This is a genomic window from Salimicrobium flavidum (genome assembly GCF_900156645.1).
In the GTDB taxonomy this organism is placed as follows: domain Bacteria; phylum Bacillota; class Bacilli; order Bacillales; family Halobacillaceae; genus Salimicrobium; species Salimicrobium flavidum.
This window is the reverse complement of the sequence record NZ_FTOC01000001.1, coordinates 519,044-633,841: the sequence shown is the minus strand read 5'-3', so window position 1 is coordinate 633,841 and position 114,798 is coordinate 519,044. Positions and strand designations below refer to the sequence as shown.

General features: G+C 44.4%; 111 protein-coding genes, 3 pseudogenes and 1 riboswitch (1 of these 115 running past the window's edge). Of the genes and pseudogenes, 81 read left to right on the top strand and 33 right to left on the bottom strand.

Features of this window, described 5'->3' with window-relative positions; genetic code table 11:
* The 7 genes from BW944_RS03245 to BW944_RS03215 form a co-directional block, all read left to right on the top strand.
* Positions 1-414: transposase (locus BW944_RS03245; RefSeq protein WP_143525639.1), on the top strand; the 414-nt coding region annotated here is incomplete at its 5' end.
* A gap of 137 nt (positions 415-551) precedes the next feature.
* Positions 552-926: a GNAT family N-acetyltransferase gene (locus BW944_RS03240; RefSeq protein ID WP_076556890.1), complete on the top strand. Its 375-nt coding sequence runs from the start codon at positions 552-554 to the stop codon at positions 924-926.
* A 26-nt stretch (positions 927-952) separates the two neighbouring features.
* Positions 953-1,438, top strand: a complete 486-nt coding sequence (locus BW944_RS03235) for a hypothetical protein (protein ID WP_076556889.1) — start codon at positions 953-955, stop codon at positions 1,436-1,438.
* Positions 1,439-1,557: 119 nt separating this feature from the next.
* On the top strand, positions 1,558-2,004 hold the full coding sequence (locus BW944_RS03230) for a LytTR family DNA-binding domain-containing protein (protein ID WP_076556888.1): 447 nt from the start codon (positions 1,558-1,560) through the stop codon (positions 2,002-2,004).
* A gap of 5 nt (positions 2,005-2,009) precedes the next feature.
* On the top strand, positions 2,010-2,420 hold the full coding sequence (locus tag BW944_RS03225) for a DUF3021 domain-containing protein (RefSeq protein ID WP_234983094.1): 411 nt from the start codon (positions 2,010-2,012) through the stop codon (positions 2,418-2,420).
* Between the two features lie 154 nt (positions 2,421-2,574).
* A complete protein-coding gene (locus tag BW944_RS03220; RefSeq protein ID WP_076556887.1) occupies positions 2,575-3,465 on the top strand; it encodes a hypothetical protein in 891 nt (296 codons plus the stop codon).
* A 108-nt stretch (positions 3,466-3,573) separates the two neighbouring features.
* Positions 3,574-4,701 (top strand): toxic anion resistance protein, encoded by a 1,128-nt coding sequence (locus BW944_RS03215; RefSeq protein WP_084193594.1) that lies wholly within the window; start codon positions 3,574-3,576, stop codon positions 4,699-4,701.
* 216 nt (positions 4,702-4,917) lie between these two features.
* On the opposite strand, the gene BW944_RS03210 is transcribed toward BW944_RS03215, so the two are convergent.
* The gene (locus tag BW944_RS03210) at positions 4,918-5,496 is read right to left on the bottom strand and encodes a DNA-3-methyladenine glycosylase (protein WP_076556920.1); all 579 of its coding nucleotides are present in this window, start codon (positions 5,494-5,496) and stop codon (positions 4,918-4,920) included.
* 174 nt (positions 5,497-5,670) lie between these two features.
* Here BW944_RS03210 and BW944_RS03205 point away from each other — a divergent pair, with 174 nt between their 5' ends.
* From BW944_RS03205 to BW944_RS03170, 9 genes are all read left to right on the top strand, one after another.
* A complete protein-coding gene (locus tag BW944_RS03205) occupies positions 5,671-6,132 on the top strand; it encodes a GNAT family N-acetyltransferase (RefSeq protein WP_076556886.1) in 462 nt (153 codons plus the stop codon).
* Position 6,133: 1 nt separating this feature from the next.
* Positions 6,134-6,304, top strand: coding sequence for a hypothetical protein (locus BW944_RS14960; protein ID WP_159438134.1), 171 nt, complete (start codon positions 6,134-6,136; stop codon positions 6,302-6,304).
* Entirely contained in the window at positions 6,297-6,650 is a 354-nt protein-coding gene (locus tag BW944_RS03200) for a YidH family protein (RefSeq protein WP_076556885.1), read from the top strand. Before BW944_RS14960 ends, BW944_RS03200 begins: the two co-directional genes overlap by 8 nt.
* An 11-nt stretch (positions 6,651-6,661) precedes the next feature.
* On the top strand, positions 6,662-7,138 hold the full coding sequence (locus tag BW944_RS03195; RefSeq protein WP_076556884.1) for a GNAT family N-acetyltransferase: 477 nt from the start codon (positions 6,662-6,664) through the stop codon (positions 7,136-7,138).
* Positions 7,126-7,554 (top strand): GNAT family N-acetyltransferase, encoded by a 429-nt coding sequence (locus BW944_RS03190; protein ID WP_076556883.1) that lies wholly within the window; start codon positions 7,126-7,128, stop codon positions 7,552-7,554. The genes BW944_RS03195 and BW944_RS03190 overlap by 13 nt, the downstream gene beginning before the upstream one ends.
* A 21-nt stretch (positions 7,555-7,575) precedes the next feature.
* The gene (locus tag BW944_RS03185) at positions 7,576-8,613 is read left to right on the top strand and encodes an NAD(P)H-dependent flavin oxidoreductase (RefSeq protein WP_076556882.1); all 1,038 of its coding nucleotides are present in this window, start codon (positions 7,576-7,578) and stop codon (positions 8,611-8,613) included.
* Between the two features lie 4 nt (positions 8,614-8,617).
* The gene (locus BW944_RS03180; protein WP_076556881.1) at positions 8,618-9,301 is read left to right on the top strand and encodes an ABC transporter ATP-binding protein; all 684 of its coding nucleotides are present in this window, start codon (positions 8,618-8,620) and stop codon (positions 9,299-9,301) included.
* Positions 9,302-9,314: 13 nt separating this feature from the next.
* Positions 9,315-10,436, top strand: coding sequence for an ABC transporter permease (locus tag BW944_RS03175; RefSeq protein ID WP_076556880.1), 1,122 nt, complete (start codon positions 9,315-9,317; stop codon positions 10,434-10,436).
* Positions 10,437-10,784: 348 nt separating this feature from the next.
* Positions 10,785-11,606 carry a YitT family protein gene (locus BW944_RS03170; protein WP_076556879.1) on the top strand — a complete coding sequence of 274 codons (822 nt, stop codon included), beginning with the start codon at positions 10,785-10,787 and terminating at the stop codon, positions 11,604-11,606.
* A gap of 216 nt (positions 11,607-11,822) precedes the next feature.
* Here the strand turns inward: BW944_RS03170 and BW944_RS03165 are convergent, their stop codons facing one another.
* Entirely contained in the window at positions 11,823-12,245 is a 423-nt protein-coding gene (locus BW944_RS03165) for a universal stress protein (protein ID WP_076556878.1), read from the bottom strand.
* A 19-nt stretch (positions 12,246-12,264) separates the two neighbouring features.
* Positions 12,265-13,731, bottom strand: a complete 1,467-nt coding sequence (locus BW944_RS03160; RefSeq protein ID WP_076556877.1) for a SulP family inorganic anion transporter — start codon at positions 13,729-13,731, stop codon at positions 12,265-12,267.
* 275 nt (positions 13,732-14,006) lie between these two features.
* Between BW944_RS03160 and BW944_RS03155 the strand changes: the two genes are divergently transcribed.
* Positions 14,007-14,195 (top strand): helix-turn-helix domain-containing protein, encoded by a 189-nt coding sequence (locus BW944_RS03155; protein ID WP_076556876.1) that lies wholly within the window; start codon positions 14,007-14,009, stop codon positions 14,193-14,195.
* A gap of 223 nt (positions 14,196-14,418) precedes the next feature.
* Here BW944_RS03155 and BW944_RS03150 read toward each other — a convergent pair whose 3' ends face one another.
* Positions 14,419-14,817: an SET domain-containing protein gene (locus BW944_RS03150; RefSeq protein WP_076556875.1), complete on the bottom strand. Its 399-nt coding sequence runs from the start codon at positions 14,815-14,817 to the stop codon at positions 14,419-14,421.
* 74 nt (positions 14,818-14,891) lie between these two features.
* Positions 14,892-16,082 carry an ROK family transcriptional regulator gene (locus tag BW944_RS03145; protein WP_084193593.1) on the bottom strand — a complete coding sequence of 397 codons (1,191 nt, stop codon included), beginning with the start codon at positions 16,080-16,082 and terminating at the stop codon, positions 14,892-14,894.
* 176 nt (positions 16,083-16,258) lie between these two features.
* Between BW944_RS03145 and uxaC the strand changes: the two are divergent.
* The 13 genes and pseudogenes from uxaC to BW944_RS03080 all read left to right on the top strand — a co-directional run bounded on the left by uxaC (position 16,259) and on the right by BW944_RS03080 (position 28,708).
* Positions 16,259-17,641 (top strand): annotated as a pseudogene (gene uxaC / locus BW944_RS03140) (glucuronate isomerase).
* A gap of 56 nt (positions 17,642-17,697) precedes the next feature.
* Complete coding sequence (locus BW944_RS03135) at positions 17,698-18,546, top strand: SDR family oxidoreductase (RefSeq protein WP_076556874.1); 849 nt, start codon at positions 17,698-17,700, stop codon at positions 18,544-18,546.
* A 283-nt stretch (positions 18,547-18,829) separates the two neighbouring features.
* Complete coding sequence (gndA, locus tag BW944_RS03130) at positions 18,830-20,239, top strand: NADP-dependent phosphogluconate dehydrogenase (RefSeq protein WP_076556873.1); 1,410 nt, start codon at positions 18,830-18,832, stop codon at positions 20,237-20,239.
* A gap of 90 nt (positions 20,240-20,329) precedes the next feature.
* Positions 20,330-21,016 carry a nickel pincer cofactor biosynthesis protein LarC gene (larC, locus tag BW944_RS03125; RefSeq protein WP_327290735.1) on the top strand — a complete coding sequence of 229 codons (687 nt, stop codon included), beginning with the start codon at positions 20,330-20,332 and terminating at the stop codon, positions 21,014-21,016.
* Between the two features lie 48 nt (positions 21,017-21,064).
* Positions 21,065-22,333, top strand: a pseudogene (locus BW944_RS03120) (nickel pincer cofactor-dependent isomerase, group 22).
* A 15-nt stretch (positions 22,334-22,348) separates the two neighbouring features.
* Entirely contained in the window at positions 22,349-23,797 is a 1,449-nt protein-coding gene (locus BW944_RS03115; protein WP_076556872.1) for a gluconokinase, read from the top strand.
* Between the two features lie 6 nt (positions 23,798-23,803).
* Positions 23,804-24,538: pseudogene (gene larB / locus BW944_RS03110) on the top strand (nickel pincer cofactor biosynthesis protein LarB).
* A gap of 99 nt (positions 24,539-24,637) precedes the next feature.
* Complete coding sequence (larC2, locus tag BW944_RS03105; protein ID WP_076556871.1) at positions 24,638-25,123, top strand: nickel pincer cofactor biosynthesis protein LarC2; 486 nt, start codon at positions 24,638-24,640, stop codon at positions 25,121-25,123.
* A complete protein-coding gene (larE, locus tag BW944_RS03100) occupies positions 25,116-25,934 on the top strand; it encodes an ATP-dependent sacrificial sulfur transferase LarE (protein ID WP_407690075.1) in 819 nt (272 codons plus the stop codon). Before larC2 ends, larE begins: the two co-directional genes overlap by 8 nt.
* 117 nt (positions 25,935-26,051) lie before the next feature.
* Entirely contained in the window at positions 26,052-26,288 is a 237-nt protein-coding gene (locus BW944_RS03095) for an indolepyruvate ferredoxin oxidoreductase subunit alpha (protein WP_076556869.1), read from the top strand.
* 119 nt (positions 26,289-26,407) lie between these two features.
* Positions 26,408-27,469 (top strand): branched-chain amino acid aminotransferase, encoded by a 1,062-nt coding sequence (locus BW944_RS03090; RefSeq protein WP_076556868.1) that lies wholly within the window; start codon positions 26,408-26,410, stop codon positions 27,467-27,469.
* A 29-nt stretch (positions 27,470-27,498) separates the two neighbouring features.
* Positions 27,499-27,822, top strand: a complete 324-nt coding sequence (locus tag BW944_RS03085; RefSeq protein WP_076556867.1) for a DUF4870 domain-containing protein — start codon at positions 27,499-27,501, stop codon at positions 27,820-27,822.
* Positions 27,823-27,973: 151 nt separating this feature from the next.
* Positions 27,974-28,708 (top strand): SDR family NAD(P)-dependent oxidoreductase, encoded by a 735-nt coding sequence (locus BW944_RS03080; RefSeq protein ID WP_076556866.1) that lies wholly within the window; start codon positions 27,974-27,976, stop codon positions 28,706-28,708.
* A gap of 51 nt (positions 28,709-28,759) precedes the next feature.
* Here the strand turns inward: BW944_RS03080 and BW944_RS03075 are convergent, their stop codons facing one another.
* From BW944_RS03075 to BW944_RS03065, 3 genes are read right to left on the bottom strand one after another with little or no spacing between them, the layout of a single operon-like run.
* On the bottom strand, positions 28,760-28,942 hold the full coding sequence (locus BW944_RS03075) for a hypothetical protein (protein ID WP_076556865.1): 183 nt from the start codon (positions 28,940-28,942) through the stop codon (positions 28,760-28,762).
* A 12-nt stretch (positions 28,943-28,954) separates the two neighbouring features.
* Positions 28,955-29,410, bottom strand: a complete 456-nt coding sequence (locus tag BW944_RS03070; protein WP_076556864.1) for a hypothetical protein — start codon at positions 29,408-29,410, stop codon at positions 28,955-28,957.
* 48 nt (positions 29,411-29,458) lie between these two features.
* Complete coding sequence (locus BW944_RS03065; protein WP_076556863.1) at positions 29,459-30,511, bottom strand: PQQ-dependent sugar dehydrogenase; 1,053 nt, start codon at positions 30,509-30,511, stop codon at positions 29,459-29,461.
* A 144-nt stretch (positions 30,512-30,655) separates the two neighbouring features.
* Between BW944_RS03065 and BW944_RS03060 the strand changes: the two genes are divergently transcribed.
* Entirely contained in the window at positions 30,656-32,821 is a 2,166-nt protein-coding gene (locus BW944_RS03060) for an FUSC family protein (RefSeq protein ID WP_076556862.1), read from the top strand.
* Positions 32,822-32,922: 101 nt separating this feature from the next.
* Here the strand turns inward: BW944_RS03060 and BW944_RS03055 are convergent, their stop codons facing one another.
* From BW944_RS03055 to ectA, 4 genes are all read right to left on the bottom strand, one after another.
* Entirely contained in the window at positions 32,923-33,660 is a 738-nt protein-coding gene (locus tag BW944_RS03055; protein ID WP_076556861.1) for an SDR family oxidoreductase, read from the bottom strand.
* Positions 33,661-33,825: 165 nt separating this feature from the next.
* Positions 33,826-34,218, bottom strand: coding sequence for an ectoine synthase (locus BW944_RS03050; protein WP_076556860.1), 393 nt, complete (start codon positions 34,216-34,218; stop codon positions 33,826-33,828).
* 18 nt (positions 34,219-34,236) lie between these two features.
* Complete coding sequence (ectB, locus tag BW944_RS03045; RefSeq protein WP_076556859.1) at positions 34,237-35,517, bottom strand: diaminobutyrate--2-oxoglutarate transaminase; 1,281 nt, start codon at positions 35,515-35,517, stop codon at positions 34,237-34,239.
* A gap of 13 nt (positions 35,518-35,530) precedes the next feature.
* Positions 35,531-36,037, bottom strand: coding sequence for a diaminobutyrate acetyltransferase (gene ectA / locus BW944_RS03040; RefSeq protein ID WP_076556858.1), 507 nt, complete (start codon positions 36,035-36,037; stop codon positions 35,531-35,533).
* 312 nt (positions 36,038-36,349) lie between these two features.
* On the opposite strand from ectA, the gene BW944_RS03035 reads away from it, so the two are divergent.
* The 13 genes from BW944_RS03035 to BW944_RS02975 all read left to right on the top strand — a co-directional run bounded on the left by BW944_RS03035 (position 36,350) and on the right by BW944_RS02975 (position 51,184).
* On the top strand, positions 36,350-36,724 hold the full coding sequence (locus BW944_RS03035) for a PH domain-containing protein (RefSeq protein ID WP_076556857.1): 375 nt from the start codon (positions 36,350-36,352) through the stop codon (positions 36,722-36,724).
* A 554-nt stretch (positions 36,725-37,278) separates the two neighbouring features.
* Entirely contained in the window at positions 37,279-38,184 is a 906-nt protein-coding gene (gene ilvE, locus BW944_RS03030) for a branched-chain-amino-acid transaminase (RefSeq protein ID WP_076556856.1), read from the top strand.
* 369 nt (positions 38,185-38,553) lie between these two features.
* On the top strand, positions 38,554-40,284 hold the full coding sequence (ilvB, locus tag BW944_RS03025; RefSeq protein WP_076556855.1) for a biosynthetic-type acetolactate synthase large subunit: 1,731 nt from the start codon (positions 38,554-38,556) through the stop codon (positions 40,282-40,284).
* Entirely contained in the window at positions 40,281-40,802 is a 522-nt protein-coding gene (ilvN, locus tag BW944_RS03020; RefSeq protein ID WP_076556854.1) for an acetolactate synthase small subunit, read from the top strand. Before ilvB ends, ilvN begins: the two co-directional genes overlap by 4 nt.
* A gap of 19 nt (positions 40,803-40,821) precedes the next feature.
* On the top strand, positions 40,822-41,847 hold the full coding sequence (ilvC, locus tag BW944_RS03015) for a ketol-acid reductoisomerase (RefSeq protein WP_076556853.1): 1,026 nt from the start codon (positions 40,822-40,824) through the stop codon (positions 41,845-41,847).
* Positions 41,840-43,381, top strand: a complete 1,542-nt coding sequence (locus BW944_RS03010; protein WP_076556852.1) for a 2-isopropylmalate synthase — start codon at positions 41,840-41,842, stop codon at positions 43,379-43,381. Before ilvC ends, BW944_RS03010 begins: the two co-directional genes overlap by 8 nt.
* A 13-nt stretch (positions 43,382-43,394) precedes the next feature.
* Positions 43,395-44,501, top strand: coding sequence for a 3-isopropylmalate dehydrogenase (gene leuB / locus BW944_RS03005; protein ID WP_076556851.1), 1,107 nt, complete (start codon positions 43,395-43,397; stop codon positions 44,499-44,501).
* 19 nt (positions 44,502-44,520) lie between these two features.
* Entirely contained in the window at positions 44,521-45,933 is a 1,413-nt protein-coding gene (gene leuC, locus BW944_RS03000; RefSeq protein WP_076556850.1) for a 3-isopropylmalate dehydratase large subunit, read from the top strand.
* Positions 45,934-45,937: 4 nt separating this feature from the next.
* Positions 45,938-46,522 carry a 3-isopropylmalate dehydratase small subunit gene (leuD, locus tag BW944_RS02995; RefSeq protein ID WP_076556849.1) on the top strand — a complete coding sequence of 195 codons (585 nt, stop codon included), beginning with the start codon at positions 45,938-45,940 and terminating at the stop codon, positions 46,520-46,522.
* Positions 46,523-46,662: 140 nt separating this feature from the next.
* Entirely contained in the window at positions 46,663-47,685 is a 1,023-nt protein-coding gene (locus BW944_RS02990; RefSeq protein WP_076556848.1) for an ABC transporter substrate-binding protein, read from the top strand.
* Between the two features lie 64 nt (positions 47,686-47,749).
* A complete protein-coding gene (locus BW944_RS02985; RefSeq protein ID WP_076556918.1) occupies positions 47,750-49,771 on the top strand; it encodes an iron ABC transporter permease in 2,022 nt (673 codons plus the stop codon).
* A gap of 43 nt (positions 49,772-49,814) precedes the next feature.
* Entirely contained in the window at positions 49,815-50,777 is a 963-nt protein-coding gene (dapF, locus tag BW944_RS02980; protein ID WP_076556847.1) for a diaminopimelate epimerase, read from the top strand.
* A 5-nt stretch (positions 50,778-50,782) separates the two neighbouring features.
* Positions 50,783-51,184, top strand: coding sequence for a secondary thiamine-phosphate synthase enzyme YjbQ (locus BW944_RS02975; protein ID WP_076556846.1), 402 nt, complete (start codon positions 50,783-50,785; stop codon positions 51,182-51,184).
* Positions 51,185-51,273: 89 nt separating this feature from the next.
* On the opposite strand, the gene aceA is transcribed toward BW944_RS02975, so the two are convergent.
* Both aceA and BW944_RS02965 read right to left on the bottom strand, forming a co-directional pair.
* On the bottom strand, positions 51,274-52,557 hold the full coding sequence (gene aceA / locus BW944_RS02970; protein ID WP_076556845.1) for an isocitrate lyase: 1,284 nt from the start codon (positions 52,555-52,557) through the stop codon (positions 51,274-51,276).
* A 239-nt stretch (positions 52,558-52,796) separates the two neighbouring features.
* Entirely contained in the window at positions 52,797-54,950 is a 2,154-nt protein-coding gene (locus BW944_RS02965; protein WP_076556844.1) for a malate synthase G, read from the bottom strand.
* A 291-nt stretch (positions 54,951-55,241) separates the two neighbouring features.
* On the opposite strand from BW944_RS02965, the gene BW944_RS02960 reads away from it, so the two are divergent.
* The 6 genes from BW944_RS02960 to BW944_RS02935 all read left to right on the top strand — a co-directional run bounded on the left by BW944_RS02960 (position 55,242) and on the right by BW944_RS02935 (position 61,558).
* Positions 55,242-55,484, top strand: coding sequence for a hypothetical protein (locus BW944_RS02960; RefSeq protein WP_076556843.1), 243 nt, complete (start codon positions 55,242-55,244; stop codon positions 55,482-55,484).
* Positions 55,485-55,718: 234 nt separating this feature from the next.
* Entirely contained in the window at positions 55,719-56,525 is an 807-nt protein-coding gene (zupT, locus tag BW944_RS02955) for a zinc transporter ZupT (RefSeq protein ID WP_076556842.1), read from the top strand.
* Between the two features lie 78 nt (positions 56,526-56,603).
* Complete coding sequence (locus BW944_RS02950) at positions 56,604-57,350, top strand: alpha/beta hydrolase (protein ID WP_076556841.1); 747 nt, start codon at positions 56,604-56,606, stop codon at positions 57,348-57,350.
* Between the two features lie 75 nt (positions 57,351-57,425).
* A riboswitch (TPP riboswitch) is annotated at positions 57,426-57,525 on the top strand.
* A 77-nt stretch (positions 57,526-57,602) separates the two neighbouring features.
* Positions 57,603-58,169, top strand: a complete 567-nt coding sequence (gene thiT, locus BW944_RS02945) for an energy-coupled thiamine transporter ThiT (RefSeq protein WP_076556840.1) — start codon at positions 57,603-57,605, stop codon at positions 58,167-58,169.
* A 213-nt stretch (positions 58,170-58,382) separates the two neighbouring features.
* Positions 58,383-59,402 (top strand): C40 family peptidase, encoded by a 1,020-nt coding sequence (locus BW944_RS02940; protein ID WP_076556839.1) that lies wholly within the window; start codon positions 58,383-58,385, stop codon positions 59,400-59,402.
* Between the two features lie 152 nt (positions 59,403-59,554).
* On the top strand, positions 59,555-61,558 hold the full coding sequence (locus tag BW944_RS02935) for a methyl-accepting chemotaxis protein (RefSeq protein WP_159438131.1): 2,004 nt from the start codon (positions 59,555-59,557) through the stop codon (positions 61,556-61,558).
* Between the two features lie 501 nt (positions 61,559-62,059).
* Here the strand turns inward: BW944_RS02935 and BW944_RS02930 are convergent.
* On the bottom strand, positions 62,060-62,533 hold the full coding sequence (locus tag BW944_RS02930) for a DUF456 domain-containing protein (protein WP_076556837.1): 474 nt from the start codon (positions 62,531-62,533) through the stop codon (positions 62,060-62,062).
* Between the two features lie 113 nt (positions 62,534-62,646).
* On the opposite strand from BW944_RS02930, the gene BW944_RS02925 reads away from it, so the two are divergent.
* On the top strand, positions 62,647-64,989 hold the full coding sequence (locus tag BW944_RS02925) for a penicillin acylase family protein (RefSeq protein ID WP_076556836.1): 2,343 nt from the start codon (positions 62,647-62,649) through the stop codon (positions 64,987-64,989).
* Positions 64,990-65,300: 311 nt separating this feature from the next.
* On the opposite strand, the gene BW944_RS02920 is transcribed toward BW944_RS02925, so the two are convergent.
* The 3 genes from BW944_RS02920 to BW944_RS02910 all read right to left on the bottom strand — a co-directional run bounded on the left by BW944_RS02920 (position 65,301) and on the right by BW944_RS02910 (position 67,140).
* A complete protein-coding gene (locus BW944_RS02920; RefSeq protein ID WP_076556835.1) occupies positions 65,301-66,005 on the bottom strand; it encodes an NAD-dependent protein deacylase in 705 nt (234 codons plus the stop codon).
* A gap of 11 nt (positions 66,006-66,016) precedes the next feature.
* Positions 66,017-66,754 (bottom strand): oxygen-insensitive NADPH nitroreductase, encoded by a 738-nt coding sequence (gene nfsA / locus BW944_RS02915; RefSeq protein ID WP_076556834.1) that lies wholly within the window; start codon positions 66,752-66,754, stop codon positions 66,017-66,019.
* Between the two features lie 125 nt (positions 66,755-66,879).
* Positions 66,880-67,140, bottom strand: a complete 261-nt coding sequence (locus BW944_RS02910; protein ID WP_076556833.1) for a hypothetical protein — start codon at positions 67,138-67,140, stop codon at positions 66,880-66,882.
* Between the two features lie 147 nt (positions 67,141-67,287).
* Between BW944_RS02910 and BW944_RS02905 the strand changes: the two genes are divergently transcribed.
* Entirely contained in the window at positions 67,288-68,214 is a 927-nt protein-coding gene (locus tag BW944_RS02905; protein WP_076556832.1) for a manganese-dependent inorganic pyrophosphatase, read from the top strand.
* 58 nt (positions 68,215-68,272) lie between these two features.
* Here BW944_RS02905 and BW944_RS02900 read toward each other — a convergent pair whose 3' ends face one another.
* Positions 68,273-68,851: a GNAT family N-acetyltransferase gene (locus BW944_RS02900; protein WP_084193590.1), complete on the bottom strand. Its 579-nt coding sequence runs from the start codon at positions 68,849-68,851 to the stop codon at positions 68,273-68,275.
* Between the two features lie 89 nt (positions 68,852-68,940).
* On the opposite strand from BW944_RS02900, the gene corA reads away from it, so the two are divergent.
* Complete coding sequence (gene corA, locus BW944_RS02895; protein ID WP_076556831.1) at positions 68,941-69,885, top strand: magnesium/cobalt transporter CorA; 945 nt, start codon at positions 68,941-68,943, stop codon at positions 69,883-69,885.
* 110 nt (positions 69,886-69,995) lie between these two features.
* Complete coding sequence (locus BW944_RS02890; RefSeq protein WP_076556830.1) at positions 69,996-70,535, top strand: YusW family protein; 540 nt, start codon at positions 69,996-69,998, stop codon at positions 70,533-70,535.
* 182 nt (positions 70,536-70,717) lie between these two features.
* On the opposite strand, the gene BW944_RS02885 is transcribed toward BW944_RS02890, so the two are convergent.
* Positions 70,718-71,281: an FAD-dependent oxidoreductase gene (locus BW944_RS02885; RefSeq protein WP_076556829.1), complete on the bottom strand. Its 564-nt coding sequence runs from the start codon at positions 71,279-71,281 to the stop codon at positions 70,718-70,720.
* A gap of 364 nt (positions 71,282-71,645) precedes the next feature.
* On the opposite strand from BW944_RS02885, the gene BW944_RS02880 reads away from it, so the two are divergent.
* From BW944_RS02880 to BW944_RS02815, 14 genes are all read left to right on the top strand, one after another.
* The gene (locus BW944_RS02880; RefSeq protein WP_076556828.1) at positions 71,646-72,179 is read left to right on the top strand and encodes an HD domain-containing protein; all 534 of its coding nucleotides are present in this window, start codon (positions 71,646-71,648) and stop codon (positions 72,177-72,179) included.
* Positions 72,180-72,510: 331 nt separating this feature from the next.
* Positions 72,511-73,446 (top strand): pyridoxal-phosphate dependent enzyme, encoded by a 936-nt coding sequence (locus BW944_RS02875; RefSeq protein ID WP_076556827.1) that lies wholly within the window; start codon positions 72,511-72,513, stop codon positions 73,444-73,446.
* Positions 73,447-73,475: 29 nt separating this feature from the next.
* Complete coding sequence (locus BW944_RS02870) at positions 73,476-75,131, top strand: PucR family transcriptional regulator (protein ID WP_234983093.1); 1,656 nt, start codon at positions 73,476-73,478, stop codon at positions 75,129-75,131.
* Between the two features lie 464 nt (positions 75,132-75,595).
* Entirely contained in the window at positions 75,596-76,804 is a 1,209-nt protein-coding gene (locus tag BW944_RS02865; protein WP_076556825.1) for a M24 family metallopeptidase, read from the top strand.
* A gap of 12 nt (positions 76,805-76,816) precedes the next feature.
* Positions 76,817-77,767 (top strand): cyclodeaminase, encoded by a 951-nt coding sequence (locus BW944_RS02860; protein ID WP_234983092.1) that lies wholly within the window; start codon positions 76,817-76,819, stop codon positions 77,765-77,767.
* A gap of 5 nt (positions 77,768-77,772) precedes the next feature.
* Positions 77,773-78,972: a cystathionine gamma-synthase family protein gene (locus BW944_RS02855; RefSeq protein WP_076556823.1), complete on the top strand. Its 1,200-nt coding sequence runs from the start codon at positions 77,773-77,775 to the stop codon at positions 78,970-78,972.
* A gap of 10 nt (positions 78,973-78,982) precedes the next feature.
* A complete protein-coding gene (locus tag BW944_RS02850; RefSeq protein ID WP_076556822.1) occupies positions 78,983-80,140 on the top strand; it encodes a M20 metallopeptidase family protein in 1,158 nt (385 codons plus the stop codon).
* Position 80,141: 1 nt separating this feature from the next.
* Entirely contained in the window at positions 80,142-81,194 is a 1,053-nt protein-coding gene (locus BW944_RS02845) for a homoserine dehydrogenase (protein WP_076556821.1), read from the top strand.
* 12 nt (positions 81,195-81,206) lie between these two features.
* Positions 81,207-82,652, top strand: coding sequence for an aldehyde dehydrogenase family protein (locus tag BW944_RS02840; protein WP_076556820.1), 1,446 nt, complete (start codon positions 81,207-81,209; stop codon positions 82,650-82,652).
* A 582-nt stretch (positions 82,653-83,234) separates the two neighbouring features.
* Entirely contained in the window at positions 83,235-83,660 is a 426-nt protein-coding gene (locus BW944_RS02835; protein ID WP_076556819.1) for a YwpF-like family protein, read from the top strand.
* A gap of 67 nt (positions 83,661-83,727) precedes the next feature.
* Positions 83,728-85,080 (top strand): TrkH family potassium uptake protein, encoded by a 1,353-nt coding sequence (locus tag BW944_RS02830; RefSeq protein ID WP_076556818.1) that lies wholly within the window; start codon positions 83,728-83,730, stop codon positions 85,078-85,080.
* A gap of 199 nt (positions 85,081-85,279) precedes the next feature.
* Positions 85,280-86,749 carry a phytoene desaturase family protein gene (locus BW944_RS02825; protein ID WP_076556817.1) on the top strand — a complete coding sequence of 490 codons (1,470 nt, stop codon included), beginning with the start codon at positions 85,280-85,282 and terminating at the stop codon, positions 86,747-86,749.
* Positions 86,746-88,200, top strand: a complete 1,455-nt coding sequence (locus tag BW944_RS02820) for a phytoene desaturase family protein (RefSeq protein ID WP_076556816.1) — start codon at positions 86,746-86,748, stop codon at positions 88,198-88,200. Before BW944_RS02825 ends, BW944_RS02820 begins: the two co-directional genes overlap by 4 nt.
* A 10-nt stretch (positions 88,201-88,210) precedes the next feature.
* Positions 88,211-89,044 (top strand): phytoene/squalene synthase family protein, encoded by an 834-nt coding sequence (locus tag BW944_RS02815; protein ID WP_076556916.1) that lies wholly within the window; start codon positions 88,211-88,213, stop codon positions 89,042-89,044.
* 42 nt (positions 89,045-89,086) lie between these two features.
* On the opposite strand, the gene BW944_RS02810 is transcribed toward BW944_RS02815, so the two are convergent.
* From BW944_RS02810 to BW944_RS02785, 6 genes are all read right to left on the bottom strand, one after another.
* Positions 89,087-90,508 (bottom strand): phytoene desaturase family protein, encoded by a 1,422-nt coding sequence (locus BW944_RS02810; RefSeq protein ID WP_076556815.1) that lies wholly within the window; start codon positions 90,506-90,508, stop codon positions 89,087-89,089.
* Positions 90,505-91,593, bottom strand: a complete 1,089-nt coding sequence (locus BW944_RS02805) for a glycosyltransferase family 2 protein (protein ID WP_076556814.1) — start codon at positions 91,591-91,593, stop codon at positions 90,505-90,507. The genes BW944_RS02810 and BW944_RS02805 overlap by 4 nt, the downstream gene beginning before the upstream one ends.
* A gap of 14 nt (positions 91,594-91,607) precedes the next feature.
* Positions 91,608-92,246 (bottom strand): lysophospholipid acyltransferase family protein, encoded by a 639-nt coding sequence (locus BW944_RS02800; RefSeq protein WP_076556813.1) that lies wholly within the window; start codon positions 92,244-92,246, stop codon positions 91,608-91,610.
* On the bottom strand, positions 92,230-92,973 hold the full coding sequence (locus tag BW944_RS02795; protein ID WP_076556812.1) for a carotenoid biosynthesis protein: 744 nt from the start codon (positions 92,971-92,973) through the stop codon (positions 92,230-92,232). The genes BW944_RS02800 and BW944_RS02795 overlap by 17 nt, the downstream gene beginning before the upstream one ends.
* Positions 92,974-93,481: 508 nt before the next feature.
* Positions 93,482-94,003, bottom strand: a complete 522-nt coding sequence (gene lepB / locus BW944_RS02790) for a signal peptidase I (protein ID WP_076556811.1) — start codon at positions 94,001-94,003, stop codon at positions 93,482-93,484.
* Between the two features lie 68 nt (positions 94,004-94,071).
* Entirely contained in the window at positions 94,072-95,220 is a 1,149-nt protein-coding gene (locus tag BW944_RS02785; RefSeq protein ID WP_076556810.1) for an aminotransferase A, read from the bottom strand.
* A 111-nt stretch (positions 95,221-95,331) separates the two neighbouring features.
* Here BW944_RS02785 and BW944_RS02780 point away from each other — a divergent pair, with 111 nt between their 5' ends.
* Positions 95,332-95,469, top strand: coding sequence for an FbpB family small basic protein (locus BW944_RS02780; protein ID WP_076556809.1), 138 nt, complete (start codon positions 95,332-95,334; stop codon positions 95,467-95,469).
* A 135-nt stretch (positions 95,470-95,604) separates the two neighbouring features.
* Positions 95,605-96,510 carry a chemotaxis protein gene (locus tag BW944_RS02775; protein ID WP_076556808.1) on the top strand — a complete coding sequence of 302 codons (906 nt, stop codon included), beginning with the start codon at positions 95,605-95,607 and terminating at the stop codon, positions 96,508-96,510.
* A 293-nt stretch (positions 96,511-96,803) separates the two neighbouring features.
* Here the strand turns inward: BW944_RS02775 and BW944_RS02770 are convergent, their stop codons facing one another.
* Together BW944_RS02770 and BW944_RS02765 are read right to left on the bottom strand one after the other, a co-directional pair.
* The gene (locus tag BW944_RS02770; RefSeq protein WP_076556807.1) at positions 96,804-97,256 is read right to left on the bottom strand and encodes a YkyB family protein; all 453 of its coding nucleotides are present in this window, start codon (positions 97,254-97,256) and stop codon (positions 96,804-96,806) included.
* Between the two features lie 72 nt (positions 97,257-97,328).
* Positions 97,329-97,895 (bottom strand): SCO family protein, encoded by a 567-nt coding sequence (locus BW944_RS02765; protein WP_076556806.1) that lies wholly within the window; start codon positions 97,893-97,895, stop codon positions 97,329-97,331.
* 144 nt (positions 97,896-98,039) lie between these two features.
* Here BW944_RS02765 and fadH point away from each other — a divergent pair, with 144 nt between their 5' ends.
* Positions 98,040-98,801 carry a 2,4-dienoyl-CoA reductase gene (fadH, locus tag BW944_RS02760; RefSeq protein ID WP_076556915.1) on the top strand — a complete coding sequence of 254 codons (762 nt, stop codon included), beginning with the start codon at positions 98,040-98,042 and terminating at the stop codon, positions 98,799-98,801.
* Between the two features lie 88 nt (positions 98,802-98,889).
* Here the strand turns inward: fadH and trhA are convergent, their stop codons facing one another.
* Positions 98,890-99,525, bottom strand: a complete 636-nt coding sequence (trhA, locus tag BW944_RS02755; RefSeq protein WP_076556805.1) for a PAQR family membrane homeostasis protein TrhA — start codon at positions 99,523-99,525, stop codon at positions 98,890-98,892.
* 189 nt (positions 99,526-99,714) lie between these two features.
* Here trhA and cbpB point away from each other — a divergent pair, with 189 nt between their 5' ends.
* The 3 genes from cbpB to BW944_RS02740 all read left to right on the top strand — a co-directional run bounded on the left by cbpB (position 99,715) and on the right by BW944_RS02740 (position 102,127).
* Positions 99,715-100,161 carry a cyclic-di-AMP-binding protein CbpB gene (gene cbpB, locus BW944_RS02750; RefSeq protein WP_076556804.1) on the top strand — a complete coding sequence of 149 codons (447 nt, stop codon included), beginning with the start codon at positions 99,715-99,717 and terminating at the stop codon, positions 100,159-100,161.
* An 87-nt stretch (positions 100,162-100,248) separates the two neighbouring features.
* Positions 100,249-100,965, top strand: coding sequence for a 2,3,4,5-tetrahydropyridine-2,6-dicarboxylate N-acetyltransferase (gene dapD / locus BW944_RS02745; RefSeq protein WP_143525636.1), 717 nt, complete (start codon positions 100,249-100,251; stop codon positions 100,963-100,965).
* Between the two features lie 55 nt (positions 100,966-101,020).
* The gene (locus tag BW944_RS02740; protein ID WP_076556803.1) at positions 101,021-102,127 is read left to right on the top strand and encodes an N-acetyldiaminopimelate deacetylase; all 1,107 of its coding nucleotides are present in this window, start codon (positions 101,021-101,023) and stop codon (positions 102,125-102,127) included.
* Between the two features lie 76 nt (positions 102,128-102,203).
* Here BW944_RS02740 and BW944_RS02735 read toward each other — a convergent pair whose 3' ends face one another.
* A complete protein-coding gene (locus BW944_RS02735; protein WP_200806486.1) occupies positions 102,204-103,061 on the bottom strand; it encodes a mechanosensitive ion channel family protein in 858 nt (285 codons plus the stop codon).
* 175 nt (positions 103,062-103,236) lie between these two features.
* Here BW944_RS02735 and BW944_RS02730 point away from each other — a divergent pair, with 175 nt between their 5' ends.
* From BW944_RS02730 to BW944_RS02710, 5 genes are all read left to right on the top strand, one after another.
* Positions 103,237-104,988, top strand: a complete 1,752-nt coding sequence (locus BW944_RS02730) for an ABC transporter ATP-binding protein (RefSeq protein ID WP_076556802.1) — start codon at positions 103,237-103,239, stop codon at positions 104,986-104,988.
* 15 nt (positions 104,989-105,003) lie between these two features.
* On the top strand, positions 105,004-106,815 hold the full coding sequence (locus BW944_RS02725) for an ABC transporter ATP-binding protein (RefSeq protein ID WP_076556801.1): 1,812 nt from the start codon (positions 105,004-105,006) through the stop codon (positions 106,813-106,815).
* A gap of 193 nt (positions 106,816-107,008) precedes the next feature.
* The gene (locus tag BW944_RS02720) at positions 107,009-108,361 is read left to right on the top strand and encodes a cytochrome ubiquinol oxidase subunit I (RefSeq protein ID WP_076556800.1); all 1,353 of its coding nucleotides are present in this window, start codon (positions 107,009-107,011) and stop codon (positions 108,359-108,361) included.
* A complete protein-coding gene (locus tag BW944_RS02715) occupies positions 108,361-109,374 on the top strand; it encodes a cytochrome d ubiquinol oxidase subunit II (RefSeq protein ID WP_076556799.1) in 1,014 nt (337 codons plus the stop codon). Before BW944_RS02720 ends, BW944_RS02715 begins: the two co-directional genes overlap by 1 nt.
* Positions 109,375-109,440: 66 nt before the next feature.
* Positions 109,441-110,109 (top strand): potassium channel family protein, encoded by a 669-nt coding sequence (locus BW944_RS02710; RefSeq protein WP_076556798.1) that lies wholly within the window; start codon positions 109,441-109,443, stop codon positions 110,107-110,109.
* A 136-nt stretch (positions 110,110-110,245) separates the two neighbouring features.
* Here the strand turns inward: BW944_RS02710 and rnjA are convergent, their stop codons facing one another.
* Both rnjA and BW944_RS02700 read right to left on the bottom strand, forming a co-directional pair.
* Complete coding sequence (gene rnjA / locus BW944_RS02705) at positions 110,246-111,913, bottom strand: ribonuclease J1 (RefSeq protein WP_076556797.1); 1,668 nt, start codon at positions 111,911-111,913, stop codon at positions 110,246-110,248.
* A 3-nt stretch (positions 111,914-111,916) separates the two neighbouring features.
* Positions 111,917-112,126 (bottom strand): DNA-dependent RNA polymerase subunit epsilon, encoded by a 210-nt coding sequence (locus tag BW944_RS02700; RefSeq protein WP_076556796.1) that lies wholly within the window; start codon positions 112,124-112,126, stop codon positions 111,917-111,919.
* Positions 112,127-112,506: 380 nt separating this feature from the next.
* On the opposite strand from BW944_RS02700, the gene BW944_RS02695 reads away from it, so the two are divergent.
* Positions 112,507-113,283, top strand: a complete 777-nt coding sequence (locus BW944_RS02695; RefSeq protein WP_076556795.1) for a Cof-type HAD-IIB family hydrolase — start codon at positions 112,507-112,509, stop codon at positions 113,281-113,283.
* A gap of 355 nt (positions 113,284-113,638) precedes the next feature.
* Here the strand turns inward: BW944_RS02695 and def are convergent, their stop codons facing one another.
* Positions 113,639-114,193 (bottom strand): peptide deformylase, encoded by a 555-nt coding sequence (def, locus tag BW944_RS02690; RefSeq protein WP_076556912.1) that lies wholly within the window; start codon positions 114,191-114,193, stop codon positions 113,639-113,641.
* 131 nt (positions 114,194-114,324) lie between these two features.
* Between def and BW944_RS02685 the strand changes: the two genes are divergently transcribed.
* On the top strand, positions 114,325-114,798 hold the 5' portion of the coding sequence (locus tag BW944_RS02685; protein ID WP_234983090.1) for a YkyA family protein. The gene runs 189 nt beyond the window's last position; the window shows 474 of its 663 coding nt (coding positions 1-474); its start codon is at positions 114,325-114,327; its stop codon lies off the right edge, out of view.

Sequence of the window (114,798 nt, the reverse complement as noted above, 5' to 3'; positions counted from 1 at the left end):
AAGATCAGACACCAACGCAGGCTTTTGATGTCCCATCCCAAGCACCTGAAGAAAGAGGAGAAAGAGAATCTCCGCATCTGGCTCGGAGAAAATCCTGAATTGAAAAAGCAGTGGGTCGCGCTCCAGAAGTTCCGGGACGTGTATCGTGCCAAGAGTTATAAGAAAGCGAAAGAAGCTCTGGAGGACTGGTATAACCACTATCTTTTCGAGGGAGCGAGCGCCACGAAATCCATAGCGAAGACTATTCTGAAGTGGAAAGAGGAGATCCTGAATCACTTCACGTACAAGCTGACGAACGCCAGACTCGAAGGTACGAATAACCTGATCAAAACGCTGAAACGGCGCAGTTATGGATGCCCGAATATGTATCATTTCGATCTCCGGATCCGTATGGAATGTCGTCCCCCAGCTTAGAAATATAAAGGAATCATACGTTAGAGGAAGAAATCAACACACTTCACTGTGGAGAACCACATATTTCCTTTCCATAATGATTTTTACAGTTTCTCTTCATTATTGTACACTTTAGATAATAAAAAGGAGAGAGATTCTTGTATATCAGGTACTACGAAGAAAAGGATTTTGAAACGATTAATTATTTGAATAAGAAAGAAGGATGGTCTCATTTGGCGCAAAATCCTGAACAGACGAAAACAGCATGGAAGAATTCTAATGCGGGTTTTGTGGCTGTTGAGGAGGAAGAGGTTATTGGATATCTCCGTGGAATGACGGATACAACCGTTACACTGTTCGTGTGTGAGATGGTTGTGGCAGAAGAATATCGAGGGAAAGGCATCGGGCGCGAGCTGTTGACTTATGCAAGGAGCGAGTTTCCTGAGACGAGGTCAGACGTGCTGGCGACTACCACCTCGCGTGATTTTTATGAGAAGAACGGATTTAGACCATTCTATGGGTTCCGAAAGTAGGATTATCGAGAGAAAGGGAGGATAGGGTGGAAAATACTGAATGGAATTTGGAAGAAGTGCAACGGTTAAAGAAAAAACGGCTTCTCCACTACAATTTGCTGTATGCTATATTCTTTGTACTCTTTTTTTACACAGCGGAACGGATGACTTTCCCCGCATTCGGTGCTTTATTTACTTTTCTGTTTTGGATATATGGATTTTTCCTATTGTATATTATTCGCACAGGGAAAAGATTTGGACCGAGTACGTGGCGACGCATTAATGAATTCGATCAATTTCATCAAGGGGAGAAGAAATGGAGAAGAAAACAATACTTGGAAGTGGGTATTATTCTAGGAATAGCTTTTACATTCACGGTTTTCCTGTTTGTACTGGATTTTGAAAATACCGATAGGATGAGGTTCCCGGAAGATAGTTTTGGATTGTTTGGTGCATGGATAGGACTTAATATAGGCGAGTTGTTCCGGATTGGTCTATTGAATGAAGAAGACGACAGCGATGCATCTGAATGAAGATGGATCGCTTTTTTTGCATCTTGGAGAGGATTCAGGACCGGTTGGGGAAATATGGGGGTCTCGAGAGACAATATCTTATATAATGAAATCAGAAAGAAAAGAGGGAGGGGTGTCCGGTGAAAATAAATGTAGAGATTGATGAAACACTTGAAAGACTGGAGGTGCTGATCCGAGCGAAGGAGTGGGATGAGGACGTGAATCAGCTAATGAATCGTCTGCAAGAAAAGCGGCGTTCCTATTTCAGCGGAACGAACGATGAAACGCGTCACGTATTCAAACCGGAAGAGATTCTTTATCTGTATACGGAGGATAAGACGGTGATGGCCCGTACGGAAGAAGGGAGGTACCGGATGAAGGAAAGGCTTTACGAACTCGAAGAAGAATTATCTAAAGAGCAGTTCGTCAGGCTCTCCAAGTCAGCGATAGCGAACCTCGACGCCCTCCATAAATTCGAGGCATCCTTCAATGGTACGCTGTGTGTCTATTTCAGGAATGGAGAAAAGGAATACGTCTCCCGCAGATATGTTTCCGATATTAAACGAAAAATCGAAGGGAAAGGGTGAGAGATATGTGGAAGAAATTGATGTTCCAAAGTTTTGTAGGCATCTGTTTCGGGGCTCTTGTGTCGGTGCTGATATATATAGGTATATATGTATTTGGCGGTCTGGAATCTTTTTCAGCACCACTGTTCGTCAAAAATTCGATAGCGAGTATGTTCTGTGGGTGGTTCTTCAGCGTCGGTGCCCTGATATTCGCCATGGAGCACTGGAGTCTTGCGAAACGGACAGGTATCCATTTTCTCACTGTGACCTCCCTGTACTTCATTCTTGCAATCGGGGTAGGCTGGTTTTCTCTGACCTCCCTGGAACTGCTGATCGGTGTCCTGTTCTTTCTACTCATGTACGGGTTGATATGGATGGGGTGCTACATGTACTTCTATTATCAGGCGAAAAAATTGAATGATTCGCTTCATATGTAAGACCGGCCCTCCCCGGTCTTATTTTTTTACCATTCAGGCATGCTTACAGTTGTTTCCTATAGTTATTCTCACGTCTCGATTTGTGGTATTCTTTTAGTATAACCTGCAAAATTATCATCGCTTGGAAGGAAGAAAACAAAGGGGATGACGAACGATGGAAGACCTCTACTCTTCTACACTGGGAACGCTTGAGAGAACGTTCATGCCATACGGCTCTGAATATCAGCGCTATATTGATTTTCAGTCGTTCAGAGAGATGAAGCAAGTTGCAAAAGGGAAAAGACCGGTATATATAGATCTTGATATTGAAGAAATCGTTGAAATGAAAACAAGGTACATCGTGGATGTGTCCTGGTACGGGATTTTTATGACAGTGATTATTCCGACCTCGTCCTTATTTTCGGCGACGGTAGAGGTATACGGGAAACCTCCGAAACTCTTAGTGGCACGATTGGAAAGAATCAACGGTCATAGACAGGAAGCTCTCGTGCCGACTTCGCTTAAAGAAGAGTTTACAAGGAAGAAGGCAATCGGTGAAACACTCAGCGATTTTGCGACGAAACTGTTTCTATTCCTTGATTCCTACATCGCACACAATGAAGCCACGGTGGATGAGACGAAATCGACGGGTCACGCTGCGAAGGATTTCAGTCCTGGGCTTTTCAAAGATTGGGACTTTCCCTATGCTGAGACCGACCCCGAGCTCCTGGCTGAATGGGAAGCATTGAAAGGACGCATCGGCAAGCAGTACGAGCGGATAGAGGTACTTGAGATCGAAGATCAGCATGCCCTCGAGACGATGATCAACAAAGATGTTCCGCTCTTCATCCAATCTTTTTCCAAATTATCTGAAGAAAATAAGAGAATGGGAAGAGATGAGTTGGTGGAAACGATGAATGACTTACGGATGTTCGTCGAAAAGTTGGAGCGGAAGGAAGAAGAAAGTCATTACAAGGATTTTGCGAGAAGTAAGGGTATCATCTCCACGAAATACAATTCTTCGAGACAGGACTTTTTCTCTTATGAAGATGAAGATCTTCAATAAAACAGAAACCTGTGACTGGTCTCATTCGTAATAAAGATATACGCCACCTTCTGCCTTATGATTTTGTCATTGTACCAGCGTCATCTAAACGAAAAGGAGAGATGTGACATGAGTGCAGATTTTGAAAATAAATACGTGGAAGCAGAAATGGACGACCAGGATTTGAGTGAAGCGAGAACGCTCATCAAGAAGGAAGATATCGAACGTCTGAACGAAGAAGCAGAAGCTTACGCGGGGCGATTCGATAAGTCCGAAGACGAATCCCTTTCAGAAGTGCTGAGAGAACTGGGCGACCTCGGAGAAAAAGAACAGCGCGTGGCCGGGGAGACGATGGATACTCTGAAGCGTCCGGTGAACGATCTCATGAATAAAAGCAATAATGATATTCCTCAGACATTAAATGAATTGAAGGATATCGTCTCCGATCTGGATCCGAAACAGACGGAAGGGAACGCGATGACACGGTTCTTCTACAAAATGAGCAACAAAAAACCGATCGACCGTTATATGAAGAAGTATGAAACGGTGGACTCTCAGATCGAGACGATCGTCCGTAGTCTGCTCGCGGGCAAAGACCGTCTCGAAGAGGATAGTGTCGAGCTCGGACTGATCAAGGACAGTGCACAGAACCGTATTTATGAACTGGAGAAACAGATTTACTTCGGCAAAAAATTGTTCCAGCTGTTGAAAGAGAAAGAAACGACAGGGGAGTATGATAAGGCTCTGATTGCGGAAGGGAAAGAGAAAATCATCACGAGGACGAGGAATATGACGCAAATGAAAAGCGTCCTTATCCAAAGTATATCTTCCGTCGATATCATCAAGAAGAACAATGAAAAGCTGAAGGAATCCATCCGTAACGCGGTCACGTTGACGAAAAACATCATTACCGTATCCGCGACCATTCAGCTGGCGCTCAATAATCAGAAACAGGTCATTGATACGGTGAACGGTGTCAATAAAGCGACCGAGGACATGCTCGTGTCGAATTCCAGGAACTTAAGAGACAATACCGAGGAAGCCACTAAAATGATGGAGAACCCGGCCATCAGTATAGAGGCGCTACAGGAATCCTTCGATAACGTATTCGAAGCGCTGGAGACGACGGAGAAGTCCTCAGCACGGATCATCGCTTCAAGCGAGCAATTCATCGAGGAGATGGATGCTTTGAATGAAAACGTTCGTAAAAAATTATCACAATCCGGCACGACGAATCAAAGAGCGCTTCGTGAGTAGAAGCGCTCTTTGATTCGTAAGTGGATTTGTGCGACATTCCATTCGGAGAATTTGAAAGGAACGTCGCATTTATTTAAGTTGTGAGCTGTTCACGACGACATTTTCGTCTGAATGTAGTACAAACAGAATAATTGTGACATTCGAACGGGACTCTGCCAGGGAACGTCGCATAAAAGTATTCCTGGAATCGAACGACAGGAGCTTTAAATGATTTCGTCATCTTGATACAAACGTATTACCCGTGACCCAGAAACGCCACGGAAAGTTACGCGCTTCCCCGGAATTGTCGATGCCGACGCGTGGCCCTGTGGAGATGTGTTCCGGAGTGAATCCATCCGCAATATATAGAGGAGATTTTCCGTAAGGGTGGCCGTAATCGGCTTTCATGATACCGAGAGCTTTCGTCAATTTCCCGGGCCCGTTCGTCAGGTCTTTTTCCTTTTTGTCACCACGCCGTTCATACATAAGTTCCACGCCACGTAAGGGCTCGACAGCACGAATCAGAATAGCTTCCGGCTCCCCGACTTCCCCGGCTACGACATTTACGAGGCAGTGAGTGTGCATGACATACGTATAAGCATGACCCGCCTCCCCGAACATCACTTCTGTGCGTTTCGTCCGTTTGTAATTGTAGCTATGGGCCGCTTTGTCGACTGCGCCTATATAAGCTTCCGTTTCTACGATATAGCCGGACGCCGTGCCTTCTGATGTTTCTTTTATCAGTTCACAACCGAGAAGCTCCCTGGCCAGTTCAAGGGGCGGTTTCTTGAAAAATTCTTTAGGCATCAATTCCATCGTCTTCACCTCGATAAATATCATATCATATCCTTTACTTCCTCTCCCAGTGACATTTACGTGGAGAGCGGGGCCATGTGAAACCTTCGGGGAGGAAGAATGCTCTATATATGATAAAATAATGAAATAAACGAGTCTGATTCAGTCAGGTTCTATCCATAAGAGGTGAAGAATATGATAACGCCCTGTGCACCTGAAGAGGCGCCGATAGGATTATTGCTTGAAGCTGACCCCTCCAGGAAACATATAGAAGATTATGTGGAGCGAGGGACGATCTTCGTAGCAACAGAAAAGGAAGAAATAATCGGGGTTTATGTGATTCTCCCGACCAGACCGGGAACGCTCGAACTTGTAAATATTGCCGTCGAGGAAACTCATCGGGGCAAGGGTATCGGAAGGTGTCTTATAAGGCATGCGATTGATCAGGCCGAGGGGTATCAGCGTCTGGAGGTCGGAACGGGTAATTCCAGTGTAGATCAGCTCGCTTTCTATCAACGCGCCGGTTTCCGGATCGACCACGTCGACCACGACTTTTTCACGGTACATTATAACGGGGAAATATGGGAGAACGGCATCAGGTGCCGTGATATGATACGATTGGTTAAGACGCTTGAAACAGCGGAGAAAGAGGGATAAGATGCTGAAAGTTTTCGATTACATTATTTTACCCCTGGCTATCGTAGCGATTGCCGTATCTTTTTTTGATATGCCGGTGATTCCGGCACTTATCGGCGCCTATATCGGGATATGGATTGCACTCTTCCTGAGGCGCAAAAAAGAAGAGAAACGTGGTGGGGAAGATGGATGAGCAGAAGCTGATTCAACAGCACCTGGCAAATGAGCGTACGTATCTTGCGTGGATTCGTACAGCTATTGCGCTCGTTGGTATAGGTTTCCTGGCGACCACACTACATATCAATGCCAGAGCGAATGCAGAAGGCGCTACGGAAGAGAATCTTGTCATGTTTGTCAGTGTCGGTGCTTTGGCACTCGGGATATTGACGATTATAGGTTCCACCTGGAACTACTACATGACGAGAAGGAATATAAATGAAAACCGGTTTCGTTCATCACAATGGATCATTGGTTTCATGACCAGTGTAGCTGTACTGCTCGTGGTTCTCGTCGGGATTTATATATTCGCAGTCAGTTAGGAGGAGTCCGGATGGAGTTTACGACAATCGACTTGAAAAAAGACAAAGAGACCGCTCTCAAATTTCGAAGAGAAGCGTTCATCGAAAGCTTCGGAGATACATCGTCCCTGGATGAAGATGATTATCTGGACTGGCTTCAGAAAAAAATGAGCGAGCATCCGGAGGGGTTCGTTTTCGTGAGGAAAAACGGGGAACCGGTCGGACAGATCGATTTATCGATCCGTGAATATCGGGGGCGTATCATCGGTTACGTCCACCTTTTTTATCTGGAAGAAGAGTGGCGAGACAGGGGTATCGGGATGCAGCTGTTCGACTATGCAATGAGGTTCTTCCACGAAAGGGATATCACCGAATTCCATTTGCGGGTAGCTCCGGGAAATGAAAGGGCCGTCGCCTTCTACAAAAAGTATGGAATGGCAGAAGCAGGAGAAGAACTCGGCGGGAAAGTAATAAGAATGACAGGGAGTGTCGACACATGGAGCTTATAGAACTGAAAACGAAAAAAGAAATTACACAGGCGTTCGCGGTAGTGAATGAACTGCGGACACAGCTCGATCTTAATAAGTATCTGGAGCTGGTGACTGAAGCGATGGAAACGGATAACTATCACATGTATGGTATGGTGGAAGAGGATGAAATCGTTGCAGTAGCCGGCTTCAAACCGATGATCACGCTCTACTACGGTCGGTTTGTTTGGGTGAATGATCTTGTGGTGACCAGTGAGAAACGGAACAACGGATACGGTGAAATGATGCTTCATTTTGTGGAACAATGGGCCGCGCAGAATAAATACGACCACGTCGCTTTATCCTCTGGGCTTGATAAGCCTGAAGCTCATCGTTTCTATGAACAGAAGATGGATTATGATAAAGCAAGCTATGTTTTTCTTAAAACGAATGTCTAAAAATTAGGAGGAAAATCCTTTATGAATAAGACAAGAGTTACAGAACTGCTCGGAATAGAAGTACCTGTGATCCAGGCGGGGATGGCCGGGGGCGTGACCACACCGGAACTTATAGCAGCAGTATCAGAGGCTGGAGGATTCGGGACACTGGGAGCCGGATATATGGAGCCTGAAGCGATGAAGGAATCGATAAGGGAAGTGAAGAAACAGACGTCGAGTCCTTTCGGTGTGAATTTATTTGTACCTGAAGAAGACAAAAGCACGGATAATGACACGGAAGAGGCTATGGAGGCTCTTCATCCCTTTCACGAAGAACTCGAAATGAAGGACGCTGTCAGACCTGAATCTCCGTCCGTCTTTTATGAACAGGTGGAAGGAGCACTTGCCGAAACGGTACCCGTAGTCAGCTTCACCTTCGGCGTACCTCCGGAGGACGTGGTGACTTCCTTGAAACAGGCAGGGATAACGCTGATCGGAACAGCTACTACTGTCGAAGAAGCTCTTCTGAATGAGGAAGCGGGAATGGATGCAGTAGTTGTACAGGGGTCAGAAGCCGGAGGCCACCGCGGTACTTTCAATGGGCGCTTCGATAAAGCTGCGATTGGATTGATGTCCCTGCTCCCTCAAGTAGCTGACCATATCTCTATCCCTATTATCGCTGCCGGTGGCATCATGGACAAACGTGGTATGGATGCGGCTTCTGCTCTCGGGGCAGAAGGGATCCAGCTCGGTACTGCTTTTGTTACGGTGAAAGAGAGCGGAGCAGAGGCTGTGCATAAAGGAGCTATTCTTAAAGCTACAGAAGCAGACACTGTAGTTACGAGCGTCTTTAGCGGAAAACCCGCCCGGGGACTGGATAATCGATTCATTCAGGAGATGGAAGGAAGAAAAACCCTTGGGTATCCTTTGCAGAATTCTTTGACGAAACCGATAAGAAAAGAAGCGGAACGTCAGCAAAACACAGAATTCATGTCACTCTGGTCCGGGCAAAGCCCACGGTTGGCGCAGGACGTTTCGGCTGCAGAAGTAATTCGGAATCTTATCGGTCCCTGGGGGTGATACTATGAATGTGCCAGTACTTCAAGCTGACATCCATAAGGGTGGTTACCAGGAGAGCGATGTGGTGCAGGACATTGCTTTGGAAGTGTATCCAGGAGAGCTTGTCGGACTTCTTGGACCAAATGGAGCTGGAAAAAGTACAACAATCAAGTCTCTACTAGGTATACTCCCGAAATTCGAAGGCTCCATTGAAATAAAAGATTATGCTTACATTCCCGAACGTCCGATTTATTACGAAGGTTGGACGCTTTATGAACATTTCACCTTTTTGTTCAGCACACTGGAGGAGTCTTTTCCGGAAGAAAAAGTGGGAGCATTACTTCACGAGTTCGGGTTATATGATATGCGTCATCATTATCCAGAACGTTTTTCGAAAGGAATGCAGCAAAAAGGAATGATTCTCTTATCACTTCTCAGGAGGCCGGATGTTTATATTATCGATGAACCGTTCATGGGTCTGGACCCGAAAGCGGTGAAACGATTTCTTACGATGGTAAAAGAGGAGCAGAAGCGGGGAGCTGGTGTTTTGATGTCCACACATGTCCTTGATACTGCGGAGAAAATCTGTGATCGCTTCATTTTGATGGCAGAAGGAAAAATCATTGCCAGCGGTACGATGGAGGAAATCAGAAGGGCAAGCGGTTTGCCAGAGGCTTCTCTGTTCGACTGCTTCGATGCTTTGACGTAAGGAGGGGACTTGAATGAAGGGGAAGAAGCTGTTCGTTGAGAGGTGGAAGGAAGAGAAGAGATATCAAAAAGAAGTGATGAGTGGAGTCGTCGATCTTGTGACTTTTCTTTATATCATTGGTCCTCTCCTTTTCATCATCCCGTACATATATATTGAATTATGGCGTATGCCTTCCTTGTACTGGTCTGAGAATCTGCCGATCACTTTGCTTCTTTTGCTCCTGGCCGCAGCGGGAGGAGGGTCCTTCCGCTTCTATGTAAAGGAAGCAGATAAACTGTTTCTGCTTCAGTTAAACGGTGTGATTGCTGAAATGAAAAGACATGGAGGACTTGTAACTTTTGGTTTCATCATGTTGAAATCTTTCTTGCTGACAGTTGCGGCCTTACCCATCTTGTATAATTTTTATGGTTACAGTATCGGAGACGCAGGACTTATCGTCGGTTGGCTAAGCTTTTATGGATGGCTCGTTGCTATGGCGAAACTGACGGTGACCGGAAAATGGCGTCTGAAATTCGTTCATGCTTTTCTTATCCTTTTATTTATGGGGAATGTCCAATTTTTTATGGAGCCAGGCATCTTTTTAGTCGAAGGAGCGGTTGTCCTGGTAGTAATCTGGTTATTTTTCAAGCACAGCATCCTCCGCACCGGGAATTTGGACGTAGAAATCGAAGAGGAACGGCGTGCACGGCAACGTTATCTCGGGCTAATTTTTCAAGCATCGATGGAAACCGAAACTCCGGTAGGACCTGGTGGAAAGAGACCGTTTTTCTACCGGAAATCGGGTCGCATGTTTACATCTGAAGCATCTTCGTCTTATTTGCTGGAAGGGCTATTTAAAGCTTTTCTTCGCAGGAAAGAATGGGTGGGGTACTTTCAAATCCTCGGGCTCAGTATGCTGGGGGTGCTACTTCTGCCGTTATGGGCGAAGTTCCTTGTGCTTTTGACCGGTCTGTTGTTTCTGCATTCTTGGTTGCGCTATATATTCGAACAGTTGCTCACATCTCTTTTTTTCTTTGTCGTTACGTTTCGGAAAGAAGATGAAAGCCTCGTCTGGAAAAAGTTCCGGAATACCCTTTTCGGAATAGCAGCTCTCCTTTTGTGTTTAGAAATAGGTGTTTTGATATTAGGTGTGTAGGGATATGTGTTAATGGATGCGCTATAGATGTGGCTGAAAGGTTCATATCTATAGCGCTTTTTTGTTGGGAGGGCTGGTATATTGAACTTGAGTGAGGGGACACAACTTATGTTCTTTCACTATGCCGAAAAAAGCAAGAGTCTTCCATTCCTGACAATTGCGGTACACTCAGGATCGGCAACACCTTCTTGAATGGTGCCAAGAGAATTAGAATGCCCCTGGCCCCGATCCACTAGGAAAACGGGACTCTAAACGGATTTTCCCCTTTTCATTATTGACTTTTGTTCTCTACGCCACTAGAATTTTAAAAGTGTTACTCGGAAATCCGAGAGATCGGAGGGGCAAGAAATGAAACATCGTTTTAGAAATCTATTGGTCTTATTTGCCGCATCCATTATGCTGGGTTTTGCTTTCAACTTCTTTTTACTGCCGCATGAAGTGCTTTCCGGCGGCGTTACAGGTCTTGCTATGATATTCGGACTATTGACACCGTTCAATTCCGGTATATGGCTTGTTCTGTTTAATATTCCTGTGCTCATCATCGGTTGGATGAAGCTCGGAAAGGAATTTATTGCTAACAGTATTTTCTCCGTTGCTATAACTTCAGTGGCTATGCTTTATATCCCACTTTTCCAAGTGACAGAAGATGCTTTATTATCTTCTGTATTCGGTGGTGTGATTACCGGTGCCGCTATCGGTGTCATCATTCGTTTCTACGGTTCCACCGGAGGGTTTGATGTTATCGGACTGGTACTGACATTGAAGCGTGATCTACCGCTTGGTGCGTTAATTTTCAGTTTGAATAGCATCGTAGTCTTTGCCTCAGGATTCTTTTTCACTTGGGAATTGGCGCTTTATACGCTGTTATCCATTTATATTACAGGCATTGTCGTGGACCGTATTCATACCCGTCATATCAAACTGAGTCTAATGGTGGTTACTGATAAGGATCAGGAGCTTCGTAATGAATTGATCGGAAATCTCATCCGTGGAATAACAGTAATGAACGCTCAAGGCGGCTATTCCAATGAAGACCGTAAAGTGCTCTATACGGTGATTTCCAGATATGAATTGGCTCTGGTCAAATCCATCATTAAAGATGTGGATTCAAACGCGTTTGTCAGTGTTACTGAAACGGTAGAGGTTCTCGGGAACTTCCGTCGCTCGTAATTACCAATCGTCTCTTGTTTCAAGAGGCGATTTTTTAATTTAGGCTACCCTGAAAATAAATATTCAGGCGGACGCTTTCCACGGGCATGACGTAAACCTCCGGAATCTCCCTTCGTTCAAAAATCAATATTAAACGATAACATAGCCGATTTTAAAGGTGTCAAGGTTTATTCGTGGATCAAAAAAAGCAGCCTATAAAAGGCTGCTTTTTTCCATTTATTTCACAACGATGACCGGAGTTTGGACGTATTTCACTAGTTTGTGACTGACACTGCCGAGCACCAGTGTCTGAAATTTATTACGCCCGCGACTTCCGACGATGACACAGTCATAATCACCTTCGTTCGCATATTCGATCAACGTTTCTGCAGGCTGACCGTGGAGAATGGTAATATCTGTGGAGACACCCTGCTCTTCAATATAATCGACCGTGGACTTGAATTTCTCTTTGCGTTTCATAGAGGCCGTATCGGAATCGCCATACTTCAGAACATCCTTTTTGGATTGATCCCCATCTACGGCATAGACTAATTCGATATGAACCTTTTCTTTGTAGGTATCTACCATTTTCAGCGCATAATCAATGGCACGGATGGAATGTTCGGATCCGTCTGAAGCTAATAGAATTTTTGTGAACATAATAGCACTCCCTTACGATTTAGTGTCCTGAGTTTTTCGATACCCCGCCAAGCTTCTCGAGTAAACGTTTGCTTTCTCCATTTAACCCGATAAATGTGACATCAATGCCTTTTTGTTCTAATTTCGCTTCAACACTATCCAGAGCTCCGATGGCGGAGTCGTCCCATAAGTGAGACTCACTCAGGTCGATGATGACTTCTTTCACCAAATGGGACTCATTGAAATCAATAGCTTCTTGGAACTCTGTGACGGAGGCGAAGAATAACTGCCCCTGTACATAGTATATCCTTTTTTGTCCTTCATTCATATACAAGGACAGAACGCGGACCCTGGAAATTTTCACTGCGAAGAAAATCATACTCATTACGACTCCCGCAAGTACACCGTAAGCCAAGTTGTGTGTAATGACAACAGTAAGAACGGTCACGACCATGACGGAAGCATCCGATACAGGAACTTTATGAAGATTTCGTACGGAGCTCCAGTCAAACGTGCTGATAGACACCATAATCATAACTCCCGCCAATGCTGCCATAGGGATTTGTACAACTACATTTCCTAAAGCTATGATCAGGAACATAAGTGTGACTCCGGCTACGAGCGAGGACAGACGTCCGGTCCCTCCTGACTTTACGTTAATGACAGATTGACCGATCATTGCACAGCCGGCCATACCGCCAAAGCAACCGGTAACGATGTTTGCTATTCCCTGGCCGCGACTTTCTTTATTTTTATTACTCTCTGTATCCGTAAAATCATCTACGATCGATGCTGTCAGAAGGGATTCCAATAGTCCGACGATGGTCAATGCCAGGGCATATGGCAAAATGATCATCAAAGTTTCCATCGTTAGTGGAATATTCGGTAAGGCGAATATAGGGAGAGATTGTGTCAATTCGCCCATATTACCCACATTTCGTACATCAATTCCCATCATTACTACGACAAAGGTCATCACTATGATAGCCACAAGGGTTGAAGGTATAGTTTTATTGACGAGAGGAAACAGATAAATAATTCCAAGTGTTGCTGCAACGAGTGCATAAATGATCCAGCCTTCATTTTCGAAGTGCTGCAGTTGTGAAGTGAAAATCATAATGGCAAGCGCATTTACGAAACCGACCATTACGGATCTCGGAATGAATTTCATAAAACGTGCCAATTTGAAAACACCGAAGATAATTTGCAGGACACCTGTTAAAATAGTTGTAGCAAGCAAATATTCAAGCCCGTGCTCAGCAACGAGCGTGACCATTAAAAGTGCCATAGCTCCGGTCGCACCGGAAATCATTCCAGGTCGTCCGCCGACAAACGCCAAAACGACTGCGATACAAAAAGATGCGTACAAGCCGACCATCGGATCAACCCCGGCGATGATAGAGAAAGCAATCGCCTCAGGGATTAATGCGAGAGCTACCACTATTCCTGCGAGAACATCACCTCGGAGGTTTCCGAACCATTGTTGTTGTAAAGATTTAATTGACATAAATACCCTCTTTCTATTTGTTTATTTAGTTCGACCGTTAAGTCTCATAACAGTCAGATTTTATGTATTTTGATATAAACGATTTATAATGGACTATAACAGGTTATAATACAAATGTATGAATTGCAACGGAATTTTTAAAGTTAAGCGGTTACATTGAAATTTTCTTGACAATTCACTAGATGTAAAGGATTTCATCTACTTTTTTGATTGTTAATGAAAGAAGAAAAGCGTACACTGACGATAAGCAGACTTGAAACGAAGGACGGTTGTAAATGGAAAATGAACGGGATATTATGACAGTAGCACAGGTAGCTGATTATCTGCAGATCAGTGAGGTGACAACGTACAAGCTCGTCCAGGAAGGAAGAATCTCCGGTTTTAAAATCGGACGGCACTGGAGAGTAAGAAAAGAGGACTTGCGCGAACATATTGCGAAACTTGAACATGGTGAGCATTTATGAAAAAGTCGACGAGCAGAAAATAAGGCTCTGTTAAAACGGGGTGTTTATTTCAAAACGAAGGGTGGAGACGCCTGCTGTAGTAGCATGAACTAAAAAATCACGGTAATCGAACGTAGGGAAATCCCGGAAATTTACGTCATGCCCGCGGCCAGCTTCCGCCCGTAGGGTTGGAAATCAACAATGAACGATAATAGAGCCAAAAATAAAGAAGAGGAGCGGACCTTCAGTCCTGCTCCTCTTCTTCTTTATTGAACCATAACGGGTCATCGTTCTCTGCTTCTCCGTTATAATTGATGAAAATCTCTTCATCCGGTTGTATATCACGATAGGCGTAAAAATCGAAAGAATGATTATCAAAATTTATTTCGTAAACGGCGTTCGGTTCGTAAGAGTGGTTGAACATCATCCCGTATCCGAGAAGAAACGCTGTATGGTGTTCCCCGTATTCAAACGCGTAATCCGCCAGGTACGTTTTTTCTATATGTTCATGCTGCTCATTTGGATAGGGAAGGACCGGGGCCCGGTGGAAACATGTGCCTTCTTTGATGAGCGTGGAGGCGAAAACTCCTTTATTGAATTCATCTCCGACATCTGTAATTTGAGAAGTGCGTACTTCGATCAATCAATCACCTGCTTTCTTTAGGAATTCAACAAGTATGGCAGGGATGTGTCATAAAAGCAACCGGAGATGCATGTTCAAGCGAACATCTTCGTTTCATTGAAGAAGTCGTAATGAACGTAATCAAGGGTGTTAACGTCCAAATAGTTTTTCAGTACGAAGGCAGCTCCACCTAAGGCACATGCGTATTCGCCGAGTTTTGAAATCCGGATAGATTCGTAGCTGTTTATTTTGGAATGAAGGGTTCCTTCGATTCGCTTTATGAAGTCCGGATTCTGATTAATCAGGGCTCCGTTCAGAACGATCCGCTGAGGGTTGAAAATATTGATGATATTATTCAGCCCGTATCCGAGATATTCAATGTACTCATCGATAATTTCTTTTGCCGCCGGGTCGGACAGGAGTTCCTCGAAATCGTTCCCTTTTCCCAGAGAAGATAATTTTTCTTTCAAGACCCGTTCAGAAGCGTAAAGCTCCCAACAGCCATTGTTTCCACACTGACAGGCAGGTCCATGAGGCTCGATCACCATGTGACCGATTTCTCCGGCAAAGCCTCGGAAGCCACGGTAAATAGTGTGGTCATTGATGATTCCGAGTCCTATGCCGGAATACAGCGTGATGGAAAACAGGTCCGGGATATTTTCGAAGTAGACCTGTTCTCCGTAGGCACTAAGATTCGCGTTATTATCGATATAGATGGGGGCATCGATTTCTTTTTCGAGAAGTTCCTTCAGATTGACGTGTGTCCACTGCTGTTTTGGAGTGAATTCGATTTCATCTTCACTGTTGATGATGCCGTGAATGCCTAGACAGATGCCCGTCAATCCAATCGGATCATGGCTGGATTCGAATCTTTCGATGAGAGGGGTGAGATACTCTTTCACTTCAGAAACCAATTTATCAATGTCTTTGTCGCCGTTTTGAATCACTTCTGTATGGATAGGTTTTCCTCGTAAATCGATGAAAACGACTCTGACTTCTTTGTCGTCCACGTCTATTCCGATGCTGAAGCCGGAATCCCCGTCCATTTCAACCAGAATCGGTTTCCTACCGGGAGTCGTCATGTCTCCTGTTTTCGTTTCCGTCACAATCCCATCTTCGATCATGGAAGAGACCTGGGCGGAGACGGTCGCTTTATTCAAGCCCGTTTTTCTGGAAAGCTCGCTCCTGGAGAGTGCACCTTCTTTGATGATATGTTCCACGAGAATTCTTCTATTAAGATTTTTAATGTAATTAGCATCGCCGGTACTCATTCCGTAATCACCCATTCTGCAAGTTATTTCCTATATTCATCTTACCAGATAGACGTATTTTTCACTATATCACAAACTTTTTTGAAAAAGGGGTTGAAATATAAAACGCTTACACTTATCATAAGAATTAATAATTTGTTTATCAAACAAACGAATTATAATACATTACATGAAAAGGTGCGGAATATGTAATGAAAACAATGATAAACGATAACTTTCTACTAGAAAGCGATACGGGTTATGATCTGTATCATAATTACGCAAAACACATGCCGATTGTTGATTACCATAACCATCTCGTCCCGGAAGAAATTCTTGAGGACAAGAAATTCAACAATCTCTATGAAATCTGGCTCTCCGGCGATCACTATAAATGGCGGGCGATGAGAGCGAATGGAATATAAGAGAGGTACATTACGGGTGATGCTACACCTTACGAGAAGTTCCTCGCCTGGGCAAAGACAGTGCCACAAACCTTAGGGAACCCTCTTTATCACTGGACACACCTTGAACTGAAGAATTATTTCGGTATCGATGAACTTCTTAATGAGGAAACGGCTCCCTGGATATGGGAAAAGACTGAAAAAATGCTTCAGGAAGATGCGTTATCGGCACGGAACATTCTGAGGAAAGATAAAGTGAGATTTGTCGGTACGACCGATGATCCGACCGATGACCTGGAAGCTCACCGGAAATTGAGGGACGTGGAGGATTTCACTGTGTCGCCTTCTTTTCGACCGGATCCCGGGCTTCATATTGAAAAGAGTGATTTCACGGAATGGGTCAGAAAACTATCAGTGTCTTCCGGATTGAACATCGATTCCTATGAAGATTTTCTCCGAGCCCTTGAATCCCGTGTGCAATATTTCGATGAACTGGGCTGTCGAAGTTCCGATCATGGTATCAGTACCATGTTTTATGAAGAAGGTACGAAAGAGGAGGCTGCAGTAGTTTTCGAGAAACGGATGAACGGCGAGGAGCTGAAGCTTAAAGAAGCGGATCTCTACCGAACGTTCACCCTGGTTGCTCTCGGGAAGATGTATGCAGAGCACGACTGGGTGATGCAGCTTCATATGGGGCCGAAACGGAACAACAATACCAGGAAATTCCACCAGTTAGGCGGGGATAGCGGTTTTGATTCCATCAATGATACAAAACTTGCCCAGCCGCTCGGTGCTTTCCTCGATACTCTGGAAAAAGATGAAAAATTACCGAAGACGGTCCTCTACAGTCTGAATCCGAATGACAATCATATTCTTGCCTCCATGGCCGGAAACTTCCAGGGAGACGGTATCCGCGGGAAAGTGCAGTTCGGTACAGCCTGGTGGTTCAACGATACGATCGATGGAATGGAAAATCAGATGAAGACTTTGGCGAACATCGGTCTGATCAGCAACTTCATCGGAATGCTCACGGACTCCCGGAGCTTCCTGTCTTTCTCGAGACACGAGTACTTCCGCCGTATTCTTTGTAATCTGATCGGTAGCTGGGTCGATAAAGGACTCGCACCGAATGACCATGAGCTTCTTCGTCAGTATGTCGAAAACATTTGCTATTACAACGCTGAAACATAGTTCAAACTTGAAGAAAAAGTTTCCGTGAAGGAGTTTCCGTGAAGGAGGGATAAGTTATGCAACTACCTTTTGAGGTTGATCTGCAAGGGAAAGTAGCTGTCGTCACCGGAGGGAGCGGAGTGCTCGGTTCCGTCCTTTCGAAAGCTTTGGCTAAAGCCGGAGCGAAAGTGGTAGTGCTTGCAAGAACCCAAGAAAAAATAGATCGTGTCGTAACAGAAATCAGGAATGACGGAGGAGACGCTTACGGGTATAGTGTAAGTGTGCTCGATAAATCGGATCTCGAGAGGGTTCATAAAGAAGTCAGGAAAAATGTCGGTCCATGTTCGATTCTTATAAACGGGGCAGAAGGTAATCATCCCGATGCTACCGCCTCTCACGACCGTTTTCCCGAAAACGGAGATACGGCAGGGGATAAATCATTCTTCGATCTTGATCAGAATGCGATCAGTCAGGTGTTTGATATGAACTTCCTTGGAACCCTGCTACCTTCGCAGGTTTTCGGTGAAGATATGATCGAACAGGAAGATGCGACGATCATTAACGTATCATCGATGAACGCAATGCGTCCGCTTACCCGTATTCCGGCTTACAGCGAAGCAAAGGCCGCAGTGAGCAACTTTACACAGTGGCTCGGTGTCTATTTTTCTGAAGTGGGTGTGCGCGTCAACGCCATTGCTCCAGGTTTCTTTTCTACTGAACAGAACAAAGACCTCTTGTTCAACGAAGACGGTTCCTACAGTGAACGGGCGAAGAAGATACTTTCGCAGACTCCGGATGGACGTTTCGGCAAGCCGGAAGAGCTGGTCGGTACATTGATGTGGCTCGTTCATACACCATCCTCAGGTTTCGTTAACGGTATTGTAGTTCCTGTGGACGGAGGATTCTCCGCTTATTCAGGAGTATAGAAATGGATAGATAGGTTATTGGGAGCGCATTTTTCACTATTATTTATATTTGAAAAATACAGCAAAAAGTTAATGTGAAGATAGTCGTCTGCATACTGTGGGCGACTATCTTTTTCAAGTCTGAAAAGTTCGCTTATTTATGGTAAAGTAGTGTTTGGGAGTTTTTCTTAGCATAAAGGAGAAAACTCTTGAAAAATGAAGCGGTTACATATATTATGTTAGTAACTACTATAGTTTGTTTACTTAACAAACAAATTAAAGATCGAAGAAAAGGAGCCTGACTATGTCTAAACAACAATTTGGTGTCATCGGCCTTGCAGTTATGGGGAAAAACCTTGCTATGAACGTGGAGAGCCGCGGCTATTCAGTAGCTGTATTCAACCGTACTTATGAGAAAACGGAAGAATTTCTTAATAATGAAGCGAAAGGAAAGAATTTCACAGGAGCGGAAACAGTGGAAGAGTTCGTTCAATCACTCGAAACTCCGCGTAAAATCATGCTTATGGTCAAAGCGGGACCTGCGACCGATGCGACGATCCAGTCTCTTCTCCCTCATCTCGATAAAGGGGACGTACTGATCGACGGCGGGAATACGTTGTATGAAGAGACGATGCGCCGTAACGAAGAGCTTGCCGAGTCCGGCATCCACTTCATCGGTACCGGCGTCTCCGGTGGAGAAGAAGGCGCACTCAAAGGTCCTTCCATTATGCCTGGCGGTCAAAAAGAAGCATATGAGCTCGTGCGTCCTATTTTTGAAGATATCTCCGCCAAAGTGGACGGCGATTCCTGCACGACTTACATTGGCCCGAACGGAGCAGGTCACTTCGTGAAAATGGTCCACAACGGTATCGAGTACGGAGATATGCAGCTGATCTCCGAAGCTTACGTTTTGCTGAAAGAAGTGCTCGGCATGGATGCTGATGAACTTCACAAGACGTTCAAAGAGTGGAACGAAGGGGAACTCGATTCCTATCTGATGGAAATAACAGCAGATATCTTCACGAAGAAAGATGAGGATACAGGAAAACCGATGGTGGATGTCATTCTTGATTCCGCCGGTCAGAAGGGTACCGGGAAATGGACGAGTAAAAACGCGCTGGACTTTGGTGTCCCGCTACCCCTCATTACCGAATCGGTATTTGCCCGCTTCATTTCTTCTCTCAAGGAAGAGCGTGTCGCAGCGAGTAAAGTATTTTCCGGTCCTGAAGTATCTTTCGACGGCGATCGTAAAGAACTGATCGAAGCTATCCGTAAAGCCCTGTATATGAGCAAAATCTGTTCCTACGCCCAAGGGTTTGCACAAATGCGCGCAGCTAGTGAAGAATACAACTGGGATCTGAATTACGGAGACGTAGCGATGATCTGGAGAGGCGGATGCATCATCCGCGCCCGTTTCCTTCAAAAAATCAAAGAGGCATACGATCGTGAGCCGAGCTTGAACAATCTGCTACTCGACGATTATTTCAAAGATGTCGTTGAAGATTATCAGGATGCACTCCGCGAAGTGGTGAGTGTTGCGGTGAAGAACGGTATTGCGGTACCGACCCTGCAAAGCGCCATCGCGTATTACGACAGTTACCGTACTGCTGAGCTTCCTGCCAACCTGATTCAGGCGCAGCGCGACTACTTCGGTGCCCATACGTATCAACGTAAGGACAGAGAAGGCACGTTCCATACAGAATGGCTGAAGTAAAATGAAGACATTATATTTGGACTGCTTCTCCGGCTCAGCGGTGATATGACAATCGCCGCTCTCCTCGATGCCGGGGGAGATTTCAAAAGAATGAAACATGAGTTGAAGAAGCTTGACCTCGAGGGGGAGTATGAACTCACCTTTTCCCGCGTCAATAAAAACGGAATCATGAGTGGTGCGTTCCATGTTGATTTATTGAATGAACAAACTGAGGATCACTCCCATGATCATCCGCATCACCATCACGATGGTCATAATCACGAGCACCGTTCCTATAATAATATAAAACAGATGATTGAACAGTCAGGGCTGGCCGATACGGTGAAGGAAAAAGCGCTGGCTATTTTCAGAATCATCGGAGAAGCGGAAGGGAAAATCCATGGAATGCCTCTTGAAGAGGTGCATTTCCATGAAGTAGGCGCCGTCGATTCGATTATAGATATCGTCGGTGCTGCCATACTCATTGATGAGCTCGGGGTGGATCGTATAATTTCCTCACCGGTACCTACTGGATCGGGGCACATCCACATTGCTCACGGAACCTATCCTGTGCCCGCTCCGGCGACGCTTGAGTGTCTAAAGGGAGTACCTCTGAAGAAAAGCAGCCTGGAAGCTGAGCTCACTACCCCTACGGGAGCAGGACTTGTGAAGGTGCTGGTTGATGAGTTCGGTGAAATTCCTCAGATGAAAGTGGAGTCGATCGGTTACGGAGCCGGAATGAAAACATTTGAAGATCATCCTAATGTGTTACGTGTGATTATCGGAAGTGACGATTAGTGTAAATGGTTCTTTCCTTGTATTCAATATGAAGAAGGAGTGAATGACATGGGTGTATTACATGACCTCGTAAAAGATATCCCTGTACCGAAAATGGCGAAAGTGGAACAGTCGTTTGACCGTACGGAGCTTGAAAACTTTTCTGAAGAGCTGGAGAGGAAGTTGCACGAAGAAGTTCTCAAAGATCAGATCGAACCCGGTATGAAAATCGCAGTCGCTGTCGGAAGCCGAGGCATCGATTAACTGGTGGAAATGACGGAAGGGACTATCCGTTTTCTGAAAGAGCTCGGTGCCTAACCTTTCATCGTTCCCAGTATGGGAAGTCATGGGGGTGCGACCGCCGAAGGACAGAAAGAAGTTCTCGAGCATCTGGGTGTTACGGAAGATGCTGTCGGAGCTCCTATTCATTCTTCAATGGAAGTCGTGAAAGTCGGAGAACTGGATAAAGGGCTTCCGATTTTCATCGACAAACTCGCTTCTGAATCAGACGGGATCGTTGTCATTAATCGTGTCAAACCTCACACCGCGTTCCGTGGGCCGGTAGAGAGCGGAATCATGAAAATGATTTCCATCGGTCTTGGCAAACAGCGGGGAGCGGAAACCTGTCACCAGCTCGGTTTCAAACATATGCATGAGCATGTGCCGGAAATGGCGGAGATGACGATGGACCGGATGCCGATCCTTTTTGCTGTAGCAACCGTGGAGAATGCGTTTGATAGAGTGAAAAGTCTCGATGTGATGATTCCTGAAGATGTATATGAAAAAGAGAAAGAACTTCAGGAAATTGCCAAGGAATCTCTTCCGAAAATTTTCTTCGACCAGATTGACGTACTCATCATCGATGAAATCGGCAAAAATATCAGCGGAGATGGCATGGATCCGAATATCACAGGGAGATATCCGACGCCTTACGCCCACGGTGGGCCTGACGTAACGAAGATGGTCGTGCTTGATCTTACAGAAGAGACAGGTGGAAATGCCAATGGGGTCGGTACGGCGGATTTCACGACAGATCGTCTCGTTTCGAAAATGGACCGTCACGCTACGTATGCGAATGGATTGACATCGACGGTAGTCGGACCTACTCATATTTCCACAGCTATGGAAAATGATGAAGATGTCATCCGGGCTGCCATCAAAACGTGCAATATTCTGGATTTCGAAAAGGTGCGGATGGTACGTATCAAGAACACGCTCGAAATCGGCGAGATAGAAGTGTCCGAATCAATGCTTGAAGACGTCGAAAAGGGTGGACAGACAAAACAGATATCAGATTTATATGAACTTCCCTTCAGTCAGGAAGGGAATTTACGTTAAAACGGTGGTGACAACATGAAACAAGGACTTGTAATAGGACTCGATATTGGGACGACGAGCGCGAAAGCCGTCCTTTTCCGAACGAACGGAGAAGTGGTCAAGGAAGCGGAAGCGAAACTCGAAACCCTCCACCCTCATAAAGGCTGGGCAGAACAGGCCCCGGTACAGGTGGAAAAACAGACGCGCCAGGCATTAACCGAATTACTTGAAAATGTAGATACCTCACAAATACTTGCCGGTGGATTTTCGGCTGCCATGCATTCATTACTGTTCGTGGATGATAACGAAAAACCTATATCCAACGCGGCTCTATGGTCGGATGCGAGAAGTCTTGCCGATGTGCAGGAGTTTCCGGAAAAAGAAATGATCTACGAGAGGACCGGTACGCCGATCCACCCGATGACCCCGTTAGTGAAGCTTTTTCATCACAAACGTGAGGGTACGAAAGAGTACAAAGAAGCGGCGGCGATCCGCTCCTTGAAAGAATATATCCTCTTTCACTGGTTCGGGGACAGTATCACTGATTACTCGATGACCTCAGCAACCGGGATGTATAATATCAAAAACGGCACATGGGATGAGAAAGCACTTGAAATCGCAGGGATCCGTCCTGATATGTTGAATCCGATCGTTTCACCGGATACGCAACTATCTCGGATGAAAGCGGAAATTGCGGCGGAGACAGGACTTCCGGAAGACGTTCCGTTTTATATCGGTGCTTGTGACGGACAATTGGCGAACCTGGGGGACGGAGCTATAGCACCTGGGGAGGTGGCCATTTCAGCAGGAACGAGTGGAGCTATCCGTCAATTTTCGAAAAATCCATCTGTGGATAAAGATCGGGAGACCTTTACGTACGCCTTCGAAAAAGATTCGTTCATTGTAGGTGGTCCCACGAACAATGGAGGGATTGTCCTGCAGTGGTTGAAAGGCGTGATGGACTTCCAGGGGTCGACCAATGAATTGATTTCTCTGGCAGAAGAGATCGAGCCGGGGGCAGAAGGCGTCCTTTTCGTTCCGCATGTGAATGGAGAGCGCTCCCCCGTGTGGGATCAGGGGGCACGCGGCAGTTTCCACGGGTTGTCCATCCAGCATAAGCAGGCGCATTTTGTACGTGCCTGTCTGGAAGGGATTGCCCTGAATTTATACCAGATCGGGCAATCCGTAGAACGGATGGCTGGAGCACCGAAGCGCATCAGAGTGAATGGAGGACTTGCAAAATCACGTACGTGGGTCCAGATATTAGCTGACGTCTTCGGTCATGATATTGAATTGTCGGAAACCCATCATAGCGCTGCCTGGGGGGCTGCATGGGTCTCCCTCGTAGGCGCCGGGTACGCGAAGAATTACGAAGAGATCCGTGATTTTTCACCGGTAAGTGAAGTGATCCGTTACGATGAAGAAAGGCATGCCCTTTATCAGAATGTCTTTACGCATTATCATCAGCTGGTACAGAAGGGATAATTCATTATGGATGAAATATTGAAAGCCCTGGAAGCAGGAGAATTGTCCGTAGATGAAGCCAAAGGCAACCTCCTCACTTATGATAACCTCGGTTTTGCCAAAGTCGACAATGCCCGGGAAGCTAGAACCGGTTTTCCGGAAGTCATTTACGGGGGAGGCAAAACGGCTGAAGAGATCTCGGAGATATTGACATCGCTTAAGCAGCATTCAGATGTCTTACTGGCCACGAGAATCGATGAGGATAAAAAAGAAGTGATTTTGAACTCTCACCCTGATTGTACGTATGATAAAAGAGCCGGGGTCATTTATAAAAAACGTGAAACTAAAGAGAAAGAAGCGTACATCGCTGTCATTTGTGCGGGGACCTCCGATCTGCCGGTAGCTGAAGAAGCGGCCAGCACAGCTGAAGTGTTCGGGGCCCGGGTAGAGAGGATATATGACGTGGGAGTAGCGGGTCTCCATAGACTTCTAGGCGAACTCGGCAGAATCCGTCCGGCGTGTGCTTCGATTCTGGTAGCCTGAATGGAAGGGGCGCTTCCGAGTGTCGTAGCTGGACTCGTCGCTCACCCCGTGCTGGCCGTACCTACGAGTGTCGGTTATGGTGCGAATTTCCAAGGTATATCCGCTCTGCTCTCGATGTTGAATTCGTGTTCTACAGGAATAAGCGTTGTGAACATTGATAATGGATTCGGAGCGGCGTATAATGCAGTTATGATAGAAAGAATGATTGGTAAACAGTAGCAGTTCCTAGGTCTTTGTTCAGAGTTGGACAACTATCCGGTGATGAAAGGAATGTCACCATAGAAAAGGAATTGATGAAGGAAAGGGAGACTTCCGGTCATGGAGATGGACAATGATCACCATATAGATGAGGCTATGATGAAGCTGGAAGTGAACCTGGATGATACTCCCGGGGAATGGCTCGGCTATGTAATGGAAGAATTATTCGACTATGGAGCTAATGATGTCTATTACATTCCGATTTATATGAAAAAGAATCGACCCGGAGTGATGCTTACCGTGCTATGCCGGAAAGAGAAGCAGGAAGAGATGAAACGGATCATCCTCAATGAAACCACTACTCTGGGCATCCGTTACTATCCGTTGACGGTGGAGCGTCATACACGCCGCTATGAAACGGTGACGACTAGATTCGGAGCGGTCACAGTGAAGCAGGGGATAAAGGACGGTCACGTTTTCCAACAGTCTCCGGAATACGAAGAATGCCGCCGGATCGCTAAAAAGGAAGGTATCCCTTTAAAGTCGGTCTATCAGGAAGTGTGGCAGGCAATGAATCCTTATGAAGGAGGAAACAACAATGAATAAGAATGAACAATTAGGTACGTTGCTTCATCGCATGGAAAAAGTGGTTGTCGCTTTTTCCGGTGGTGTAGATAGCAGTTTTCTGCTTAAACGTGCTCAGGAAGAACTAGGTTCTGAAAACGTACTCGCAGTCGTAGTGGCATCTGAATTGTTCCGTAAAGAAGAGTTCGATGGTGCTGTGAACCTTGCTGAAGAGATGGATGTGCCTGTCCATCGGGTGAGTATGCGTGAGCTTGATGATGAGAATATTGTGAATAATACGCCTGAAAGCTGGTATTACAGCAAAAAAATGCTGTATAAAGCGCTTAATGAAACAGCGGAAGCATTCGGTTTTCCATATGTACTTGATGGCATGATCAAAGATGATGAAGATGATTTCCGTCCTGGTATGAGAGCCCGTACAGAAGCTGGCGTAAGAAGTCCCCTTCAGGAAGTCGGTATGTACAAACAGGAAATCCGGGAACACTCGAGAGAAATGGAAATTCCGGTATGGGATAAACCGGCGTCCTGCTCACTTGCTTCACGTATTCCTTATGGCACCCCGATCGATCGTGAAAAAATCAGTCAGGTCGACCAGGCGGAACGTTTCATTCAAAGCCTCGGTTTCAAAATCGTCCGCGTACGTCATCACGGAGAATTGGCCCGGGTCGAAGTTCGTCCCGTAGAGATGCTTTCTCTTATGGAGAAAAAGGACCAGGTGCTTATGAAATTACGCACGCTAGGCTTTTCCTACATTTCGGTCGATCTTGACGGTTATCGTACGGGTAGCATGAATGAAGTTCTTGAAAATAAAGAAACGACCCATGTGGGGTGATCAGGACGGAGACCCCGTCCTGATTTTTTTGCTGGGATTATGTTAAAATTGATGCAAAAGAAGGAATGGGTACTTACATAACACTTATTGAGTAGTGTAATCAAAGGAGGGACAGCTATGGCTTTTGTCATCACGAGCCCCTGTGTGAGCGAAAAATCAGGAGAATGCGTGGACGTCTGCCCAGTCGATTGTATTGTAGAAGGGGAAGATCAGTTTTACATAAACCCGAATACATGTATCGACTGCGGCATGTGTGTAATGCAATGTCCGGTGGCAGCGATTGTGGAGGAGTTCGATCTTAGACCTGAGGACGAGCAATATTTACAGAAAGCGGAAGAGTTTTTTTCTAAGTAACTCTGTTACCGTTCCTTGTTGATTTTCGTTCTGCGGAATGAAACTTTTTCGTTTATAAAAATCGTGGACCTTTTGAAAGAATGAAGAGTTGATTCAGAATGGCAGAGGAGGAAGAATGTATGAGTGTCAGAGTCGAAAAAACAGAGAAATTGAAGAATAAACCACAAACGAAAGATATCCCGTTTGGTCAGGTTTTCACAGATCACATGTTTGTGCTGGATTATAAAGAAGACGAGGGATGGTACGACCCTCGTATCGTGCCATATGAGCCGATTACGTTAGACCCGGCAGCGATGATTTTTCATTACGGGCAGACAGTTTTTGAAGGACTGAAAGCTTACCGTACAAAAGACGGGGAGGCCCTTCTCTTCCGTCCGGAAAAAAACATGGAGCGTCTCAATAAGTCGAATCGTCGCATGAGTATACCTGAGATTGATGAGGAAGAGGTACTCGAATACGTGAAGCAACTGGTGTCTCTGGAAAAGGAATGGGTGCCTCAGTTCGAAGGAACGTCTCTCTATATTCGTCCATTCATCATTTCGACGGAACCGAATCTCGCCGTCGCCCCGTCGAAGACGTATAAACTGATGATCATCCTTTCACCTGTCGGTCCTTATTTCGCCGGCGGTATGAAACCGGTCCGAATAAAAGTGGAAGATGAATTCACTCGGGCCGTGAAAGGTGGAACAGGAGCGGCAAAGACGGCAGGGAACTATTCGGCAGCCTACCGCGCCCAGGCTAATGCGAAACAGGAAGGCCATGCAGATGTCCTTTGGATGGACGGCGTCGAAAAACGTTATATCGAAGAAGTAGGAAGTATGAACATTTTCTTTAAAATCGATGGAAAAGTAGTCACTCCCGCCCTCAGTGGCAGTATTCTGGAGGGGGTAACACGCATGTCTGTCCTGGAATTGCTGAAGGATTGGGATATTCCGGTTGAGGAAAGAAAAATCTCGATTGCGGAACTGTACCAGTATTATGAAGACGGCAAACTGGAAGAAGCTTTCGGCGCAGGTACCGCTGCAGTAATTTCTCCTGTCGGACGTCTCGACTGGCTCGGAAATACGATGACGATAAATAACGAGGAAGTCGGCCCGTTAGCGAAGCGGCTTTATGATGAAATTACGGGGATCCAGTTGGGTGAAAAGAAAGATACGAAGGGATGGAGTGTTGAAGTCTAAACACTCTTTCGTTCAGAAGGAGGACAATGATGCCTACAAGTGATGAACGTCTCCTCGCCATGCTTATCTACTTGGTAAGTTTATTCTTTCCGGTGCTCGGTCCTTTGATCATTTTCCTGCTGAAACGGGAAGAATCCGATTTTGTCGATTATCACGGGAAGGAATATTTGAATTTCTTCCTTTCCTATACCATCTACACGATTATCAGCGGTATTCTAGTATTGTTGCTAGTGGGTGTTCTATTGCTCATTATTGTCGGTGTCGCAGCATTCGTGTTTACAGTCATTGCGATGGTGAAATCCTACAATGGAGAAGAGTATCGTATACCGTTTGTTATTCATTTTATAAAGTAAATAGTGATCAGGAACCTCCCGGACTACACAGTTCGGGAGGTTTTTGATAACAAGTATTTTCTTTTTGGTAGCTATTAGGGAATTCCCTTATATATTTTTCTGAAAATTATGATTATACTGAAAATGAAAACTTTTTTAGGAGGAGATTCAGATGCGTCTTGAAAACAAAGTGGCAGTAGTGACTGGTGGCGGTAGCGGGATAGGCGAGTATACGGTACGTCTGTTTGTTGAGGAAGGGGCGAAAGTCGTTATTTCTGACGTCAATGATGAGAAGGGGGAAGCGCTGGCTGAGGAACTTGGAGACGCAGCTATTTACCAACATGCGGATGTAGCTGAAGAAAAAGACGTCGAGGCACTTATCAGCAAAACGGTAGACCATTTCGGTAAGCTTGATATCCTTTTCAGTAATGCAGGAATCGGGTCATTATCCCCGGCTGATGAAACGTCTGCTGAAGATTGGAAGAAGGTTTTATCGATTAATCTGGACGGGGTTTTCTATGGAGCGAAGCATGCAGTGAAGGCGATGAAGAAGAGTGGAGGAGGAAGTATTATAAACACGGCGTCGATACTCGGCCATGTCGGTCAGGCTCAGACAAGTCCTTATTCGGCCTCTAAAGGAGCCGTTGTAAACTTGACCCGGACACTTGGAATAGAATATGCGCCGGACAATATCCGTGTTAACGCCGTATGTCCAGGATATATTGAGACGCCTCTGCTCGATCAGCTCGAAGATGATATGAAACAACATCTCATCAATCTGCATCCGATCGGAAGGCTGGGGCGTTCTGAAGAAGTCGCCAAAGCCGTATTGTTTCTCGCTTCGGACGAGGCCAGTTTTGTTACTGGAACGAGTCTTCTCGTAGATGGTGGCTATACAGCTCAATAAGTGGTGAATTACTGGTTTAAAAAAAGCTCCGGCCATCATTAGCCGGAGCTTTTACCTTTGTTTAAGGAGTTGTTTCGTTTTCTGGATGTAGGCAATGGCAAGATATCCAAGAGAAATGATGAACAGGATACCTATGGCCAGCCACACAAAATTAAGTGCCTGCGGAAAGATTGTCGCAATGAGTCCGAAAGAAACAGCGGCAATGAGAAATGCCGTTATAAATCGAAGCACCATAATTTAATCCTCCTATACACGCTCGAATCCTTCCTGTTCCAAAAAGTCGCTAGCTTCCTCGTAAGACCGGAACGAACCCTCGAGTCGGTCCCCGCCGTACACATTGAAGCCATCGTCTTCTTTCATCAGTACGAGAAGCTGTTCTTCTCTATTCTCCCATTCTTCGAGCAAAGGTTCACGTTCCGCTTCGGTCATCGATAATGACTCGATCGCATCCCTTACAATATCTTTCAACTCGTCTTCCGTATAATCACGGATATTCACCATGCCGCGTTCGTCCGTTTCGATATCGCTGAGTAGCTCTGCATATACATATCCGTTTCCATTTGGGTGAAGATGATAGACGACATTCTTTTTATCGTATAAGCTTTCTTCAAAATGATAGTTGATTCGTCCAAGAGATATCTCTTTTTTCTCCAATTCATCGAACTGGTCGAGTATATTCTGTTTTTCTTCAAAAGATAGCATAAAAAACCTCCATTCCGTAAGAATTATAGCATACTTATATGTGATTCTCTATGGCGTGAAGCGGAAGAATACATCGTCATTTTCGTCAGGATTGCCACGCCCATCCCTGTTACTGGTAATTCCAAGCCCGAACTCTTCTGTGAAATGAATATCACGGATACGTCCGTACTCATTGGAAATCACCGAGGTTTCAGAGGTTTCCGGTGAAAATTCAATCAGACGCTCCCCGCGGAGAGCGGCGATATATAGATGTCCTTCATAAGCATCCACCCCGGAAGGAGCCCATGTGTCGTCTCCTGTGTGGTAAAGCGGTGTTTCCATTCCTTCGTTTTCTTCATCCCCCTGGATGACAGGCCAACCATAATTCTGTCCGGGTTCGATCCTGTTGATTTCATCATGAGCATTTTGTCCGTGTTCGGTGCTGTACATCGTCCCGTCTTCGGTCCAGGTGACCCCTTGAGGATTACGGTGACCATAGGTATAGACGTACGATTCTTCAAAAGGGTTATCTTCCGGTATACTTCCGTCGATGTTCATACGGAGAATTTTACCTGCCAGACTGTCTGTGTTCTGCGCTGTATCGGGGTTGCCGGCATCTCCTGTGGTGATGTACACATGCTCATCAGGGCCGATTTCAAGCCTTCCTCCGTTATGGATCCTGCCGCCGGGGATTTCATCGATGATTACATCTGTTTCTGACCACGTCTGCTCCGAGCGCTCAATTTTTGCCACGCGGTTACGCGGTCCATTATTGCTTTCATAGGAATAATAGACGTAAGCTTCCTCCTCATCAAGCATAACAAGACCTAGCAATCCGGCTTCTCCTCCTGTGTAGAGGGAGGAGGAGAGTTCAAGGGTCTGTTCGGAAATATCTCCATCTTCAGTGACGGAAAACAACTGGCCGCCACGTTCTGTAATGAAATAACCATCTTCAGCAGGGGCGATGGACCACGGAGTGTTGAAGTTCGTTGCTATGATGCCATTTTCCTGGGATGGTTGGGAGGAGTCATTATCCGTGTCCTGAGTGGCAGGGGAAGGTTCCTGATCAGTAGCAGTGCAGGATGCAGTGAATAAAAGTAGTGCAAGGGAAATTCGTTTCATAGGCCGCCCCTTTTTAACGTACAATAGCAAATTTTCGCATGAATGTAAACGGTTTCGCTTTCTGGTAGGGACGCGTCATTTGCTGAATGGAGTCAGAGTGCGTATCATATAAAAGGATACATATTGACAAAAGGGGGGAGAAAAGTGAAAAGAAGTGCTATTTACTGGTGGGAACGATTGTTAGCGACCGATCCCGGCCGGAAACGTTTCAGACAGGCCGGAAAAGCGAGTTTGAGTCTTATGACCTCCGTATTCATCGTTATGTTTATTCTGAGTGTTTCCGGTAAAGACCCTTTGCTGCCCTCCATTCTTGCTGGAATGCTCGGCATGATGGGAATCATGGTCGTGATGGACGACACGGAAAAAGAAAAAAAGCAGACGACACTTCTCTTGCCGCTTTCCGGTGTTTTCGGGGTGACGATGGGCTCTCTTTTGTCAGAAAACGTCTTTCTTGTAAGCGGTCTGATGATTCTTGTTACGGCCAGTGCTTTTTATTTTTCACGATTCGGAAGTCGCTACTTCTCCCTCGGAATGGTAGGGTTTCTTACTACTTATCTAGCTTCTTTTTTAGGATTGGCCCCACAGGAATTCCCCTGGTTTTATATGGCGATTGTTCTGGGTACTACAAGTGCCTATACGTATAATTTCAAATTGTTCAAAGATTCGACACGTTTATTGACTCACAGTATGCAGTCTTTCCATAGGCAGGCTAATTTGACCTTTGACCTTTTGGAAGAAGTGATCCGCGACGAGAAACTTCTCGAAGAAAAGAAAGCGGTCCTGGATTCGAATGCAAGAAAGCTTCGCGAGTACGCCAGAAGCGTGGCTACTGATGTGAAGGATCACGAGATACAGGGACTATGGCCGGGGCTTTCAACAGCGCAGGTAAGGCTTTATTTATTCGACGCAGCGATGCTCGTGACGACAATGTCCGACAGCCTCCAAAGGCTTAAAGAAGATCGTGCTTTCGAAAACGGCAGGATCCGCAGACTACTTATCGATGTCCTCGATCATTTGCGTAAAGCGGAGGTTCTGAAGCATTCTTACGACATTCAGGATCTCGAAAAAGCGAATGAAACACTCCGGGAATTAAGACAGGTCATCGATGATCTTTTCGATAGCCAAGTGGACCGACCTGGGGGATGGCTGTATCTGCTTCGTCGTATTGAAGCGATCGCCGGGCATGTGATAAAAGGTGCGATGGAAATCAGGCGTTCTATGCATAATGAACGAAGGGTCGAAGAAGAAGCGGAGGAAGAGGAGGAAGAAGAGAATGAAGAAGGGATGAAACCTTCGACGAAAAAGGCGATTCAGGCTTTGATCGCAGGTTCGATTGCTATTGTCGTGGGTCATCTCATTTCTCCTATCCAACCCTACTGGGTGATTTTGACGACTTTCATCGTTCAAATAGGTACAGACACAGTCGGTCGCACATATTTGAAAGGACTGGAACGGTCTATCGGGACAGTGATCGGCGCAGTGCTCGGATTCGGATTGGCTACAGCCGTCTCCGGCTATGCTGTAGTGGAACTGATTCTCGTCTTTTTTGTCATCTTCTGCGCATTTTATATGCTTACCGTTTCTTATACAGTGATGAGTGTCTTTATCACTATGCTTATTGCTTTTATGTACGACCTTATTCTTGGGGGAATCACCTATGAGCTGCTCGCAGCACGAGTGATCGATACTGTCGCCGGTGCTTTGATTGCTCTCATCGTAGTGTCTTACATTTATCCGACCAGGACGATGAGTAAAGTGACGGACACATTTGAAGAATATCTCGAAGAACTGGAGACATATGTAATAGATTATTTAAAGGGGTTCCGTGACAAGGGTGTGAAAAACCTTGCGGATAGTGCTTTTGAACTTGATGGAATACTGAAGCTGATGGAGGACGAAGCAAAACCGGTAATGCAAGGGCCCGGCATCCGCAAATACTCCGGGTTACCGGGGTGGATGACGATATTCACAGCTATCAATTATTACGCAAAACAGCTGGTCGCCTCTTCCTATCAGAAAGAATTTTCCTATGACGAAACGGTGCGTCGGGAACTGGAACGGACAGAAGAAAAAATTACGCACAATCTGCAAACGCTGCGGATCAGTTTAAAAGAGGAGAAGAAGGCGGGGGTGCTCTACGACCTGAAAAAGGAGCGGGAAATTATTGAAACCTATGCTCCTGCCGGTTCCGAAACGAAAGGTGATCTTATCCACCACCTCCACTATGTTTGGAAAATCAATCAATCGCTGCTTGTGCTCGGTGACAGGCTCCATCTTGATGAAAAAGAATCCCGTACTGACGTAGTTTAGTCAGTACGGGTTTCTTTTCTTGTCTGAACAGCAACAATTAAAGCGTCTTTCTTGTGATCGTTCTGCTTAGGCCAGAGCTTTTAACCGGAAGTTTCCACACTTTATTTCTGCATTGGGCGTACCATCACTTCGTTGACATTGACGTGAGATGGTTGGGTCACGGCGTAGGTGACAGCTTTAGCGATGTCTTCGGCATTGAGTGTTTCAGTGCTGCGGCCCTGGAACATATCGAGAACATCACCGTCTGTGATATGTTCTGTGAGCTCTGTGTCTACAGCACCCGGCGAAATATTTGTAACTCTTACGCCTGTACGTGAGAGTTCTTTTTCCATCCCCATGGATAGAGCACGGACAGCGTATTTCGTAGCACTGTAGACAGCACTCGATGGGAATACTTCATGGCCGGCCACTGAAGAGATATTGATGACGTGCCCCGACTCCTGTTCAATCATTGTCGGAAGCGTCGCATGAATACCGAAAAGGACGCCTTTGATATTCACATCGACCATTTGCTCCCACTCGTCCACGTGATCGTTTTTGAGGAAAGAAAGGAGCATAACTCCGGCATTATTAACGAAGATGTCGACTGATCCAAAAGCATCTTTCGTTTCTTTTACAAGATTTTCTAAATCCTCTTTTTTGGTAACATCAGTTTCTACAACTTTCGTTTTTACATTATGTTCGTCTTTCACTTCTTGAGAAAGCTGTTTCAATTTCTCAGATCTACGGGCTGCGAGAACGACATTTGTGCCTTCTCTCGCTAAATGATGTGCGATCGTTTTACCGATTCCGCTACTTGCACCTGTAATGATAGCTGTTTTATTTTGTAATGTTTCCATAAGAGACCCCTCCTTGAAAATAAGCCCCGACGTTACTTTATGGGGCATCTTATATATACCCGGAAACCCTGCAGATTAATCAAATGATCAAAGGTACCGACAGTGGGCAAAAAAACAGGTCCTGAGGGGGATCAGGACCTGTTCAACGTTCTTCGGATATTTGAATCAGTCTTCGAGTACCGGGTAGACCCCGTTTTCATCGTGCGTTTCCTGGCCTGTGATAGCCGGTAGGAACACACATACCATACGCATATCTTCACCTTCATAAGCACGAAGGAGATGTTCGTCATGTTCATCAAGAATATAGATTTCATTTTTCTTGATAGGATGGACTTTTCCATCTTTCAATGTTTCGACTTCACCTTCGCCTTGAATACAATAAACTGCTTCAAGGTGGTTCTGATACCATATGTGAGTCTCAGTTCCAGCTTTAATGATCGTATCGTGGACAGAGTAGCCCATGCCGTCTTTTTTCAATACAAGACGACGGGACTCCCACGTATCGGCCTTAACTTCCTGTTCTGTACCTAAAATGTCTTCAAGTTTGATTACTCTCATATCTAAAGTTCCTCCTGTTTAGTTGGTTACCGGTTCATTTTTTGCTACCGCAGCTTTTACAGATTCTTCGATGATGGAAAAGCCGCGTTCGAGCGTTTCGTCATCCATATTGATTGCAGGGAAGAGTTTGAATACTTCATCATCTGCTCCTGCCGTTTCCATTATCAAGGCGCGGTCGAAAGCTTCAGCAGCAACGTCTTCAGCTATGCCTTCGACTCCGCAGGAGATTCCCTGCATAAGTCCACGTCCTTTAACATACCCGTCCAATTCAGGGTAGTCTTTGACGATGCGATTCAAAAATGCAGTCATTTTTTCGATTTTTTCATGAATAGCTTTTTCAAAAGCTGGGTCATTCCAGTATTTAAGAGCTTCTGTGGCTGTGACCATGGCGTGGTTATTACCACGGAATGTGCCGTTGTGCTCCCCTGGAGCCCAAATGTCATATTCCGGCTTAATCAGTGTAATGGCGAATGGAGAACCATACCCACCGATCGATTTGGACATACATACGATGTCCGGTTTGATTTCAGCCGGTTCAAAACTGAAGAATGTACCGGTACGACCAACGCCCGCTTGCACGTCGTCAATGATAAGAAGAATCTCAAAACGATTACATAACTCTTCGAGGCGTTTCAGCCATTTGTTCGAGGCCCAGTTCAGGCCACCTTCACCCTGAACGGTTTCAAGGATGACTGCAGCTGGAACTTCCACACCGCTTCCCCCGTCTTCGAGGTAATGCTCAAGATAGTCGAGAGAATCTGTCGTATCATCCATATAGCGGTCATATGGCATGGTAACAGCATTATGAAGGGGAATACCTGCTCCTTTACGTTTGAAGGCATTACCAGTGACAGACAAAGCTCCGATGGTCATTCCATGGAATCCATTTGTGAACGTGATTACTTCGGTGCGTCCTGTAACTTTACGGGCAAGTTTAAGCGCACTTTCGACAGTATTCGTTCCTGTAGGTCCAGGGAACATGACTTTATAGTCCAGGTTACGAGGTTTAAGGATAGTGTTGTTGAATGTAGTGAGGAAATCCTCTCTCGGAGTGGTCGCTTTATCCAGACTATGTGTAATTCCGTCGCTCATAATATAGTCGATAAGCTTCTGCTTCATGTTCGGGTCGTTGTGACCATAGTTGAGTGCGCCTGCACCGCAGAAAAAGTCAACATACTCTTTTCCTTCTCTATCCCAAATAAGAGAACCTTTAGCTTTTGTAAATACGGCGGGAAAACTGCGGGAATAAGAACGTACTTCAGATTCCAGGTTTTCGAATACTTTCAGATCATTTTCCATGTATAAATCCTCCTTATTGTTTATCAAGTGGTCCGATACGGAATGTCAATTCTTCTTCGTGTTCATCTCCGGGGAATAATTCTTTGTTGAAACATGGGGTAACAGTGCAAGTAACATCATTTTTGTCGGCAAATCCTTTAAAAAGGGCACTGGATGCATCATTGGAAGGGGTCACTGTCGCTTCGAGGTAACGTACTTCATTGCTGATTGTACGATTCGTCAATTCTTTCAACAGTCCTGTTGCAATCCCTTTACCACGTTGATCTTCACCTATACCTATTTGCCATACGAAAATGACGTCAGGCTTTTCCGGGGGAATAAATGCTGTTACAAATCCGACGAGCTTGCCGTCTTCTTTCGCTGTAACGCACGTTTCCTGGAAAAACTCGCACATCATTATATATTTGTAAGGGGAATTTTGATCGAGGGTAGATTCATTCACTAACTCCCACATTGCAGCTCCATCTTCTACGCTAGGTTTGTCGTAGATGATCTCCGCTGTCTTGGTAGCTGTTTTCATCAGAATAATTGGCCTCCTTTGGCTAACACTTAAAACTGATTTTGTGCTCTCTTACGAACACGTTTATAATGATAGCCATTATTCAGAAATATATCAAACGAGCTTAATCGTTATGAGTATAGATAAATAAGCAAAGCTTTACTTCAGCTTCAGTTGAATATAAGTTGCTTTCCAATTACTTGTGATTAGTACGTTATACATCAAAATCCTTAGGATATGCTATTTGATTTTTCTGAGAGGACGTGTTAAACGCGCCCGTAACGGGGATATATTGTATAAGATTAATCAACAAGAGAAAAGGAGATGAGGAATATGGGATTTTTGGATAACTTGATGGGAAACGCCTCTGAAGTGGACTTATCCAAACTTGAAGAAGAACTTGAAGATATTCTGGTAGAAGGAGAAACGGTCGCCCGGGGGTATAATGTCTATCGCGATCTTTTCCTGTTTACTGATAAACGTCTATTACTTGTAGATAAACAGGGCGTGACCGGAAAGAAAGTGGAATATCACTCCGTTCCTTATAGAAGTATCGTCCATTTCAGCGTTGAAACCGCCGGGACGTTCGATATGGATTCTGAACTGACAATTTGGTTGAGCGGGAACCAGGAGCCGATCAGAAAGCAGTTCAAAAAGGGAAATAGTATAGCTGATGTGCATAAAGCGCTAGCCACCTATACATTATAATCCCCGGGAACAAAAGATCCCGGTTGAAAGGAGAGCTATCCTTCAATCGGGATCTTTCATTTAGAAAAGATAAACATGACTCAATTGAGTAGTGTGTAGATCCAGAAAATATAGCGAGTAAATTCAATGGTAGAAACACGGAATCAAGAGCAGTATATTTTTCGTGTGAGAAGGGAGTGGCGCGACTTTTAGTCCAGGAGAAATCGATGGAAACGGTGCATCGATTCTTTTATTTTTTAAGATAAAAAAGAAAAAAAGAAAAGCTGCTTTTCCCCTTTAAACCAATGGTGACAACAATGGAAGCGCTTTACTCAGTTTTGACTATTTTAAGTGTTCTGAAAAATTGCATAATAGCTGTTGACCTTTGTCCTAAAGCGTATTAAAGTTATCATCAATAAGCATTTCGTACTCGTCGGAGCGAGGCGAATTGTTTGGAAAAGACCTCTTTTCTTGACCCTGAAAAATCTATTTAAAAATAGTGATCAGGGTCCCCTTTAAAAACTGATAAACAATCAATGACGAATAAAAAATATTGATAGAAAGGAGTGCTAAGGATGAGCAGCCAATGGATATTTTTAAGCGGCGAATTCGTAACGAAACAGGAGGCATCGATCTCCGTTTACGACCACGGTTTCCTATATGGAGACGGGGTGTTTGAAGGAATTAGAGCTTATGAAGGAAACATCTTCAAGCTTGATGAACACCTCGATCGATTATATGACTCGGCAAAGTCGGTCATGCTCGATATTCCCTATGATAAGGAGGAATTAGAGCAGATTATCGCTGAAACGATCCGCAAAAATGAATTGGAATCAGCGTACATCCGGGTGGTCGTCTCCCGAGGCATCGGAGATCTCGGCTTGAATCCTGTCTCCTGCTCTGAGCCGCGACTGGTTGTCATCGCAGAAGCACTTTCTTTATTTCCTAAAGAACTTTACGAAAGAGGAGTTCGCCTCGCTACTGTAGCAAGCCGTCGAAACAGACCTGATGTTCTTTCACCCCAGGTGAAATCGCTCAACTACCTGAACAATATCCTCGTCAAGATGGAAGCGAACCAGGCCGGGGTCGATGAAGCACTCATGTTGAATGACCAGGGTTATGTTACCGAAGGATCTGCCGATAACGTATTCATCGTGAAAAAAGGTAAAATTTTCACTCCACCGGTATATCTCGGAGCCCTTGAAGGGATTACGAGAAACGCTATTATAGATATTGCGAACGAATTGGGATATGAAATGGTGGAACAGCCTTTCACGAGACACGATGTCTATGTAGCCGATGAAGTATTCCTCACCGGAACAGCTGTAGAAGTGATCGCAGCTGTAGAGGTGGACCAAAGAGCGATCGGTGACGGGGAGCCGGGCACCATCACGAATCATCTATTATCAGAATTTCGCAAGATGACGACTACAGATGGATGCAGTGTATATCCATCGAACAATGAAGTGCAAGTTGGATGAACCATATAATGAACACGATGATAGGAAGAAAGGTTTAAGATCACGTATTCACAGAGAGTCAGGGTTGCTGGAAGCCTGGCATTACGTCTTAATCCGACATCGTCCTTGAGTGCTCACACTGAAAGGGAATCTTAGTAGGTGGAGCCGGGTGTCTGTCACCCGTTATCAAAAGGAGCAGAAAAACCTGTTCCAGGAGGCAAAGCATACGCTTTGCAAAACGAGGGTGGTACCGTGGAAAGAATAACCTTTTCGCCCCTTTTTCCGAGACATTCCGGCAATTTTTGCCTGAAAAACAACTTGGAGAGGGATGAAAAGGTTTTTTTGTTTATTAAAAGATAAGATATCATGAACGACAGGAGGATGATGAACATGAGAGCGAGTGCAGAGCCGAAACCGACAACAGACACGAAGCCAATAGTGAAAACGGGGGCCGATCTGCTGGTGGAGGCGTTGATCGATCAGAAGGTGGAGACTATTTTCGGTTACCCCGGAGGAGCGGTGCTTCCTATATATGATGCACTATACCGGGCCGAGGGAAGCTTTGATCATGTTCTTCCGCGACATGAGCAGGGAGGCATACACGCAGCAGAAGGGTATGCGCGTGTATCCCGGAAACCGACCGTAGTAATCGGAACATCAGGCCCTGGAGCTACAAATCTGATTACCGGAATCGCGGATGCCATGATGGATTCGTTACCCCTGGTCGTCTTTACAGGCCAGGTTGCCAAGAGTGTCATCGGGACAGATGCCTTCCAGGAATCGGATGTGATGGGAATCACGACACCGATAACGAAACACAACTATCAGGTGCAGGACCTTGAAGACCTTCCCCGTATCGTGAATGAGGCGTTTCACATCGCCTCCACCGGACGTCCGGGGCCGGTCGTGGTTGATATTCCTAAGGATATATCGGCGACTGTATATGAAAAAGATGTGCAGAGTGAGTTCCACTTGCCAGGATATCAGCCGACCATCAAACCGAACCCATTGCAGATCAATAAACTGCGTGAAGCTCTACTCATTGCCAAAAAGCCTGTAGTTCTTACCGGAGCCGGCATTCTTCATGCTGGAGGCTCTGAAGCATTGAAACAGTTCGTTGAAAATTATGATGTTCCTGTAACTTCGACCCTTCTCGGACTTGGGGCATTTCCTGGCGATCATCACAGGTTCTTAGGGATGGCAGGAATGCACGGGACTTACGCTGCCAACATGGCACTTTATGAATGTGACCTTCTTATCAATATCGGAGGACGCTTCGATGATCGGCTGACTGGTAACCTGAAGCACTTCGCGCCGAATGCGAGAGTCGCTCACATCGATATTGATCCAGCGGAAATAGGAAAGAACGTACCGACTGAAATACCGATCGTATCAGATGCGAAGAGAGCGATTGACAAGCTGAATGAACTCGAACCGGCTGCACTCGATCATCAGGAATGGATGGAGAAGCTGGAGAACAATAAACAGAACTACCCATTGTGGCACAACGAGTCGGAAGACGTGATTCTTCCTCAGTATCTGCTCAGAAAAGTCCATCAGTTCACCAAGGGAGAAGCGGTAGTGACCACTGATGTCGGTCAGCATCAGATGTGGGCAGCTCAGTATTATACCTTCAATCGTCCTGATCGGTGGGTTACTTCCGGAGGTCTCGGAACGATGGGCTTCGGTTTTCCGGCAGCGATCGGCGCACAGATTGCAGCGAAAGATTCTACAGTAGTCGCCATTGTCGGAGACGGTGGCTTCCAAATGACGATGCAGGAAATGTCCCTGCTTCAGGAAAGAGGACTTCCGGTCAAGATTCTCATCGTCAACAACCAGGCGCTCGGCATGGTAAGACAGTGGCAGGAGAAATTTTACGATGAACGCTATTCCCACTCCATCATTGAGACGCAGCCTGATTTTGTGAAATTGGCGGAAGCATATGGGCTTCACGGCTATAAGATGGAAAGTGTGCAGGAGATAGATGAAAAACTGGATGCTATTCTGAATAATGATAAACCGGCGATAATCGACTGCCGTGTTGTACAGTTGGAAAATGTCTATCCGATGATTGCTCCCGGGAAAGGAAGCCATGAAATGATAGGAGTGATGAAGCCATGAGACGAATAATCACCGCCACGGTCCACAACCGGAGCGGCGTACTGAACAGGGTGACCGGCCTACTTGCCAAACGGCAGTTCAATATTGAGAGTATCTCGGTCGGCAGGACGGAAACAGAAGGAGTTTCCAAAATGACATTCGTCGTGGATGTCGAGGATGAACGGAAACTCGAGCAGCTATCGAAACAGTTGAACAAACAGATCGACGTCATCAAAGTATCCGACATCACAGACAAGCAGATAGTGGCTAGGGAACTTGCGATGATCAAGGTTCTTACCACTCCCCAGCAACGGGGAGAGCTTCAGGCGATCATCGAACCCTTCCGTGCTACCATCATTGATGTAAGCAAGGAAAGTATGACCGTCCAAATCACCGGAGACTCGGATAAAGTGGATGCTTTAATTGAGCTCTTAAGGCCTTATGGTCTGAAAGAACTGGCGCGTACAGGCGTAACAGCCTTTACAAGAGGACAACAGCGCCAGCAGACAGAAATGAAACCTTATTCCATTTTAAATTAATTAGAGGAGGATGTTTATTATGACAACAGTTTATTATCACAACGATATCGATGCAGAGGTACTACAGAATAAAAAGGTCGCCGTGATCGGGTACGGTTCGCAGGGTCATGCACATGCACTCAACCTGAAAGAGAGCGGTTTTGACGTAGTGGTAGGTCTTCGTAAAGGGAAGTCCTGGGAGAAAGCAGAGCAGGACGGTGTGGAAGTGAAAACAGTGGCGGAAGCGACGAAAGTGGCGGATGTCATTATGGTACTTCTCCCGGATGAATATCAGCCGGCGATTTTCGAAGAACATATCAAACCGAACCTTGAAGCAGGAAACGCTTTGGCGTTCGCACACGGTTTCAACGTACACTTCAACCAGGTCGTTCCTCCATCGGACGTGGACGTCTTTCTCGTAGCACCGAAAGGACCGGGACATCTCGTTCGCCGTACTTTCGAAGATGGAGCAGGGGTCCCTGCACTGATCGGTGTCGAACAGAATCCGTCCGGCCAGGCGAAAGATATTGCTCTAGCATACGCTAAAGGCATCGGCGGCGGCCGTGCCGGAGTTCTTGAAACAAGCTTCCAGGAAGAGACAGAAACGGATCTTTTCGGGGAACAGGCCGTACTTTGCGGCGGGTTATCCAACCTCGTAAAAGCAGGTTTCGAAACATTGACTGAAGCAGGCTATCAGCCGGAAGTCGCGTACTTCGAATGTATGCATGAACTGAAACTGATTGTCGATCTAATGTATGAAGGCGGTCTTGAGAATATGCGTTATTCTGTTTCCGATACAGCACAGTGGGGTGACTTCGTTTCCGGTCCTCGTGTCGTGAATGACGAGACGAAAGACCGTATGAAGGAAGTACTTGAAGACATCCAGACCGGTAAATTCGCAAAAGGATGGATTCTCGAGAACCAGGCGAATCGTCCGGAGTTCCAAGCGATCAACAACCGTGAAAACAACAGTCAGATTGAAGAGGTGGGTCGAGAGCTTCGTAAGTTGATGCCATTTGTCAAAGGCAAATCCGAAAAGGAAAAGGAAGTGGTGAACAATGGCTGATGTGAAAATTTTCGACACAACTTTGCGGGACGGGGAACAGTCTCCGGGTGTGAACTTGAACCGGTTGGAAAAACTGGAAATCGCTAAGCAACTGGATCGCTTTGGTGTAGATATTATGGAGGCCGGTTTTCCGGTCTCCTCCACCGAAGATTTCGAATCGGTGAAAGAAATCGCCCAGACGGTCAAGAATGCTTCGGTTACCGGACTTGCCCGTTGTCATCATAAGGATATAGATGCTTGCTGGGAAGCGTTGAAATATGCAGCTGAACCTCGCGTTCACGTGTTTTTGGCCACTTCCCCGATCCACATGAAGTACAAACTTATGAAAACCGAAGATGAAGTGATCGAGCAGGCTGTAGATGCTGTGAAATATGCGAAGGAACGTTTCACTCATGTAGAATGGTCGGCAGAAGATGCCTCCCGTTCAGAGATGGGTTTCCTCGTACGCATCATCGAAAAAGTGATCGACGCAGGAGCTACGGTCATCAACCTTCCGGACACTGTCGGTTATACGACACCTGCGGAATACGGAGCGATGTTCCGTCATATCCGGGAAAACGTTCCGAATGTGGATAAAGTGGACCTTTCCGCTCACTGTCACGACGATATGGGGATGGCGGTCAGTAACACCATCGCTGCCATCGAAAACGGAGCTACGCAAATCGAAGGCACCATCAACGGTATAGGCGAACGCGCCGGAAACGCTGCGATTGAAGAAGTTGCGATCGCTCTTGAGATCCGTAAAGATTATTATAAGAAAGACTTGAGCATCAATTTGAAAGAAACGAAGCGGACAAGTGATCTAGTATCACGTCTTACCGGTATGGCTGTACCAGGGAACAAAGCAGTTGTCGGAAGAAATGCTTTCGCGCATGAATCAGGCATTCACCAGGATGGAGTACTGAAAAACGCTTCCACGTATGAAATCATCACCCCATCCATGGTAGGAATCGATTCAAACAGTCTTGTACTCGGAAAACATTCCGGACGTCATGCGTTCACGGATAAAGCTGAGGAGCTCGGCTTTCACAATCTTCCGGAAGATAAATTGAAGGATGCATTCGCTTCGTTCAAAGATTTGACCGGCAAGAAGAAAGAAGTGACGGATGAAGATATCTTTGCGATTCTTACCGATAAACAGACGGAAATGGGAGACTTGCCTCAATACAAAATGCATGCATTCCAGGTGCATTATGGCAACTTGAGCCGTCCTACAGCTACTGTAATGTTGACGCGTCCGGACGGGGAAGAAGTCGAGAAAGCTCAAACAGGAGAAGGTAGTGTGGAAGCTCTTTATAATACCATCGACGAATTGGTCGACGAAGCTATACACCTTGAGGATTATCAGCTCAGCTCCATCGGCCGCGGCCGTGACGCATTGGCTGAAGTTCATGTACAGATGACGATCAATGGTGTGAAATCATCAGGAAGAGGATCGGCCCAGGACGTATTAGAAGCATCGGCTAACGCATTCTTGAATGCAGTGAACCGGACGCTTTACAAACAGAACCGCGTACCTGTCAAAGAAGCATAAGGAGGGGACCTTGATGAACAAACATATCGTGTTGTTGCCGGGAGACGGCATCGGAAAAGAGGTAACAAAAGCGGCTCGCCTCGTATTAGAGGCAGTTGCAGAAAGAAACGGGCATAATTTCACATTCGAGGAACAACTAATAGGTGGAGCGGCGATTGACGAGGCAGGCACCCCGCTTCCTGAGAAAACAGTGGCAGCTGCAAGGAAAGCCGATGCTGTACTTCTTGGAGCCGTCGGTGGCCCGAAATGGGATCACCTGCCCGGAGCTGAGCGACCGGAGAAAGGGTTGCTTGGAATAAGAAAACAACTCGGTCTGTTTGCGAATCTCCGTCCTGTGAAAGGATTCAAACAATTGCTTCATGCTTCTCCGTTAAAGCAGGAAGTAGTAGAGAACAGTGATTTACTCATCGTCCGTGAACTGACGGGCGGCCTGTATTTCGGACGGCCACAGGAACGAACAGAGGACGGCAGCGGTGTCGTGGATACGCTGCAATATACAAGGAAAGAGATTGAGCGTATTGTGGAAAAAGGTTTTGAAAGTGCCAGCAAACGGCGGAACCATTTGACCTCTGTAGATAAAGCGAATGTTCTTGAGTCGAGCCGAATGTGGAGAGAAGTAGTCGAGGAGAAAAAGGAAAAATATCCTGATGTCGAAGTTGATCATATGCTGGTCGATGCCGCTGCAATGAAGCTGGTCACCAACCCTTCATCTTTTGACGTTATCGTAACGGAGAATATGTTCGGTGATATTTTAAGTGATGAAGCGAGCGTTCTGACAGGATCACTTGGACTGCTTCCTTCTGCAAGTCTCAGAGAAGATGGTACAGGACTGTTTGAACCGGTACATGGATCCGCTCCTGATATTGCAGGCGAGGATAAAGCGAATCCATTGGCGATGATTCTATCTACAGCCATGATGTTGAAACACTCCTTTGGAATGGAAAAGGAAGCCGATCACATTGAGAAAGCTGTGCAGGAAGTTCTGGATGCAGGTTATCATACGGCTGATTTGTCTATAATGAATGGGATAGAACATGGATGCAATGACATGACGAGAAAAGTAATTGAACAGATTACTTCAGAAGACACGACAGCTAATATTATGCGCTGTTATGCGTGAGGGGAAGGAGAGAACTGGCATGAACCAACCGAAAACTATCATTGAAAAAATTTGGGATAACCACGTCGTACACCAGGAGGAGGGAAAGCCGGATCTCCTCTATGTCGACCTTCATCTTGTCCATGAAGTAACTTCACCTCAGGCGTTTGAGGGGCTTCGTATGAATGACAGGAAAGTACGTCGTCCTGATTTGACTTTTGCTACGATGGACCACAACGTACCTACGATCCATCGTAACGTCATCAAAGATGCGATTTCTAAAAAGCAGATGGAGAAACTAGAGGAAAACTGTGAGGAATTCGGAGTTTCTCTGGCTGATATCCATCACCCGGACCAGGGCATCGTCCATATCATCGGTCCTGAGCTCGGGCTGACACAACCAGGGAAAACGATCGTTTGCGGTGACAGCCATACCTCGACCCATGGAGCTTTCGGAGCCCTTGCTTTCGGTATCGGTACCAGTGAAGTGGAGCACGTTCTTTCCACGCAGACACTATGGCAGTCCCCGCCCCAGACCCTTCAGGTCAAAGTGAATGGAAAACTTGGGACTGGCGTAACAGCGAAAGATCTTATTCTTGCGATTATCTCCAAATTCGGTGTCCGTTTCGGCACCGGGTACGTTATGGAATATACGGGGGAAGCTATCCGTGACCTGTCGATGGAAGAACGGATGACTATCTGTAACATGTCGATTGAAGGCGGAGCGCGTGCCGGATTGATCAGTCCCGATGAAAAAACGGTTCAGTTCGTGGAAGGTCGTCGTCACGCACCGAAAGGCGAAGATTTTGAGCAGGCTAAACAAGAGTGGCTCGCTCTTGCCACGGATGAAGGAGCGACGTACGATTCCACGGTGGAAATCGATGCAGATGAAATCGAACCTCAGGTATCGTGGGGGACGAACCCATCACAGTGTGTCCCTGTATCTGCAAAAGTCCCGGACCCAGATGAAGTCGAAGATGATTCGGATAGTGTACGCCGGGCTCTTGAATATATGGGACTTGAACCGAACCAGCCGATCGAATCTATCGAACTTCAACACGTATTCATCGGCTCCTGTACGAATTCCCGTTTGGCTGATTTGAGAAAAGCTGCAAGTATTGTGGAAGGACGTACAGTTCATGAAGGAATTCGCGCTATGGTTGTTCCTGGTTCATTCGCTGTGAAACAACAGGCGGAAGAAGAAGGGTTGGACAAAGTATTTACAGAAGCCGGATTTGAATGGCGTTCTGCCGGTTGCAGTATGTGTCTCGGTATGAATGACGATATTGTCCCTCCAGGTGAACATTGCGCTTCAACGTCGAACCGTAACTTTGAAGGGAGACAGGGGAATGGTGCCAGAACCCACCTCGTCAGTCCTGAGATGGCAGCTGTGGCTGCAATAGAAGGTCACTTTGTGGACGTTCGTAAATATGACCAGCTGGTGAAAGGGTGATAGTATGGAAGCATTCGTGAAGCATACCGGTCTTGTGTATCCTTTGAACCGGACCAATATCGATACCGACCAAATCATACCGAAGCAATTCCTGAAGCGTATTGAACGTCAAGGGTTCGGCAAGTTCCTGTTCTATAATTGGCGTTATGATGATGATGGTAATCTGCGTGATGATTTTTCACTGAATTACCCCGAGTACGAAGGAGCTTCTATTCTGATCGCCGGAGAAAATTTCGGCTGCGGCTCTTCCCGGGAACATGCGCCCTGGGCGATTCAGGACTACGGTTTCCGCGTTGTGATCGCACCTAGTTTTGCTGATATTTTTTACAGCAACTGTTTCAAGAATGGAATCCTCCCCGTGCCGCTTTCCGGAGAAGAAGTGCAGCAGATTATAGAGCATGCTGAAAAAGAGACGTACCATCTCATTGTGGATCTTAAGAGTCAAAAAGTATACGATGAAAATGGATGGTCCGCCTCTTTTGAAGTGAGTGAGTATCATAAAAACATGCTTCTGAACGGGTGGGATGAAATTTCCGTTACGCTCAATTATGAGGATGCCATTTCAGCATTCGAAGCCTCCCGTGATTAATGGAAGAACTTCCCTGTAATAAGGGGAGTTCTTTTATTTGATAATTGAGAATGATTTTCATTGACTTTCATTGAAATCTCATATACGATAACCTTATAATGAGAATCTTTATCAATTACATACATGAAGGGGAGAGAATCATGAAGAAGATATGGCTACTTGCTATCCTTACTCTATTTGCGCTAGTTTTAACTGCATGTGGAGGTAATGAGGAGCAATCAGAAGAAGGTACAGAAGATAATGAAAATACGGAAGAAAGCGGTAGTTCCGAGGATACCCGTACAGTGACGATTGAAGATGCCACAGGAGAGAAGACGATCGAAGGGACTCCTGAAAACGTAGTCGTTCTGGAGTGGACGTATGCTGAATATCTTCAGGCCCTTGACATGGAGCCTGTAGGTGTAGCGGATAAAGAAGGCTTCGGTAACTGGGTAGATACCGGGATTGAACTTGGAGAAAACGTAGAGGATGTAGGGACTCGTCAGGAACCGAACCTTGAAGCTATCTCCCGACTCGATCCTGACCTGATTGTCGGTGTTCAGTTCCGTCATGAAGGAATCCAGGAACAACTGGAGGAGATTGCGCCGACTGTGATGTTTGCTCCTTACTCTGAAGAGAGTGCTCAGAATCAGATGGCTGCGATGAAATCAGAATTTGAAACGATGGGTCAGATCCTCGGACAGGAAGAGGCAGTGAGCAAAAGACTGGATGAGATGAACTCACATTTCGAGGAAGAAGCCGGGCGCCTTGATGAAGCCGGAGTAGGTGATATCAATTACATCATGACTCAGGCGTTCACGGCCCAAAACACGCCGACGCTTCGACTCTTTACAGATAATTCGATGGTAGCGAATGTGATGGGGGAATTGGGCCTTCAAAACGCCCATTCTTCCGAAGAACTTGAGATTTACGGGTATACGGAAACGACCGTAGAGACGTTACAGAATTACCAGGATTCACATTTCTACTACATCGTGCAGGAAGATGATAATATCTTTTCGAACCAGCTGGCTGGGAATCCTGTATGGGAAGAACTCGATTTCGTCCAGGAGGGCCGGACCTATCAGATGCCTGGGGATACGTGGACATTTGGCGGACCGATCTCTGCTGAGAAATTGGCCACTCAGGCTGTAGATGCTACAATTGAAGGAAATGAGGAATAAACGGATAAGACGCGCATAATCATGCGCGTCTTTCTGTTAATAGATGAAGGAATGAATGGTTATGATGATAAACTGGAAAATAGCATGGAAAACTCTCCTTACTTTCGGGGGAGGTTTATTTCTATTAGTGATGCTTACATGGATACATATCAACCAGGGGAACGTTACTATCCCTGTACTTACTGTGCTTGAAGCTATCTTTTCTCCTGAGGATACTCTTCAGCATCACACTGTTAGAGTGTTGCGTCTTCCGCGAGCGGTGATGGGAATAATAGCAGGTGGGGCTCTAGCCGTTTCCGGTGTAGTTCTACAAACGGTGACGAAGAACCCTCTATCTTCAGCGAGTACTCTTGGTATTCATTCAGGAACATATTTTGCTGTTGTTGTAACGACTATCTTTTTTCCGTTCGCATTATTCATGAACGGAATAGTCACTGCTTTTCTTGGAGGCGTAGGGACGTTTGTGATTGTTTATGTTCTCTCCGGGGGCAGTAATGCAACGCCGGTTCGAATGGTGCTTGCAGGGATGATCGTTACGTTTCTCTTTTCTTCCCTCACGAGCGTACTGCAAATTTTCTATGAGAATGAGAGCCAGGGTTTGTTTTTATGGGGATCGGGGACTTTAGTGCAAAATAGCTGGGGAGGGGTACAATTCGCTCTTCCAATCATTGCTGCTTCTTTCTTCATCGTGCTGGTATTTGCGAGGAAATTAGACACGCTGATGCTTGGGGACGAGGTTGCTACAGCGCTTGGACAAAATGTCAGGACTGTCAAGTTTGTCACAATCATACTTAGTGTCTTATTGACTTCAGTAACAGTGAGCGTCGTTGGTCCTATCGGCTTTGTCGGTCTTGTAGCCCCTCACATCATTAAGCTTATCGGATTTCGTTCCCATACATCACTGCTCTTTGGTTCTTTTTTATGGGGAGCCAATGTCCTACTTATGGCAGATGTGCTGGCTCGTTTCATAGACCCCTCGTTTTCTGAATTACCGGTGGGGGCGATTACAGCTTTGATAGGCGCACCGTGGCTCATCTGGCTCGTGCTTCGCATGAAACGGAGTGGTTTGTCTGAAGGAGGTGCTGTTATGGCGGGCTCCTCTCTTGTACAAATACGCCTTCGAGTGCTGCTTCCGATATTTGCATCTCTTGTATTGTTGGTTGTTTTCGTCAGTATGTCTACAGGTAATTATGGCTTCGATCCAGGACAGACGATAGCTGTTTTTCAGGGGACGGCAGAGTCGTTCATACAAACTTTCATACTTGAATTACGTCTTCCCCGTGCTATCGTAGCATTTGCCAGTGGAGCCATTCTGGCGGTCAGTGGTCTTATCTTCCAGGGGGTGCTCCGTAACCCGCTCGCAGATCCCTCTGTAATCGGAATTACTTCAGGGGCGGGAGTAGGCGCACTTATGACGATGTATGTATTTTCCGTTTCTGCTGCCTGGATACCGCTCGGTGCTATGGTAGGAGCTATTGTGTTTTTCTTCTTTGTCATGTTCCTGGGAGCTAAGATGGAATTTCAACCTACGATGCTTGCTCTTCTCGGTATCGGTGTCAGTGCTTTTGGTCAGGCTATCATCCAAATCCTCGTCGTAAGAGCGGATATGGGGGTAGCGTCAGCCCTTACCTGGTTATCTGGGACCACCTACGCCACTGGCTACGGGGAACTTTTTTCATACTTGATATGGCCGATCATTCTGCTCATACCGATTCTGTTTTTCTATATTAAAAAGCTGGACGTGCTAGCTCTCGGTGATGATACTGCGAAAGGATTAGGGCTTGACGTTCGCTCGGTCCGGTTTCAGATGGCATTGATTGCTACCCTACTTGCTGCTAGCAGTGTGGCAGCTGTCGGATCAATCGGGTTCATCGGGTTGATCGCTCCTCATGCGGCACGCTTGTTTGTAGGGACGGTGAATCAGCGTCTTCTCCCCGTAGCGATGATGATAGGAGGACTTTTGCTGGTGGTTGCTGATCTGTTCAGCCGTACGCTCCTGGCTCCGGCGGAGATTCCGTCCGGTATTCTGGTAGCTGTTCTTGGCGCCCCTTATTTCCTATGGCTGATGAAGCGTAGGGCAGCCTGAATATGATATGATAATAAAAAATGCTGGTGGGAGGTTTCTTATAGTGAATATTCCGTATATTAAATGTCACGGCTCCGATAATGACTTTCTTATGATTGATGAGAGAAAATTGGAAAGCACTTTGTCGGATGAAGAAAGAGAAGAGTTGGCTCTTCTTCTTTGTGACCGTCTGGAGGGAATTGGGTCAGATGGTATTTTGTTTATTCTTTCGAGCGATAAAGCGAAGGCAAGAATGAGAATGTTCAATTCAGACGGATCAGAAGCTGAAATGTGCGGCAACGGTCTGCGCTGTGTGGCGAGGTATGTAATCGAAGAGTCCGGGGAAGAAAAAGTCGATATTGAAACGGAAAAAGCTGTTCTGGCAGTTGAGAGAGTGGGGGAAATTTATGAGGGGATCGATACATTCTCTGTTGCCATTGAACCGGTATCTTTACGGACCGAAACATTGCCGATGAACTGGACGAATGAACAGGCAATCGAAGTATCCATCAAGGAATTGACTGATCAACAAACCTTTACAGCTCTGAGCGTACCAAACCCACACATAGTTTCTGTCGTTGAGGATTTTGAAGAAGAGACGCTTGAGACAGTCGGACAAAAAGCGAATAACCTCCCCGGGATTTTTCCCGGCGGCGTGAACGTGAGTTTTGTGAAACCGATTGACAAGAACAGAATTTTTGTACAGACGTATGAACGGGGCGTAGGTCTCACTAACGCTTGCGGAACAGCTATGTCCGCTTCGAGTATTGTATCTGTCCTCGTTTCGGGTAACGACAAAGAGACACCGATCACGGTCATGAACAAAGGTGGAATGGTCAATTGTATTGTTCATGAAAACGGGGAGTATCGTGTTGAACTTCAGGGTAATGCTACTTATGTGTACGAAGCTGAACTCGAGGTCGACATCTCTTCCCAATCTTTCGAGGAATCATTCAGAGACGTACACAAAAATGAGAATGAACGTTATGAAGAATTGAGAACGTATGCCAAATCTCAAGGGAGGTAAGGAACATGATGGAAACAATATCTGTACCGACATCTTCGCATAGTGAAATGGTGGATATCACGAAACAGGTGGAAGAATGTGTGAAGAAACATGAAGTCACAGATGGGGTAGTGGTAGTTCAATCAATGCACACCACAGCCGGGATTACTGTAAACGAAAATGCCGACCCTGATGTTCAAAAAGATATGCTGATGAGGCTCGATGAAGTCTTTCCATGGGAGCACCGTAAAGATCTTCACGGGGAAGGAAATACAGCTTCTCATTTGAAAACGAGTACGGTAGGACATGCTCAATCATTGATTATTGATAAAGGAAGTTTAGTACTCGGAACGTGGCAGGGTGTTTACTTTTGTGAATTCGATGGACCGAGAACGAGAAAAGTTGTTGTTAAAATCGTCGAAGGATAAGTATATTACCATCAAAAGGCACCTCCAGAATAACTGGGGTGCCTTTTTTATGTCCGGATAGAAGAGACGAACTCCGGACTTGGATAAATTTATTTGTTCGTAATAAATTGTTCGCTTTCAGTTGATCCTGTGAGTGCTGTTGTAGAAGAAGTGCCTCCTGAAATTGCCATCGATACTTCATCAAAATATCCCGTACCTACTTCGCGTTGGTGTCTAGTTGCAGTGTAGCCGTTTTGTTCGGAAGCGAATTCTGCCTGTTGTAGTTCGGAATAAGCAGCCATTCCATCAGTTTTGTATTTACGTGCTAGTTCGAACATGCTGTGGTTAAGTGCATGGAACCCGGCAAGAGTGACGAATTGGAATTTATATCCCATCTTGCCGAGTTCGACTTGAAACTGCTCTATCGTTTCCTGATCAAGTTTCTTTTCCCAATTGAATGAGGGAGAACAATTATAAGCAAGCATTTTATCCGGATATTTTTCATGGATTGCATCTGCAAACTTTTGTGCTTCCTCAAGGTCAGGTTCGGATGTCTCACACCAGATCAAATCTGCATAAGGAGCGTATGCCAGACCTCTCGAAATCGCCTGATCGATTCCCGGAGTAGTGCGATAGAAACCTTCTGCGCTTCTTTCTCCTGTCAGAAACTCATGATCATAAGGATCGGCGTCACTTGTGATCAGGTTCGCTGCATTAGCGTCCGTTCGTGCGATGATTATAGTAGGGACGTCCATAACATCAGCGGCGAGACGGGCGGAAATTAGATGTCGAACGGCCGTTTGTGTGGGTTGCAGGACTTTACCCCCAAGGTGACCGCATTTCTTCTCGGAAGCTAACTGATCCTCCAGATGAACTCCTGCCGCCCCGGCTTCGATCATGGATTTTGCGAGTTCGAAAACGTTCAGAGGTCCTCCGAAACCTGCTTCCATGTCCGCTACAATCGGAGCGAACCAATGTTTTGATCCTTTTCCTTCAGCATGTTCAATCTGATCTGCACGTTGAAAAGTCTGATTGATTCGTTTTACCACTTGTGGAACGCTGTTAGCGGGGTAGAGACTCTGGTCAGGATACATCTGTCCGGAAAGGTTCGCATCAGCTGCTACTTGCCAGCCACTGAGATAGATGGCCTCCAAACCTGCTTTCACCTGCTGCATGGCCTGGTTCCCAGTCAGTGCCCCAAGAGCAGGGACGAAATTACGTTGATGCAGTAACTCCCAAAGACGCTCGGAACCCATACGTGCCAGAGTCTGTTCTATGACTACAGAGCCTCTTAGATTCAGTACTTCTTCCGGGCTATAAGGTCGCTCTACACCTTTGAAACGCTCGCTTTCCCATTGTTCGTTCAGCTTTTCAATCTGTTCTTTTCTGTTCATAATAATCTCTCCTTAGAATATAATGCAGGATTTCACCTGAAAATTCGAATTTTGTTATATAACAGTAAGTATAAAAAAATATAGGTGAAAATACCGGAAGATCCGGCATTTTCATATTTACTAGTTGCCGTCTGCGTCATTACAACATTCAACCGCTTCTTTGTGACTATTGTGGTCCATACCGCATCTGTGACAAGTGTTACTGTAGTTTTGATACATTTCCATAATTGATCTCCTCCTTATAATGTTTGGGAAAATTGATTGGCTTTGAACTGTAAGCGTCGCTCGTGCAATATCGGTTCTGTGTAACCGTTAGGTTGATTTGGACCGAGAAAAATCAAATCGGAAGCGGCCTGGAAGGCTATGGATTGTTTAAAATCAGGAGCCATAGGTCGATAATTTGAATCATCTTTATTTTGCCTATCTACTACTTCTGCCATTTGTTTCAACACTTCCTTGACCTCCTCGCTTGAGATAACTCCATGTTTGATCCAATTGGCAATGTGCTGGCTTGAAATTCGTAAAGTCGCACGATCTTCCATTAACCCGGTATCATGAATATCTGGCACTGTTGAACAACCGATTCCCTGTTCAATCCAGCGTACGACGTACCCCAGAATTCCTTGGGCGTTGTTTCTCACTTCTTGCATGATTTCTTCTTTACTTTCCGGAGGGGCAGCAATTGGTATTTCGAGCATATCCATTGTCGGATCAGTCTCATCAATGGTTTTCTGAATAGAAGGGACGTAGACTTCATGATAATGCATGGCGTGAATGGTCGCTGCTGTTGGGGAAGGAACCCAGGCTGTGTTACCGCCCGCTTCCAGATGACCGATTTTTTCCTTCAACATTGCTTTCATCTTTGCGGGTTTCGCCCACATCCCTTTTCCGATTTGAGCTTGTTTTATAAAGCCGGTTCGGATACCTGTGCGGACGTTCGCAGCTTCGTAAGCCTGCAACCACACGCTTTCTTTCATCATTCCTTTAGGTAGTACAGGTCCTTTTTCCATAGAAGTGTGAATTTCATCTCCGGTGCGATCCAGAAATCCGGTATTGATGAAGACGATGCGGTTTTGCACTTCATAGATACAGTTATGCAGATTAAGTGAGGTTCGTCGTTCTTCATCCATCACTCCTATTTTCAATGTGTAACGGGGGAGCCCTAATACATCTTCGATTTTATTGAAGAGTTCGTTCGTAAAGGCGACTTCTTCGGAACCGTGCATTTTCGGTTTTACGATGTAAATGGACCCTTCTTTTGAATTTATCTTTCTTTCCAAATCATGCATTCCTATCAGGCTACTGACAAAACCATCGAGCAATCCTTCAAAACAAGGTTCATTATTGCTATCTAAGACTGCCGGATTTTTCATTAGGTGGCCGACATTCCTGATAAGCATGAGGGCGCGTCCTTTCACAGTAATCTGTTCATCTTCAGGTGTCCGATAAGTACGGTCGGCTTGCAGAGAACGTTTAATGACGTTTCCCTCTTTTTCGAAGGTAGTTTGAAGATCTCCTTTTAATAAGCCGAGCCAGTTCCGGTAAGCATTTGTTTTATCGGCAGCGTCCACGCAGGCCACGGAGTCTTCGCAATCCATGATACTCGTTATCGCCGATTCTATTTGGATATCTTTAATTCCGGCATCATCAATCTGGCCGATCGGGTGGTTCCGGTCAAACTGTAATTCTATGTGCAGGTCGTGGTGTTTTAGTAATATGGATTGTGGCTTTCGGCAATCACCCTGATATCCAATGAATGAGTCTGGAAATTTCAGTTTCTCTCTCGAGTGATCCTTCAATTCAATGCATAAACCTCCATTAACTATCGCGTAACGGACAGAGTCCAGATGGCTTCCTTTAGTTAAAGGGAACCACTCATCCAGACGGGATCGCCCCTGTTTGATGACTTCTTTTCCTCTTTCCGGATTGTATGCATCACCTTTTTCAATGCCGGGAGCTTCAGGGATTAAATCTGTACCATAATAGGCATCATATAGGCTCCCCCATCGGGCGTTAGCTGCGTTCAGAGAAAACCTTCTGTTTGTAAGTGGCACTACAAGCTGAGGACCTGCCTGATTTTTCATTTCAGGGTCGACGTTAGCTGTTGTAATCTTGAATGGAGGTTTTTGTTTTTCCAGGTATCCTAGGGAAGCAAGGAATTCCTGATACCCCTGATTTGACGGGGTAGAATGGTACTCATCAATTTTTTTCTGAATGTCCTTTCGTTTCTGTAACAGAAGTTCATTTTTTTCAGAGAAGTGATCAAGTATTTCTGAAAGCCCTTTCCAAATTTCATTTGAAGAAAGTGGAAGTGAAGGAAGAACCTCGTCTTCGATGAACTCGTATAAAACAGAATCTACATAATAGTTGCCTATAGAATGATAATCATTCACGAAACGACCTCCCTTTTTAAATAAATCAATCATCTGTTCCATAACAGTTTGATTTGTTAATTTGTATTATATAACAACGAAATAGTAAGTCAATAGGTTAAGTAAAATATTTTAGAAAATTCCGATTTAATTTTTCTGTAGGAGTCTCTGAACCCATGATTAATCTGAGTATTCGATGAATGATAGTATCTATAAGATAAGTCAATATCGGAAAATTGAAATTTCATGGTTAACATGAAGGCGAGGAGGGTATAAAATAAGAGAATCTACATAAGAAGGAGAGTATAAATTATGGCTGAAGAATCTAAGAAAAAATGGGATTTAATCCTGCTGTTGGATAGTCGTCGTGAGGTAGAGTATGAAATGGAACTCAGTGAAGAAATGAATCAGCGCGAAGCTACGGAATTTGTTACGAAACAGCTTGAGCGCGACAGCTGGTGGTTCCTCGAGAGCGGGGTAGCAGTGTATACGAATGCTGTAGAAGCTTTCTATCTAAAAGGAGCAGCAAAGGTCACTCAGTTTAACATCAATTGATATCTCGTCGATTCTTACTCCAGATTTGAACTGAAAAATCGTATTACCTTAATGTAAAAAACCCCGGACGCTAACTAGCGTTCGGGGTTTTTAGGTGAGAAAGAAAAGGATTATATATGCAAAAGACAAAAAAATTTTATTTTGCCTTCATCTTTTTATTATAACCTGAACTAAAAAAGTTGCACTAATGAAAAACTGCGGTTACAATAGTGGTGTCAGGAAGGAGGAATAAATATGGAAGATGTACTTTTGGCTTTCGGTTTAACACTTATGGCTGGTCTGGCCACAGGCATCGGTAGTATACTTGCATTTTTTACATCAACGACGAATACGAAATTTTTATCTTTAGCACTCGGGTTTTCTGCGGGTGTCATGATATATGTTTCCATGGTGGAAATATTTTTCAAGGCTCAGGAATCCCTTATAGCTGCACTTGGTCCAGAGGGGGGGAGATGGCTCACTGCAGGTTCGTTTTTTGCGGGTATGTTCATCATCGCCCTTATTGATAAATTCATTCCTAAAGAAGGAAACCCTCACGAACTCAAAAAAGTGGAGGATATGTCAAAAAGCCAGACGGAGATCAAAGATCCTGCCCTTATGAAAATGGGGGTATTTACGGCACTCGCGATCGCTCTCCATAATTTCCCGGAAGGTATTGCAACGTTCACTTCGGCTCTGCAGGATCCTTCCCTGGGTGTAGCTATCGCCATTGCCATAGCGATTCATAACGTTCCTGAAGGTATTGCGGTTTCTGTGCCTATCTATTATGCAACAGGTAATAAAAAAAGAGCGTTCAAATTATCTTTCTTATCCGGCTTATCCGAGCCGGTAGGTGCAGTAGTCGCTTTTCTTATTCTAATGCCGTTTTTGAACGATATTATGTTCGGTGTTCTTTTCGCATCTGTAGCAGGTATCATGGTGTTCATCTCACTGGATGAGCTGTTGCCAGCCTCAAGACAATACGGGGAAGCTCATCTATCTATTTACGGCGTCGTAGCCGGAATGGTCGTTATGTCTATGAGTCTCCTTCTGTTCATTTGAATATATTCAGAAAAAAGAGTTTATACACTCTCTATTAAGGTATAGTGTAATAAAAACAGATAAGGGGGACTCGTCGGAATGAGAGAATCAGTCATGAAAGGTGCCGAGGCTTTTTACAAAGAAGGAAATGAAATAGGGATTGTAGTGCTGCATGGGTTCACCGGAACGACTCAAAGTATGCGTCCTTTAGCTGAAGCTTATGCAAAAGAAGGTTATACGGTAGTATGTCCTAAGTTGATTGGTCACGGAACAACACCTGAAGATATGGAGCAATCGACTGCGGAAGAATGGATCCAGTCTGCCGAAAATGCATTTGCGTGGCTGGAAAATCGATGTAATCGAATATTCGTAGTCGGTCTCTCCCTGGGAGGCACACTAAGTCTTTATTTAGCTGCTAATAAAAATGTAGATGGTCTTGCAGTCATCAATCCTGCCGTGAACGTACCTGAAATGGTACAGATGGCGAAATCCGAACTTCGATTTGTCGATTCCATAGGTTCTGATATCAAGAAGAAAGATGTGTCAGAGCTTACTTACCATAAAACGCCAGTCCGCTCACTTAAGCATTTACGAAATCTGATGGCAAAAGTTCACGAGCAGTTAAGTGAAGTCAAAGCACCGATGATTGTTTTCGTTTCTGAAGAAGATCATGTAGTTCCCCCTGATAACGGTCAGACAGTATTTGATATGGCCTTTTCAGAGGAAAAAGAGCTTGTTCATTTAGAAAACAGTTATCATGTAGCTACGCTTGATAATGATCAGGACCTGATTATTGAAAGATGTCTGGAATTTTTCAGCAGGCACGTGAATGCAAAAGTAGAATGAGTATTGTATGTATCCTTTTGAACTCTGAATAGTGATACGTTATAATTGATTAAGGCAAAAAAAGTAGTAGAATAAGAAGCCTTCAAGGGGAGCCTCTGGCTGAGAGTGAACAATCTGTTCAGACCCTTAGAACCTGTCAGTTAATACTGGCGTAGGGATGGCGGCTTTTTTTGATGGGCAATGCGGGGACCTCCATCAGAAAGCCTCCCCTTAGGCATTGCTTTTTTTGTATCTTCAGAAAGGGGAGATACTATGCAACAACAGCGTGTATTATTTCTTGTGGAGGCGGCGATTTTCTCGGCCGTGGCTTTTCTACTGGATATCCTTCCGTTCTTGTCCCTCAAACTTTGGTTCCAAGGGGGATCGATTTCATTTGCAATGATCCCTGTCTTCCTGATGGCTTTTCGCTGGGGGATATCCGGCGGGATGATTACCGGCCTGCTTTTCGGTTTTTATCAATTTTTTGCGGGAGCGTTTATCGTCCATCCCGTACAGGCTTTCCTTGACTATATTGTTGCTTTTGCTCTAATAGGGGTTGCAGGTATAGTCGCTTCAAAGATCAAAAAAAATTCAAGAAACAACCATCTGAAACATGTTTTGATCTACGTTATAGTGGGAACATTCGTTGGTAGTACCCTTCGTTTCCTTGCACACTTTGTAGCGGGAATGGTATTTTTCGCTTCGTTGGCGGAGGATCAGCCTGTGTGGCTATACTCGTTACTCTACAATGGAGGTTATATGCTTCCTTCCTTCATTGCGAGTGCTGTTGTGATCAGCTTGCTTCTATGGAAGCGGCCTAAATTATTATTACGTCTGTAACAAAAGCCCTGAAGCTTGGTATATCAAGCTTCAGGGCTTTTTTGATTAAGGGAATATATAGGTTATGTTTCATTATGATAAACATTTGTAATATAAACGTAACGCGCAAAATAGATTTTTTTTGATACACTGTGTTCAGTGCTTGAAAAAAGGTAGAAAAAAAGAATCAGATAAAAAAGAGAAAAAACATTGGGGAATAGGAGTGGAGATGTCATGTTGAAGAAGGTTTTGTTTTTTGTAGCCATAGCTTTTGTAACTGTACTTGTACTGCCATCGAAAGAGGCAGACGCAGCCACGGAGGAGAAATTGCACAGTGTTTCTAAGCAATACATAGGTGTACCGTATGTGTTCGGTGGAACGACGCCAAGTGGTTTTGACTGTTCCGGTTTTACGCAGTATGTATTCGGTAAGATGGGGATTTCAATTCCAAGAGACACGCTAGGTCAGTTCAGTACAGGTAAATCAGTTTCCCGTTCGAACCTTCAGGAAGGTGACTTGGTATTTTTCAAAAATACATATCGCCGTGGAATTTCTCACGTAGGAATCTATGCAGGAAACAACCAGTTCTATAACGCAACAAGCAGTCGCGGTGTACAACTTGTATCATTGAGTAATCCGTACTGGGGACCGAAATATGCAGGAGCGAAACGCGTGAGTTCATTTTCCGGGGAATCAGATGTTGCAGCAAGCAAAGCACCATTGAGTGATCTTTTCCCTGATCTTTCCAAAGAACATGATGCATTCTATGCTATTGAAATCATGACTCAGAGAGATATCGTAAGTGGTCATACTGACGGAACGTTCCGTCCGGAAGAAGGCATCACTCGTGGGCAAGTGGCAGCAATCTTGAACAGACACTTTGACTTCAACAATGTTGGCGAAGGGTTCAGTGATATTGGTCAGACGAGATTCCAAGAAGATATCAAAGCGATTCAGGCAGCCGGTGTAGTAGGCGGATTCAAAGACGGAACTTTCAGACCTCAAGAAAATCTTACGAAATCTCAAATGGCTTTAATTGTTCAACGTGCTTTTGATTTGAAAGGATATCCACTTGAAGAATCGCACGATATTTATGAAAATATTAAGCCTGGATATGAGTTTTATGATGCAGTAGTTTTGATGAATGCTATTGATCGCTCTCCAGTTTTTGATCGTAATGAATACAAAGTTGGCGAAGAAGCAACGAGAGCAGAATTCACTACAGCAGTCTACAACGGAATGGAAGCTAACTAATCATTATAGTTACTCTATAAAATAACCGAATTTAATAGTCGTTAAACTGAAAATCGCAGGTTTCCTGCGATTTTTTTGTATGGGAATAAATATAAAGAAAATTCCGTCGATATAAGTAATTAGTCAGGCCAATGAATTGGAGGGGGATGGATGTGAAATCAAATAGAAAGATTTATGAGAAAGGACTGCAGAGACAGTTTCTGCTATCATTTATGAGTTTGGTGTTACTAACTGGAGTCGTTGTTGCGGGTGTCAGCTATTGGATTAATCTATCCAGCACTGAAAATACGATGAAGAATGATGTAGAGCAACAGACAGAACTTATGAACGACTCATTCCGAACGTTATTTACGAGTATTGCACACAATACAGACACAGTCGCGGATGACCCGATGGTTCTAAATGCGGAAGAAGAACGTGCAAATATCGTAGAACACTTCCAGGCGATCCAGGAAGCTCATCCTGATGTTCTGAATGTTTATATGGGTGTGCAGGAAAACCAGGAAATGTTGATATACCCGGAAGTCGATTTGGGGCCGGATTATGATCCGACTACTCGTCCCTGGTATGAAAAATCTTTGAGTGCTCCGGGGGATGTGGTTTGGACTAACCCCTACCAGGACGCAGCTTCCGGTGATACTATCGTCAGCGCTGCTAAAGAAATCAGCTCTGAGAATGGTACATATGGTGTGTTTGCGATAGATTTTCGTGTCACTTCGTTGTTTGAAAATGTTGATTCTATAGAGTTCGGTAGTAACGGAAATGCGATGATCATTAATGAGGAAGGGATATTTACATACCATCCTGACGAAGAGAAGATCGGTGCAGAAGCTACAGGAGAGTCATTTTACAGCTCTATGGAAGGCGAAAAAGGTACGCTGAGAACTGATGAGCGGATTATTTCATACGTAACGAATGATCAGACTGGATGGAAGATGGCAGGTGCGTTACCTTTATCTGATATATATAGTTCAAGCAATGAAATAATAGTTCCGATAGGCGTTACCCTGGTCCTGATATTTGCTTTAGCATTCATTTTGGCATACTTTTTCACGAGAAAATTCACGCGACCTATACAGGAGCTCCAGGAGTCTATGGGGAGAGCAGGGGAAGGAGATTTTACCGCAATCTCCACCACAGATAGAAATGATGAAATCGGAGACTTGGCCCGGGGATATAATGAAATGCTAGGAGCTACCCGGGGATTGTTGGAAAAAGTCAGTAATGCATCGCGACGGGTTCAGTCCACCTCCATGGATGTAGTTGCAAACGCTGAAGAAAACTCAGCCTCTGCTGAAGAAATTTCAAATGCAGTACAGGAGATAGCATCCGGGGCCCAGTACCAGGCAGAAAGAATGGATCATAGTGTAACTTCTGCCGATGAACTGTCCCGTTCCATCGAAGAGGCAGTGAGAAGAAGTGAGCGTATGAAGAAACGATCCGATGAGTTATCCGGCCGTTCGAAAGAAGCGATGGCAATTGTCGAAAGGTTGAGAGAACAATCGAATAACACAGAATCGGTTACAGAGCAGATGAAGAATGCTATCGAAGAATTGAGGCAAAGTTCCGATAACGTTAACAGCGTAGTGGGAACCATATCATCCATAGCAGGACAGACGAATCTGTTAGCACTTAATGCTGCGATTGAGGCTGCTCGTGCCGGAGAAGCAGGGAAGGGGTTTGCTGTTGTTGCTGAAGAAGTAAGGAAACTCGCGGAACAATCTGAGGCTGCATTAAAAGATGTGTCATCAATGATTGCTCAAATGAGGAAGCGGACTTATGATATCGTTGAGCTTATTGAAGAGGCGACGGGAGTTGTAAATTCACAGAAGACAGCTGTAAATGAAACGGAACATTCTTTTGAGAATCTGTTTACTCATATTACAGATAGTGTCGTAGCAATGGATGACATATTGAAGGAAATGAAAAACATAAATGGAAGAAAAGATGATTTATCTGCACATATCAATGAAATCAGTGGTGTGACGGAAGAAACTGCGGCTTCCTCCGAAGAGGTTTCTGCTTCCGTTGAAGAGACGCAGGCGGCGATGGAACAGTTGAACCATCTGGCTGAAAATCTCGAAGAAGTTTCTTCAGATATGCAGGAAGAATTGAATAGATTTACGTTAGAAAAGAATGAAACCTTAGAAGGTTGAATAGTGATGAAAAGAGCCTGGGGTAAAAACTGCTTTTACGTATAAAAATCCGAACAACATTGTTCGGATTTTTATATACCTTCGTTTATGGAATGATTCATAAGAAAAACACGGAGACTCCTATGGGAACACCACGAGTTGAAGATGCATTCAGCTGAAGCCTTGCCCATGGAAAGCGACGTGTTTTTCTTTGAATATTCGTTTTAGCATTTCTACCATACATTCTGTCCCGGACTCTTTTCGTCATGGGTCTGTTATCGTTCCTTGTTGATTTTCGTTCTACGGGTGGAAGCTTGCCGCGGGCATGACGTAAACTTCCGGAATCTCTCTACGTTCGATTCCGGTGATTTTCCGTTCATGCGATTCCCGCAGGCGTCTCCCCCCTCCGTTCCTAAAATCAACAACAGGCTTTAACAGAGCCTTCGTCATAATAGAATGGAAAATGAGAAGTACCACCGTTCTGCATACACAGAAATGGAAGGAACAACTGTTGAATTAGGATCAGAAATAAGAAAGGAAGAACCAACCGATCATGATGAGCTGGATGATGAATTTGGCTATAGTTCCGCTCAGAAAACCGAACAACGTACCTACGGCTGCGCGAAATGCTTTATCCGCTTTCTTCTCAAGAAGGAATTCAACCAGGAATACAAGAAGGAATGGAATGATCAATATTCCAAAAGGGGGTATGAAAAAAGAACCGATGATTACACCGGCAACGGCTGTCCACTCTCCCCATTTACTGCCTCCGTATTTCTTTACAAATATACTGTTGGCAATCATATCTGAAATGATAAGCAAAACCGTCAATACAACAGCTCCTACCCAGAACCATGCGGACAAACTGCCTTCAAGCCATATGCTCAGTAGGAAACCGACCCACAGTACAAGAGGGCCTGGAATGATGGGGAAGATGAGACTGATAAAACTGCTGATGAATAATGCTATTATTAAAATCCATAATACAATTTCCATAGCTTCACTCCTTTCTTTGTTCATTGTACTTCAAGGAGTGGAACGTGCCAAAAAATACCCTGTTCTTTTATGCGAACAAACTTTATAATGGAAGCAAAGGGGGAGGTTGAATCATGAAGTCATGGAATTGGAAAAAAATATTGATCCGAACCGGCATCTTTGCAGGAGTATTCATTCTGGCTATAGTCCTGTTCGTTGTAATATTTATTCAACGGACGCTTCCTGAAACAAAAGGAGAAGTGAAATTGGACAGCTTATCCTTAGAAGTCGAGGTAGTGAGAGATGAAGAAGGCGTGCCGCATATTGAAGCGGATTCCCTGGAAGACCTCTATATGGCTCAAGGATATGTGCAGGCGCAGGATAGACTGTTGCAGATGGATCTTTCCCGTCGTCAAGCTTCTGGGGAGCTCAGTGAAATTATAGGCCCTGCAACAGTAGAACAGGATAAATTTTTTCGGGCTCTTGGTTTGAGGAGAGCGGCCGAAGCTTCACTTGAAGAATATTCCGAAGAAGGAAAAACTGCACTTGAAGCTTTTGCTGATGGAGTGAACGCGTACATAGAAAAGGCGGACCGGGAAAACAGGCTGCCTCCCGCATTTACTCTTATGCAGTCAAAGCCGGAACCATGGACACCAGTGGACTCTTTGACAATAGGAAAATTCATGGCTCACGACCTTGGCGGCCACTGGGAACAGCAGGCTTTCCAATATTATGCGATGAATAACTTTTCAAAGGAGAAAGCCGAAGAAATAATGGCTCATTACCCGGAGGTTAAACCTGCAGTGTTGGATGGAATGTCGCTGGATATCTCCGGAGATTTTGCAGATGTACCGACTCCACACCCCTTCAATGGAAGTAATAATTGGGTGGTAAGCGGGGAGCGGACGGAGTCAGGGGACCCTGTGCTTGCGGACGACCCTCATCTTGGTATCGCAACTCCATCGATTTGGTATCAGATGAAACTGAGTTCTCCGTCTCATAATGTCAGTGGAGTTATTTTTGCCGGTGTGCCGGGGATAATATTAGGAAATAATGATCACGTCGCCTGGGGTGTCACCAACGTCGGCCCTGACGTGCAACAATTGTATCTGGAAAAAAGAAATCCCGAGAATCCTGAACAGTTTTTATATGAGGGGGAATGGGAGGATGCAATCATTCATGAAGAACCTATTAAAGTGAGTGGTGAGGAAACGATAGAGTATGAAGTAGTTGAGACCAGGAATGGACCGATTATTAATGAATACACGGAAGGAGCGGGTGAAGGAGATGCTTTGTCGTTACGCTGGACCGCTCACGACCCCTCCAAGGAACTAGAAGCTGTACTGGAAATCAATCAAGCTACAGACTGGGAATCGTTCGAAAAGGGATTGGAAAAGTTTCATACACCAGCCCAGAACTTCGTTTTCGCTTCTGAAGACGGGACTATAGCTTATAAAGCTAACGGTAAGATTCCTATATATGAAAATCCTTCTGATTCTCAACTCCCATTACGTGGGTGGGAAGAAGAGGATCAGTGGAATGGATTCATTCCCTTCGATGAATTGCCTACTGTTGTAAACCCGACGAAAGGATGGATAGCCACAGCGAACAACAAAATAACGACTGAGGATTATCCTTATCATATCACCCATAACTGGGCGCAGCCTTATAGATATGAAAGGATAGCGGAAATGCTCGAACAGGACGATTCTATTTCTGTGGAAGATGTGAAACAAATGCAGATGGATGTCAAAAATCTGCAGGCGGAAGAATTCATGTCTTTTCTTCTTGGAAGAGTGAATGAAGAGGTGTTGAACGAGAATGAGAAAGAAATGATCAGGCTGATGGAAGATTGGAATTATGAGGATGATAAAGATTTGCCTCAACCGCTGATCTTTCATCATTGGCTGGAACGGATAGAAGCCATCCTTTATGAAGATATACCCGAGGATATCGACTCTTTATTTCATGGAAAAGAACAGACGACCGATGAAATCTTCAGGATGGAAGAGAGGGGAGAGAAGTCGGTATGGATGGAGGAAGCAGGGGGAAGCGAAGAGGTGATCACTTCCTCCTTCCAATCGATTTCTGATAGGTTGATAGAAAAGTTCGGGGAAGAACCTTCCGAATGGAAGTGGGGAGCCTACCACCAGGTGGAATTCACTCATCCGTTATCCGATATCGCTTTTCTCGACAGATTTTATAATCGTAAAGACCCCTTACCTGTAAGTGGTAGTTCTGTCACCGTCAGGGCTGCAGGGTATGATGAAAATGGGAATGTGGACCATGGAGCCTCCTGGAGGTATATCATTGATACCAGTGAAATGGATAGAGCCAATCATATTGTAGGTCCTGGGCAGTCGGAACGTTTTAATAGTAAATGGTATCACAGTCAGTATGAGGATTGGGTGGAAGGTATCTATCATGAAACAAACATGACACAATCATCCGGAGATACGCTTCGCCTCACCCCTTGAGAATAATGGAGAGTCATGTCCTGCTATGCGATAGAAACATTCTCTATAAAAATTAGCTTGGGACAGAATGTATGGTAGAAATGCTAAAAACGAATATTCTAAGAAAAACACTGAGACTCTTAGGAGGACAGCACGAGCTTAAGATCCAATGGGTCAAGCTATTCGCTTGATCCATTCAGCTGAAGTCGTCCCCAAGGAAAGCGACGTGTTTTTCTTATGAATCATTCCATGAATGAAGGTATATAAAAATCCGAACAACATTGTTCGGATTTTTATACGTGAAAGCGGTTTTGTCCCAGGCTCATTTCAGTTTATGCTTTCAGTTTTTCGATAACTTCTGACAAATCGTCATGGATACAGTAGTCGAACATGTAGTCTTTATCCGTCGGATAATTGTTGATAAGAATTTTTGTTCCCGTTGCTACCATAGGGAGCATATTAAACGGCATGACGCTCAGGGACGTGCCTAGTACGAGTGTGAGATCCGCCTTTTTTACCAAGTTCTCTGCCTCTTCGTGAAAACGGATCATATCTCCGAAGAGAACAACGTCCGGTTTGAGGATGTTCCCGCACGAACAGTAAGGAATCGTTTCTTCAATAACCTTCTCCAATGAAAAAGTTGTGCCGCATACAGGACATGAGGCGGTTTTCAGTGTGCCATGATATTCTATGACATTTCCATTACCTGCTGCGGTATGGAGACCATCCACATTCTGAGTCACTATATCTACTCTTTCACGTCCATATTCAAGTTCATTCAGAAAACGATGCACCTGATTAGGACCATAATTCTGCAAGAGTTTCAATTTGAAGATGGATTTATAATAATGCCAGAATTCTTCCGGGTTTTCGTGGAAGAAGGCACTCGACATCAGTTCTTCACGGGAACGCTCAGCCGTCCACAACCCTTCACTCGACCTGAAATCAGGTATGCCGCTTGCGGTCGATACTCCGGCTCCGGTCAGCACAGCGATATGATTAGAGTTTTTGATGATATCTTTGATGGCTGCGATCATAGTTCCTCTCCTTATCTTCTATTGAAGCCTTTGTCCTTCAGATAGTCGGTCACATCCATACGAATCGGATTTTGGAACCTCCGTTGCATCTGAAGCGTCCAGGTATCCTGGCGTTGATTGGAAGACCTGGAAGCATAATAGTCACTGATTTGGTTGTTGAATTTCCGAATTTCCTCTTCGTGGTCTTTATACTCATTCTCGAAATAGACGGTTTCAAAAGGAAGTCTCGGTTTTTTTTCGGGAGTCTCAGCAGGTACTCCGATCGCGATTCCGAACAGGGGAGCGACATGATCCGGGAGATTCAGTATTTCATCCACTTTTTGGATGTCGTTACGAAGACTTCCCAAGTAGCACATACCAAGTCCCATCGATTCGGCAGCGATAGCGATATTCTGAGCGGCAAGGGCTGCGTCGATCGTGGCAGTCATAAGATGCTCGCTGTTCTCGAGATTTTTCTCCATGTTTTCTTTCGTCTTTTCATCTGCATCATAGGTGAGCCGTCGATAATCGGCACACATAATGAAGAGATGACTATTATTTGTTACATGAGGGTGACCGGAAACGTCTTGGAGTTGCTGCTTTTTCTCTTCGTCCGTGATTCCGATGATAGAATAGGCCATCATGTAGCTTGAGGTTGATGCCTGTTGGGCTGATTCGACGAGCGTCTGAATCGTGTCGTCTTCGAGCTTTGTTTCCTCGAATGATCGAATGGAACGATGGTTCAGTATAGTTTCAATTGTTGAATTCAATGAAAAAACCTCCTCTTCGTGTGAATGCTCCCTTCAGTTTAGCATACGGGAGGCGGTTCAACACAAAGATGAGGTTATAGACCGAAGAGGAAGCGGTCAGCAGGAAGAGTTACATAGAGGTTTTATTAGTGTACTCGAAAACGATTCGCGGCTTTTTTGTTTTTCCACTGAATGGTACTCATGTAAAGTTGAATCAGGCCTAAGCCTAAAATGATTGGTCCGATTGTAAAAGCGAAAACCGGACTGATAGCTAAGTGAAGAAATCCGAGTGTGAACTGTCGTCCGGATTGGCCGTCTTTATAAGCCTGATAAGACATATAACTCGTTCCAAGAAATATCAGGAAAAGCGTCCATTTAAGCAGTTCATTAGCGATTAGCATAGTCATTAGCAAACCTCCTTTCAAAATAATGTATTCTTTTAATGATACCATTATTTGATATTTTGTCAAGGAATCGTGACAATGATAGACGGAGGAGGCTATTTGTTCTATAATCGAACCGGGTAAAAATTTGATACAGAAAGGGGAAGATTCATAGTGAAAACTTTGATTTTTGGACATAAGAGTCCGGATACGGATACTATCTGTTCAGCACTTGTTTACGCTGATTTGAAAACGAAACTGGGATACGAGGTGGAACCGGTTCGTCTGGGAGAACTTAATGGTGAAACGGAGTACGCTCTTGAATATTTTAAACAAGAGGCTCCTCGACTGGTAGAAACCGTGGCGGATGAAACGGAACAAGTGATTCTCGTCGATCATAACGAACGTCAACAAAGTGCAGATGACATCGATAAAGTCGAGGTCAAGGAAGTGATCGACCATCACCGTATTGCGAATTTTGAAACGGATGGACCATTGTATTATCGAGCGGAACCGGTAGGTTGTACAGCTACGATATTGAATAAATTATATAAAGAACAGAACGTAGAGGTATCAGAGGAGATGGCCGGTCTGATGGTCTCTTCTATTATCTCTGACTCTCTGTTATTCAAATCACCGACTTGTACAGAAGAAGACGAAAAGGCTGCTGAGGAGCTAGCTGCGAAAGCACGTATCGATCTGAATGAATACGGCCTTGATATGTTGAAAGCAGGTACGGATATCAGCGATAAATCTGCCGAAGAACTGATATCGATTGATGCGAAAGCTTTTGAGATGGGAGAAGCGAATGTAAGGATTGCACAGGTGAACACTGTGGATACAGCTGAAGTGCTGGAGAGAAAAAGTGACCTGGAAGAAGCGATGCAGAAAGAAATCAATGGAAATGGATATAACCTTTTTGTATTGTTGATTACGGACATTCTCGATAGTGATTCAACAGCAATCGCTATAGGTGAAAACCAGGCAGCAGTGGAGCAAGCCTTTAATGTGAAGCTTGAAAATAATGAAGCGGTTCTTAAAGACGTAGTCTCACGTAAGAAACAGGTAGTACCTCCATTGAATAAAGTGTTCGGTTAACAGATGCACGTAGCTGTGGGCTTACCCTCGGGAGGCTCACAGCTTTTTTTATGAAAGCTCATCTTTTGCTGTCTTCAAGAAACCATTCTTCTCTTAAGACCCCGAGACGTACTGAATCGTAGTAATAACCTTGGTATAAGTGGGCTTTTCTAATTCTTGCTTCTTCTTTCATGCCGAGCTTTGTCGCTATATGGATCATTCTCATATTTTTAGACCACGTTCTTAACCCCACTCTTGCAAGCGGCATGGTTTGAAATAAATGATCGATCCACATTTTCAGGGCCTGGCTTCCTACTCCTATTTCCCAATAACTGGAGTCATAAATGCCGATTCCCACTTCGAGCCAAAAGGAGGACTTCTCTTCCCAGTAATACATAACAGTACCGATAATTCGTCCTTTGTATTCGATCAGAAGACGGGAATCGACTTCGTGTTCTGATAGCCGATGTTTCCTGGCTTCCTCGTGGCTTTTATAACTTTCAAGGGTATGCGGCTCAAGAGAATAGAAAGGAGCATCGTATTTTTTCCATAAAGGTTCCGAAGCGCCGTAAATCAAGTCATAAAGGTAGGGGAGATCGTCGTCTTCGATACTTCTGAGTGTGATGTCGTTTTTTTGTAAATGTATCTTCCTTGCCATAGTCAGCGGTCCTTTCTTTTTTCTGTTAAGTATAACAGATTACAGAAAAAAGAAAGAGGGTATATATTCAATGGAAGAGAGGTGGTTGAATGATACATTGTATGGCTTATGATAGTGTGAATGGTCTGAAAGAAACAGAGTATATTCAGGATGTTTTGAACCCCGCTCACGAATGGCGTTGGATAGATTTCGATGATCCATCGAGCGAAGAGAAAAAAATGCTCGAGCACGAGTTTTCTTTTCACCCCCTGGCTGTGGAAGATTGTTTTCATAAATTACAACGGCCTAAGCTGGATGACTATGGTGATCATACGTTTTTTGTTCTACATACATTGGACAGACAGACCTTGGAAAAAGAAGAGGTGAATGTCTTTTTACAGGAAGGATTGCTGGTTACCTTCCATAAACACTCTTCGGCTTTTGTCAAAAGAGTAAGAGAGCAAGTGAAACGTGAACCTGAAAAAAATGGAGAGGCAGTCATACTCCACAGCATTCTGGATCAGGTGGTTGATGCGTATTTTCCGATTATTTATTCCCTGGAGGATCAGATCAATGACCTTGAAGATAATACAAATGATCTTTCCATCGAAGATATGCTGGAAGAACTGTTTGATAGGCGGAGAGAGTTGTTGAAGATGAGGCAGACGATCTATTCCATGAGGGATATGGTCTATCGGATGCTTTATACTCATGATTTTGAGAAGGTCTACGAACATAAAGAATATTTCCGGGATATCTATGATCATTTACTGAAGGTCTCGGATATGATTGATTCGAATCGTGAAATGACTCAGGATATTCGGGATATACATTTATCGGTAACCTCTCACAAGCAGAACAAAACGATGCAGTTTTTGACAGTCGTTTCTATGATTTTCCTTCCACTCACTTTCATAGCTGGGGTATATGGAATGAATTTCTCGTATATGCCTGAGTTGGAGTATCGCTACAGTTATTTCATCATTTGGTCAATTATGATTATTATGACTTTAGCTATGGTTGCATTTTTCAAGAAAAAAGGATGGTTTGACTGAACAATACGTGTGTCGTCTCATTCCTCATAAAAGACGAAAGAGAAACCTGAAAACGTCGGGTTTCTCTTTTTGTGCAACGGGAAGAGGAGTAAAAAAAGGAGAGGGAAACGATGAATCGACTGACAGTTTTTCTGTTGTTGATAGGAGTACTTTTCATTGGTGGATGTGCAGGGGGCGGTTCTTCGGGGTATGGTACGGGTGGTGAAGAAGAACAGACCACAGAAAATTCCGGCGACATGAGTGACGGAGAAGAACAGCAACAGTCCACCCCAGAGCCACAAGATGAAACAAAACAGAATGAAGACCCAGTTGAGGGGAAGAAGACCTGGTATGATCAGCTTAATTTCAGGGAATTATCCATTTCGGTCGCTTACGGTGAACAGGAAAGGTATGAAGTTGAATATGCGTACAATCAGGGAAATGCGAGTGCCGAAATAAAGGATACCAGGGATGATGAATCAAGGGAGCTCGAAGGTGAGCAGGCACTGAAGGAACTGGAGGTAATGCTTTCAGGCTTGGACGTCGATTCTTCTATGTCAGAAGAGGAAGTAGCAAACGAAATCCTTGAGGCGTTTGAGCTCGATGATGATTATGAAGAATTGGAAGTGGAGGTGGAAATCAAGGATTCGCCTTCGGAGACAGAGGATTAATGTGTAGTCGGATTATCAAATGATAACAAAAAAACACGGTACTTTCCGTGGGGACAGCTGCCAACTTGATTAAGAAACCTTTATTAATCAAGCGGAGATTCAGCTCGTTTCGTCCCCACGGGAGTTTTCGTGTTTTCCATTACTCCTGGTGAAGGTTTGAATTTTTGGGCTTTAAATCAAGTTCACTTTAACATGTCGTGATCCACGTAACGCTCTCCGTTCAATTCTGAGAGCAGGTTGACTGCTACACGGGCGCCGTCCCCGGAGGTGATGATCGTATGTACGCTAACACCTGCAACGGTTCCTGCTGCCCACATTTTGTTTTTGGCTGTTTGTCCCTTTTCGTTCACTTCAATAACTTTCGCTACTCTCGGTTCCGTTCCCTCTGTGACTGGAAGTCCAAGTTGTTCTGCAAGTTTCACCGACATACCGGTAGCGAAAATCACATGTTCAGCTTCGTAGGAGTCATCGCCTGAATGTATAATAAACCCATCAGAACTTTCCTCGATATCTGAAACTTGATGCTCCACGAGTTTTGCCCCGTGTCTAATCGCCTGCTTCTGCCCTTCACTCAAAAGCTCCGGACCTTCTATTCCTTTTGTCAGACCATAGTGGTTTTCTACCCAAGCTTTTGCAGTTATACTCTTTCCGGAATCGAACATTACAACATCTTTACCGGCTTTGGCTGTGAAAATGCCGGCACTGGCCCCGGCTGGGCCTGCTCCGATAATAGCTACATCAAACATAGTAAAACCTCCTTATCTGATAGGCTCTGCTATCGTTTATTGTTAAGCTTGCCGCGGAGATGAAGGAAACTTCCCGCATCTCGCTCTGGTAGATACGGGTGATTTTCCCTCCATGCTAGTTCCCAAGAAGTCTCCACCTTCCGCTCCTGTTCTCAACAATAGGCTTTAACAGAGCTTTCTAATAAGTATACCTTTCTGTTTATAAAAAGAAACCTCTAATAAAAGTAAAAAGATTCGTTCCTACGCTCTCTGTGTTGATGGTTTGCATGGAGTGATATTGGGGAAAAGAGAGCAAAGACCATTACGGATTTGCTAATGGCGGGGTTCTGTGGTATATTAAAAATTAAAAAATCATAGAGGAGGTATGGAGATGATTACATTAGAAAACATTTTTTCTCATTGGGTTACAGAAAAGTATCTCCAACGATCAGGCATTTACCATGCTGTAACCGTAGCAGAGACCGCCTTTTCTATGGCCCGGGAACAAGGTGTGGACGAGGAAGTCGCTACAAAGGCTGCCTTTTTGCATGATATCGGTCACTACGAGTGGTATACAGACGGTGAATGGGATTACGATGAATATAGAAAACATGATATCCATGCGATCAAGGGAGCGGAACGTGCTCATAAACTTCTTATTCGGCTGGGCGAAGATCGTGCCAGGGCGAAAGAGGTAGCGTTAGCCATTCTTCTGCATACTGATAGCTATCTTCCATTTTCGGTGGAAAATGAACGTACGAATGTTCAGGACATAGTATGGAAGGCAGATACGATAAATGAGGAAGAGGCGGGCCGTCATCACTATAAGCTTATGGATAAACAGGAGGCTATGGCTCGCCTTCAAAAGTTGGATGAGTCGATCATTGCAGGGCACAAATCCGAAGTCAACGTTCAATGATGAAATTTCAGTGACTGGAATCCGTTTAGAAGGTTTAGGATGTGGAATTATCGGAAAAAAAAGATTATGAAATGGTGATGCTCACTTCCAGTGGGCATCTTTTTTCATATATAATTAACTTACTAATGAGAAGACCCTGTAATTGTATGTAATGATCTATGGGCAGTTAGATAAAGCGGTGAATCTATCTGGAAAAACAAAGCCTGAATCACCTGTAGTGATTCGGCGAGGCTGAAGTGTTGACCAAGGTAAGTGTTCGCCAAAAGCGTCGAAATATCCACATTATATTTATAAAGACTCAAATCAGAAAGGTATAGAAAGGTGGGGTTTCATGCATCTTCAACAATTTTACCGGGCTAAACAGCGGATAGCTACCATAATCGAAAAAACCCGCTGTGTTTATTCTGAATCTCTGTCGCGCGAGACAGGAGCAAATATCTACCTTAAGCTCGAAACGGAACAACCGACAGGCGCTTTTAAATTAAGGGGAGCAGCAAATAAAATAAGGGGACTGACTGAACATGAAAAAAGCAAAGGAGTGGCTACATTTTCTACCGGAAATCATGGCATTGCGGTAGCCTATGTCGCTCGGCAAGAGAACATCCCTGCGACCATCTGCATTTCAGAGAGAGTACCAACTGCAAAGAAAAAGCGACTCGAAGAACTCGGGGCGGAAGTAATCGTTACCGGAAAAAGCCAGGATGAGGCGGAAGAATATTGCTATTCGCTTCCTGAAGTGACAGTGGTACCTCCGTTCGATGATGAATCAGTAATAACCGGCCAGGGCACGATCGGGATTGAACTCATGGAGCAATGCCCACAGGTGGATCATGTGGTGGTGCCTTTATCAGGAGGAGGATTGATGTCAGGCGTAGGAACCTCTCTTAAGAAAATGAATAATGCGATACGGATTACAGGGGTATCTATAGATGGAGCGGCTGTCATGCATGAAAGTATTAAGCAGGGAAGTCCTGTCATTCTTCCTGAAAAAGAAACACTTGCTGATAGTTTGCTTGGAGGAATCGGGGGGAAGAATACCTTTACTTATGAAATGACTAAACATGTTATGGATGAAAGCGTGCTGGTCGGGGAAAAGCAGATATCCCATGGCATTAAAACTCTTCTTGATAAGCATAAAATGCTGGTGGAGGGAGCGGCAGCATCAGGAGTCGGGTGGATATTGGACCACCGTATCGCAAAAAAAGAAAATATCGTCATTCTTATCACTGGTAACAATATAGACGTTGAAATGCTAGATCAATTGTAGAGTCGAGGTGAAGGAACATGGGGCTTCAAATGAAAGAAATAATAGAGTTGCCGATACTTCAAAAGGCTAAGCTGTTGACACCGACCTCACTCCTTTCAAAACAGGAAATCGAATGGATCAGTGTGATTGAAACTCCTGTGGAAAACTTCGTGAAACAAAACGAATTTGTGCTCTCGACAGGTGTAGGTTGTAAAGAGGATCCTAGGTGTTTAGAGCAGTATGCCAGTGATGTTATCGAATCAGGCGCCTCCGCGATTGGTTTTGCTACCGGAAGACATATATTCACTGTGCCCGATCCGATTATCGAGGAATGCAAAAGAAATAATATTGCGTTATTGGAAATACCATGGGAAGTCAGATTCGGGGATATTATGCAGGAAGTGCTGCAGGCCATTTCCGAAGAAAAAAGAGAAGATCAAAGATTTGTGGAAGGCATAAGACAGGAGATGATCGATTGTGTATTAAATGGAGAAGGACTGGATGAAATCACTTCTCTCGTTTACAAACATACTTCCATCCCTGTTGCGATCAGTGACGATGAACGTGTCGTCCGCTCCAACCACCATTTCAATAGAGACATGATAGATATTCTGAATGAAAAAAAAGAAGGCGCTTACCGGGCAGTCCCTTTTACTCAAACCTCGTACCTCGAGCGACACTATCCAATCGAAAAATATGAGTTCAGGCAGGGGGAATGCTATCAACTCACAATTCTCTCCAATCACAAGAAACAAGGATACTTATTATTCGAGCGCATTGATCGCCCCTTTTCCTGGTCGGACCTGACCATTCTGGAACATGCGGTCACTGCCTGTGCCCTCTTCTTTGTGAAAGAAAATGCAATTGAAATGACGGAAATCAGATTAAAAGATAACTTCCTCCTCGATCTTGCGAAAAAAGAAGACGAACTGGGGGAAGAATTGATCGAGAAGGCTCGTCTTCTCGGTTATGATCTTGAGAAACCATACGCCTGTATTATCGGTGATATCCAATTTTCGAAGACGATTGATGATCATATCGACTCTACAGATAAGAAAATCGCTTCTTCCATGCATAGCAGAAATTATTATGTACAAACAGAAATTCAACATGCCGCTGATCAAATTGATCGTAAGCGCATGACGACGTTTGATGACGGACGTGTGATCGTCTTTCTCGAAGCGGACAAAGATTCCTATATGGAAACCACTCATCAATTTCTGGACCTGGTAGAGAGAAGATTACATGAGCTTTTAGCAGGTATCACGATTTCGTGGGGGATTTCTTTCCATGGAAACGGGGTCGGGGTCTTTCATGAGAGTTATAAAGAAGCTTCTACTGCTTTATCGTTCGGTTTCCGTCAGGAAGAAGCCGGGTTTCGCACCTTTTTCACCGATACGAAAGTCAATAGGCTGCTTTTATCCATTTCTAAAAATAGTGATGTGAATGATCTGGTTGAAGCGACACTTAGTAATCTGATTGCTTATGATGAAAAAAGACAGGCCGACCTTCTTCATACATTTATGGTATATAATAAATATAACTCGAACGTCAGCCAGACAGCCCGGGCTATGAACTTGCACAGGCAATCGCTTTTACACAGGCTCCGCAATATTGAACGTCTGACAGGGCTGTCTCTTCTGGACTCGGATGATTTTTTCCTGTTGGAATTGAGTGTACGTCTGTGGATGTTAACACGTAACTAATAGAACCCGGTGATTTTTGGTTCATGCTCTTCCCACGGGTCCCCTCATTCGTTCTAAAATCAGTAACCGGCTGTATCAGAGCCAAAATTTTAATCCAAAGACAAAAGATTCCGGTGTGACCGTGGATCTTTTGTCTTTTTTATTTTCAACTTCTGTCAGAATCTGCACCTTCTTTTTCCGACACTTCCTTCCCACATGTCCCCTCACGTAATGAAAAACCAACAACCGCCAGATTTATCTTAGAAAAGTAACATACTATTTCAAAAATAATTCGGATTTCAACAAATCGAACGCTGAAAACTTGATGAGCCCTATGTCTTCAAGGAATCATTAGTGTGTCACTTATGTACGAAAAAGCTATACGAAAGTTCATACATTTCGTACATTACATAAAATCAGCATCTTCTTTACAATAAGAATTAAGATAAAGAAATATTCTGACAAAGGAAAAGGAGGGAATATTTATGGTGCTTCCGTTTGACATCATGGAATATCAGAAGAGGTTGGATAATACGAAAAAACGGATGGAAGAGGAAGGTATTGAAATTCTATGTGTAACCAACCCATCCAATATGAATTATCTGACCGGTTATGACGCATGGTCGTTCTACGTCCATCAAATGCTGATCGTGATCATCGACGAACCGCAGCCGATATGGATCGGCCGTACAATGGACGCTAATGGCGCCAAGGCTACGACATGGATATACGATGATAATATCATTGCTTACCCTGATTACTATGTCCATTCTGACATCTACCACCCGATGGATTTCATCGGTGAAATATTAAGGGAGATCGGCCAGGGCAACAGACGCATGGGGGTAGAAATGGAGCAATTCTACTTTACAGCTAAATCGTTCCAGCGCTTGCAGCGTGCGTTGCCGGATGCATTCTTCATGGACGCGTCGAACCTCGTGAACTATGTCCGGCTGATCAAATCCGACCAGGAAATCGAATATATGAGAAGAGCCGGAATTATAGTGGATCAGGCGATGGCAAGAACAATCGACTATATACAGCCGGGCGTCCGTGAGAACGATGCTGCAGCTCATCTGTATTATAACCTGATCAGTGGAACTCCGGAGTATGGCGGAGATTACCCTTCGATCGTTCCGATGATGCCGACGGGAGACCATACCTCGATGCCACACCTGACTTGGACGGAACAGACCTTCCAGGAAAATTCTCCGGTAGTCATTGAAACCGCGGGATGTTATAAGCGGTATCACGTCCCTATGGCACGCACTATTTCCCTTGGCCAGCCCGGGGAGAGAATGCAGTATGTAGCTTCAGTGGTACAAGAAGGCATTCAGAACACCCTCCAGGCGATCCGGCCGGGAGCTACATGCAGTGACCTTGAAGAAGCGTGGCGCAATAGCATCAAACGATATGGTTTCGAGAAAGAATCGCGACTTGGTTATTCTACCGGTTTATCTTATCCACCTGACTGGGGCGAGCATACGGCGAGCATCCGAAGTGACGATCATACGGTACTTCAACCGAATATGACTTTTCATATGATTCCTGCGCTCTGGTTCGAAAATGATGGTATTGAGATATCCACTACGTTCCGGGTTACGGAAACCGGGTATGAATTATTCACTTCTTATCCTCTCGAGCTTATCGTAAAAGATAATATAGGTTACAGCAGTAACCCTATAAGTTCGTAAAAGGAGGTGTCTGTGATTCAGGTTATAGACCGTAAAGCACTTGAGGAAAAAATCCCTCTGTCCAGGGAACTCGTTAAAGAAATAGAGCATGCGTTCACGGCGTTAGTTACGGAAGAAGTGACCATGCCGGAGATAATGCGTATAGATATCCCTGAGTTCAACGGGGAAGTTGATATTAAGTCGGCTTATATTCCAGGCTATGACAGCTTTTGTGTGAAATTGTCTTCCGGTTTTTTTGATAATCCGGAGAAAGGGCTGCCAAGCGCCAATGGACTTATGATTCTGATCAGTAGCGAAACCGGAGAAGTGAAACAGATTTTCGCGGACCAGGGACTGCTGACGGATTTAAGAACGGCTGCTGCAGGAGCAGTGGCTGCCAAACATGTAAGCCGGGAAAACAGTGAGCGCGCCGGCATTCTCGGAACAGGCGCTCAGGCCAGGTATCAGTTAGAAGCTCTCACGCTCGTACGTCCTATTAAAACAGCTTATGTATGGGGGCGTACACCCGAAAAAGCAACCGCATTTCAAAAAGAGATGGAAGAGAAACTCGGTATTTCGATTACAGTGGGAGATACAGCTGAAGAAGTAGTCAGAAACAGCGATATTGTGGTCACTACGACGCCGTCTTCTGAACCGATCGTTCAGGCGGACTGGTTGCACCCGGGTCTTCACATCACCGCTATGGGTTCTGATGCGGAGCATAAACAGGAACTTTCCGGCGGAGTGATTCAAAAAGCAGATGTCTTCACTTGTGATGTTCTTCATCAGTCCAGGCGATTAGGAGAACTGCGAACGTGCAACGATGCAAAAATTATAGAAAATACCATTGAGCTGGGCGAAGTTACAGGCAATCAGACGGTTTCTCGGACCAGTGACAATCAAATAACAATAACAGATCTGTCGGGGACCGGTGTTCAGGACACTGCCATCGCCCGCTACACATTTCAAATATTAGGAGGATGATGAACATGAAACAAGCGAAATTCGGTACAAGATCCATTTGGGCAGGAGAGAAAGAACAGTTAGCATTCGGAGCTACACAGGTGCCGGTGGTGCACAGTGTATCTTTCGGTTATGACGACATGGATGAATGGTATGAAGTCGCAATCGGAAACAAAGAAGGTCATATTTATGGAAGAAACACGAACCCTACTGTGGAAGCTTTCGAAAATAAGATAAAGAATCTTGAAGGAGCTGAAGCCGCAACAAGTTTCTCGACAGGTATGGCTGCTATCAGTAACACACTTAGTACCTACCTCGCTCCGGGAGATAGAGTAGTATCCATCAAAGACACGTACGGCGGCACGAACAAAATTTTTACAGAGTTCTTACCAAGAATGAACGTAGACGTAGAGCTTTGTGAAACAGCGGACCATGAGGCGATTGAAGCCGAGATTGAAAAAGGGTGCAAAGTCCTGTACCTGGAAACACCAACGAACCCTACTGTGAAAATCACTGATATAGAAAGAATGGCAAAAGCAGGAAAAGCGCAAGGAGCTATAGTAATCGTGGATAACACGTTTGCAACACCTGTTAACCAGAACCCGCTTGAACTCGGAGTGGACCTGGTCATTCACAGCGCAACGAAGTATCTCGGTGGTCATGCGGATGCTTTGGGTGGAGCTCTCGTAGGTTCCAAAGAGCTCGTCGAGAAGGTGTATCACTATCGTGAAATCAATGGTGCCACTTTGGACCCTATGGCTGCATACCTCCTACTCCGTGGTATGAAGACATTGAAGCTCCGGGTTGAGCAGCAGAACAAAAATGCTCAGGAAATTGCCGAGTATCTGAAAACTTTCGATATTGTAGATGATGTCTTCTATCCGGGATTAGAGGAGCACAAGAATCATGATATCGCGAAGAAACAGATGAAAGGTTTCGGAGGCATGCTCAGTTTCTCTGTAAAAGGCGGAGTGGAAACGCTGCGTGACTTCCTACCAGAACTTCAATTCGCAAATAAAGCAGCGAACCTTGGTTCTGTCGAGACGATCGTGGGTCCTTCGAGAACGACGTCACACGTAGAATGTACACCAGAAGAACGGGCAGCAATGGGAATTCCTGAAGGTCTGATCCGTTACTCGGCAGGTATTGAAGATATCGAAGACTTGAAAGAGGATCTGAAGCAGGCTTTTGCAAAAGTGGAGCAAAAAGCTTCTCAGAAGAACTAGGTGATGAATGATGTATGGACCGGAGACACTGTTTGACTTCATGGTGGAATGGCGTCGCCATCTCCATCAACATCCGGAACTCAGTTTCAAAGAAGAGAAGACTAGTGCTTTTGTCGCCGAAAAACTGAAGGAACTAGGAAGTTTTGAAGTCCATGAAAATGTCGGAGGATACGGAATAGTCGCCATCCTCTCACAGGGAGAGGGGCCGGTTCTCGGATTACGGGCGGATATGGATGCCCTGCCGATCGAGGAGCAGTCGCCCATCGGGCATGCCTCCGTCAATGAAGGAGTCATGCATGCCTGTGGACATGATGCTCATATTGCTATTCTTCTGGGCGTGGCCCACTGGTTGAATGTTCATAAAGAGGATATACGTGGAACTGTTAAACTGGTTTTTCAACCTGCCGAAGAAGCTGCAGATGAAGAAGGGGAAACGGGAGCGATGAAAATGATACGCTCCCCGTTACTCCAGGATATCGATGCAATCTTCGCCTTGCACATGTGTCCGTGGTTACCTTCCGGCGAGATACAGGTACATGATGGACCAAGCATGGCAAATAATGATGAATTCCAGATTACTGTCTTCGGAGAAGGGGCACATGCGGGTTATCCCCATCAGGGAGCAGATCCGATATGGATGACGACATTTTTACTGCAAGCGCTTTATAGCGTAACGGGAAGAAGGATGCATCCCCTCGATGTGGGAACGATCAGCATCGGTCAAATCAATGCAGGAAGTGCAAGCAATATTATTCCGGATAAAGTTGACATCCACGGAACGATGAGGTCGTATACCTCTCAGGTCCGTTATCAGTTGGAGAAGGAATTACTGGAGAAAGCGAATGTTATACATTCGCTGGGCGGACAGTATCAGTGGCATATCCAAAAAGGGGAACCGGCGCTTATAAATGATGGGGAGTTGAACCAGATCATTCGTAACGTGGCCAGTGAGTATAAGATTCACAACGAACCTTTCGGGATGGGAAGCGAAGATTTCAGTCATATAACCAATCACTTGAAAGGAACCATGTTCTTCCTTGGCTGTGGTCTTGAGAAAGAACGCATGCTTCATCAGCCTGATTTCGATATTGATGAAGAGGCGCTTGGAAAAGGGTTGGAGATTATGACGGGGGTCTTACAATCATACTGGAAAGACCAGGAGGGATAAGATGACGAATATAGCGATGGTCGGTTTCGGTGGTGTCGGTCAGGCACTTGTTGAAATCCTCGAAGAAAAGGAAAATAATCTTAGGAATCAGTACGGATTGGAATCAAAAGTGGTAGCTGTCGCAGACCTGATGAAAGGTTCCATTTATGATAAAAACGGTCTTGATGTGAAAAAGCTTCTCGAATGTGTGAAACAGGACGGCACTGTGGAAACCTACCCTGATCAGCCGGGGGTGGTGAAAGGGTTATCGAGCATTGATACGATCGAAACGACGAACGCGGATGTCATCGTAGAGGTGACGTTTACGGACGTAACTACCGGAGAACCCGCAATCACTCATTGTAAGAGGGCTTTCGCCAGCAAAAAGAGTGTCATTACGACAAATAAAGGGCCGATTGCTCTTGCTTATAAAGAGCTGAATCAGATGGCGAAAGATAATGGCGTGTTTTTCGGATTCGAAGGCACAGTCATGAGCGGGACTCCTGCTCTGCGCATGCCTGAAGAAACACTTGCCGGAAATGAGATCACTAAAATCAGTGGTATTCTGAACGGTACCACGAACTATATCCTTACTGAGATGGAAAAAGGGAAGTCGTACGAGGAAGCTCTGGCGCAAGCACAGTCCAACGGATATGCCGAAGCGGATCCCACCAATGATGTGGAAGGGTATGACGCCCGATATAAAGTAGCGATTCTCGCCAATTATCTTATGGGAGAACCTCTCGACTATAAGGATGTAGTCTGTAAAGGTATTTCTGACATGAAAATGGAAGATATTCAACAAGCGACGGACAACGGAGAGAAATGGAAGCTTATCGGTAAGGTTGAACGGAATGAAGATGGGTCAGTTACTGGCGAAGTCGGCCCTGAAAAAGTTACCGAAGACCACCCTTTAGCAGGTGTCAAGGGGGCTACAAACGCCATCCTTTATGAATGTGACCTATTGGGACCGGTTCTGTTGACCGGAGCGGGAGCAGGAAGAAAAGAAACAGGTTTTTCACTGCTCATTGATTTGATTCATTACCAAAAGGAGCGTAAATTGCAGACTTCTTGAAGGAGGGAAGGTATGAAGACGAGAACTGAAGAAATGAAAATGTTGGTAGCCGGTCAGTGGGTTCTGCGAGACGATACGATTGACGTAATCAATCCTCAGAATAATGAACGGATAGCTACCGTTCCAAAAGCCACTCGTGATGATATGAAGCATGCCATCGAAGCTGCTCAGGAAACGTTCGATTCTCTTGATTCATGGCCGACACATGAACGAGTAAGAATATTGAAGCGTGTAAGCAGCTTTATGATGGAGAACCAGGAAGCTTTTGCACGTACGATTTCCTTAGAAGGCAGTAAAACGATTAATGAAGCTCGAGGTGAAGTTGCACGAGCAGCCCAGACAATTGAAATTTCTGCTGAAGAGGCTCGACGGATGCAGGGGGAAACGATCAATTTCGACCAGAATGAAGGAAGTGAAAATAAAGTCGGCTACTATTATCATTTCCCGGTAGGCGTGGTAGGAGCCATCACTCCCTTCAACGACCCGCTGAATCTCGTCGCTCATAAAGTCGGTCCCGCTATAGCTAGTGGTAATGCCATTGTCATTAAACCTGCTTCTGAAACTCCTCTCAGCGCATTGAAAATGGCTGAGGCTTTCACCGAGGCTGGTTTACCTGAAGGAATGCTCTCGGTCGTAACTGGACCTGGACGCGAAGTCGGTGATGAGTTGGTGACTCATCCTCTGATCAAAGCCATTTCATTCACGGGAGGTACCGATGCAGGGAAGAAAATTACGGAGAAAACCGGAACGAAGCACGTAAGCATGGAACTCGGCTCGAATTGTCCGGTAATTGTGTTGAGTGACGCGGATCACAATGACGCCGTAGAGGCTTGTGTAGACGGTGGCTTCAGCGCAGCTGGTCAAAACTGCATAGGAGTCCAGAGGGTCTATGTCGAGAAAGATCCTTATCCATCTTTCCTGGATGATTTAGTAAAACAGACCAAGCGACTGAAAATGGGAGATAAAATGCTTGAGGATACGGATGTAGGCCCTCTCATATCAGTGAAGGAAGCAGAAAGAGTAGAGAGTTGGATCAATGAAGCGGTTTCCAAGGGAGCTAGAATCGAAACAGGGGGAACAAGAGAGGGGGCTTACGTAGAGCCTACGGTCCTTACTAACGTCTCCCCCGATGCTACGATTGCCAAAGAAGAAATCTTCGGTCCTGTCGTTATCGTCGAACCGGTCGACGACCTTAAGGAAGCTGTAAAGAAATCGAATGATGTAGATTATGGGCTTCATGCCGGTATCTTCACGAAAGATCTGAACCGTGCTTTTTATGCGGTGAAGCACCTCAACGTCGGTGGTGTAATGATTAATGACAGTAGTGATTACAGAATCGACGCGATGCCTTTTGGAGGAACAAAGGATTCCGGAATCGGAAGAGAAGGCGTCAAGTTCGCGATAGAATCACTTACGGAGAAGAAAGTAGTAAGCTTCAAGATCAGTGACCCATTTTAAACAGGGGACTGTGGAAACAACTACAGATGATGTAAGAGATTTATGAGTGAAGCCGTCCCGTTATCAGGACGGCTTTTTCCTTTGGCTCTGTTATCGTTTATTATTGATTTTCGTCTCTTCGGGTGGAAGCTTGCCGCGGGCATGACAAAAACTTCCGGAACCTCCCTCCGTTCGATTCCGGTGATTTTTCGTTCATGCTTCTCCCGCAGGCGTCTCCACCCTTCGTTCCTAAAATCAACGACAGGCTTTAACAGACACGTTCATGCAAAGATATTTGAACCATGATATATGAACATTTTCAGGCTCTGTTATGATTCGAGTTTGATAGGGTGGATATAGATAAAGGCGGCGACTCCGACGGGGACTCGGGTAGCTGAAGACCCCGCAGGGAAACGAGGAGGCTGAAGCATTGCCTCTGGATAAGCGTCCGCCTGAATATTTATTTTTAGGGTAGCCTTTCGGTTTGTAAATGTATATCAGGCGAGAACAGGGTAAGGATTCATCCATGATGGATGTAGTCCTTTCGCTTTCCGGTGACCTATTCTATAATGTAGATAACATGGAGGAAGGGCGGAATAATTAATGAAGACTTTCAAACTTGTTTCTCTGGATATCATTGAAGAACAGAAGGAGGATATTACATTACGTTCGATTGAACTGAAGGACGGTCTCATTATCAACAGGGAGGACGATCATGGACGCTGGTTGGTAGAAGCCTTCATAAGCAAGGATTATAAAAGCTATTTTCAATCCTATATCGAGAAGAATGAGAAAGTGATGCTGCAAGTACTTATAACGAAAAAGAGTAATTCGCCGGCTACCTTCCTAGTCTCTCCGATAGACATCAACGAGTTTGAAGAAGAGATGAATGTGATTTTCATCGGCGCGATGATAGATAAAAAACAGGAGCAGGTGGAAAAGCTCCTTCAAGTCCTTTTAGAAGAAGGGTATCAGGGAAAACGGCTGCTTGAGGAGTTTAGAAGAAGAACGGCCGGAACTCCTAATTGAAAGCTATACAACAGTAACTTTTTTATCTATAATGAGGGGAAGTTGAGTCAAATAAGGAGCTAGCAGTATGTCGATATATAGAAGAAATTACAAATGGATCCGAACATTATCCCCTTTTCAATTAATTGCGTTGTTCTACTTATTTGCTGTGACCATAGCAACTATTCTCCTTTCTCTGCCCATCGCATACGAACCGGGCGTGGATATTCCTTTCATCGATACGTTGTTCGTAGCTGTGAGTGCAGTCAGTGTGACGGGACTTACCCCTGTCTCTATTCCTGAGACCTTCAGCATAGTCGGTTATTTCATGATTGCACTTATGCTTCAGTTCGGCGGTATCGGAATTATGACGTTAGGGACGATTATATGGATTGTACTAGGGAAAAAAATCGGCTTACGGGAACGGCAGCTGATCATGACTGACCAGAACCAGTCGAATTTTTCAGGGATTGTCCGTCTCGTCTTACAGATAGTGCTTCTCGTCTTATTGATAGAATTCATTGGGTTCCTGATATTAGGTACATATTTCTTACAATACTATGAAGCTGGTGAAGCGTATTTGCAAGGGTTCTTCGGAGCGGTAAGTGCCATGACGAACGGAGGGTTCGACATTACAGGCGCGTCGCTCATTCCCTTCCAGGATGATTATTTTGTGCAATTCATAAATATGATGCTTATTATAGCCGGAGCTATAGGGTTCCCGGTGCTGATCGAAGTGAAACAGTATTTGTTTGAAAGCGGGGAACGTACCAGATTTTCCCTTTTTGCCAAACTGACTACGATCACGTTCTTTGCGCTAATAGTGCTCGGGGCGGTAATGATAGTATTTCTGGAATTCAACCATTTCTTCGAGGGAAGATCCTGGCATGAAATCATTTTTTATGCGCTCTTCCAGTCGGTGACAACAAGAAGTGGCGGTTTATCGACGATGGATGTCAGTCAGTTCACAGAACAAACCCATCTGTTCATGTCCTCCCTTATGTTCATCGGTGCTTCACCGAGTAGTGTGGGGGGCGGAATCCGGACGACGACGTTTGCTCTTGTCGTTATTTTCATACTGACATTCGCCCGGGGAAAGGGAAGTATCCGGATTTTCAGAAGAGAAGTGCATAATGAAGATTTGAACCGTGCTGTGGTAGTTACCTTGATGGCTGTCCTCACTGTTTTCTTCAGCGTGCTTGTGGTATCTATTGTCGAACCGTTTTCTATGAGTGAAATTCTGTTTGAGATTTGTTCCGCTTTTGGTACGGTGGGTTTATCGCTTGGAATCACTTCGGAGCTCACCACGTTTACGAAACTGTTGCTTATGGGATTGATGTTCATCGGAAGAATCGGAATACTCACTTTCCTGTTCTCTTTCAAAAAGGAGAAGAAGAAAGGCAATTACCATTATCCAAAAGAGAGAGTGATCATCGGATAGTCGGATGTAATAGGTGTGAAATTGGAATGAGGATTCCGATTTCACATTTTTTTGTAAAAGCACCTAATTCATAATGAGTATTGAAGAGGGGGACACGTGTCATTCATGACCCGAATTAAAGGAGCGGATAAAAATAAGACTAATGAGTTAATAAATCGGGTACTGTGTGAAATATGAAGATAGAGAGAAGGTGCTTGTAATGAAAAGAATAGCTGTCATCGGCGCGGGCCCCGGGGGACTCGCCTCAGCTATGCTGCTGGCTGCCGAAGGTCATGACGTGCACGTGTTCGAAAAACAGAATAGAGTAGGGGGAAGGAATGGGGCATGGAATCTAGGGGAGTACACTTTTGACATCGGCCCCACCTTTCTTGGTATGCCTCACCTTGTTGATGAACTTTTCCGAAAAGCGGGGAGAAACATGCATGATTATATGGATCTGAAACAACTTACGCCTATGTACGAATTACTCTGGAGTGGAAGTAGAATCCCTATGTATCAACAGCAGGATAAAATGCTCTCCTCGATTTCCCGTCATTTCCCAGGTAATGAACGCGGTTATCTAAGATTTATGAGAGATAATAAAAAAAAGTTGGATCGTCTTACGCCGATTTTAAAAACCAGGCATCATCGGTTGATGGATTATCTTTCCCCGCGCGTTCTGAAAGCATTACCGGAACTCTCACTTGGAAAATCCGTATACGATGTTTTATCTCAGTACTTTGATGATGAAAGACTCAAAATTTCTTTTTCTTTTCAAGCGAAATATTTGGGGATGTCTCCCTGGGAGTGTCCAGGAGCGTTTTCCATACTTTCATACATGGAACATGAATACGGTGTTTATCATCCTATCGGGGGTGTCAATCAACTCTCGAAAGCCATGGCCAGCGTCTTCGAGGAACTCGGAGGAAAGATTCATCTCGGGGAGTCGGTTTCCAGGATAGAAACGGCAAATAAAAAAGCGGAGGCTATCGAACTTCAATCAGGTGAACGGTTCGAAGCTGATGATATTGTCATTAACGCTGATTTCGCCCAGGCTATGACCAAACTCATTGATGACCGATCACTTAAGAAATACAAAAAAAGAAAAATCGAAAAAAAGAAGTTCAGCTGTTCGACATTCATGATTTATGCCGGGGTTAATAAGGTTTATGACATGCCACACCATTCGATATTATTTTCATCGGACTATAAGAAAAATGTGGAGGAGCTTACGGGTTCGCTCGAGTTATCTGATGAGCCTTCCATCTACATCCATAACCCAAGTGTAATGGACAGCACATTGGCACCTGAAGGACATTCAGCCGTATATATACTTGCACCGGTGCCGAATAACCTCTCAGGTATAGACTGGGAAAACAGAAAAGCGGAAGTGGAGAGGGTCGTTCTCGACCGTATCGAAAAAGAGACGGGGTTCGAAGATCTGAGCGCTCATATTACGATCAAAAAGATTCTTACTCCAGTCGATTGGGAACAAACTTTTGAAATTTATCAGGGCGCGACCTTCAGCCTCGGTCATCAGCTTTCCCAAATGATGTATTTCAGACCTCATAATCAGTTTGATGATCTGGAAAATCTATGGCTTGTAGGTGGAGGAACCCACCCGGGGAGCGGCTTGCCAACTATCTTGGAATCTGCAAAAATAACCTCTGATTGGATTGGTGAAACATGAAAAAGACGACGATTGTCGGAGCCGGTATCGGAGGGCTGATGACGGCATTATATCTTTCACAGCAGGAAGGACGTTCGATAAGGGTAATAGAGCGGGATAGTACTGCCGGGGGAAGAATGAAGTTCGAAAAACATGAAGAAAGCCGTATCGATCAGGGACCTACCATAGTATTGCTCCCCTCCCTACTGATCGAACTTCTGGCTCAAGCAGGTATAGGAAGGGAACGCATTCCGCTTGTCCCTATGGAACCGATGTATCGTGTTCATTTTCCGAATGGGGAGACATTCAGCAAATATCAGGATAAAGAAAAACAAACGGAAGAATTCGCAGCTACATTTCCGGAAGAAAAAGAAGGATTTCTTCGATTCCTTGAGGAAATGGGACCTTTTTTTAAGAAAGGGAAATCAAGGATACTTGGTCAGACGTTTGCTGACAAAAAAAAGTTTCTGCATCCGGAGATTCTAAAACTTCTATGGGGAATGAAAGCTCACAAATCTATCCGGTCTTTCATGAGCCGTTATTTCGTTTCTGAGCAACTCCTTGATATCTATAGTTTGCAGTCACTATATATAGGGGGGAACCCATCGAAAGCGCCCTCGATCTACTCGTTTATTTCTTTAAGTGAGCATCTTGAAGGCATTTGGTACATTCAAGGCGGTTATGCAAGCATGATTGATACCCTTACCGAAGAGCTGGCGGAAAGAAACGTGGAGATACAGACGGATACGGAAGTTACGGATATACTTATAGAAGATGATAGGGTGATAGGGGTGGACACGACTCGCGGAGCGGAATATGCTGATGAGGTGATATATAACGGAGATTTTCCTAACATGGATGCTCTAATGCCCGCACAATATCAAACGAATAAAACGTACACTCCTTCCTCCGGATGCCTGTTGTTTTTTATTGGAACGGATAAAATATACTCTGATCAGCCGGTGCATCAATTCTTTATGACGGATGATTTCAAATCTCATATGAAAGATGTATTTGAAACGAAAAAGGTCCCTGAAAAACCATCCATCTACGCTTTTCACCCGTCGGTTATAGATGAAAATCTAGCTCCTGAAGGAAAAGGTGTGCTGTATATACTGATACCGGTGCCAGCGGATACTTCGGTCGACTATCAGCAGGAAAGGAAGCTGATTGATTATGTCATGGAAGTGCTGGAAGGAAAAGCTTTCCCCGATCTTCGAAACCATATAGAATGGTGGAAGATGAGAACCCCGAAAGATGCAGAAATTGCCGGTTTGTATGGAGGTGGAAGTTTCGGTATTGGGCCGACTCTAAGCCAATCCGGTATGTTTCGCCCGCAGTTTCGTCCATATTCCGTCAAAAATCTTTATGCAGTAGGAGCTTCCGTCCATCCGGGTGGCGGAGTACCGATAGTCATGCAGGGAGCAAGACTATTGGCAGGAGAACTTATGAAAGAGCCCATGTACAATTGAGGTGAATCCAGTGGACTTAGATAAGGCGTACGAGAAGTGTCATGCTATAATAGAGAATCATTCCAAGACTTTTGCTAAAGCATTTTCCTACCTTCCGGGAGATCGGAAACGCGCGGTCTGGGCTGTTTACGGGTTCTGCAGATATGTGGATGATGTCGTCGATGAAGGCGATGAGCCTGAGAGGCAACTTGCACAAATCAAACAGGAACTTATTCAGTTTGAAAGAAAAGAATATGTTCCAGAGCGACCATTTTGGATTGCACTACATGATGTAAGAGAAAAATTCGATCTGAAGTTTGAGCCCTTTCATGACATGATCAAAGGGCAGGAGATGGATTTAGGGCCAGTAGAAATCGAATTAGAAGAAGAATTATTGGATTACAGTTATAATGTGGCAAGCACTGTAGGACTTATGCTTCTCCCGATTCTTGCTCCTGGTAAATATGAGCTTTTGAAAAAAGATGCAATCTATCTCGGCTACGCCATGCAATTGACGAATATCCTTCGTGATATCGGTGAAGATTTAGAGAGAGGGAGGATATACTTCCCGAAAAAAGTCTATGAATCCTTTGGATATTCCAAAGAGGACCTTATTAATAAACAGGTTTCGGAGGAATTCATTCGGACTTGGGAGTATATCGCTGTCAAGGCGGAAGAGTATTACGCTTCTGCCATGGAGACGCTGTCCTACTATCCTCTTTCCTCCCGCTTGCCTGTCAAAGGCGCCGCGTATTTATATATGAATATTCTTGAAGCGGTAAGAAATGAGAATTATGATGTCTTCCGAAAACGAGCCTTTCTGAATGAAGAGGAAAAAAAAAGGATTATTGCTGAATTGCAATAATCCTTTTTTTGGAGGGGGTGAAGACTTTTCAATCTTTATCTCCTATTTTGTTATTTTGCCGAGTATGTGGTTGGCAACGTTCTGTCCACTTAAAGTGACTATAGGGGAACCTCCTCCGGGATGAGTGCTTCCCCCGGCGAAGTATAGATTTTGAAAACGGTCCGACTTGTTCCTGGGCCGTAGAAAAGCCTGCTTTTTATTATTGACGCTTGGGCCATATAGCGAGCCTTGGAAAGTTGAAAATTCCTGCTCTATATCTTCGGGGGCCCAAATCTTTTCAGTTACTATATAATTTGAAATAGGGAAGCCATTAGCTTCCAGTTTGTGATAAATAAGGCGTTTGTAGGTTTCCTTGTCAATTTTTTGACCAGGAGGTGCGTTGACCAAAATGAAGCAGTTGTCTCCTTTTGGAGAAACGGAAGAATCGGTTTTACAAGAAGTAGCTATGTAAATGGTTGGATCACTCGGGAATCTTCCAGACCGCAGCTCTTTGAACTCCTGTTTATAATCGCTTGAAAAAAATAGGTGGTGATGATGAAAAGGTAGCGATCCCTTTAGACCTGCTGTAATAACGAATGCGGAAACAGAGGGGTCATATTTCGGCAATTCTTCGTCGAGCAGTTCAGGGAGGGTATGTGCGATATCTCCGTTGATGATAATATGATCCGCTTCGATCTTTTCTCCCCCCTCCAAAATCACCCCGGTGATATTGTCTTCATCTTTCATCAAGGCGGAGACTTTTTGATTATTGTAAAGACAAGCACCGCTATTTCTGGCTGCCTGTACCATTGTATCCGCAATTTTTGTATTTCCTCCTCTTACGTAATACACCCCTTCCATCAACTCCAAATAGGCGATCATTGCAAATGTGGCCGGAGCCCTGTACGGGTCTGAACCTACATAAGTGGCGTATCTGTTCAATGCGTTCCGTACGTAAGGGGAAGAGAAGTAGTGTTTGAAAAAACGGTCCATGTTTGTGAACGGACGAACTTTCCATGTATCTTTGAGAAGTCGGAAGGAGAAGTAATCACATCTCGACGTGAAAGTGCGGGTAAGAAAAGACGAGTAGGAGACAGAGAATAGACTCGTTATAGCCTTTAAAAATCTGTCGTAAGAGTCCGCTCCTTTTTTGTCCAAGGTTTCAAGTTGTTCTATCATTCTATTTCTATCGGAAGAGAGATCGAAAATTGTACCATCCGGAAATTGATTACGTGTATGAATCTCGAGTTTCTCATATGTGAGCTTTTTCTCCATCCCGCCTTTTCGAAGTACGTTTTCAAAGACATAGGGCATGGTTATCGTATTGGGCCCGAAGTCAAAATGATAGCCGTCGATATCCACGCTTTTCATTTTTCCTCCAAAATGAGAGTTTTTTTCATAAAGTACCGTCTCTACCCCCTCAGATGCAAGCGAGATAGCGGCTGAGAGACCGCCGAGGCCACCTCCGATGATAATCGTTTTCATAGATACGAACGCCCTTTCCATTTGTATTTTTTACTTTGTCTGTCCACGAGAATAGAGGATATCAATACTGAAAGCATCGATAGAACAGATAATGGAAGAAAGAATGATACCCACCATGGGTGGCGGGTGCGGAGGTCAATGAAAAGTTTCAGACCTATAAGAGTAGCGCAGATAAACCACCACATCCCTCCTGTGATGAAAGCCATAACAAAGGGAACCAGGAAGAGGGTAGTGTAGAGGATTATGACGGACACAGCGAGTGATATAGACCGCCCCAGTCCCGGAAAGATATTCTTTTTGAAACCATTCCATACCTCTCTGTTCGTTTCATACATACGACAACATATATCTGAAGTGACATTCGCGAGAAGAGAGCGCTTCCGATTATGCTTCATCTCTTTTGCTAAGTGGACGTCTTCGACAAGAGAGTCGTGTACCCTGGTGTGTCCTCCTATTTCATCATATGCTTTTCTGTCGATGAAAAGGCATCCTCCAAATGCTGCAGTGAACATCGGTATATTCGTTTTGTTCGCCATAAATAGAGGGAGATGAAGATTGATGACGAAATGTTGCATAGGTACTAGGAGATGGCCAAGCAGACAGGAATTTCGGAATGAAGGGAAGCCCGAGATAAAGGAGGCCTGTTTCCTTTGCTGAAGAGACAGAAACTTTTCCACACTTCTTGAAGAAACTCTTACATCTGCATCAACGAAGAATAAATGCTCACCTTTTGCGTACGAGGAAAGTTGATGACAGGCATAGACTTTCCCATTCCAACCTTCTTGGAGTGGCTCTCCCTGGACGATACGGAAGCGGGTGTCGTTCTTTGTCGATTCAAGGAGAAGATTATAGGTTTCGTCTTCTGACTGGTCATCGAGCAAAATGAATTCTGCATGGGCATACTCGATTCGTTTAAGGGAATCGACGAGAGGGGTAACGTTACGTTCTTCATTACGAAGAGGGACCAGCACGGAAACGAATGGATGGTTCTCAGCAGTTTCAGCTGTAAGTTCCGGCAGAAAAAAAGAGTTGAAGATCGTCCATAATAAAAGAATTCCTGCAATTATCATAAAAATTGAAACCATATTTGGACTCCCTCTTATAATAGTGGTGTGAAAGAATGAAAATCTTCTTTTATGACCTTCTGTTTCAATGAATCCAGCTCCTGTTCCATTATGGTTTCCCATTTTTGAACAGGGAGATACTCCCATATCGGAACACCGATTTTTATGTAAACTTCGGGTTTTTTATAATGTCCGAAAGAATAGTAAAAAAGAATAGGAGTTACAGGCACGGAGGGGACCCTTTTCATCAAGAAAGCGGCTCCTTTTAAGAATTTTAGCGGTCTCAATTCCTGGTGTTGCTCATCTCCTTGAGGAAAGAGAAAGACTCCTTTTTTTTGTTTCAATAAATCTTCGGCATAAAGGAGGGAATTTTTTGTATGGGAGAGGGAGGATTGATCGACAGAGAATCCTCCTACGTAAGAAAAAACAGGAAACCGATTCATTCCCTCCTCATCAATCATGATATGAGCATCCGTTTTCAATACTTTGTCGTTGATTAAATGAGCCAAAAGCCCGTCCCACCAACTGGAATGATTCATAAGAAAAATGCCGTAGGAAGGAAGAGGATGGTCAGTGACTGAAACGGAGATACTGTGAAATTCCTGGCGTAAAAGAGTGCGGCTGACAGTTCTGAAGCCTGACTCCACCCACCGATTTTTAGTTGATCGTTTCATAGCGGGGTCTCCTTTTCAAAAATAATAGATACCAGCCCGCACTTAAAAGAAGAGTGAGAGCGGGTGCAAATAGAAGGCCTCCCGTGATAGCTGTTACGCTGAACATCGCGATCACCCCGAGAAATACGAGACTCATTCTTTTTCTCCATATATCCTCCCGGGCAGGATTACAGAAGCTGATGATTGATTGGAACAAAAAGGCGAGGATGAACCATCCAAAAAAGTTTTGAGAGGGAATATCGTAATAAAAGCCGCCTTCTGTCCATATCCAGTACTCTTTGACCAGGAATGCTACAGGATCGAGAATAAGATCCATAGTAACTGCTATAAGTCCCCCGAGAATCGGGAGAAGAATACGTGAGGAAGTGATCCCTCGCGCAATTACATCAGCACACCCCATAACGAGCAGCCAGGCGAAACCTATAGTCACCGGAGTGTCGAATATTTTCACACCGAATCTCGCCGTATATTCGTAATTTCCGAAGAACACGCCGGTTTGGACACCGAACTGTTCGACGGCTATACTTACCACGAAAATAAATAAACTGAAGGTGATTCCAACCCTTTGACCGTATGTATGAATGAAATAAATACCGGCTACAATTCCTGCAGCAACTAGAAAAACGCTGTTCGCCCATTCCAACCAGGCAGGTACAAGATCAAGCGGAACGAGAATGAAACCTATAATGAACCACCCTGTAAAAAAATAAAATATTTTGTCTCCCATATTCCACCTCTTTCATTCACTCCCGAAAACGGTTAAAATAGATACAGTCCGAGTACTTAAGTATTACCTGTTTATACTAACATGAAACGTACATAAATTAGGAGGTGAACGGCTCCATGGAAGTCGTAATGTTTCTTATCCTTTTGTTTGTCCTTATAGGACTTATCGGATTTATTGTACTTGATAATGGTTGATAGTGAAAAAGAACGTTGCAGAAGCAGCGTTCTTTTTTTCATTTGATAATAAGAGTGGAATTTATAAAAAGGCTTTGTTATCGTTCCTTGTTAATTTCTATCTCTACGGGTGGAAGCTTGCCGCGGGCATGACGCAAACTTCCGGAATCTCTCTCCCCGGTTGCGGCTTGTTTTTATCCATGCTTCTCCCGCAGGCTTCATCAACCTTCCTAAAAAAACAAACAACCGGCGTTATCAGCGCTTGAAAAAAGAACCTGACTCAAAGTCAGGTTCTTTTTTCATAGCTTTTGGGTTATCCTAAAGTTTAAAAAGTGCTATTGCGTCCGTTCCATTTCTTCGAATGGAAAGATGACGAGTTCTGTCCTACCGATGATTTCGTCTTCTTTCACAAGCCCGAGACCATTCCGGCTGTCTTTGCTTACAGCTCGATTATCTCCCATTACGAAATATTCCCCTTCTGGTACTTCGACGGGTCCATAGTCCCTTGTAGCTTGAATAGACTGATTATCCAAATATTCCTGGTTCTGTTTTTCTCCATTGATCCAAAGCTGATGGTTCTTTATCTCAATAGTATCTCCGGGTTCTCCGATTACGCGTTTCACGTAATTTTTGGTAGGGCGCTCGATAATTACAATATCTTCATAATCAGGTTCGTCGATATGATACACGATTTTATTGAAAACGACCCGCTCCCCGTTTTCGAGCGTAGGATCCATACTTGCTCCCTCTACTATGGAAGTAGCGAAGAAGAAGTTACGAAGTATAAAAGCGAGTACGATAGCAATGACAATTGCTTTGATCCATTCCAGCCATTCGTTTTTTGCTTTTGTAGCCAATTGATATCTTCCTTCCTGAGAATGCTCATACTACTGCAATTATAGCATAGATGGGCTTTCTACTACTATCATTGATGATCGATATATTTCTCTAATCGTTCCAGTCCGGTTCTCAGGGTATCTAAATCATAGGCATATGATAAACGCATGTACCCTTCTCCTCCTTCAGAGAAGGCACTCCCTGGTACGAGAGCCACTCCGGCTTTTTCTACCAGGTCCACCGCAGTATCGAACGTGCTTTTTGAAGAGGGGAGTTTGACAAAAACATAAAAAGCGCCTTGTGGTCTGACATATTCAAGTCCCATTTCCTCCAGCCTATTAAGGACGAAGTTACGACGCTCGTTATATGTATCTTTCATTATTCTGATTTGGTCCTGATTATTCCTCAGAGCTTCAAGAGCAGCGTATTGACTAATTGAAGAAGCACAGGAAACATTGTATTGATGGACTTTCAATAGATGTTTTCTAAGCCAGGCAGGAGCAAGTACATATCCAATTCTGAAGCCGGTCATGGAAAAAGACTTGCTGACCCCATTGATGACAATGACTTTGTCTTTCATCCCCGGGAAAGATGCAAGGGAAGTATGAGGCGCATCATAAACAAGTTCACTATAAATTTCGTCAGCTACAATGAACAATTCTTTTTCCTTTATATAATCGGCGATTTCTTTTAACTGTTCCTGAGAAGGAGAAACGCCAGTAGGGTTCGATGGATAAGGCAAGATGATCGCTTTTGTTTTTTCAGTTATATTTTCTTCAATTGCCTCTTTCGTAAAAATGAAATGATCATTTTCAATGTCGATATGAACAGGTGTCGCTCCGGCCAGGCGTATAAGAGGTTCATAGCCTGGATATACCGGTGAAGGAAGCAGTACCTCATCCCCAGGCACGAGAATGGTACGTAAACTGATATCGATTGCCTCTGACGCTCCCACCGTTACAATGACTTCTGAATCCCCCTCATAGGAAAGACCGTATTTTTTTACATCGTCGGAAATGGCCTCCCTCAACTCAGGAATACCTGCATTGGGGGTGTAGACGGTTTTATTTTCATGCAGGGAGGTGATAGCGGCCTGTTTTACAGGTTCTGGCGTGTGCAAATCCGGCTGTCCTATAGTAAGGGATATAACATCCTCATAGCCTTGGACCATGTTGAAGAATTGGCGGATTCCGGATATTTGCAACTGTTTGACTTCTTTATTTAAGAGATGCTCCATAGTTGTTTCCCCTTTCATAAAATGTCGCGAAATTTTCAAACAATTCAGCGTTATCAGAATAAGGTACGTGTTATAATATGTTTAGCCATCAAACACAAGGAGTGAACTACTATGAGACCACAGCGCGTCTCCTTTCAAGATCTCGTACGCCAAAACAGAGAGCAATTGTGGAGTGACGAGAAACAGATCGAAAAAATCGAAAAGCAAATTGATGAAAAACATATGAAAATAGTAAATCCAAAAGACTGACAAACTGATAATATCATAGAACCCGCGCTTTCTCGAATTGAAGGTGCGGGTTTTATTTTGAAGAAAGATTTAATCTTGAGCAGAAAGTCCGATAGTAAAGGAAAGAAGGAGTTTGAAAGAGAGGAAGCGATGACTATGGCAGTAAATGAAGGGGTTTTGACAGAAACCGGAACGAATGAGCTCGAAATTGTAGAATTTACGATAGGTGAAAATCGTTTCGGAATCAATGTCATCAAGGTGAAAGAAATTCTTGTTCCTACAGAGGTGACAAAAGTTCCGCATTCTCATCCCTCTGTGGAAGGCATCATCGACATCAGAGGAGAAGTGGTTACAGTCGTGAATTTAACTAACGCCTTGGGGTTCGCAGATTCAGAGGACCAGAAACAGGATAAATTCATTTTGGCTGAGTTCAATAAGGCTAAAATCGTGTTTCATGTACATAATGTGACCCAAATCCATCGCATCTCCTGGGAACAGATAGAAAAACCGGGGAGAATGTATCAGGGATTAGAAACACAACTTACAGGAATCATCAAAAGGGAAGAGGACATGCTTTTGTTGCTCGACTTTGAAAAAATAGTTGCGGACATCAGCCCTGAAAGCACGATCCATAAAGAACAGATTTCGGTCCTTGGAGAGCGTGAACGTTCTTCAAAAAGGATTATGATCGCGGAAGATTCCGGATTGCTGAGAGCTATGCTCCAGGAAACGCTTAAAGAGGCAGGGTATTATCATACTATTGTATTTGAAGACGGGGAGGAAGCTTATCATCATCTTCAATCCCTTGCGGACGATGGAAAAAATCCTCATGAAGAATATCAGCTCATTATTACGGATATTGAGATGCCGAGGATGGATGGGCACCGATTTACAAAGCTTATAAAAGAGGATGAGAACCTTCAGGGACTACCTGTAGTCATTTTTTCTTCGCTGATCACTGATGACTTACGACATAAGGGAGAAAAGGTCGGTGCGAACGCTCAAGTTTCGAAGCCGGAAATAGTGGATCTTATAAATGTGATCGATCGCAACATATTATAAAGCAAGGCTCTGTTATCGTTCCTTGTTGATATTTATCTCTACGGGTGGAAGCTTGCCGCGGGCATGACAAAAACTTCCGGAATCTCCCTATGTTCGATTCCGGTGATTTTTAAGTTCATGCTTCTCCCGCAGGCCTCTCCACCCTTCGTTCTGAAATCAACATCAGGCTTTAACAGAGCCTAAAGCAAAAAGAAAAAGGCGTTCCTCGATGGACGCCTTTTTTAAGTGGGAATCAAGCAGCGATAATTTACTGGTAATTTAATCAATGAACTTAAGGTTCAAAAAAGAGAGGTCTAGCGGCGAACGCGCTGATTCCATGGAACTACCTGTTGATTTCCGAGCATACTTCCGTAAGCTGAAGGTCGAGGGGCGGTATTTATCTGTTTGCCGAGATATTGTTGGAGGATGCGTTTTGATTTAGAAAGAGAAAGCTTCGGTTTAGGGTTTCGATAAGTGGTGTCGACTTTGCCTAAATGTTTCAGTTCCTGAAAATCTTTTTTTTCGGCAGGTATGTGGAAATAGTATCCAGCGACTTCAATCAGCAGAATAGAATGTTGTTGGCTTAACCGGGGACGATCGGAGTAATGAAGACCGATTTTCTTTGCCTTCTTTTCCTGTATCAATTTTGAAACCGTCTGTTTTTTCAATTCATAAAGCTGTCTAGGATCAGGCGCTGTCTTGGCATGACGGTTCACAATAAACAGAGACTCTGCAATGTTACGTAAATCTGGAGTTTTTTCTTTCATGACCTTCTCCTTTCTGACTGTATTTCTTCTATTGTATCCATACCCCATCAATATTGCAAAAGAAACTCAGGATTAATTCAATTGTTCCAGATCTTTTATAATTTTATCCATTGCCTCCACATTTGTTCCTTTATAGTTTTTGACGACTTTCCCTTCAGGTGTAATCAGAAAAAATCCGGTCGCATGAGCAAATTGGTTCGAGTTCTCCAATTTCTCCAGAGGGGACTGGAAAGATTTGATAGACAGTTCTTTCGCTTTTTCGAACGAATATCCTGTGAAAAAACTCCAACGATCGTAGTCGGGGTTATAATCATCTGCAAAGTCCTTCAGTGTTTGTACATCATCTGTCTCGGGGTCTACGGAGAAGGAGGCGAGTTTTGTATTTAATCCTTCGTCGTCGAGTTCATTCTGGAGACGTGCCATATTTCCGGTCATAGGAGGACAGACTGTTGTACAGCTTGTGAAGATCATATTAGCTACCCAGTACTCTCCCTGCACTTCTTCTTGTATGTTGATCTTTTCCCCGTGCTGGTTTGTAGCCGAAAGTTCGATGATATCGCGGGACATGTTGGTTTTAATATCAGAACTTACACAACCGGCAAGTATCAGAAGAACAAGAAAGGTGACTATTCTCTTCATAATTAAATCCCTTCTTTCAGAGTACATTGTACCATGAAAGATAGATTGCCTTCGACGGTTTAACAAAAATGTCGAATTCCTCAAAATGAGCAGGTATTCATTTTTTTGTGTCGAAATAATCTAGTAAAGAAGGGAATGATGAATATGAATAAAGAAACGGTAATTGTTACAGGTGGTTCTAGCGGGATGGGGCTCGGAATGGCGCAACATTTTCTTGACCTCGGTGCAAATGTCGTAATCACCGGAAGGAATGAAGAAAAATTGCAGGAGGCCCTTAAAGATTCCATGGATCAGGAACGAATACTGAGAATAGTTATGGATGTTCGGGACCCGGAGGATGTAAAGAGAATGGTGGAAACGACCCACGAAAAGTTCGGGGATATCGATCATTTGGTGAATAATGCAGCCGGTAATTTCATCCAAAAAGCGGAAGAGATGTCTGCAAACGGGTGGAAGTCTGTGATAGATATCGTTTTGAACGGAACTTTTTATTGTAGCCAGGAAGTCGCTAATTACTGGATCAGGAACGGAAGAAAGGGAAATATACTTAATATGGTCGCTACATATGCCTGGAATGCAGGCGCGGGAGTCGTCCATTCTGCAGCAGCTAAATCAGGCGTTCTTACGATGACAAGAACTCTAGCAGTCGAATGGGGGCGACGGTTCGGGATGAGAGTCAATGCGATTGCACCCGGACCGATTGAGAGAACCGGAGGAGCCGAAAAATTATTTCAATCAGAAAAAGCATATGAACGTACACTTGCCTCTGTTCCTCTTGGGCGTCTGGGCACACCGGAAGAGATAGCCAAGTTGGCGGCATTTATCTTGTCCACAGATGCAGCATATATGAACGGAGAGGTTGTCACACTTGATGGGGGGCAATGGCTGAACCAATTTCCATTTTGATCGAACCTGTGTTTTTATAATCACCAACAGCTTTAACATGATCTTCATTAAAAAAGACCTTAAGCGGAGTCTACCCGCTTAAGGTCTTCTAAATGATATAGAAGAAGATTGTAACAAAGTGAAGGACAGCCCCGATCAGCACGAATAGATGCCATACCATGTGATGATGGATAAAACCACGCCACACGTAGAACACTGCACCGATCGTGTAGGCAAGACCGCCGGCTATGAGAAAAGTAAGCCCTCCCGGCGCAAGGGAAGCAGTCAGAGCATCCCATGCAAAAACTATCATCCATCCCATTAGAACGTATAGAAGTGTGGAAAGTACAACAAATTTTTTGACGAAGAAAATTTTGAATATTACTCCGATGATAGCTGCACTCCATACGATTCCGAATAACGTCCATCCGAGTTCCCCTCGAAGCGGGATTAGGAGAATCGGTGTGTACGAACCAGCTATGAACAAATAGATGGAAGCATGGTCGAAAATTTCGAAAAGATCTTTTACTTTTCCCTGAGGAAAACTGTGGACCAGCGTTGAGGACAAAAATAACAGAAGCATCGTTGCACCATATATCGTAGCTGCAGTAATTTTCCAGAAACTTCCGTCTAAACTTGAGAAAGTTATGAGTAATACGAGCATTGCTATACTGAGGATAGCACCTACACCGTGGGTGATGGCATTTGCAACTTCCTCTTTCTTTGTGAATATATGTGTTTCCAAGACATCATCTCCAATTAATCATCATGATATTATTATACGCTAATAACGGGAAAAGTTAAATGAAGTTTATCTTTTCCCTATTAAAGGAATTAGATGAAAGGGCAGAACGAGATTCGTTTTTGACCAGAGAATATGGTATTATGAGTAAGGAACTCCTGTAATGGAAAGAGAATAAGGAGTGAAAAGTTTATGTTACAAATGGAAAGAGAACAAAATGAGATGTTGCTGGTGGAAGATCTTATGATTTCTTCCGAAAAAGTGGCACACGTTCAATCAGGAAACCCTCTGGAACATGCATTGCTCGTCCTTATAAAAACGGGCTATTCCTCAGTCCCCGTCTTAAACCCCCACTTTCAGTTCGAAGGAGTAATTAGCAAAACTAAGATTTTGGAAGAGGCATTGGGTCTTGAGCAATTCGAAATGAACAGGCTTTCTGATATCCCGGTTCATAAAGTGATGGATAAAGAAGTGCCTTGCCTGAAAAAAGAACATACATTTATAGATGCTCTGCACAAGTTAATTGATCATCCGTTCATTTGCGTTACAGGAGAAAACAGAGAATTTGACGGTATCGTTACTCGCAGAGAAATATTGAAGAATGTAAGTAAAAGCTATCACGAATCCAAGAATAAGTAAGGGGAGACGTCTCCTTGCTTAATTCTTGTCACGGTATAGGTGCTTTGATAAAGTAGAGAAGGAAAGAATACATAAGGAGGCGTTATTGTGAATCAAATGGATGCGAAAGAAATCATCAGCTTTATATCAAACAGTGAGAAGTCGACTCCTGTGAAAGTATATGTGAAAGGTGAAAACCTGTCTGAGATCGATTACGGAAAAGAGGTCCGTGACTTCATCTCGGGAGACTCCGGTGTGCTTTTCGGAGAGTGGGATGCAGTACAGGCCGTTCTTAAAGCGAATGAATCGAAAATCCAGGACTATGAAGTAGAAAACAATCGTCGAAATTCAGCGATTCCGCTTCTCGATCTTAAAGATATCAATGCGCGTATCGAGCCTGGCGCGATTATTCGTGATCAGGTGGAAATCGGAGACGGTGCAGTGATCATGTATGGTTCTTCCATCAACATCGGGTCAGTCGTTGGAGAAAAAACGATGATTGACATGAACGTGGTGTTAGGAGGGCGTGCAACTGTAGGTAAGAACTGCCATATAGGTGCAGGTGCTGTACTTGCAGGCGTAATAGAGCCTCCTTCCGCTAAACCCGTCGTAGTCGAAGATGGAGTGGTTGTCGGTGCTAATGCGGTCATCCTTGAAGGGGTTACTGTAGGAGAAGGAGCAGTTGTAGCTGCAGGTGCTATCGTCACAGAAGACGTTGAGCCGAATACTCTTGTTGCAGGTTCTCCGGCTCGAAAACTTAAAGATATCGACGATCAGACAAAATCGAAGACGGAGATTATGCAGGAGCTTCGTAAACTGAAATAAAATCGGCCAAAAGCTGCCCTTAGGAAGGGCAGCTTTTGTTGTGAGGAGGGTGAAAATGGATTATATCAATACTAGAAGAACTCTTCATCAGATTCCAGAGCTTGGATTTGAAGAAGTTAAAACACAGAAAACGCTGCTCAGTTTCATCTCCGAGATGCCTCAGAATCACTTGGAAGTAGAGACGTGGCGTACAGGTATCTTCGTGTTTGTGAAAGGCACGGTCCCGGAGAAAACGATAGGCTATAGGACGGACATTGATGGCTTGCCTCTCCAAGAGGAAACCGGTTATGAGTTCTCTTCTGTACATGAAGGAAGGATGCATGCCTGTGGACATGATTTTCATATGACAATAGCTTTAGGGGCTCTCGAGAAAATGGCGGAGCATCCACCTGAAAACAATGTGCTGTTTCTATTTCAGCCAGCTGAAGAAGGTCCTGGAGGGGCAGAGCCTATGTTACAGTCAGAACCGATGAAAAAATGGCGTCCGGATGAAATTTTCGCTTTGCATATCGCTCCTGAACTTCCTGCACGGACCCTTTCTGTAAAACCGGGTCTGTTGTTTGCGAATACTAGCGAACTTTTCATCGATTTTAAGGGTGTGGGAGGGCACGCTGCTTATCCGCATCGTACTAAAGATATGATTGTCGCTGCGAGTTCTTACGTTACACAACTCCAACAGATTGTTGCAAGGAGGGTGGACCCATTAGAAAGCGCTGTTGTAACTATAGGAAAAGTAGAAGCAGGTACGGTTCAGAATATTATTGCAGAAACCGCTCGGCTGGAAGGGACGATCCGTACCACATCGAGCAGTATTATGGAGGAAGTGAAGACGGAGATCGAAAAATTAGTAAGAGGCATGGAAATCTCTAATGACTGCACTATAACAATCGATTACGGCTCCAATTACCATCAAGTCTACAATGATGAAACTGTAACAGGAAAGTTCATACAACTTATGGATGAACTCGGGTACGAATGGAAAGAAGCGGATCGTGCAATGACCGGGGAGGATTTCGGATATATGCTTAAAGAGATCCCCGGTTTTATGTTCTGGCTTGGAGTAGATTCGGAGGCCGGTCTGCATCAGTCGACATTAACGCCTAAGGAAGAAGCACTTGAATATGGAATTTCTATTGTAACAGACACCCTGTACCATCTTTAAACCTAAAGAGTACGGAAGGGAACAAAAAAAGCTGCCGGGACTCCGGCAGCTTTTTGTATGATTAGTGATACAAATGTTATCTGGCTACTTCCTTTTTTTCTTCGCTATTTTTGTAAATATTGACCTGATGTGGAAACGGGATGTCAATGCCAGCTTCATCAAGAGCTTCTTTGATCGCTTTCCGCATATCCCGCTCGACACTCCACTGTTCCATATTCTTCGTTTGACCGAGAATACGGATGACTATATCCGAGGAGCCGATGCTCTGCACACCGAGCACGTCCGGCCCTTCTATGAAGCGTTCATCCTCTTTGAAACGATCCGCGATTTTCTGCAACACTTTCATCGCTTCATCAATATTATCATCATACGAGATTCCAATATCAACTAGTGCGCGCATATTACCACGAGAGTGGTTGCTGACTCCTTCGATAAGACGGTTAGGTACAAAATGAAGGGTGCCGTCGAAACCACGGACTTTAGTGGTCCGAATACCGACTTCTTCGACGATCCCTTCATAACTTCCGACTGTTACATAGTCATCCACTTCCACTTGACGCTCCAGAAGCAGGAAGAATCCTGTCACTACATCCGCAACCAGATTCTGAGCACCGAAAGCTACTGCAAGACCTATGATACCCGCCCCTGCGAGCAATGGGCCGATGTCGATGTTAACTGCACCCAGAAGCATGATGAAAAGTATGAAGATCAAAGTATAAGAAAACACATTGATGCTCAGTTTTTCCAGGGTATTTGTACGCCCCGGGGTCAAATTTTTCTTTGCCCCCATCGTTTCCATCGATTTCGAGATAGCTTTAGAACCTACTGGTTTGATAATCGCAAATGCGATGAGCAACAAAATCAACTCAAGTATTACTGGTACAATCGTACTGATAATTTCGGATAAATCAAATTCAAGGCCGAAAATTTCCATGAACTCACTCCTTTCTTCTTAAGGCATCATATAAAAAACCAGTACTGAAATCAACAATACCCTTCAAAAGATGCTAATAATCTATTGATTCATTTTTTGAAAAAAACTGACAGATTACTGGTATTTTATTTCGAAAACCGATATATTTAAAGTAATGGAAAATGAGGTGAAAAATATGGAAACTTTTAAGAAATTGAAACAATTTTACTGGCCTTATAAATCCTGGTTATTATGGTCTTTGTTCGCTTTATTATTCGTTACGGGGATTACTGTAGTGTATCCGATTGTACTGCAAGTAACTATAGATAAAGTGATTATAGATGGACAGTATTCTTGGATTCCTTATATCAGTGCTATTTTCCTTGTTTTGATGGGAATCAAAGCCGTGGCTACATATTTCCATCAATATTTAGGTGATTACTTTGGTATCAAGGCCGTTTATACGTTAAGAGAAGCTTTATATAAAAAGCTGCAACGACTTTCTTTCCGTTATTATGATAATGCCAGTACGGGGGATATTATGTCGAAACTCACGGCTGATGTGGACGGCTTCCGCTTTTTCCTATCATTCGGATTTTCGGAATTCATCCGGATTGTTTTACTGATAACTGTCAGCCTTTCCGTTATGTTTTATTATTCGGTTCCGCTGGCATTGGTGACGATGGCGGCGATGCCGTTTCTTATCGTTGTAGTGTTCCGATTTGATCGCCGCGTGCACCCTGCTTTCCGGAAGATACGAAAATCATATGGAAAACTGAATACCAGAGTACAGGAAAATATTAGCGGAATGAATACAGTGAAATCTTTGTCCCGTGAAGACTTTGAAGTAGAGCGGTTTTTGAACAGGAGCGATCACTATCGGCAAACTTACATTGCTACCTCGAACATTTGGGCGAAGTTCTTCCCACTTATGGAGTTCATCGGAAACGTCTGTGTAGTGGCATTGCTCGCATTCGGCGGCTATCTAGTCACGACCGGTGAGCTGCAACTTGGTGAGCTTGTCGCATTTTTCAGTCTCGTGTGGTATATACTCGGGCCACTTATGAACTTCGGTTTTGTCATTAACCTGTTTTCTCAATCCAAGGCTTCTGGAGAACGTTTATTAAGTATTTTGGAGGAAGATGAAGACATCATCAACGCCCCTTCGGCAAAAGAGAATAAATTGAAAGGTTCTGTATCTTTCCGTGATGTTACATTGACGTACCCTGGTGAAGAAGAAAGAGCGTTAAGTCATATCACCTTCGACGCTCCTGCGGGGACGACTGTCGGACTGATCGGTGCGACAGGCTCCGGAAAGACCAGTCTGACTCAAGTGTTGACGAGATTCTATGAACCCGAATCAGGGCAGGTATATGTAGACGGGAAGCCGGTGGAGGAGTACGACCTGCAGCAGCTTAGGAGGAATATAGGGTTTGTGTTACAGGAATCATTCCTGTTCTCGACGACGATTAAAGAGAATATCGCTTACGGAAATCCTCTTGCGACAGAGAGCGAAATCATAGATTCTTCTAAAAGGGCCCAGGCTCATGAGTTCATTATGGATACACCTTATGGATATGACACTCTTTTGGGAGAACGGGGGATGGGGCTCTCCGGTGGTCAGAAACAGAGAATCGCCATCGCCAGAGCTATCTTAGTCGACCCTGCGGTGCTTATCCTTGATGATGCGACGTCCGCTGTGGATATGGATACGGAATTCAAAATCCAAATGGCTCTTAAGGAAGTTATGAGTGGAAGAACCACTTTCATTATAGCTCACCGTATTTCTTCACTGAAGCACGCTGATGAAATTCTCGTACTTGAAAACGGGGAGATCGCAGAAAGAGGAAAACATGAAGAGCTCCTTACAAACGGAGGTATTTATCAGAGGATTTATGATATTCAATATAAAGACAAAGAAAAAATAATGAAAACGTCACCAAGATAGAAAGGAGGAAGAAGGATGGCCCGTAATAAGAAACACCTGGAGCGATTTCAATATACAGAAGATAACGCTATAGAAAAGCCTTTCAATTGGACACAGTTGCTGAGACTTTTGAAATATGTACGTCCCTACACAAAAACCTTATTGCCGATTGCAATTGTAGCTATGCTCGTATCTACGCTGGTGCGTATGTTTGTACCGGTTATCATCGGGCGGGTAGCTTTTGATGTAGCCATTGCGGATGAAAACATCAGGTTGCTTGTGTGGATCGTGATAGGGATATCAGTCATGTATCTGTTCAATTATGTAGGAAATTTACTTCGCATCAAATACGTAAACATATTGGGACAAAACGTCATTTATGACTTGAGACAGCATCTCTTTTCCCATGTTCAACGATTATCCCATCGTTTTTTTGATACCAAATCGGCGGGATCGATTCTGGTAAGAATCATGAATGACATCAATTCTCTGCAGGAATTATTCACGAATGGGATAATAAATGTTCTGATGGACATCGTGCTACTCTCAGGAATCATCGTGTTACTATTCGCCCTCAGTCCGAAATTGGCTCTGGCGGTGCTGATCATTATTCCGATTATGTTTTATATTTCGACGAAACTACGAAGAAATATCCGGCGTTCCTGGCAAACGGTTCGTATTGAACAGTCGAAGCTCAATTCTCATCTGAATGAAAGTCTTCAGGGTATGAGGATCACTCAAGCGTTCGCTCAGGAAAATGAGAATGCCGAGTACTTCGAAGGAATCAATACCACTAATTTTCAAGCCTGGAATGATGCGTCCAGAAAAAGTGCTATGTTTCGTCCATTCGTGGAAATGAGTAATGCAGTAGGTACAGTCATACTTCTTGCATATGGAGCCCATCTTATTCTTGCAGGGGATATCACCATCGGTACATTCGTCTCTTTCTCTTTCTTCCTTGGTATGTTCTGGGAGCCCATTTCACGACTTGGCCAAATGTACAATCAGCTTCTTATGGCTATGGCAGCTTCAGAAAGGATCTTTGAATTTCTCGATGAACAGCCGAATGTGAAGGAGAAAGAAAATGCTGTGGAAATTATGGATATGAAAGGACACATTGAATTTGACCGGGTACAATTCGCATATGATGATAAAAGAATAGCGATACCTGATTTGTCATTAGAAATGAAACAGGGCGAAACGGTAGCTCTCGTCGGGCATACCGGGTCTGGTAAATCGACCATCGCGAACCTGATCAGCAGGTTTTACGACCCTACAGAGGGCCGTGTCAAAATAGATGGTATCGATCTTCAGGATGCGACGATCGAGAGTGTCCGTTCTCAGATCAGTGTAGTTCTTCAGGATACGTTCGTTTTTTCCGGTACGATCATGGAAAACATACGTTTTGGAAGACCGGATGCAGAGGATGAAGAGGTGAAAGAAGCTGCGAAGGTTGTAGGTGCAGATGATTTCATTGAGCGTCTTCCGGAAGGTTATTTCACAGAAGTCGAAGAACGGGGGAATATACTCTCAGCAGGCGAAAGGCAATTATTATCCTTTGCACGAGCGCTTCTGGCTGATCCTCGCATTCTAATACTAGATGAAGCTACTTCAAGTATCGATACAGAAACAGAAATGAGGATTCAGGAAGCATTGAACAAACTGCTCGAAGGTCGGACGGCTATAATGATTGCCCACCGGTTATCCACCATCAGAGAAGCGGACAGGATATTTGTTTTACAAGATGGAAAGATTCTTGAAAATGGTTCCCATGAAGAATTAATGGAAAGAGAAGGGGAGTATTACGAACTGGTGAAATCACAATTTCAGATGCTCGATGCGATTTAAGCTGCCGTATAACCGGCAGCTTTTTGTTTAATTACTAGAAGGATAGGGTATTTTGGTAGACATATTTCCAGTAAGTACGGTATAGTTACAAATAACAGGTATTGTGAAATTAGTCACAAAGTTGTCACTTATGTTGATGTCTCATCTTAGAATTCCAATACATTGATAAAACCAGTAGTAAGGGGGAATAGGAATGGTTGAACTGGATTCCGTGATGCTGAGTCGTATGCTGACTGCAATGACACTGATTTTTCATATTATTTTCGCTACAATCGGTGTTGGTGTGCCGGTGATGATTTCCATAGCGGAACTGATCGGTATCAAGAAAAAAGACCGATATTATTCACTCATGGCCAAGCGGTGGGCGCGGGGTTTCACTATCATTGTAGCCGTCGGAGTCGTAACCGGGACGGCGATCGGTCTTCAATTATCGTTACTATGGCCAAGTTTTATGCAACTTGCGGGTAAAGTCATAGCTCTTCCTTTGTTTATGGAGACCTTCGCATTCTTTTTTGAAGCCATTTTCCTTGGAGCATATCTATACACATGGGATCGCTTCAAGAATCCTATGACGCACTGGTGGTTGTCTATTCCAATTATCATTGGTGGTACATTATCGGCGTTTTTCATTACGACGGTCAATGCCTTCATGAATACACCTGCAGGATTCAATATGGAAGACGGAGTCATCAATGCGATCAATCCGATAGCCGCTATGTTCAATCCTGCCACTCCTACGAAAGTATTTCACGTAGTTTCGTCCGCTTATATGGCTTCTGCTGCTATCCTTGCGACTATTGCCGCAGTCACCTATCTTGTTAAGCGGGACCAGGAATACGCGAAACGCGCTTTGAAACTTACGGTAACCGCCACGCTCGTTTTTTCTATTTCTACTGCTATCGCGGGAGACCTTTCTGCGAAATTCCTGGCAGAGCATCAGCCCGAGAAACTTGCTGCCGGCGAATGGCACTTTGAAACAGAAGAAGGAGCGGATCTCGTCCTGTTTGGCACACTCGGCGAAGATAATGAAATAAACGGCGCCATCAGGCTTCCTAACATGCTCAGTTTCTTGGCATACGGCGACTTTAATGCTGAGGTGACCGGGCTTGACCAGATTCCGGATGATGAAGAACCTCCTTTATGGATCCATTACTTTTTTGACTTGATGGTATCAATCGGGATGTTTGTTCTTGGTATTACATTCCTTTATGTGCTCATGACTTATATTAAAAGGTGGAATCCCCATAATAAATGGATGATATGGGCATTAACATCGATTGGACCATTATCGATGTTGGCTATAGAATTCGGCTGGATCTATGCAGAAATTGGCCGGCAGCCTTGGATATTGAGAGGCTTTATGACCGTGGCTGAAGGAGCGACTACCTCCCCGCATGTAGGCGCTATGTTCCTGTTGTTCTTCCTGCTTTATTTTGTGCTTGGTGTGGGGACGCTTGTAGTTCTCCGGAAGATGTTCAAGAATCATCCTGCTGAAATTGAACTGGAACATCTTTACAAAGAAGTGGATAAAGGAGGGGAGCGATAATGGGATATGAGTATATAGGGATTACAGTATTATGGTTGTTTCTTTATGGTTATCTGATCGTAGCTTCCGTGGATTTTGGAGCAGGATTTTTCGCTTATTACGCAAGAATCACGAAAAAAGATCATATTATGAATAAATTGATTTCACGATACTTGTCACCTGTCTGGGAAGTCACCAACGTATTTTTCGTTTTCTTCTTCGTTGGTTTGGTCGGTTTCTTCCCTGACATGGCTTACTTTTTCGGCCAGGCTCTATTGATTCCGGGAAGTATAGCGATTGTTCTTATCGCTATTCGCGGATCGTTCTACGCATTTGAAAGCTATGGGTCGAAAAATAATTCCGTATATATGTTCCTTTACGGGGCTACAGGTCTATTTATTCCCGCTTCTCTCTCTACTGCCCTCACTATTTCCGAAGGAGGGTTCCTGAATGTTACTGAGAGCGGGGTCAGGCTTGAATTCGGTGAGCTGCTACTGAACCCTTACTCGTGGAGTGTAGTGTTCTTAGCGATCGTTTCCGTTCTGTATATAAGTTCTATGTTCCTGACGTACTATGCAGATAGGGCGGACGACGCGGATGCTTTGTCCCTCGTAAGAAAATATGCTTTGTTTTGGAGTATCCCTACTATCATTGCCAGCATGACCGTATTCATTGCCTTGAGTCAGCATAACCCGGAACACTTTAACCGTATGTTCGACTATTGGTGGATGTTCGGGTTGAGTGTGCTGTTCTATTTGATCACGGTGTTTCTTGTGTATAGTGAAAAGTTATACGGGTGGGCATTCATATCAGTCATGTTCCAATTCTTTTTTGCCTTTTTCGGGTATGGAGCTTCAAAGTTACCTTACCTCCTTTATCCTCACGTAACAATTTCGGAAAGTGTAACCCCTGATGCTATGGGATTAGCTTTAGTCATTGCTTTCATAGCGGGTTTATTACTGCTACTACCTTCATTGGCGCTACTTATGAGGATGTTTCTGTTCGATGCAGATTATATTAAAGGTAAAAAATAAGTGAGAAGGCCTCGCCCTTCTCACTTATTTTTGAGATAATAAGTGAGAAGCGAAGGAGGGGTATCAGTGAAAAGAGAATTTGCTGTAGTCGGTTTGGGCCGATTCGGTGGCAGTATATGTAGGGAGTTAAGCCAGGAAGGGATGAACGTACTGGCGATTGATACGGACGAAGATAAGGTAAACGAATTCAAAGATATAGCATCTCACGCTGTAATTGCGGACTCTACGGATGAAAATGTACTCCGTGAATTGGGGATTCGTAACATTGACCATGTCATTGTTGCGATCGGTGATAATATCCATGCAAGTATCCTGACTACACTCATACTTAAAGAGCTTGGTATCAAAACTCTGACGGTGAAGGCTCAGAACGATTACCATGAAAAAGTTCTGAATAAAATCGGAGCAGACCATGTTGTGCACCCTGAAAGGGATATGGGTCGAAGAATCGCTCATAATATCATATCGAATAATATACTCGATTACATTGAACTTTCTGATGACCATAGCGTTGTGGAAGTGAAAGCAGGAAGTAAAATGAGCGGGAAATCTCTCATCGATTTGGATATACGTGCTCAATATGGGTGTAACGTAGTAGCTATTAAACGTAATAAGGATATAATCGTTTCTCCCGGAGCTACGGAAGAAATCAAGGAAAGTGATGTATTGATTGTGATAGGAGCTGACAAAGATATAAGTCGCTTCGAGAAAAATCTTGTCGTAGAAGATGATTGAGATACTGAAGTAGAGGATCCAGTAGCACGGCAAGCTTCCGCATGAATATTTATTTTCAGGGTAGCCAAAAGAATAAAAAACGCGCGAAACCAAAAACTCATATTGGCTTCGCGCGTTTCTTTTATTTTGCGTGGAATCAAACTTCCATGATGATTGGAAGAATCATTGGACGCCGTTTCGTTTTTTCAAACAGGAATGGTGCAATCGTATCAGTAATTTCATTTTTGATTTCGGACCATTGGGTCGTCCGACGCTCCATAACTTTGTTCACATGCTTCGTGACAAGCTTCTGGGCATCTTTAATCAAGTCTTCAGACTCTCTCATATAGACAAAACCACGGGATATGATGTCAGGTCCGGAAGCAATTCTGAATTCTTTCATATCGATACTGACGACCACCATAACAAGACCTTCTTCGGAAAGGATCCGACGGTCCCGAAGGACGATATTACCGATATCGCCAATTCCGCTGCCATCTACATAGACAGCCCCGGACGGCACTTTACCTGCAACCATGGCTTCATCTTTACCAAGTGCGAGGACGTCACCATTGTCCATAACGAAAGTGTTATCCGGTTCAATGTCACAGTCTTCACTTAGTTTTGCGTGTTCTTTAAGCATCCGGTATTCACCATGGATAGGCATGAAGTATTTAGGCTGGATTAAACGAAGCATTAGCTTCATTTCTTCCTGACTTCCGTGTCCAGAAGTGTGAATATCACTTAATGGTCCATGGATGACTTCAGCTCCGGCACGGTAAAGTTTATTGATAGTACGGCTGACACTGATCGTGTTTCCAGGGATTGGGGAAGATGAGAACACGACAGTATCATTTGGGATAATTTGAATTTGACGGTGGGTACCGTTCGCAATTCGTGATAATGCGGCCATCGGTTCACCTTGGGAGCCGGTGCATAGGATGGTCACTTCATGGGCGGGGAGACGGTTGATTTCATGAGCGTCGATGAATGTACCTTTTGGAGCACGGATATATCCGAGTTCCTGACCGATACGAATGGAAGACTCCATACTTCTGCCGAATACCGCTACTTTACGGTTGTGCTGTACAGCGCCTTCAATCATTTGTTGAAGTCGGTAAATGTTAGAAGCGAATGTCGCAAAAATCAATCGGCCTTTCGCTTTAGAGAAAACATTTTTGATGTTCTCTCCGACAACTCGTTCTGATTTAGTGAATCCCGGAACTTCTGCGTTCGTACTATCGGAAAGCAAGGCAAGAACTCCTTCTTTACCTATTTCTGCCATACGTGCGATATTAGCAGGCTCTCCTACTGGGGTGAAATCGAATTTGAAGTCACCTGTATGAACGATGTTACCTGGTGGTGTTTTCACAACGATTCCGAAAGAATCCGGAATACTGTGAGTGGTGCGGAAGAAAGATACGGAGGTCTTTCTGAATTTGATCACGTCATCTTCCTGAATTTCATGAAGTGTCGTGTTTTTTGTAAGACGGTGTTCGTCCAGTTTGTTCTTCAATAGACCTATAGCCAGTTTTCCGGCATAAACAGGTACGTTCAATTCACGCAACAGATAAGGAACACCGCCGATATGGTCTTCGTGTCCGTGTGTGATGAAAAGCCCTTTGATTTTATCCTTGTTTTGGATAAGGTACGTGTAGTCAGGGATAACATAATCGATCCCTAGTAATTCGTCTTCCGGGAATTTGATCCCTGCATCAATGAGGATAATTTCGTCTTGAAATTGGATGCCGTAAGTGTTTTTGCCGATTTCTCCAAGACCGCCTAGAGCGAAAACGGCTGTCTGGTCATTTTTTACGAATTTCATCGGTCAGTATTGCTCCACTTGGTAATCTTCATTCTTCTGTTCATATTCAAGGTGTTCCTCACTTAACACTTGAATAAATTCAATATTTACGTTCTTATCGGCTAATTTTGCACGTACCTCACGCTCAGCGTTTGCTTCAACGTACATAGAACTCGTACGTTCTCTTACAGGAACTTCACCGGGAATTTCCTGATAATAAACTTTGTATATCATTGTATTCTATCTCTCCTCTAGATTTGATTTGTAATTGTTCGCACGTATTTCCGGAATTCATAAAGCATCACGCATACATTTTTCTTTCGAGTATTCGTTTCCAACGTTTTTTGAGCCTTCTTCTTAAACGCTTCATCACAGCGTCCATCTCCCTTCAATAAATAGAAGAAAACCGTTAGCAAAACGTATGACCGCCCAATCCCTGTTACCTATAGTATAATACGGTTTTCTTCATAATGAAACAATTAAGTTGATAGTCGCTGTAAAGTTTTTCGGAGATACACAATCGAGCATGCCTTCTGTGCGTATTCTTTCCAAAATGTAAAAGTCGTGCTACAGTATATCCATTAATGAAATTACAGAACTCAGGAGGAGAAGGAATGACAAAGAAACTGGCATTTTTTGATATAGATGGAACACTTCTCGACCACAATAAGGAACTATCGACATCGACTATCGAAACAATCACGAAGCTTCAAAAACAGGGTGTTTATTGTGCGATAGCTACTGGACGTGCGCCCTTTATGCATAATCGAATAAGAGAAAAACTCGGTATCAGTTCATTCATCAGTTTTAACGGGCAGTATGTCGTACTCGAGGACACTCCTGTTTATAAAAATCCCCTTAAACACGAAGAACTTGATTCTTTGTATAAAAAAGCGATCGCTAATAACCACCCGGTCATTTTTATGAATGAAGATACGATGAAAGCCACAGAACCAGGGAGCAACAGAGTGGAAAAAGCTCTTCAGTCTCTTCGTTTCAATTATCCTGAAGTGGACGAACTCTACCATGAAAAAAGAGAAATGTATCAATCCCTCATATTCTGTGAAGGTGATGAAATAGAAAGTTATCGTCAGTCCCATCGGGCTTTCGACTATATCCGGTGGCATAAATACTCCTGCGATATCATCCCCAGCGGTGGGTCGAAATCTGAGGGGATTCGGAAATTGATTGAAGCGGCAGACGTAGACATGGGGAATGTTTATGCATTTGGCGATGGACCCAATGATATCGAGATGATCCGTGATGTAGGGACCGGTATTGCAATGGGGAATGCCGTTTCCGAAGTGAAAGCGGCCAGTGATTATGTGACAGATGATGTTTCCGAGGATGGATTGACCAAGGCGGTATATGAAATAGGGTTACTTTCTTAAAAACCAGGATCTGTTAAAGACGGTTGTTGATTTCAGAATAATGGGTGGAGACGCCCGCGGCAAGCTTTCACTCGTAGAAATGAAAATCAAAAAGGAACGATAACAGTGATAATAACAATAAAGCCGGGCCGTTTCAGTACGGTCCGGCTTTATTGTTATGATTTTAAAGATAGGCTCTGTCAAAGCCGGTCGTTGATTTTGGAACGTAGGGCAAACAGGCCTAGCTGGTAGGGCCTGAAATCAAAAGTTCTCAGGATTGATCGTAGAGAGTGCAGGAAAGCACACTGACATGTCCATACCAATCTTAAATTCGCAGAGCCACTTTCAAAAAGGGACGAAGCCATTATTCCACTGGTTATCTATCAGCAGGGGTAGCATTATCGGGAAGTCGGTAAGGATCATCCTTATCGATGTAATCATAAAACATAACCCCATTCAAATGGTCGATTTCATGTTGAAAAACGATCGCTGCGAAATCTTTGAGGCGGAGTTTCAATTCATTTCCTTCAAGATCGGTAGCTTTGATTGTGATTCTTCGATAACGCGGAACATATCCCGGGACTTCTCTGTCTACAGAAAGGCATCCTTCTCCCGTGGATAAATAGGTCATTTCTACAGAATGACTGACTATTTTAGGGTTGAACAGTCCATAACTGTATTCTTTCTCATTCAGGTCGGTGAAATGAACGGCCAGCATCCGTTTATTGATATCTATTTGAGGTGCGGCCAGACCAACACCCGGGCGGAGGCCGTATCTATCACAAATTTCTTCATCCTGACTATTTTTTATAAACTGAAGCATATCTTCTAAAGTTTGTTCTTCTTCTTCCGTCGGTGGTAAGTTTATAGGTTCTGCTTTTTTTCGAAGAGCGGGATGCCCCTCCCTTACAATATCATCCATTGTTATCAACTGTCTCATCCTCTCTTTCTTCTTTCAATACGATAGAAAATCATCTTTTCTTTCTATTCCATTTATTATACTATTGTAGATATGAGTTAAAAACAATGAAAGTTTTCTATCTATTAAGGGGGAGCGACATCGTGATAAGAAAATCAGCTATGGTACTTTTTTTGGGAATGGTAGCATTTTTAGCTTCATGTTCAGGCCAATCCGCTCAGGAAGAAATGTATGATCATCTCGAAAAAACGGTAACACTTGAAGATGCATTCAAGGAACAGCAACAGCAGTTATCTGCGTTAGAAGAAGAAGAACAACAATTGTATAGTGAGATAATCAATTCAAGTAAGGACGAATTGAATACGATCCAGGAATTATCTGAAGAAGCTATTGGTATTGTAGAGGAACGCAAAGAGAAACTGAAATTAGAAAGTGAAAGCATTCAATCAGCGAAAGAAGAGTTCAACAAGGTAGCGCCATTGATAGAGGACATAGAAGAGAACGAAGAGGCGAGAAATGCAGCAGAAGAACTGGTTACTGTGATGGATAAACGTTATAGCAATTATGAAGAGTTGCATGCAGCTTATAAAGAAGCACTGACAATGGATGAAGAATTG

Bases quoted from the DNA above. Each gene is read 5' to 3' on its own strand.
- BW944_RS03225 (WP_234983094.1), top strand. From the start codon at position 2,010: ATGTGGAAGAAATTGATGTTCCAAAGTTTTGTAGGCATCTGTTTCGGG.
- BW944_RS03220 (WP_076556887.1), top strand. From the start codon at position 2,575: ATGGAAGACCTCTACTCTTCTACACTGGGAACGCTTGAGAGAACGTTC.
- BW944_RS03215 (WP_084193594.1), top strand. From the start codon at position 3,574: ATGAGTGCAGATTTTGAAAATAAATACGTGGAAGCAGAAATGGACGAC.
- BW944_RS03210 (WP_076556920.1), bottom strand. From the start codon at position 5,496: ATGGAATTGATGCCTAAAGAATTTTTCAAGAAACCGCCCCTTGAACTG.
- BW944_RS03205 (WP_076556886.1), top strand. From the start codon at position 5,671: ATGATAACGCCCTGTGCACCTGAAGAGGCGCCGATAGGATTATTGCTT.
- BW944_RS14960 (WP_159438134.1), top strand. From the start codon at position 6,134: ATGCTGAAAGTTTTCGATTACATTATTTTACCCCTGGCTATCGTAGCG.
- BW944_RS03200 (WP_076556885.1), top strand. From the start codon at position 6,297: ATGGATGAGCAGAAGCTGATTCAACAGCACCTGGCAAATGAGCGTACG.
- BW944_RS03195 (WP_076556884.1), top strand. From the start codon at position 6,662: ATGGAGTTTACGACAATCGACTTGAAAAAAGACAAAGAGACCGCTCTC.
- BW944_RS03190 (WP_076556883.1), top strand. From the start codon at position 7,126: ATGGAGCTTATAGAACTGAAAACGAAAAAAGAAATTACACAGGCGTTC.
- BW944_RS03185 (WP_076556882.1), top strand. From the start codon at position 7,576: ATGAATAAGACAAGAGTTACAGAACTGCTCGGAATAGAAGTACCTGTG.
- BW944_RS03180 (WP_076556881.1), top strand. From the start codon at position 8,618: ATGAATGTGCCAGTACTTCAAGCTGACATCCATAAGGGTGGTTACCAG.
- BW944_RS03175 (WP_076556880.1), top strand. From the start codon at position 9,315: ATGAAGGGGAAGAAGCTGTTCGTTGAGAGGTGGAAGGAAGAGAAGAGA.
- BW944_RS03170 (WP_076556879.1), top strand. From the start codon at position 10,785: ATGAAACATCGTTTTAGAAATCTATTGGTCTTATTTGCCGCATCCATT.
- BW944_RS03165 (WP_076556878.1), bottom strand. From the start codon at position 12,245: ATGTTCACAAAAATTCTATTAGCTTCAGACGGATCCGAACATTCCATC.
- BW944_RS03160 (WP_076556877.1), bottom strand. From the start codon at position 13,731: ATGTCAATTAAATCTTTACAACAACAATGGTTCGGAAACCTCCGAGGT.
- BW944_RS03155 (WP_076556876.1), top strand. From the start codon at position 14,007: ATGGAAAATGAACGGGATATTATGACAGTAGCACAGGTAGCTGATTAT.
- BW944_RS03145 (WP_084193593.1), bottom strand. From the start codon at position 16,082: ATGGGTGATTACGGAATGAGTACCGGCGATGCTAATTACATTAAAAAT.
- BW944_RS03135 (WP_076556874.1), top strand. From the start codon at position 17,698: ATGCAACTACCTTTTGAGGTTGATCTGCAAGGGAAAGTAGCTGTCGTC.
- gndA (WP_076556873.1), top strand. From the start codon at position 18,830: ATGTCTAAACAACAATTTGGTGTCATCGGCCTTGCAGTTATGGGGAAA.
- larC (WP_327290735.1), top strand. From the start codon at position 20,330: ATGAAACATGAGTTGAAGAAGCTTGACCTCGAGGGGGAGTATGAACTC.
- BW944_RS03115 (WP_076556872.1), top strand. From the start codon at position 22,349: ATGAAACAAGGACTTGTAATAGGACTCGATATTGGGACGACGAGCGCG.
- larC2 (WP_076556871.1), top strand. From the start codon at position 24,638: ATGGAGATGGACAATGATCACCATATAGATGAGGCTATGATGAAGCTG.
- larE (WP_407690075.1), top strand. From the start codon at position 25,116: ATGAATAAGAATGAACAATTAGGTACGTTGCTTCATCGCATGGAAAAA.
- BW944_RS03095 (WP_076556869.1), top strand. From the start codon at position 26,052: ATGGCTTTTGTCATCACGAGCCCCTGTGTGAGCGAAAAATCAGGAGAA.
- BW944_RS03090 (WP_076556868.1), top strand. From the start codon at position 26,408: ATGAGTGTCAGAGTCGAAAAAACAGAGAAATTGAAGAATAAACCACAA.
- BW944_RS03085 (WP_076556867.1), top strand. From the start codon at position 27,499: ATGCCTACAAGTGATGAACGTCTCCTCGCCATGCTTATCTACTTGGTA.
- BW944_RS03080 (WP_076556866.1), top strand. From the start codon at position 27,974: ATGCGTCTTGAAAACAAAGTGGCAGTAGTGACTGGTGGCGGTAGCGGG.
- BW944_RS03075 (WP_076556865.1), bottom strand. From the start codon at position 28,942: ATGGTGCTTCGATTTATAACGGCATTTCTCATTGCCGCTGTTTCTTTC.
- BW944_RS03070 (WP_076556864.1), bottom strand. From the start codon at position 29,410: ATGCTATCTTTTGAAGAAAAACAGAATATACTCGACCAGTTCGATGAA.
- BW944_RS03065 (WP_076556863.1), bottom strand. From the start codon at position 30,511: ATGAAACGAATTTCCCTTGCACTACTTTTATTCACTGCATCCTGCACT.
- BW944_RS03055 (WP_076556861.1), bottom strand. From the start codon at position 33,660: ATGGAAACATTACAAAATAAAACAGCTATCATTACAGGTGCAAGTAGC.
- BW944_RS03050 (WP_076556860.1), bottom strand. From the start codon at position 34,218: ATGAGAGTAATCAAACTTGAAGACATTTTAGGTACAGAACAGGAAGTT.
- ectB (WP_076556859.1), bottom strand. From the start codon at position 35,517: ATGGAAAATGATCTGAAAGTATTCGAAAACCTGGAATCTGAAGTACGT.
- ectA (WP_076556858.1), bottom strand. From the start codon at position 36,037: ATGAAAACAGCTACCAAGACAGCGGAGATCATCTACGACAAACCTAGC.
- BW944_RS03035 (WP_076556857.1), top strand. From the start codon at position 36,350: ATGGGATTTTTGGATAACTTGATGGGAAACGCCTCTGAAGTGGACTTA.
- ilvE (WP_076556856.1), top strand. From the start codon at position 37,279: ATGAGCAGCCAATGGATATTTTTAAGCGGCGAATTCGTAACGAAACAG.
- ilvB (WP_076556855.1), top strand. From the start codon at position 38,554: ATGAGAGCGAGTGCAGAGCCGAAACCGACAACAGACACGAAGCCAATA.
- ilvN (WP_076556854.1), top strand. From the start codon at position 40,281: ATGAGACGAATAATCACCGCCACGGTCCACAACCGGAGCGGCGTACTG.
- ilvC (WP_076556853.1), top strand. From the start codon at position 40,822: ATGACAACAGTTTATTATCACAACGATATCGATGCAGAGGTACTACAG.
- BW944_RS03010 (WP_076556852.1), top strand. From the start codon at position 41,840: ATGGCTGATGTGAAAATTTTCGACACAACTTTGCGGGACGGGGAACAG.
- leuB (WP_076556851.1), top strand. From the start codon at position 43,395: ATGAACAAACATATCGTGTTGTTGCCGGGAGACGGCATCGGAAAAGAG.
- leuC (WP_076556850.1), top strand. From the start codon at position 44,521: ATGAACCAACCGAAAACTATCATTGAAAAAATTTGGGATAACCACGTC.
- leuD (WP_076556849.1), top strand. From the start codon at position 45,938: ATGGAAGCATTCGTGAAGCATACCGGTCTTGTGTATCCTTTGAACCGG.
- BW944_RS02990 (WP_076556848.1), top strand. From the start codon at position 46,663: ATGAAGAAGATATGGCTACTTGCTATCCTTACTCTATTTGCGCTAGTT.
- BW944_RS02985 (WP_076556918.1), top strand. From the start codon at position 47,750: ATGATAAACTGGAAAATAGCATGGAAAACTCTCCTTACTTTCGGGGGA.
- BW944_RS02975 (WP_076556846.1), top strand. From the start codon at position 50,783: ATGATGGAAACAATATCTGTACCGACATCTTCGCATAGTGAAATGGTG.
- aceA (WP_076556845.1), bottom strand. From the start codon at position 52,557: ATGAACAGAAAAGAACAGATTGAAAAGCTGAACGAACAATGGGAAAGC.
- BW944_RS02960 (WP_076556843.1), top strand. From the start codon at position 55,242: ATGGCTGAAGAATCTAAGAAAAAATGGGATTTAATCCTGCTGTTGGAT.
- zupT (WP_076556842.1), top strand. From the start codon at position 55,719: ATGGAAGATGTACTTTTGGCTTTCGGTTTAACACTTATGGCTGGTCTG.
- BW944_RS02950 (WP_076556841.1), top strand. From the start codon at position 56,604: ATGAGAGAATCAGTCATGAAAGGTGCCGAGGCTTTTTACAAAGAAGGA.
- thiT (WP_076556840.1), top strand. From the start codon at position 57,603: ATGCAACAACAGCGTGTATTATTTCTTGTGGAGGCGGCGATTTTCTCG.
- BW944_RS02940 (WP_076556839.1), top strand. From the start codon at position 58,383: ATGTTGAAGAAGGTTTTGTTTTTTGTAGCCATAGCTTTTGTAACTGTA.
- BW944_RS02930 (WP_076556837.1), bottom strand. From the start codon at position 62,533: ATGGAAATTGTATTATGGATTTTAATAATAGCATTATTCATCAGCAGT.
- BW944_RS02925 (WP_076556836.1), top strand. From the start codon at position 62,647: ATGAAGTCATGGAATTGGAAAAAAATATTGATCCGAACCGGCATCTTT.
- BW944_RS02920 (WP_076556835.1), bottom strand. From the start codon at position 66,005: ATGATCGCAGCCATCAAAGATATCATCAAAAACTCTAATCATATCGCT.
- BW944_RS02910 (WP_076556833.1), bottom strand. From the start codon at position 67,140: ATGACTATGCTAATCGCTAATGAACTGCTTAAATGGACGCTTTTCCTG.
- BW944_RS02900 (WP_084193590.1), bottom strand. From the start codon at position 68,851: ATGGCAAGGAAGATACATTTACAAAAAAACGACATCACACTCAGAAGT.
- corA (WP_076556831.1), top strand. From the start codon at position 68,941: ATGATACATTGTATGGCTTATGATAGTGTGAATGGTCTGAAAGAAACA.
- BW944_RS02890 (WP_076556830.1), top strand. From the start codon at position 69,996: ATGAATCGACTGACAGTTTTTCTGTTGTTGATAGGAGTACTTTTCATT.
- BW944_RS02885 (WP_076556829.1), bottom strand. From the start codon at position 71,281: ATGTTTGATGTAGCTATTATCGGAGCAGGCCCAGCCGGGGCCAGTGCC.
- BW944_RS02880 (WP_076556828.1), top strand. From the start codon at position 71,646: ATGGAGATGATTACATTAGAAAACATTTTTTCTCATTGGGTTACAGAA.
- BW944_RS02875 (WP_076556827.1), top strand. From the start codon at position 72,511: ATGCATCTTCAACAATTTTACCGGGCTAAACAGCGGATAGCTACCATA.
- BW944_RS02870 (WP_234983093.1), top strand. From the start codon at position 73,476: ATGAAAGAAATAATAGAGTTGCCGATACTTCAAAAGGCTAAGCTGTTG.
- BW944_RS02865 (WP_076556825.1), top strand. From the start codon at position 75,596: ATGGTGCTTCCGTTTGACATCATGGAATATCAGAAGAGGTTGGATAAT.
- BW944_RS02855 (WP_076556823.1), top strand. From the start codon at position 77,773: ATGAAACAAGCGAAATTCGGTACAAGATCCATTTGGGCAGGAGAGAAA.
- BW944_RS02850 (WP_076556822.1), top strand. From the start codon at position 78,983: ATGTATGGACCGGAGACACTGTTTGACTTCATGGTGGAATGGCGTCGC.
- BW944_RS02845 (WP_076556821.1), top strand. From the start codon at position 80,142: ATGACGAATATAGCGATGGTCGGTTTCGGTGGTGTCGGTCAGGCACTT.
- BW944_RS02840 (WP_076556820.1), top strand. From the start codon at position 81,207: ATGAAGACGAGAACTGAAGAAATGAAAATGTTGGTAGCCGGTCAGTGG.
- BW944_RS02835 (WP_076556819.1), top strand. From the start codon at position 83,235: ATGAAGACTTTCAAACTTGTTTCTCTGGATATCATTGAAGAACAGAAG.
- BW944_RS02830 (WP_076556818.1), top strand. From the start codon at position 83,728: ATGTCGATATATAGAAGAAATTACAAATGGATCCGAACATTATCCCCT.
- BW944_RS02825 (WP_076556817.1), top strand. From the start codon at position 85,280: ATGAAAAGAATAGCTGTCATCGGCGCGGGCCCCGGGGGACTCGCCTCA.
- BW944_RS02820 (WP_076556816.1), top strand. From the start codon at position 86,746: ATGAAAAAGACGACGATTGTCGGAGCCGGTATCGGAGGGCTGATGACG.
- BW944_RS02810 (WP_076556815.1), bottom strand. From the start codon at position 90,508: ATGAAAACGATTATCATCGGAGGTGGCCTCGGCGGTCTCTCAGCCGCT.
- BW944_RS02805 (WP_076556814.1), bottom strand. From the start codon at position 91,593: ATGGTTTCAATTTTTATGATAATTGCAGGAATTCTTTTATTATGGACG.
- BW944_RS02800 (WP_076556813.1), bottom strand. From the start codon at position 92,246: ATGAAACGATCAACTAAAAATCGGTGGGTGGAGTCAGGCTTCAGAACT.
- BW944_RS02795 (WP_076556812.1), bottom strand. From the start codon at position 92,973: ATGGGAGACAAAATATTTTATTTTTTTACAGGGTGGTTCATTATAGGT.
- BW944_RS02785 (WP_076556810.1), bottom strand. From the start codon at position 95,220: ATGGAGCATCTCTTAAATAAAGAAGTCAAACAGTTGCAAATATCCGGA.
- BW944_RS02780 (WP_076556809.1), top strand. From the start codon at position 95,332: ATGAGACCACAGCGCGTCTCCTTTCAAGATCTCGTACGCCAAAACAGA.
- BW944_RS02775 (WP_076556808.1), top strand. From the start codon at position 95,605: ATGGCAGTAAATGAAGGGGTTTTGACAGAAACCGGAACGAATGAGCTC.
- BW944_RS02770 (WP_076556807.1), bottom strand. From the start codon at position 97,256: ATGAAAGAAAAAACTCCAGATTTACGTAACATTGCAGAGTCTCTGTTT.
- BW944_RS02765 (WP_076556806.1), bottom strand. From the start codon at position 97,895: ATGAAGAGAATAGTCACCTTTCTTGTTCTTCTGATACTTGCCGGTTGT.
- fadH (WP_076556915.1), top strand. From the start codon at position 98,040: ATGAATAAAGAAACGGTAATTGTTACAGGTGGTTCTAGCGGGATGGGG.
- cbpB (WP_076556804.1), top strand. From the start codon at position 99,715: ATGTTACAAATGGAAAGAGAACAAAATGAGATGTTGCTGGTGGAAGAT.
- BW944_RS02740 (WP_076556803.1), top strand. From the start codon at position 101,021: ATGGATTATATCAATACTAGAAGAACTCTTCATCAGATTCCAGAGCTT.
- BW944_RS02735 (WP_200806486.1), bottom strand. From the start codon at position 103,061: ATGGAAATTTTCGGCCTTGAATTTGATTTATCCGAAATTATCAGTACG.
- BW944_RS02730 (WP_076556802.1), top strand. From the start codon at position 103,237: ATGGAAACTTTTAAGAAATTGAAACAATTTTACTGGCCTTATAAATCC.
- BW944_RS02725 (WP_076556801.1), top strand. From the start codon at position 105,004: ATGGCCCGTAATAAGAAACACCTGGAGCGATTTCAATATACAGAAGAT.
- BW944_RS02720 (WP_076556800.1), top strand. From the start codon at position 107,009: ATGGTTGAACTGGATTCCGTGATGCTGAGTCGTATGCTGACTGCAATG.
- BW944_RS02715 (WP_076556799.1), top strand. From the start codon at position 108,361: ATGGGATATGAGTATATAGGGATTACAGTATTATGGTTGTTTCTTTAT.
- rnjA (WP_076556797.1), bottom strand. From the start codon at position 111,913: ATGAAATTCGTAAAAAATGACCAGACAGCCGTTTTCGCTCTAGGCGGT.
- BW944_RS02700 (WP_076556796.1), bottom strand. From the start codon at position 112,126: ATGATATACAAAGTTTATTATCAGGAAATTCCCGGTGAAGTTCCTGTA.
- BW944_RS02695 (WP_076556795.1), top strand. From the start codon at position 112,507: ATGACAAAGAAACTGGCATTTTTTGATATAGATGGAACACTTCTCGAC.